Consider the following 112924-nt stretch of genomic DNA (forward strand, 5'->3'; position numbering starts at 1 on the left):
CGGCTACTCCTTCTCCAACCAGCAGCCGGTCTGGGGCACCATCGTCGACCGCTACCCCACCACGCTCTCGCTCGCGCTCGGCGGCGCGTTCGTCTTCCTGATCGTCGGCGTCGGCTTCGGCATGATCGCCGCGGCCCGCCGCGGCACGCTCGTCGACAAGCTCTTCAGCTCGCTGTCGCTGATCGGCAACTCGCTGCAGATCTACTTCGTGGGCGTCATCGCGCTCGGCCTCTTCGTCAGCGGCGGGCTGCGCATCCTGGACGAGCCGGGCTACCACCCGTTCACCGAGAATCCCGGCAAGTGGTTCATGGGGATGCTGCTGCCCTGGCTGGTGCTGTCGATCATCTTCGTCGCCAACTACACCCGAATGACGCGCTCCCAGATGATCGAGCAGCTGAGCGAGGAGCATGTACGGACGGCACGGGCCAAGGGGCTGTCCCGCCGCGCCGTCTTCTTCCGCTACGCGTGGCGCGGGGCGCTGGCACCCATCGTCACCATCTTCGGCATCGACCTCGGCTCGCTCTTCGGCGGCGCCATGATCACCGAGTTCACCTTCAACCTGCACGGGCTCGGGCGGCTGGCGGTCTCCTCGGTGACCGAGACGGACCTGCCGACCCTGATGGCCGTGATGCTCGTCGGCTGCACCGCGATCGTCGTCGCCAACATCATCGTGGACGCCGCCTACGCCTTCATCGACCCGCGCGTACGCCTCGCCTAGCGCACGGGTCCAGCCCAGCCGCCCAGCCGCCCCCAGGAGCCTGGAGAACCACCGACGTGACCACTGTGACCCAGCCCGGCGCCGCCGGCCCCGCCCCGGACGCGGGCCCGGAACCGGACGACGCGTTCCTGTCCGTACGCGACCTGTACGTGCGCTTCGGCACCGAGGACGGCGTCGTCAAGGCCGTCGACGGCCTCTCCTTCGACCTCGCCCGGGGCCGCACACTGGGCATCGTCGGCGAGTCCGGCTCCGGCAAATCCGTCACCAACCTGACCGTCCTCGGCCTGCACGACCCGCGCAACACCGAGGTCAAGGGCGAGATCCGGCTGGACGGGCAGGAGCTGACCGGCGCGGGCGAACGGGCCCTGGAGCGGCTGCGCGGCAACAAGATGGCGATGATCTTCCAGGACTCGCTGACCGCGCTCTCGCCGTACTACACGGTGGGCCGCCAGATCTCCGAGCCGTTCCGCAAGCACACCGGAGCCTCCCGGCGGGACGCGCGGCTGCGCGCGATCGAGATGCTGGAGAAGGTCGGCATCCCCAACGCGGCGCTGCGCGTGGACGATTACCCGCACCAGTTCTCCGGCGGCATGCGGCAGCGCGCGATGATCGCCATGGCGCTGGTCTGCGACCCCGAGCTGCTGATCGCGGACGAGCCGACCACCGCCCTCGACGTCACCGTGCAGGCGCAGATCCTCGACCTGCTCAAGGACCTTCAGCAGCAGACGGGTTCGGCGATCATCCTGATCACCCACGACCTGGGCGTGGTCGCCAACACCGCCGACGACCTGCTGGTGATGTACGCGGGCCGGGTCATCGAGCGCGGTACGGTCCGCGAGGTGCTACGGGCGCCCCAGCACCCGTACACGTGGGGGCTGCTGGGCTCGATGCCGCGGCTCGCCTCGAACGTGGCGGAACCCCTCACCCCGATCCCGGGCGCGCCCCCGAGCCTGCTGGCCCCGCCGTCGGGCTGCCCCTTCCATCCGCGCTGCGGCTTCGCCGCGGACGTCCCCGGCGACCGGTGCCGTACGGAACGCCCGGAACCGCCGGCCGGCCGCGGCGCGGCCTGCCACCTGACCGCGGAGCAGAAGCGGACCACCTTCACCGAGCAGATCAAGCCCCGGCTGGGCTGAGGAGCGAACGCAGATGACTGACATCCTCGTCGCCGAGGGGCTGACCAAGCACTTCCCCATCATGGGCGGCTTCCCGATCAAGCGGCGGGTGGGGGCCGTACAGGCCGTGGACGGCATCGACCTGACCGTACGGGCCGGAGAGAGCTTCGGCCTGGTCGGCGAGTCCGGCTGCGGCAAGTCCACCACCGGCCGCCTCCTGACCCGGCTGCTGGAACCGACGGCGGGCCGGATCACCTACCAGGGGCAGGACATCACCCACGCCGGCCGCAAGGCGCTGGCCCCGGTCCGCTCCGAAATTCAGATGATCTTCCAGGACCCGTACTCGTCCCTGAACCCGCGCCAGACGGTCGGCACGATCATCTCCGGACCCATGGAGATCAACGGAATCGACCCGCCGGGCGGCCGCGAGGCCCGCGTCCGCGAACTCCTGGAAATCGTCGGCCTCAGCCCCGAGCACTACAACCGCTTCCCGCACGAGTTCTCCGGCGGCCAGCGCCAACGCATCGGCGTGGCCCGGGCCCTGGCCCTCGGCCCCAAACTCATCGTCGCCGACGAACCCGTCTCCGCCCTGGACGTCTCCATCCAGGCCCAAGTGATCAACCTGCTCCAGGAACTCCAGCGCGAACTGGGCATCGCCTTCCTCTTCATCGCCCACGACCTGGCCGTGGTCCGCCACTTCTCCCAGCGCGTCGCCGTCATGTACCTGGGCAAGATCGTCGAGGTGGGCGCCAGGGACGACATCTACCAACGCCCCCGCCACCCCTACACCCACGCCCTCCTCTCCGCCGTCCCGGAGGCGGCCCTGTCCGACGAGGACGACGCCGCCCCCCGCCAACGCATCCGCCTCGCAGGCGACGTCCCCTCCCCCGTCGAACCCCCCTCCGGCTGCCGCTTCCGCACCCGCTGCTGGAAAGCCCAGGACATCTGCGCCCGAACGCCCCCACCACTGGCCCGCATCGAGGGAAACCGGGAGGGCCACCTGTCGGCCTGCCACTTCCCGGAGGCGCCGACGATGGAGATAGACGAGGCCGTGGTCCTGGACCCGGCGCTAAGGGCGAAGGAGGGGGGCGAGTGATGGGCGGGGGCGCCCTGTCTCCGATGAGTCGATCGCCTACATCAAAGGCATGTTCAAGGAGCGGACTTATGCGTAACGGAATCAACGTGACGCCCACCGAGTGGGTCCGGTCGTCGCACAGCGGGCCCGAGGGCGGGCAGTGCGTCGAGTGGGCCCCCAGTGCCGTGGTTCACGGCGTCGTGCCCGTCCGTGACAGCAAGGACCCCTGCGGCCCGGTCCTCGCCGTCTCCCCCGCCGCGTGGGCCGCGTTCATCGCGTTCGCGGTCTGTAGCGACGCGTAGGACGGCGACGGCCGCCCGCGCGCACGCGGAAGGCCCCCGCTCGTCCACCGTGGGGGTGGGGACGGTACGGGGGCCCGTGGTGGCGCTTGTGATCAGCGGCCGTTCAACGGCCGCTCAGTGAGCGCTCAGCGTCCGCTCAGTGGGCGAAGCCCCAGTCGAGCATCTTGGTGGCGTCGTCGAAGCGACCCTCGTCGTCGCGGAGGATCGCGCCGACCAGCGTGCGGTTGTCGCGCTTGGCGGCGAAGACGAGGCAGTAGCCGTCCTCCGGGCCGCTGCCGGTCTTGATGCCCAGGATGCCGTCGTAGCTGCCCAGCAGCTCGTTGGTGTTGTTCCAGGTGTAGTACCGGGTGTGGCCGTTGGCCGCCGGGGCCTCGGTCTTGTACTGCTTGTTCTTCACGACGTCGGCGAACGTCGGCTGCAGCATCGCGCGCTGGCCGAGCTTGGCCAGGTCGCGGGCGGTGCTGTGGTTGTTGCCGTGCGAGATGCCGTCGTACGTGTCGAAGTGCGTGCCCTTCATGCCCAGCTGCTGCGCCTCGGCGTTCATCTGGCGCACGAAGTCGGCGATCCGCGCGTCCTCGGTGTCCCCGGAGCCGAAGTTGTCGGCCAGGGCCCGCGCGGCGTCCGAGCCGGACGGGAGCAGCATGGCGTGCAGCATCTGCTTGACGGTCAGCTTGTCGCCCGTCTGGAGATCGGCGGTGCTGGCGCCGACCTTCTGCACGTAGTCCCGGTACTCCTGCTTCACCTCGATCTGCCGGTTGAGCCACTCCGGGTGCTTGAGCACGATCAGAGCGGTCATGATCTTGGTGGTGCTGGCCATCGGCACGCTCTCGTCGGCCTTGGCCCCGCCCCACATCGGCCGCTCCTGGCTGCCGTCGCGGGCGTCCAGCAGGAAGGCGTGGTCGGCCTTGATCTGCGGGGCGGCCTGGTCCTTCGGGTCCTGCGCGGCAGGGGCCTTGCCGGGCTGAGCGGTCTTGCCGGCCGTCTCGCCGGCCTTGCCGTCCGACTTGTCCTTGACAGCGTGCTGCGTGGACTGGGCAGGGTGGAGCTGCCGCTGCACGTCCTGCTGGTGCGCGTCCTGCCGCTGCACGTCCTGCTGGTGACCGGCCGGGGCGGTGGTCTCGCCGCTCTGCTGCCCCTTCTCGTCGACGGAGTGCGCGGTGCCGGGCGTGGCCGCCTCGGCGAGGCCGGCGGCGCTGATCGGCAGGGCGGCGCCGACGAGCGCGACCATCGCGACCCGGACACCGGTGCGGTGTATTCGGTTGGGGCGGGCGTGGGAACCCATGGGCATCCCTTCTTCCGGCGCAGGGACGCCGGGATGTAGCTGAAAGTAAGTTCACACCGAACTTACTTGCGCGATGACAGCGACTGTCAAGCGAGCTTTGTCATAGCCCCGTAACGGGGTTCGACCCCCGTGAAGATGTTGTGACGGTGGCCTGTGGGCCTTGTGGGGCCGCTCGCGGGCGGTGCCCAGGCGACTCCCCTGGGGCACATCTGCCCCACCCGTACCCCTCTATTCGGCCTCCGCCGCCAACTCCTGGGCATTAAGCACGTTTTGTCGGCCCAGGGCCCAACTATGCCCGGCTGCGCAGGCGGTTCTGCCCCATCGGCCGCCCTCAGCGGGAACGCGCGACCCTGTCCGGGCGAGCGGGAGGGACCCGCCGGCTGCACCCGCCCGCACGCCGAGCCATTCGGTAACGGAGGGTCACCGAGCGCGCTCACCGGAAGAACCCGGCGAAGCGGAAGAACCGGGAGGAGCGGAAGAGTCGGGAGAACCCGAGGAAGGCGAAGGCGCGCGGCCGAAGTCGGTGGTCAGCCAGTGCTCAATGGACTCGTCAGGGAATGCGTGGGGCCGGTAGACGCCCTCCACCGCCGAGATGTCGGAGATGCGATCGAGGCGGAACGTACGCCAGTCGTCCCGGTCGACATCGAAGCCCACCAGATACCACTGCCCGGCCCGCAGAAAGTGGCGGTACGGCTCGACCAAGCGGGTCGACGGCCGGCCGTGCTGGTCGACGTAGCGGAACCGCACCCTCCCGTCCCCGGCCACCGCGTCGGCGATCACACCGACCGTCGCCGCCTCGACCGCCGCGCCGGGCTGCTGCAACACCTCGGTCGCGAGGTCGGTCGCGGCCGCGCGGCGGCGCAGCGGCCGCGGCAGCACCTGGTCGAGCTTGAGCAGGGCGCTCGACGCCACCGCTTCCTCGGGCAGCCAGGCGCGGATCAGATGCAGTCCGGCCACCAGCGCGGTGATCTCGTCGGCGGTGAACAGCAGCGGCGGGACTTTGACGCCGGGGCTCAGCCGGTAGGCGCTGCCCGGCCCCGGCCGGGCCTCCACGGTGTACCCGAGCCGGCGGAGCCGCTGGGCATCGCGCCGTACGGTACGGACGCTCGTACCCAGCCGTTCGGCCAGTTCGGCGGCGGTCCATTCACCCCCTGACTGCAACAGGGTCAGCAAGGTCAACGTCCTGGTCGTCGGGTCGAGCTCCATGTGCTCAGCCTTCCCGTTCCCGGAGAGGCGGACAGGTTCCGGCCGCCTCTGCTCCTAGCCTGAAGTGCCCGGCATACCTGAACCCGAGGCACCGCATGTACCGCATGTACCGAATATGCCGAATATGCCGAATATGCCGAATATGAGGATGCGAGGAAATCATGCGAATCGCTGTCACCACCCCGACCGGCAACGTCGGCCGCCACGTCGTCGCCGCCCTCGTACGCGCAGGGGTCCGGCCGCGCGTCCTGCTGCGCGATCCCGACCGGCTCTCCCCCGAGATCCGGGACGAGGTGGACGCCGTACAGGTCGACCAGTACGACGCCGACGCGGTGGCCGCCGCCACCGAAGGCGTCGACGCGCTGTTCTGGGTGGACCCGCCCTCCGACGGCGAGGACCCCCTCGCCGACTACGGCCGCGCCACCGGCAGCGTGGTCCGCGCCGTCACCGGCAACGGCATCGGCCGCGTCGTCTTCCAGAGCAGCGTCGGCGCCGAGAAGCGCGAAGGCGCCGGTGAGATCGACGGCCTGGCGCACACCGAGACCGCGCTGGACGGCCTGGGCATCGACGTCACCCACCTCCGCTGCGGCTACTTCTTCACCAATCTCGAACTCCAACTGGACGCCCTGCGAGCCGGCGCGCCCCTCCAGGTGATCCTGCCGCTCGACCTGCCCATGGCCTGGGTCGCGCCCCGCGACATCGCCGAGGTCGCGGCGGCCCGGCTGCTCTCCCGCGACTGGTCCGGGCGGTGCGTGCAGGCCGTCCACGGGGCCGCCGACCTCACCTGGCACCAGGTCGCCGACATCCTCACCGCCGCCACCGGCCGGCGGATCGGCGTGGAGCGGATCTCCGACGACGCCATGCGGTCCCAGCTCCATCAGGTCGGAATGTCCGACGGACTGGTGGAGGCCGTACTCGGGATGTCCACCGGCCTCCGCGAGGACTTCGTGCCCGAACAGCTCCGCACCGTCCGCACCACGACCCCGACCACGCTCGCCGCCTGGGCGTACGACCACCTCCGGCCGCTGCTCGCCGACGCACCCCGCAGCGAGGCATGAGACGCGAGCACGGCACGTTCGTACGCCCGGCAAGCGCCTACGGCAAGATCACGACAGGCGCGAAACTCGGCGCAGGCCACAACGAGTTGGGAACATCACACCCTCACAAGCAGCCAGCCGGGGAACACCTACCCACCAGCCGGCGGCTCCGCAGACGCCCCCGAACGCCCCGGCCCGGCAGACCCATCAGACCCCCCACGCCCACCACCCCCACCCCTCCCCGTATCGACGATCCGCCGCTCCTCCGCGAAGTGGCACGCGGACTCGTGCGCCGCCGGTCCGCCGCCCTCCCGGAACACCTCCGGCACCGCCAGCAGCGGCACCTCCTCCGCGCACAGCGCCTCCGCCTTCCAGCACCGGGTGCGGAACCGGCAGCCGGACGGCGGATTGGCCGGGGACGGCACGTCGCCGGAGAGCAGAATCCGCTCGCGCCGGTCCCGCGCCTCCGGATTCGGCACCGGTACGGCGGAGAGCAGCGCCTGGGTGTACGGGTGGGTCGGGTGCTCGTAGATCTGGTCCTCGGTCCCGGTCTCCGCCAGCCGCCCGAGATACATCACCGCCACCCGGTCGGAGATGTGCCGCACCACGGACAGGTCGTGCGCGATGAAGACATACGACAGGTCGAACTCGTCCTGGAGTTGCTCCAGGAGGTTGACGACCTGTGCCTGTACGGACACATCCAGGGCGGAGACGGGCTCGTCGGCGACGATCACTTCGGGGCGCAGCGCCAGGCCGCGGGCGATACCGATGCGCTGCCGTTGGCCGCCGGAGAACTGGTGCGGATAGCGGTTGATGTACTCGGGGTTGAGCCCGACCACGTCCAACAGGTCCTGCACCTTCTTGCGACGGCTTCCCTTCGGGGCCACCTCCGGATGAATCTCATACGGCTCGCCGATGATGTCGCCGACCGTCATCCGCGGGTTGAGCGAGGTGTACGGGTCCTGGAAGACCATCTGGATGTTGCGCCGTACGGCCTTGAGCGCGCGCCCGGAGAGGCGGGTGATGTCCTCGCCCTTGTAGAGGATCTGCCCGCTCGTCGGCCGCTCCAGGTTGACCAGCAGCTTCGCGACCGTCGACTTGCCGCAGCCCGATTCCCCGACGATGCCGAGCGTCTCGCCGCGGGCCAGCCCGAAGGAGACCGTGTCGACCGCTCGTACCGCTCCGACCTGCTTCCTCATCACGATGCCGCGCGTCAGCGGGTAGAGCTTGGCGAGGTCGCGTACTTCGAGGATCGGCTCGGTACGCGCCGGGGCCGCCTCGCTCTCCATGGTCAGCTCAGGCATCGGCGAGCTCCTTGGCCTCCGTCATCAGCTCAGGCATGTGCGAGCTCCTCCTTGGCCCCCGTCATCAGCTCAGGCATCGGCGAGCTCCTCCTTCCAGAAGTGGCAGGCGCTGGCGCGGCCGGGCAGCGGCGTGCCGTCGTCGTCGGCGACCTCGTACAGCGGCGGCCGGTCCGTACGGCAGATGTCCTGTACGCGCGGGCAGCGCGGGTTGAAGGGGCAGCCGGGTGGGATCGCGACGAGGTTGGGCGGCAGCCCCTTGATCGCGTAGAGCTGCTGCCCCTTCTGGTCGAGCCGGGGAATCGAGTCGAGCAGGCCGCGGGTGTACGGGTGGGCCGGCCGTTTGTACAACTCGTGCACGGGCGCGGTCTCCACGATCCGGCCCGCGTACATCACCGCGATCTTGTCGGCGACGTCCGCGACCACGCCCAGGTCGTGGGTGATCAGGATCAGCCCCATGTTGTACTCGCGCTGGAGCTCCGCGAGCAGGTCCATCACCTGGGCCTGCACCGTCACGTCCAGCGCGGTGGTCGGCTCGTCGGCGATGATCAGGTCCGGCTGGAGCGCCAGCGCCATCGCGATCATGATGCGCTGGCGCATGCCGCCGGAGAACTGGTGCGGATAGTCCCCGACCCGCTCGCGCGCCGCCGGGATGCGCACCCGGTCCATCAGCTCGACGGCCTTCGCCCGCGCCGCCTTGCGGGACATGCCCTGGTGCACTTCGTACATCTCACCGAGCTGCGCGCCCACGGAGACCACCGGGTTCAGCGCGGAGAGCGCGTCCTGGAAGATCATCGCCATCTTGGCGCCGCGCACCTTGCGGCGCGCCTCGCGCCCCATCTTCAGCAGGTCCTCGCCCTGAAAGAGCACCTCCCCGCCCGTCACGAACCCCGGCGGGGAGTCGAGGATGCCCATCACGGCCTGCGCGGTCACCGACTTCCCCGACCCCGACTCGCCCAGCACCGCGAGGGTCTCGCCCGCGTCGACGCTGTAGGAGACCCCGTTGACGGCCTTGGCCACGCCGTCCCTCGTACGGAACTCGACCTGGAGGTCGCGTACGTCCAGCAGTGTCGTCGTCCGGTCGTCCGGCGATGTCGTCATCCGGCGTCTCCTCAGCGCAGCTTGGGGTCGAGGGCGTCGCGGACCGCGTCGCCGAGCATGATGAAGGCGAGCACCGTGATGGACAGCGCGCCGGCCGGCCACAGCAGCATGTGCGGGGCGTTGCGGATGCGGGTCGCGGCGTCCGAGATGTCGATGCCCCAGGAGACGGTCGGCGGCTTCAGTCCGACGCCGAGGAACGACAGGGTCGCCTCCAGCGCGATGTACGTGCCGAGCGCGATGGTCGCCACGACGATGACCGGGGCGACGGCGTTCGGCGCGATGTGCCGCAGCAGCAGCCGCCCGTTGCCCGCGCCCAGCGCCCGCGCCGCCTGTACGAAGTCGTTCTGCTTGATCGTCACCACCGAGCCGCGCGCGATGCGGGAGATCTGCGGCCAGCCCAGCAGCACGATGAAGCCGACCACCGGCCAGACCGAGCCGCTGGTGACCACCGACAGGAAGACCAGGCCGCCCAGGATGATCGGGATGCCGAAGAACACGTCCGCGATCCGCGACAGCAGCGCGTCCCACCAGCCGCCGAAGAACCCGGCCAGGCCGCCGAGCACGCTGCCGAGCAGCGCCGCTCCCGCCGTCGCGCAGATGCCGACGGTGATCGACGCCCGTGCCCCGTACACGACGCGGGTGTAGACGTCGCGGCCCTGGGTGTCGTAGCCGAAGGGGTGGCCGGGCGAGGCGCCGCGCTGCGCCTTGGTGAGGTCCGCCTTGTACGGGCTGCCGCTCGCGATCAGCGACGGCCAGATCGCGATGACGATCAGGAAGAGGATGACCAGCGCGGAGATGATGAAGATCGGGTTCCGGCGCAGGTCGTGCCAGGCGTCCGACCAGAGGCTGCGGGCCTTGACGGAGGGGTCTACGGGCGCGCCGCCGGGGCCGCCCGGCGTGCCTTCGAGCGACTCGGCCTCGCCGATGGCGAGGTTGGCGGTGGCGCCGTCGCCGTGCGCGACGGCTTCCTTGGGAACGTACGGGTCAGGCATAGCGAATCCTCGGGTCGAGCACGGCGTAGAGGAGGTCCACGAGCAGGTTCGCCAGCAGGAAGACGATGACGAGGATGGTCACGAAGCCGACCACCGTCGGCGAGTTCTGCCGCAGGATGCCCTGGTAGAGCTGGTAGCCGACGCCGTGGATGTTGAAGATCCGCTCGGTGACGATGGCGCCGCCCATCAGCGCCCCGATGTCGGTGCCGATGAAGGTGACGACCGGGATCAGCGAGTTCCGCAGCAGGTGGCGGGTGATCACCCGGCGTCTCGGCAGCCCCTTGGCGACGGCGGTGCGTACGTAGTCGGCACGGGCGTTCTCGGCGATCGACGTACGGGTCAGCCGGGTCACGTAGGCGAGCGAGACCAGCGCCAGTACGAGTCCGGGCAGCAGCAGTTCGCCCAGTGGCGCCTCGGGCGACACAGAGGCCGCTGCCGTCTCCCATTTCACGCCGAACAGGTACTGGAGGAGGTAGCCGCTGACGAACGTCGGGACCGAGACGACGATCAGGGTCAGCAGCAGTACGGTCGTGTCCACCGCGCGCCCGCGCCGCAGCCCGCTGAAGACGCCGAGCACGATGCCGATGACCATCTCCAGGACGATCGCGACGATGGTGAGCCGCAGCGTCACCGGGAAGGCGGTGGACATCAGCTCGGTGACCTTCTGGCCGTTGAAGGCGATGCCGAAGTTCCCTTGCAGCACCTGCCCCATGTAGTGCAGGTACTGCTTCCACAGCGGTTCGTCGAGGTAGAGGTCCTTGCGGATCTGCGCGGCGGTCGCGGGGTCGGGCGCCTTGTCGCCGAAGAGGGCGGCGACGGGGTCGCCCAGCGCGTACACCATGAAGAAGATCAGGAACGTGCTGCCGATGAACACCGGGATCATCTGAAGCAGCCGCCGGATCACATAGCGTCCCATGGGGGCTCCGGGGGTGGTGGGAGGGGGTGGCCCGGCGGGCGGTGCGGCCCGCCGAACCCCTGGCTGCCTGCGGTCAGTTGACCTTGATCTCGTTGTAGACCGGGACGCTGAACTGGTTCAGCGCGACGTTGCTGATGCTCTCCGAGTAGCCGGCGCTGCCGTTCTGGTACCAGAGCGGGATCACCGGCATCTGCTCCGCGAGCACCTTCTCCGCGTCCTGGAAGTCGGACACCGCCTTCGCCTTGTCGCTTTCGCCGTTCGCCTTGTCCACCAGCCGGTCGAAGTCGGGGCTGCTGAACTTCCCGTCGTTGGAGGAGGCGTCGGTGTAGTAGAGGGGCTGGAGGAAGTCCTGGATCAGCGGGTAGTCCATCTGCCAACCGGTGCGGAACGGGCCGGTCATCTGGTGTCCGCCGAGCTTGTTGCGGAAGTCCGCGAACGTGCCGATCGGGTTGACCGTGCACGCCTTCTCGCTGTCGAGGACGTTGTTGATGCTGTTGCAGACCGCGTCCATCCACACCCGGTGCGACCCGGTGTCGACATTGGAGGTGACGGTCACCTTGCCGCCCGGCAGCCCGCCGCCCTCGGTGATCAGCCGCTTTGCCTCGTCGGCGTTGTACGAGCAGACGGTCCCGCACAGCCCCGCCTTGTAGCCGCCCTCCGCCTTGAGCACCGGCGAGGTCCAGTCCGTGGCCGGGACCCGGGTCTTCTGGTAGATCTCATCGGTGATCTGCCTGCGGTTGATCGCCATGGACAGGCCCTTGCGGACCTTCGCCATGCCGCTCTTGGACCACGCCTTGTCGTACATCGGGAAGGACAGTGTCTGGAGGATGCCGGCAGGCTGGTTGATATAGCGGTCGCCCAGGTCGGCCTTGACGTTCCTGAGCTGCTGGGCCGGGATGTCGTCGGCGAGGTCGAGGTTGCCGGCCTGGAGATCGGTGTAGGCAGTGTTGCTGTCGGTGTAGACCCGCAGCTCGACGCCGTTGTTCCGCGCCTTGTCGTCCCCCGGGTACTCCTCCCACTTCGCGAGCCGCATCACCGTGCCCTTGTCGTACGAGCGCACGCTGTACGGGCCGTTGCCGATGGGCTTCTTGATCCAGCCGTCGTGATCGTCGAAGAACGCCTTCGGCAGCGGCGAGAACGCGGCATAGCCGAGCGTGTCGGGCCAGGTGGAGAACTTCTGGTTGAGCTTGACCGTGAACGTCTTGTCGTCCTTGACCGCCAGCCCCGAGAGCGTCTTGGCGCTCGGACTCCCCGAGTCCGGGTGGGCCTTGTCGTAGCCGTCGATGTACTGGAAGAAGGAGGCGTTCTTCTGCTTGTTGCCGAGTGCCGCCCCGTAGTTCCAGGCGTCGACGAAGGAGTGCGCCGTGACCTTCTCGCCGTTGCTGAAGGTCCAGCCGTCCTTGATGGTGACGGTGAAGTTCTGCTGGTCCGAGGTCTTGATCCGGTCGGCGATGACGTTGACGGCCTTGCCGCTCCTGGGGTCGTACTTCTTCAGCCCCCGGAAGATCATGTCCAGCACCTTGCCGCCCTGGACCTCATTGGTGTTCGCGGGCTCCAGCGGATTCTGCGGATCACCCCACGAGGCCCGTACGGCCCCGCCCTTCCCCACGCTCCTGCCGCCCCCGCAGCCCGCCGCGGCCAGGGCGACGACCATCACCCATACGGCCCACTTGGCGCGCGTGGCTCCGCGCATGAAGTGCCTCCTCCGGGTCCCAGGACTCGCTTAAGCCCAAATAACACCCCATGCGGTTACGCAGTGCATCTTCATGGGTGCCGTACGTGTGCCATCGCCTGCGGAAACCCCCCGTACGCGTGAGGCGGGAGCGCGGGGCCGGCCTCGGGCCGCGCCAGGCTCGGGCCGCGCCGGGCATCGCCGGCTCCGGGCCGCACTGGGCCGCGCTGGGCCGCGCCAGTGTCGGGCCGCGCCGGGCCGCGGTGCGCGGCACCGAGTGGCGCCACGCGACGCCACGTGACGCCACCGAGCGCGCCAGGCATGCCGATGCACCACCCGGCGCCGCATTGGCGCTCTTCGATTTCGACGCGTTCACGCAGGTCAACGCCCCGTTCTTGAGCGTCATCCACAATCCACCCCGCAGGGGCTTGCCGATGACGCCAAAGTGATGCCACTATGGCGTCACGAACCTCGCACCGCGTCCTTGCGGAGAGGAAGCCGCGAAGGCCCGGAAGCCGTAGAAACCGCAGAAGCCCCAGAAGAGCTAGAAGAGCCAAGAGGACGGGACAGCCATGCCTTCTTTCGACACCCCCGCCATGATTTCCGCCACCGCCCACGTGGACGCCGGTTCCATCCGGTTCCTCGCCGGGGACCGGTCCGACACCGTCGTCGAGGTGCGGCCCCGCGACCCCGAGAAGGACCAGGACGTACGGGCGGCCAAGCAGACCGAGGTCACGTACGCGAGCGGCCTGCTGACCATCAGGACGCCCAGGCAGCGCTATCTCATCGGACGCACCGGCACCGTGGACGTGACGGTCGAACTGCCCACGGGCTCACAGATGGAGACGGTGGGCGCCTGGACCCAGGTGCACGGCGAGGGCCGGCTCGGCGAGGTCCGGGTGGAGACCTCGTCGGGCGACGTCCGCCTCGACACCACCGGGCCGCTGTACCTGACCGCGGCCCACGGCAACATCACCGTGGAGCGCGTCGAGGGCTCCGCCGAGATCACCACCAGCTCCGGCAGCCTGCGCGTCGGCGCCATCGACGGCACCGCCACCCTGAAGAACTCACACGGCACCACGACCGTCGGCAACGCCCGGGGCGACCTGCGGGTGAGCGGGGCCAACGGCGACATCTCCATCGACCGCGCCGAGGGCTCGGTCGCCGCCACCACCGCCCACGGCACCCTGCGCGTCGCCGATGTCGCCCGCGGCACCGTCCAGTTGGAGACCTCCTACGGTGCCATCGAGGTCGGCATCCGCGAGTCCACGGCGGCCTGGCTCGACGTCGACTCGCGCTCCGGCCAGGTGCACAGCGCGCTCGCCGCGACCGGGAAGCCGGCGAAGACCGAGGAGACGGTCGAGGTCAGGGCCCACACCCACTACGGCAACATCGACATCCACCGGGCCCGAGCCGCCTGACCGCCCGGCCCCGCTGCCGCCCGGACCACGCATCCGCAAACCCGCGCGTCGGCGCATCCGCCGACCCGCCGATCTGCCGACCCGCCGACCCGCCGACCCGTCGATCCGCAAACCACGCCTTCGAATGGGAGGACCCCATGCCTTCTTCTGTCATGCCCATGTCTAACTCTGCGCAATACGACGGCCAACAGCCCCCCGCCGCGATCTCCACCGCCGATCTGCGCAAGTCGTACGGCGACAAGACCGTCCTCGACGGGATCGATCTGCGCATCCCGGCCGGCTCCGTGTTCGCGCTGCTGGGGCCGAACGGCGCCGGCAAGACCACCACCGTGCAGATCCTGTCCACGCTCATCTCCGCCGACGGCGGACAGGCCCAGGTCGCGGGTCATGACGTGGCCGCGGCGCCGGACGGCGTACGCGCCGCGATCGGCGTCACCGGGCAGTTCGCCGCCCTCGACGACCTGCTCACCGCCGAGGAGAACCTGCTCCTCATGGCCGATCTGCTGCGCCTGGGCAAACGCGAAGGACGCGTCCGGGCCAAGGAGTTGCTGAAGAGGTTCGAGATCGCGGACGTCGCGAACAAGCGCGCCGCGTTCTTCTCCGGCGGCATGCGGCGCCGGCTCGACCTCGCCATGACGCTGGTCGGCGACCCGCGGGTGATCTTCCTCGACGAGCCGACGACCGGGCTGGACCCGCGCAGCCGCCGCACCATGTGGGAAACCGTGCGGTCCCTGGTCTCCGGCGGCGTCACCGTCTTCCTCACCACGCAATACCTGGAGGAGGCCGACCAGTTGGCGGACCGGATAGCGGTCCTGGACGGCGGGCGGATCGTCGCCGAGGGCACCGCCGACGAACTCAAGGCGCAGATCCCCGGCAGCCATGTACGCCTACGGTTCACCGGCCCCGAGGAGTACGAGCGTGCGGCCGCCGCCTTCCCCGGGGCCGCCCGCGACGATGAGGAGTTCGCCCTGCGCGTGGCGGGCGACGGCGGGCTCGACGCGCTGCGCGCCCTGCTCGACCGGCTCGACGCCGCCGGTATCCGCGCCGCCGACTTCTCCGTGCACACCCCCGACCTCGACGACGTGTTCCTCGCCCTGACCGGCGACGGCGGCGCCGGCGCCCCGCTCCAGCCGAAGGAGACCCTGCGATGAGCACCCTCACCTACGCCGTGCACGACTCGATGACGATGCTGCGGCGAAACCTGAAACACGCGATCCGCTATCCGTCCGTGGGGCTCGGCAGCGCCATGACGCCGATCCTGATGCTGCTGCTGTTCGTCTACGCCTTCGGGGACTCGATCGGCACCGGCATGGGCGGCGGCCGGGACGCGTATCTGAACTATCTGGCACCCGGCATCATCATCATGGGGGTGGCCGCCGGGTCGATGTCGACCTCGATCGCGGTCTGCTCCGACATGACCGAGGGCATCATCAACCGCTTCCGCACCATGAACATCACGCGCTCGTCCTTCATGACGGGTCATGTCCTCGGCAGCGTCGTCCAGACGATGGTGAGCACCGTGCCGGTCGTCGGCGTCGCGTTCGCCCTCGGCTTCCGGTCCGGGGCGACCCCGCTGGAGTGGCTGGCCGCGGCCGGGTTCCTGGCGGCCATCGCCTTCTCGGTGACCTGGCTGTCCGTGGCGCTCGGCCTGATCTCCAAGACCGTCGAGTCGGCGAGCAACAAGCCGCTGCTGATCCAGTTCCTGCCGTTCCTCGGCTCGGCGTTCGTACCTGCCGACTCGATGTCGCCGGGGCTGCGCTGGTTCGCCGAGTACCAGCCGTTCACGCCGATGATCGAGACGCTGCGCGGACTGCTCTCCGGCACGGAGATCGGCAACAGCGCCTGGATAGCGCTCGCTTGGTGCGCCGGTATCGCCCTGGTCGGCTACGTCTGGTCGCGGTCGCTCTTCAACAGCAGCACCACGCGCTGAGCGCAGCCCGGAGCACAGAGCCCGGAGCCGGGGACATCCGGGGCGCGACGGTCAGCAAGTGCGGGTCGCGAGCCAGGGCACCTGCCCCTGCCCCGCCGGTTCCACTGGCCCCGCTGATCTCGTCGGCCCTGCTGATCTCGCTGGCCCCGCCGGCCCGTTGGCCCCATCGCCCAGTTGGCCCACCGGTCTGTTGGCCCACCGTTCCAGCCAGCCCCCCACACCCCGTCTACACCTCGCCCCCCGTCTACTCCCTGCCCCGTCTACGTCTCGCCGCGTGGCAGAAGTGCGGCGATATCGGCCGCCGGGCGGCCGGAGTGCAGGCTGATCAGGTCCGCGATCAGTTCGTCCAGGGGCGGCCAGGGGAGGTTTCCATGGTCGTTGTAGAGGCTGATCAGGCCGTGCATCGCGGTCCAGAGCATGAGCCCGGCCTGCCACTGCCGCTCCACCGTGGAACCCGTCCGCTCCGGACCGGCGACGGCGGCCAGGGAAGCGACGACGGACTCCAGCAGTTCGGCTCCGTCTCCGTGGTCCGAGCCGGAAACGAGGTCGGCGGTCATCCGACCGCCGAACAGGGTCCGGTAGTGGCCGGGTTGCTCGACCCCCCAGTGCACATAGGCCGCGCACCGCGCCACGAGGTCGGCCAGTGGGGTGGGGACGGACTGGGCGGCCTCGTTCATCAGACGGGCCAGTTCGGCGTAGCGCAGTCGCAGCACGTGCTGGATCAGCGCGCTCAGGTCCGGGAAGTGGCTGTAGATGCTGGCCGGCGCCACGCCGACCTCGCGCGCGACCTGCCGGAGGGTCAGGGTCTCCGGCCGGTCGAGGGTGGCCAGCAGTTTCGCCGCGGCGTCCACGAGCTGGGCCTTGAGCACCTGCCCCTGCCCTCGCGGGTTGCGGCGGCGGGCAACGGCCCGCTCCTGAGGCGGCATCCCGACACCCTTCCGACCTCGTACGCATTCAGCAACGGCTGTTCACTTTACCGCCCCGCCCGCCTTGACACCGGATGACCAACACTCGTTTACTCATCTCACCAACACTTGTTCAGTCAGCGAATGGATCATCATGCGCATCGCAGTTCTAGGCGCGTCCGGAAGGGTCGGCGGCCTCCTCGTCGAGCAGGCTCTTGAGCGGGGGCACCAGGTCGTGGCACTCGTCCGCACCCCGGACAAGATCACCGCGTCCGTGTCGCGCCGGGTCGACGTCCGGCAGGCGGATGTCTTCTCGCCGCAGACCTTCCCCGACCTGGGCGATGTCGACGCGGCCGTCTCGGCCATCGGCGTCGGCAAAGGCGACGGCCTGGGCGCGCTGACCGCCGGGGCCGAATTGCTCGCCGCGGCCCAGGTCCGCACGGTGTGGCTCGGCGCGCTGGGATCGGGTGTGTCGACCGGCGCGGGCGGCCGGATCTACCAGGTGGTGATGCGGATGGCCGTCGGCAAGGAGCTGACCGCCAAGGCGGCTGCCGACAGAATCGCCTTGGCCGCCGGCGCCGCCGTCTTCCACGCCCCGGACCTGACCGGCGGTCCCCTCAGCCCGGACCGTCGCATCGTGCCCCTGGCCGACCTGCGACGCCCTCTGCTGCCGCCGAGGATGTCCCGGGCTTCCGTGGCCGCGCTCATGCTGGACGAAGCGGAAGCGGGCCGTCACGGCGGCGAAATCGTCGTACCGCTCGGCTGACCGCCGAACAGCGGGGCCGTCAGCCGACGACGAGGGCCTCATTCGGCGCGGACCGGCCCGCGTCAGCCCCGGATCGCCGAAGGGCGCAACCGCTTCCACCAGGCGTTCTTTCCCTGCTCGCAGCCGTATTAGCCGGACGTTAGCGGAGCGGCATCCTCGCGGTAGCGGGCTCGGTCAGAGTTATGGACGTACCGAGGAAACAACGCCACCGACTGCCCCGGGGGAACCGAAATGCACTCCAGGACCACTGCCCGCACCGCCCGCCTCCGCACCCTGCGGATCGCCGCCGTGGCCCTTACGGCGGCCGCCGGCCTCAGCCTGACCGCCTGCTCCGGCTCGGACGACGGCGGTACGAAGGCTGCGAGCCAGACGGAGATGAACAAGGCCGCCGAGTCCGGCAACGCGGGTTCCACCGGGGCGAAGGACGCCGACGCCAAGTCCGGTCCCAAGTCGGGCTCGGGTTCCGAAACCGGTCCCAAGCCGGGCTCCGCGGACGAGCGGCCGGACAGTGCGCCCGCCCCTGACGGCAACGGCAACGGCAACGGGACGGGGACGGGGGCCACGGTCAGCAAGCAGCCCCTGGCGGACGGCAGCGTGGCCCACGTCTACAAGACCGGTGACCAGAACTACCGCGCCAAGCTCATCGGCCACGGTGACGTCCTGGCCACCATCGAGACGAACGACGCCGACGCCGGACTCGACGCCAACGACATGTTCGTCGAGCTCGGTATGGACGGCAAGGTCCACTCCTGGCTCGGCGGCGGACACCAGGGGCCGGGCACCTTCAAGCTCGCGGGCGGCTGGACCGCCAAGGTCTCCAAGGTCGGCGAGCTCCACTTCCGCGCGCAGATCATCGGCCGCGGCGGCGAGGTGGTCGACACGCTGGAGACCTCGGACCGGCATGACGTCGGTATGAACGCCAACGGCGTCTACATCGTGCTCAGCAACGGCGGCATCATCAGCGCCCACCAGTGAGCCCCACCCCGCCGCGGCGGCGTAGGCGTTCAGCCCTCCCCGAAGCTGTCACCAGCACCGTTGTGCAGAGCGCGCGGTCTGCGCGGATCGGCTCGTGGAGTTCGGGCGGTTCAGGCGGTTCAGGAGGCTCAAGGGGCTCAAGGGGTGATGGCGTGTTCGGTGAACTGGCCGCAGGAGCGGAAGCCCAGGCGGCGGTAGACGGGCTCGCCGTCGGGGGACGCTTGCAGGACCGCGGTGCGGTGGTCCCGGTCGCGGGCCGTGTGGAGTGCGGCGAGCGTGATGGCACCGCCGTAGCCGCGCCGTCGGTGGGCGGCCAGGGTGCAGATGTTGTAGATCCCGGCCACCCCCGCGTGGAAGAACACTTCGGCCGAACAGACCGGGCGGCCCTCCGCGTAGCCGACCAGGTAGCGGGCCGGGCAGTCCGCGGCCAGGGCCTGCGGGGCGGCTCGGGCGAAGAAGCGGCGGACGGTGTCGGCGGGCGGGTCCCAGTTCGCGGCGAGCACCGCGGAGTAGTCGGCGAGCTGTCCGGGCGTGGTCACCCTCTGGATGTCCAGTCCCTGAGCCGCGGGTAGCGGCAGGGTGTCGTCCAGTTCGGCCCACATGGCCGTCTCGCGTTCGGACTGCGGCAGACCGGCCGCCGCCAGCCGGGCGGTGAGGTCCGCCGGCTCTGAGGCCGGCCCGACCCACCAGGAGAAACGGCGGCCGGTACGGGCCAGCGTCCGGACGGTCTCGGTGATCCGCGCCGGGGCGGCAGCGGCGGTGAAGCGGGCGGCGGCAACGATGTTGAAGGTGTCGTCGTCCAGGCCGCTGTCGGCGACCAGGAGGTCATCAGTCTCCGTGACGGACGCGCCCGTCATGCTCCGATGCAGATGGCAGGCGTGTTCCGCCAGATTCCGTTCCATTTGGTCCGGCAGGTCGTCGTCACCGAGCAAGGGGGCGTTCATAGCCAACGATCCCAGCATGCCGACGCGCGGGCCGCACGCGATTTAGGGCCCGCCCGCCCGACGGTGTCACGCCGACGGCTCAGGCCGGCCCCCTGTCACGCCCTTGGAGGACGAACCGCGCTGGTGAAGGGTCTATCCATCAGTACGGGTCGACGGCGGTCGCCTTCGCCGTCAACGGGCGGCGCCCTCTGCGTGAGTGTTCGAGGTCATCTGCGCTGGGGCAGCGGCGATCAGCAGCGCGGCGAACGCGAGGGGGGCGGCTGTCTGGTAGCCCATCCAGACTTCGCCCCCGGCGCTGTTGCCCTGCCACACCAACAGGAGGCCGGCCAGGCTCGCCAACGCCCAGCCGCTGTCGTAGGCAATCATGAGTCGCGTGCACGTGCGCATCGACCGGCTGCGCAAGTATCTGATCTCGATGCCACCGCCGATCAGCAGGGCCACGCCCGAGACGGCCATCAGCCAGGCCGGCGTGCCGAGCAGCCGGCCGAGCGGGGCGGCGCCGGCGATGTAGACGGCTGCGAGCAACACCTTGAAGACGCCATCGGCGATTGCTCCCACCATCTGACGGGTCACCCGCGATGTCACAACCTGGGCCATGAGCGTCCTCCTCGAAGCGCGTTCAGACTGGTTCCATAACGAGATTACGGCAATAATGAAGTTATGAGAATGACGAGGGCAGAGACCAAGGAACGCAACCGCCGGGCGCTGCTGGACGCCGCGTTTCAGGTCGTTTCCCGGGACGGGTACCGGGCCAGGCTTGAGGAGATCGCCGAACGCGCCGACTTGACCACCGGTGCCGTCTACTCCCTGTTCGGGAGCAAGAACGGCCTGGTGGTCGCCCTGGTCGCCGACTATCTGCGGCCGTACTACGAGGAGATCGAGCAGGTGGTCCCCGCTGGGCTCGATCTGCTGGAAGCGGTCGACGCCTTTGCCCGGCACTACCGGCGCAGCAGCGACGCCCCGGACGCGCTGTCCCGCCTGTCGCTCCAGATCACCTTGCTGGACATGGCCCTGCACGACCCTGAGCTGGGGTCCCAGCTCGCCGCGTCCGTCCGGGCGCAGGAGAACCATCTGATCGCGCTGTTCACCGGAAGGCGGCACAACGGAGGGGTCGTGTCGTCGCATCAGGCACAACGCCTGACCACCGCGCTCAGGGCACTGTTCGTCGGCCTCAGCCAGGGCGTCCCCTTCGGCCTCGCCCCTGGCGCCGACGAGCAGTACTTCGCCGACACCGCCCGCGCCCTGGCATCCAATGTGTCCCTCATCGACCACGATCCGAATGCTTCGTGACGGTCCAGCCCGGCTGAAACGCTCAGCTGCGCGACTCTGCCTTCGGCATCCGGACCACCGCCCGCCCCGGCGACCGGCCGGCGTCAGCGCGTACGGTCCCCGTCGTTCACGTTGGCCTCTCGGGCCGCCGCGACGATGCTCTGTAACGCCGTGACGTGCTGGGACAGGGCGAGTTGGCCCGTGGAGGTCAGGGAGAGCCACGTTCGGGGGCGTTTGCCGACGTAGCCCTTGCGGATCTCCGCGTACCCAGCGCCTTCCAGGGCCGCCGCAGCCTTGCTCAGCACCGAGTCGGACACCCGGCAGTGGTCGCGGACCATCCCGAACTCGGCCTCCGCGCAGGCGGACAGGAACGCCGCGATGGCCAGTCGAGTGGTGTTGTGGAACGCCTCGTCGAGGCCGGGGCCCGGCGGCTGGGGCGGGTCAGCGGTCATGCCGGTTCTCGCTGTTCCCGCCACCTGATGACAGCGTCGCGTCGGGCGAAGCCGGGCCGGGCGCCGGGCCCTGTCGGGCCGTACGGTCGAGCGCTCCCCGTTCGTGAACGGGCCCCACAGCCGCCGGACCGCTCCGGCGGCCTGGGCCGTTACCGCAGCTGCGGTGTCCCACCACGCGCTCCCCGTTCTCCCAACGGCGTTCCGGACAGCCGAACTCGGCCACCGCGCCACGCGCTTTCCGCAACGGAAAGTCAACCATGGTGGCGGCCGAATCGGGCAATGCTCGTGAACAGCGCGGACAGAGAACTACCCGGCGGGCTCGGCGATCAGAGCCGTGCCCACTCGGCGGAAGCCCAGCCGCGAGTAGATCCGGGCGACGTCGTCGTCACCCGCCGACAGGAACACCGTCTCCACCCCACGCGCCCCGGCATCCGCCACCAGCGCCTCCGTGACCTTCATCCCAAGGCCGCGGCGGCGCGCCGACGGCAACGTGCCCACGCCGACGATCTCGCTGACCTCCCCCACCGGTTGATGCTGCCCGGCGCACAACGCCGTTCCGTCGGCCACCGCCGCGGCCACGCAGGTCAGCCCGGCCCGGATACGGCCCGCTATACGTTCCACGGAACCGTCATCGGCCTGGCTCACCACCAACTCGTCCAACTCGGCCGGGCCGGCCGCGCCCACAGCCGTACCGGGGTCGGCGAATGCCAAGTAGGGGACGGCGAGGGCGCTCGACAAGGCCGGATCGTCCGGCCCCACTATCCGTACCGATATGCCCTCGGCGTTCCCGTCGGATGCGACGGGAGGCGACGCCGCGTCCAGATCCAGCGCCATCAGGGGATGCTCATGCACCACCAGCCCCGCCCGCTCGACCGCCGCCCTCAGCCCTGGCGTGGTTTCGGCAACCCACTCAAAGCTCTCCGACACCCCGAGCTCACGCTGCCGCGCCCGCACATCGCCGATGTCTGCGACGCTCACCGGCCCGCGATGCCCCAGGGTCGGGCGCGCGTAGTAGGGCCAGCCCTGCCCCTGCCCTTCCCGTACGAACAGCGTCAGCGGCCCGAAGTCCTCAGCACGGGCGCCGGACCGGGGAACGGCGTCGTAGTACCGCTCAAGGCGGTCCAGCGTTCCGCGAAGGCCATCGCTGTTCACAGCCACAGCCTTCACCACTCCCGCCACGCGCACTGAGCCAACCAGTCGCCCTCCGGGCCCCGTTCCCCGCCCGCCAACCCCCGTGCCTCCTCAGCAATCACTTCGCGCCACTGCTGGGAGGGTCTTGTCATCGCCATACGAGCGAACATACTCGCGACCACTGACAACGGGCCTGGGTGTCGGCCCATCCAATGCCGGGTACCGCGGGTACCCGGCAGCCCCTCAGTCAGCGCCTCGCCCCACAGCGCCCGTTTTGACCGCCCGCAGCAGCGCCCGAAGCGCAGCGGGGGCAGTGGCGAGCACGCGCTCAGGCGCATCGCTCTCTCGCAAGTAGGTCAGGCCAGAGCTGACAGCTACCTCTACACAATTCTCCGCGTCACCAGTGCTGAATGTGGACTTGCGCCAACCAAGCCTCGACATCTGGATCACCCATCCTCGGAGACGGAGTCAGCCGCCTATCAACGCATCCGTCCGCACAGCGCGTACGAACGCGCGAAACGCTGCGGGAGTAGTGGCGATGACGCGCGCCGGATCGTCGCTCTCGCGGAGATGGGAAGTCCCGGCCTCATCGACGGCAACCTCGACACACGCCTCGGTATGGCCTTCACTAAAGCTCGACTTCCGCCAATGGAGCTGTGCCATGGAAACCTTCCTAGAGCAGGGGGTACAGGAGTCGCTGGATCAGGCCAAGTGAATCTTTACGGACATGCGCCTCCGGTGCCATCCCAGCATCAACTGCGGGTAGAGCCAGTCTTGCCAGCCTAGCGAACGTCTCGTTGTACTGGGCAAGGGAATCTGCATCACCCAGGTACAACGAGCCATCGACCTGGGGCACCATGACTGTCCCAAGCTCCGGCAGAGTCGGCTCGGCCAGGGTGAACGCGGTGCCGTACGGCACCGGGCCGTCGAACGGCAGCACCTGCACCGTCACATTGGGACAGCGTGAGACCTCGATCAGCTTCAGCAACTGGTCGCGCATGACCTCGCGGTTGCCCAACGATGTGCGGAGAGCCGCCTCATGAGTGATCACATGCAGTTGCGGAGCCCCCTCCTCAGTGAGCACTTTCTGTCGCCGCATGCGGAAGTCAATGGCGATGTCTTGCCACGCAGGGGAGCCTTGCCCGTACCCGTCGCGGTGGATGACGGCCGCGTACTCCCGCGTCTGCAAGAGACCGGGGATGAACAACGGTTCGTAGGCGTCAAGACGATTCGCGCTCGCCTCAAGCTCTGCAAAGTCCAGATGGGGAGTCGGCAGATCGTGGCGGTACGTACTCCACCACCCCTTACCGGTGGCCTGCGCCATTTCCACCAGCGCCTCAACGTATTCCTCACGCACACCACTTGCCGCCCCGGCGAGCGCGCGCAGCCGCTCCGGCGACAGGTTGGTACGCCCCGTCTCGACGTTGCTGATATGTGACTGGTGCATGCCCATCACCTCGGCGCTCTCGCCGACATTCAGACCCGCACGTTCGCGCAGCTTTCGAACTTCCGCACCAAAGCGGCGCTGGCGATAAGTGGGGTTGGCCCTCAGACCCACGGACACCTCCCTCGATCCACGGAGCAGTATTGCGCAACTCCCACTTTCAGCGATCGAGTTGTGAATTTACAACTGATCCCGCTACCTTGAGTGTGGCTTCAGTCACAGACTGCACTCACCTGGAGGCTGCCATGCGCACGCCCAATGAGCCCCTCAAGCCCCCCGAGCTTCCCAACCCCCACGAACCCTGGTCCTACGGTCTGTTCATCCCGCACGACCCCCGGGCGGTCGGGATCGTCAGGGCGACGGTTCGGGCCATTCTCAAAGCCGCGCGGCTCCACTGCGTCGTCGACACCGCCGAGTTGCTGGTCTCCGAGCTGGCGACCAACGCGTACCGCTACAGCAAGACCGACGCGTACGTCAGCGTCGACTGGGTTCCGCATGATCTGCACGTGGCCGTGTGGGACACCGGTACGGGCCTGCCGCAGCGGCATGCGCCCACCCGTGAGGACGAACACGGGCGAGGGCTGGGGCTCGTGCAGACGTGTGCGGATGCCTGGGGCGTGCAGAGCCACGAGAGCGACCCCGCGTCGCCCGGCAAAGCGGTGTGGTTCATTCTCCGGACGTAGGCGACGTGAACGGCCTGGCGAAAGGAACTGACGCCGCCCTCGCCACGATCTCGATCTCGTCGCCCAGTGCCCACTCCGCCACCCGCGAAGCCGTCGCCGCGGGGACGGCATCACTGCCGGGGCCAGCCGGGATGTCGTACGTGGCGTGCGCGTCGTGGGGAAGCACCACCCGGTAGTCGCGTTCCAGGGCCGCGCGTGCTGTCGCCAGGACGCACATCTCGGACATCACGCCGCAGACGGCCAGCGACCGCACCCCCTCCCTCGCCAGCAGATCCCCGAGGTTCGTCCCCTCGAAGCCGTCGTCCTCCTCCTTGCGGATCACGGTCTCCCGCGCGCCGGCCTCCACCGGAAGATGCAGTTCCCAGCCCGGCGTGCCCGGTTCGTCCGCCGTGCCCGGAGCCCCGTCGTTCTGGAGGTGGACGACCAGCGCACCGGCCTCGCGGGCCCTCGTGACGAGGCTCTTGAGCTGTACGAGCAGTTCCGCTGCCGCCGGCACCGCCTCCTCGCCCGACATGAACGCCACCTGGGCGTCCACCACTATCAGCGCCTCCACCGGGCTCATCGCGTCTGCACCAGCAGCGTTCTCCGTCATACCCTCACCCTATTCACCGTTCGCCCCGTACGGCCGCGACCCCTCGCACACCGCCCACCGACGCGCAAGAGGTCGCCGTCCTCCCCCGACTCACCAATTCACCTCGCCCGTCGGCCTGTTCACGATCTCTACCACCGACAACAGCACCAGGCGGCGCACAGGACCCGCCCTACTCCGCTGACGTGCGCGCCGTGCTGTCGGCGCGCACGCGCTGGCTGAGGAAGAGAGCCGCGCGGTCCAGTGCCTCGTCCGCCTCGTCCAGTACGCCGGCGAACGCCTGGAACACGTGCGGCACATCGGCGGTGACGTCCAGGATGACGTCCACTCCGGCCGCCCTGGCGCGCGCGGCCAGGCGCGTGGAGTCGTCCAGCAGGATCTCGTTGGTGCCCGCCTGGAGCAGCAGCGGGGGGAAACCGGTCAGGTCGGCGAGGACGGCCGGGCTGAGCAGGGGCTGCCGCGGGTCGGCTCCGGCGAGGTACATGGCCCCGGTGCGTTCGACGGCCTGGCGGGTGAAGATCGGGTCGACGTCTTCCTTGGTGTCCATGCTCTCGCCCGTCCGGGTGGCGTCGAGGCCCGGGGAGAAGGCCACTATGGCAGCGGGCAGCGGAAGGCCCGCGTCGCGGGCGGCGAGGCAGGTGGTGACGGCGAGGCCGCCGCCGGCGGAGTCGCCGGCGAACGCGATGGCCGAGGGGCCTTCGCCGCCATCGAGGAGGGCGCGGTAAGCGCTCAGGGTGTCGTCGATCGCGGCGGGGAAAGGGTGCTCAGGGGCGAGCCGGTAGTCCACCGAGTACGCGGCGAAGCCGGTCTTGGCCGCCAAGTTCCCCGTCAGCGACAGGGCGGTTTCAGGAGAGCCGAACACCCAACCGCCGCCGTGGAAGTACAGGATCGTCCCGGCGCGGCGCCCGTTATCCGGTTCGACGTGCAGTGCGCGCCGGTCGCCGAGCGTCGTCCGCGTGACGCGGATGTCGTCCGGCACGATCATCTGGGCCATCAGCGCCTTGAATCCGGCTCGGAGCTCGTCCACCGACCGGGGGCCCTCGGGCCGCGGCTGTCGCAGAATCGCGTCGACCTTGGCGCGCTGTTCCTTGCTCATGGGTGCACTCCTGCCGTAAGTAGCTTCCGTTACACTATATGCCATGGAATATAAGACGACCGGCGGCGCAGCCGACCTCCCGGCCTTCTTCGCCGATCTCGTCCGCTGCGAGACGCGTCTGTACAACGCCCTCAACGACCGGCTCCGTGACCGGCACGGGATCGTCACCTCGCAGTTCGAGTTCCTGCGCCACCTGCGCGACCACCCCGGGTCCCGCGTGGCGGACCTCGCCGCCGAATTCGCCATCGGCATCGGCGCGACCAGCAAGGGCGTCGACCGTCTGGAAAAGCGGGGATGGGCCGTCCGGCAGCCGAATCCGGCCGATCGCCGGTCCTCACTGCTGGCCCTGACCGACGACGGCTCGCGGCTCGCCGACGCGGCGGAGGCGACCGTCGCCGAAGCGCTGGCCGAGCTGATCGGAGGCACGCTCGACGGTCCCTCAGGGGCGGCTGTCCTACTGGCCATCTCGCAGTTGCGCTCCGCGCTCGAACGCGACCAGATCGGCATGCCCACAGGCTGAGGGGGATATCGCCTCGGACCCGGCGGGCGGCGGCGCCCGGCCCGCACGGGTGGGGGGAGCGGCCCGCCGGAGGGCGGAAGAAGCGGCGCTACGAGCCGCCCGCCTCCCCATAAACCGACAGCCCGGTGCGCAAACGTGTGTGGGGCTCCCCGGATCGTAAATCCGGGAAACCCCACACACGTTGAGCGGCCTATGAGACGACCAATGCGATCCGACGCGCTACGCCGCGCCCACCACGTCCTTCTCCTCCGCGAAGTGGCACGCGGATTCGTGCGACGCCAGCGAGTCCGTGGTCGCGAACCGCTTCGGGATCGCGAGCAGCGGCTCCTCTTCCGCGCACCGGCCCTCCGCCTTCCAGCAGCGGGTGCGGAAGCGGCAGCCGGACGGCGGGTTGGCCGGGGACGGGACGTCGCCGGTGAGGATGATGCGCTCGCGGCCCTCGCGGGCATCCGGGTCCGGCACGGGCACGGCGGAGAGCAGCGCCTGCGTGTAGGGGTGCGTCGGGTGCTCGTAGATCTCCTGGTCGGTGCCGATCTCGGCCATCTTGCCGAGGTACATCACGCCGACGCGGTCGGAGATGTGCCGGACGATGGACAGGTCGTGCGCGATGAAGAGGTAGGAGAGGTTGAACTCGTCCTGGAGCTTCTCCATCAGGTTGATGACCTGCGCCTGTACGGACACGTCCAGCGCCGAGACGGGCTCGTCGCAGATGATGATCTCCGGGTTGAGCGCCAGACCGCGGGCGATGCCGATGCGCTGCCGCTGACCGCCGGAGAACTGGTGCGGGTACCGGTTGATGTACTCGGGGTTGAGCCCGACCACGTCCAGCAGGTCCTGCACCTTCTGACGGCGGCTGCCCTTCGGGGCGACCTCCGGGTGGATCTCGTACGGCTCCCCGATGATGTCGCCGACCGTCATCCGGGGGTTGAGCGAGGTGTACGGGTCCTGGAAGACCATCTGGATGTTGCGCCGCACCGCGTGCAGCGCGCGTCCGGACAGCTTGGTGATGTCCTGGCCCTTGTAGAAGACCTCGCCGGCGGTGGCCGTCTCCAGGGTCATCAGCAGCTTGGCGACCGTGGACTTGCCGCAGCCGGACTCGCCGACGATGCCCAGCGTCTCGCCCTGGTAGAGGTCGAAGGAGATCCCGTCGACCGCCTTGACCGCGCCGACCTGCCGCCGGAAGAGGATGCCCTGGGTCAGCGGGAAGTGCTTGACCAGATTCCGCACCTGGAGGATCGGCTCGCCGCGCTCGACCGGCGCGTCGAGAACGGCCTCCACCTCGGTGGTGGTGCTCGCGTCGCTCGCGACCACGTCGGAGACGCTCGGCGTCGAGTCGGCCACGGCCCCGTCGTTCTTCTTCATCTCAGCCATGGATCGTCTCCTTCCAGAAGTGGCACGCGCTGCCGCGGCCGGCCAGTTCCGCGCCGTCCCGCTCCGTCACCTGGTGCAGTACGGGCACGTCGGTACGGCAGACGTCCTGCGCCATGGTGCAGCGCGGGTTGAAGGCGCAGCCGGCCGGGATGTGCTGCAGGTTGGGCGGCAGCCCCTTGATCGCGAAGAGCTCCTGGCCCTTCTGGTCCAGACGCGGGATCGAGTCGAGCAGGCCGCGGGTGTACGGGTGCGCGGGCCGCTTGTACAGCTCGTGCACCGGCGCGGTCTCCACGATCCGGCCCGCGTACATCACCGCGATCTTGTCGGCGACGTCCGCGACCACGCCCAGGTCGTGGGTGATCAGGATCAGCCCCATGTTGAACTCGCGCTGAAGCTCCGCGAGCAGGTCCATGATCTGCGCCTGGACGGTCACGTCGAGGGCCGTGGTCGGCTCGTCCGCGATGATCAGGTCCGGTTCGAGCGCCAGCGCCATCGCGATCATGATGCGCTGGCGCATACCGCCGGAGAACTGGTGCGGATAGTCGTTCACGCGCGCCTTGGCGGCGGGGATGCGCACCCGGTCCATCAGCTCGATGGACTTGGCCTTGGCGTCCTTGCGGGACATGCCCTGGTGGACGCGGAACATCTCGCCGAGCTGGTAGCCGACGCTGAGCACCGGGTTGAGCGCGGAGAGCGCGTCCTGGAAGATCATCGCCATTTTGCGGCCGCGGATCTTACGCCGCTCCTCGTCCGACATGCGGAGCATGTCGTCGCCGCGGAAGAAGATCTCGCCCTGCGGGATCTTGCCGGGCGGCATGTCGAGGATGCCCATGATCGCCTGCGCGGTCACCGACTTGCCGGAGCCCGACTCGCCGAGGACGGCGAGCGTCTCACCGGCGGAGACGGAGTAGTTGACGCCGTTGATCGCCTTGACGACGCCGTCCCGCGTGTGGAACTCCACATGCAGATCGCGGACTTCGAGCAGCGGGGTGCCGTCGCCGGCGGTGGGCTCGGGGACGTTCGCGGGTGTTTCGATAGTGGTCACGTACGCCTCCCTCAGCGCAGCTTGGGGTCGAGGGCGTCGCGGACCGCGTCGCCGAGCATGATGAACGCCAGCACGGTCACGGTCAGGAAGCCCGCCGGGAAGAGGAGTACGTGCAGCGAGTTGCGGATCTGCGACGAGCCCATGGAGATGTCCGCGCCCCAGGAGATGCCGTTCTGGATGCCGATGCCCATGTACGACAGCGTCGCCTCGGCCGAGATGTACATGCCGAGCGCGATGGTCGCGACGACGATGACGGGCGCGATGGCGTTCGGCAGCACGTGCCTGAAGATGATGCGGCCGCTGCCGGCGCCGAGCGCCCGCGCCGCCTGCACGTAGTCCGCCTGCTTGACCGTGATCACCGAGCCGCGCATCACGCGCGCGACCTGCGTCCAGCCCAGCGCGCCGAGCGCCAGCGCCACGGTCCACGCCGTACGGCCGGCGAACGCCTGGAGCAGGACCAGCGAGCCGAGCAGGATCGGGATGCCGAAGAAAATGTCGGTCAGCCGCGAGAGCAGGGCGTCGACCCAGCCGCCGAAGTAGCCGGCGATGATGCCGATCAGACCGCCGAAGATCGTCACGAAGAGCGTGGCGAACACACCGACGGTCATCGAGGCGCGGGCGCCGTAGATCACGCGGGCGTAGATGCTGCGGCCCTGGCCGTCGTAGCCGAACCAGTCGGCCTCGAAGAAGTGGCCGAGCTTCGGCTTCTGCATGAAGTGGGCGAGGTCGCCCGGCTTCGGGTTCGCGCTGGTGAACAGGGACGGCGCGAGCGCGATGACGATCAGCAGCACGATGATGACGCCGGAGACGATGAAGACGGGCCGCCGCCGCAGGTCCTGCCAGGCGTTCGCCCACAGGCTCTTGGCCTGGTCCTTCTTGGGCTCCGGCGGCTGCGGGCCGCCGCTCTTCAGGCGCGCTGCCTCGTCCGCCTTGGCGTAGTTCCCGGACGAGTTCCCGAGGCTCGGGCTCGTGATGCCACTGGTGTCAGACATAGCGAATCCTCGGGTCCAGAACGGCGTAGAGCAGGTCGACCAGCAAGCTGGCGACGAGGTAGACGACGACCAGGAACGTGACGAGGCCGACCACAAGAGGGCCGTCGGCTTGGAGGACTGCCCTGTAGAGCGTATTGCCGATTCCCTGGACGTTGAAGATGCCTTCCGTCACGATGGCGCCGCCCATGAGCGCGCCCAAGTCGGTGCCGAGGAAGGTGACCACGGGGATGAGCGAGTTGCGCATGAGGTGGATGCCGACCACGCGGCGCTTGGGCATGCCCTTGGCGATGGCGGTGCGGATGTAGTCCGCGCGGATGTTCTCCGCGATGCTCGTCCGGGTCAGTCTCGATACGTACGCGAGGGAGACCGACGCGAGCACGATGCCGGGCAGCAGCAGCTGACTCAGGTCGTTCGAGTCGTTGACCGTCGGATCGACCAGGTGCAGTTCGTTGCCGAGCACCGACTGGGCGACATAGCCGAGCACGAAGACCGGAATGGCGATCACCACGAGGGTGACGACGAGGACCAGCTGGTCGATGAGCTTGCCGCGCTTGAGGCCGGCGAGCATGCCGAGACCGATGCCGACCACGATCTCGATGGCGAACGCCACGAGCGCGAGCCGGATGGTCACGGGGATGGCATCCGTCAGGATGTCCGTCACGTCACGCTGGCTGAAGCTCATGCCGAGGTCGCCCTGGACCAGGTTGGTCAGGTACGTCCAGTACTGCTCCAGCAGTGACTTGTCCAAGCCGAACTGGTGCTTGAGCTGGACGACGGTGGCGGGGTCCGCGGCCTTGTCGCCGAACAGCGCCTTCACGGGGTCGCCGGGCAGCGCGTACACCATCAAGAAGATGATCAATGTGGTGCCGATGAACACCGGGATCATCTGGAGCAGGCGTCGAAGGATATAACGCCCCATCGTTCCTCCAATGCGATCGGCGCGGCTGCCGCCGACCCCCCTGTCTGTCCTTGAGGAGAGTCGACGGCAGCCGCGCGATCTGTCTGACCGCTAACGGCGGCGTTCGCGCATCGCCGCGCGGTTGGCCGGTCGGACTTACTTCTTGAGAACCTCGACCTGCGTCCAGACCGGCTGGCCGATCCAGTCGTAGGTCACGTTCTTGACATGCGTCGAGTAGCCGGCATTGGACTTGTAGTACCAGAGCGGGATCTGCGGCATGTCCTTCTCAAGGATCTTCTCCGCGTCGCCGTACAGCTTCGCCGACTCCTCGGGCGTCGCGGCCTTGTCGGCCTTCTCCACCGCCGCGTCGAACTCCTTGCTGCTGTAGCCGGAGTCGTTGGAGGCCGCTCCAGTGCGGAAGACGTCCGAGAGGAAGCTCGCGATGTGCGGGTAGTCCGCCTGCCAGCCGGTGCGGTACATGTCGCCGGCCTTGAGCTTCTTGTCCGTGATCAGGTCACGGGCGGTCTTGAAGTCCGGCTTCGGGTTGCCCTCGCAGGCGATGCCCGTGGCCTGGGTGATGGAGTTGCACACCGCGTCGACCCAGCTCTGGTGCCCGCCGTCGCTGTTGTACAGCAGGCTGATCTTGTTGCCGGGGACGCCGCCGCCGTCCTTGATGTACTGCTTGGCCTTGGCGGGGTTGAACTTGAAGAGGTCGCTGTCGTTCTTCTCGTAGCCGACGGTGCCGGGCGCGACGAAGCCGGTCGAGGGCTCGCGGGAGCCCTGGAGGACCTTCTCGCCGATGCTCTTGCGGTCGATGGCCATCGACAGACCCTGGCGGACCTTGGCCTTGTCGACGCCCTTCCAGGCGTCGTCGTACATCGCGAAGCCGATGTTGACGGTGCCGGCCATCGGCTGGTCGATCGCGCGGTCGCCGAGGTCCTGCTTGTACTTGCTGAGGTCGGTCGGGTCGACCTGGTCCAGCGTGTCGAGGTTGTTGGACAGGATGTCCTGGTAGGCGGCCTCGGGCTTCGGGTAGATCTTGAAGACGACGCCGCCGTTCTTGGCCTTGTCGTCACCCTTGTAGTTCTCGTACCGCTTCATCGTGACCTTGACGTTGTGGTCCCAGCTCACGAACTGGTACGGGCCGTTGCCGACCGGCTTCTGACCAAAGCCCTTCGGGTCCTTGAAGAACGCCTTGGGGAGCGGGGAGAGCGCCGCGTAGCCCAGCTTGTACTGGAAGTACGAGACCGGCCGCGTCAGCTCGATGGTGAAGGTCTTGTCGTCCTTCACCTGCAGACCCGACATCTTGTCGCTCTTCGGGTCGCCGCTGGTCGGGTGGACCTCGTCGTAGCCCTTGATGTCCGCGAACCAGGAGCTGTTGATCTGGGCGTTCTTGGTGTTCGCGCCCCAGTTCCAGGCGTCGACGAACGAGCTCGCGGTCACCGGCTCGCCGTTGTGGAACGTCCAGCCGGGCTTCAGCGTGACGGTGAAGTGCTGGGAGTCCTTGGTCTCGATCTTGTCGGCGACCGCCATCTTCAGCTTGCCGGTCTTCGGGTCGAACTCGGTGAGACCCCGGAAGAGGTTGTCCAGCATGCGGCCGCCGCCGACCTCATTGGCGTTGGCGGGCTGCAACGGGCGCTGCGGCTCGTTGCTCTGGTAGCTGAAGACGCCGTTCGGGTCCACCGCGCCGCCGGCGCTGCTGTCCTTGCTGCTGCCGCCGCAAGCCGTCGCGGTAAGCGCCACGGCTATCGCACCTGCGACCCAGGCTGCGCTCTTTGCACCGCGCATGGGTTTGCCTCCTCAGGAGTCCACTGTCGATATGAAACGGGCTCCCTAAGCAATGGCTGACACCCCTGACAGCCGCGCTACGAGAGCCCCGAGTGTGCTCGTGAGTCGGCGCTCCCCACAGCGCGTGACCCATTGACCCGAGCTCAATGGAGCCAACTATTAAGTACGGGCGGCCCGTAAACCACACTTAAAGGGTCTCGCTTTGGTCACATCAGTTACGCGCGAAGACCCGATATCCGGACAAACACATCACAGACAGACAACCGCGAAACGGACTGTTAGCACTCCATTCGGACAGTGATCGCCGATATCCGAACACACGTACTTCATAATTCCCTTGCGCGACGAACTCATGATCGGGTGTCACGCCGACGGCCCGGCACCCCGCTCGATGCGGAATGCCGGGCCGTCGGCACGTACCGGCGTGAACCGGCTGCGAAGCGTCAGCGGTCGGCGCGAGAAGCGTCGACGCTTGGCGCTTGGCGCTTGGCGCTTGGCGCTTGGCGCGGAAAACGTCAGCGCTTGGCGCGCGAGGCGGCGCGGCCGCGCTCCTTCTGGTCGAGGACGACCTTGCGGATACGGACGGTCTCCGGGGTCACCTCGATGCACTCGTCCTCGCGGCAGAACTCCAGGGACTGCTCCAGCGAGAGCTTGCGCGGCGGCACCACGTTCTCGGTGGTGTCCGCGGACGCGGCGCGCATGTTGGTGAGCTTCTTCTCCTTGGTGATGTTCACGTCCATGTCGTCGGAGCGCGAGTTCTCACCGATGATCATGCCCTCGTAGACCTCGGTGGTCGGCTCGACGAAGATCACGCCGCGCTCCTGGAGGTTGATCATCGCGAACGGCGTCACGACGCCCGCCCGGTCCGCCACCAGCGAGCCGTTGTTACGGGTCCGCAGGTCGCCGAACCACGGCTCGTGGCCCTCGAAGATGGAGTGCGCGATGCCGGTGCCGCGGGTGTCCGTGAGGAACTCCGTGCGGAAGCCGATCAGACCGCGGGCGGGGACCACGAACTCCATGCGGACCCAGCCGGAGCCGTGGTTCGTCATGGTCTCCATGCGGCCCTTGCGGGTGGCCATCAGCTGCGTGATCGCGCCGAGGTATTCCTCGGGGCAGTCGATGGTCATGCGCTCGGTCGGCTCGTGGATCTTGCCGTTGATCTCCTTGGTGACCACCTGCGGCTTGCCGACGGTCAGCTCGAAGCCCTCCCGGCGCATCGTCTCGACCAGGATGGCCAGCGCCAGCTCACCGCGGCCCTGCACCTCCCAGGCGTCGGGGCGCTCGGTGTCCAGGACGTTCAGCGACACATTGCCGATGAGCTCCTTGTCGAGGCGGTCCTTGACCATGCGGGCGGTGACCTTGTGGCCCTTGCCGCCCTTGCCGACCAGCGGCGAGGTGTTGGTGCCGATGGTCATGGAGATCGCGGGCTCGTCGACCGTGATGAGCGGCAGCGCGATGGGGTTCTCGGGGTCGGCCAGCGTCTCGCCGATCATGATGTCCGGGATGCCCGCGACCGCGCAGATGTCGCCCGGGCCCGCCACCTCGGCCGGCTTGCGGGTGAGCGCCTCGGTCATCAGCAGCTCGGTGATCTTGACGCCCTGGATCGAGCCGTCGCGCTTCATCCACGCGACCTGCTGGCCCTTGCGCAGCTCGCCCTGCTCGACGCGGCAGAGCGCGATGCGGCCGAGGAAGTTGTCGGCGTCCAGGTTGGTGACGTGGGCCTGGAGCGGCGCGCCCTCGTCGTACTCCGGGGCCGGGACGGTGCCCAGGATGGTGGAGAAGAACGGCTCCAGGGAGTCGCTGTCCGCCGGGACCGTGCCGTTCTCGGGCTTGGTCAGCGAGGCGATGCCGTCGCGTGCGCAGGCGTAGACGATCGGGAACTCGATCTGGTCCTCGTCCGCGTCCAGGTCCAGGAAGAGGTCGTACGTCTCGTTGACGACCTCGTCGATCCGGGAGTCCGGGCGGTCCGTCTTGTTGATGCAGAGGATGACCGGCAGCTTGGCGTCCAGCGCCTTGCGCAGCACGAAGCGGGTCTGCGGCAGCGGGCCCTCGGAGGCGTCCACCAGCAGGACGACCGCGTCCACCATGGACAGGCCGCGCTCGACCTCGCCGCCGAAGTCGGCGTGGCCGGGGGTGTCGATGATGTTGATGGTGATCACGTCGCCGCCACCCTTGGGGTGGTACTTCACGGCGGTGTTCTTCGCGAGAATGGTGATGCCCTTCTCGCGCTCAAGGTCGTTCGAGTCCATCATGCGTTCGTCGAGGTGCTGATGGGCCGCGAATGCGCCGGCCTGCTTCAGCATGGCGTCGACGAGGGTCGTCTTGCCGTGGTCGACGTGGGCGACGATGGCTACGTTACGAATGTCGTGGCGCGTGGGCATACTTGCGGCGCTTCTCCCGGAATCGTGGGTGGCTCCGCGTACGGTCCGGTACGCGTGCCTGCCGGGCAGATCACGCCACGGCCTCACCCCATGGTACGTGGCTGTGGCGACTTAGGCCGCCCCAGCCCGTACGCACCGGCTCTGGCCTGCGGTTATGCCGATCGCCGTGACCTTTCGCACACCTCGTGTCTCATTTGCGGAAGCCGATGTCCTGATATCGGGGAGTGGCGAGGCCGAAGGCCCCGGCGTTGGCGATCTCCGACTTGGCGGCGATCAGCTCGGGGCGCTGGTAGAGCGGGATCGAGCCGGCCGCCGCCCAGATACGGGCGTCCGCGCGCTCGACGAGGTCCCGCGAGGCACCGGCGTCCAGCTCGGCCGCGGCCTGGTCGAAGAGCTGGTCGATCTGGTCGGTGCCGACCCTGGTGTAGTTCTGCTCGACGAGCAGCGAGCCGTCCGGGGCGGGCTGCGGCTTGGCGAAGATGGGGCGGGCGTCGGTCGCCGGGTAGGCGGTGGCGGGCCAGGAGTACAGCGCCAGGTCGTAGCCGCCCGAGGCGATGTGGTCCTTGAAGTAGCTGTCGTCGGCGACCTTGGTGATCTCCGTGCGCACCCCGATCGCGTCCAGGTCGCGGGCGATGCGGTCGCCGACGGCGCGCAGCGGCTCGGCGGCGGCGCCGCGCGGCAGGACGAAGCGGAGGGCCAGCTTCTGGCCGTTCTTCATGCGGACCGGAGCGGCGACGGCCTTGCTGCGCCCGGCGCCGGCGTCCTCGGCGGCCTCGGCGGCCTCGGGGTCCTTGGGGTCCTTGGGGCCGTGGGCGCCGTCGGGCCCCTTGGAGCCTTCGGGCCCCGAGCCGCCATCCACCTGGTCCTTGCCGCTGTCGGCCTTGGTGTCGGTGCCGATGTCGGCGTCCCCGCCGGCCTTCTTCGGCGCGATCGGGCCGCCGTGCGACTGCCAGCCCGCGTCGGCGAGCAGGGCCTGCGCCGCCTGCGCGTCCACGCCGCCGACCGCGCCGCTGTGGTCCTCGTACCCCTGCTGGCCCGCCATCAGCAGATGGCTGCCGAGCGGCTTCGCGGGCAGCCCCAGCGGGCCGAGCACGCCGGCGGCGAGCTCCTTGCGGTCGATGGCGCGGGCGACGGCCCGCCGCACCCGCTCGTCGGCGAGCGGCCCGGACGCGCCGTTGAGCGCCAGCTGGGTGTAGGCGGGCTCCAGGGACTTGCGGACGGTGTACGAGCGCAGCGCCGTCGCGCGGGCCGCGGTCCGGGCGGTCGCCGCGCGCTCGGCCTGCGCGGCGGCCGCGGCCTTCTCGCGCGCCTCCGGCGTGCCGTGCGCCTCGGCCCAGGCCCGCATCGCGGCCGCCGCCGCGCGCCCGCCCGTACCGTCGCCGGGCGATCCGGCGGCGCCCTTGCGGCCGCGCTCGGCGGGCTTGTGGGCGGCGTTGATGTTCGCGGCGGTGGCCGGGTCGACGGCCGCGAGGTCGATCGTGTCCGCGGTCAGGGCGGCGGGCCGCCGCTCGCGCGGCACGGCCCGCAGCACGAGCTTGTCGAGCTTGGCGCGGTCGCCCCACCACTTCGGGTTGCGGGCGAGGGTCAGGGTGCCCGCGCCGGTGTCGCGGCCCGCGACCTCGAAGGGGCCGGCCGTGGCCTTGAGGTCCTTGCGGGCGCTGTCGTTGAAGGCGTCCGGGGAGCCCATCACGCTCTGCGGGTAGAGCGGTGTGAAGAGCCCGGCCCAGTCGGCGTACGGCCGGGCAAAGGTGACCTTGACCTCGTGCGGTTTCGCGCCCGGCTCGACCTTCTCGATCCGGTCGTAGCCGGCGTTGCGGGCCGTCCAGTACCCGTGGTCCTTGCCGCTCAGCGCCTTCCACTGGGCCGCGAAGTCGGCGGCGCCGAGGGCGCGGCCGTCGCTCCAGACGGCTTTCGGGTTGAGCTTGTAGACGACGATCTGCTTGGGCTCGCGCTCGACGGTCTCCGCGCTCCGCAGGTAGTCGGGGTTGCGCCGGGGCCGGCCGCGCTGGTCGAGGGTGAAGAGGGCGGGCAGTACGGCCCCGGCGACGCGCTCGGTGCCGGCGTCGGCGTCGGCCTGGAAGGCGTTGAGGGTGCCGGGGAGCTCGTCCACGGCCCAGCGCAGGGCGCCCCGGTCGGCTACGGCGGCGCGGGCGGTGCGCGCCACGTCCATCGGGGCCGGGGGCGCGGCGGCGGCGCCCCCGCCCGAGCCGCAGCCGGCCAGTGCGGGCAGCGGGAGCAGCGCGCCGGCCGTCAGCAGCGCGGCGCGGCGGCGCCGGCGGGCCCGGCGGAGGGGTCCGGTGCGGGGTGCGGTGCCTCTCGGGACGCCGTCGTGGGACATGGCTGGTACCTCCGGGGCTCGCCCGCCCGGCCTCCTGCGACGCGGCCGGGTTGGTTCGTTCACTGGCTGGCTGGTGCGGCGCCGGGTCCCCGGCCCCGGCTGGGGCCCGGGGGCCCGGACGTATGCGGCACATTCGGCTTAATGTGCCGCTGATCACATGTACTGCCAGCCACTGAAGGCGACGGTCCGGGCGAAGGCGCGCCGACACGGCGGGGCGGGGCGGCAAGCCACCCGGCTGGACGAACAGTGCGGGTCCGCACAGAAGTGCGAGGAACGGACGGCCGGGGACGCGGAGGGCCACGGCCTGGGGGCGCGCGGTGGGGCGCGCGAGGCGCTGACGGTTCGCGACGACACGCCGCGCCCCCGCCCCGCGCCCGTAGAACCGGCGCCACCTGGGCTCGGACCGGCCAGGAAGATCGGCGCGCGGCGTCCCGAACGCGCCGGTGCGAAGCCGGGATCGGGACCGCTCTCTTCCCCTTGAGGGGTGTGACGCGCAACACTCGCAGTCGCATGAGCGTCGCCACCCGCCAGCGCGGAGGTGTGAGCAAGTCATGTCCCTGAACGATGAGTTGACCGCTGTACAGCGCTGCCTCGACGATCTCGTACGGTCCGTGGTCCGGCTGGAGCAGCGGGTCGGCAGCGGCGATCTGGAGATCAGGCGCGTCCGCACCGACGCCGACCATCTGCGCGAGAGCGTCGCCCTGCTGCGCGAGAGCACCCCGCCGGAGCGGCCGAAACCCGCGATGGTGCCGATCCCCGACGCCCCGTACGACAGCTCGCTGTGGGCGGACGCCGAGGACGAGGGGCTCGGATCGCGCGACCGCAGGGCCCCCTAAAGGGGCGGCGAGCCCGTACGCCGACCTCCACCCCACTCCTTCCGGAGTTCCCTTTGACCACTGGTACCGACCCCGAAGTCACGCCCGGCGATATGACCGCGCGCGGCGTCCACCACGCGTCGCGCGCCGCCATCCCGGCCCGCCATCTGCGCACGGACCGCTGGTGGCTGGCGCCCGCCGTCACCGCGGCCGGGCTGCTCGTCTTCGTCGTCTACTCGACCTGGCGGGCCTTCGCCGGTGACGACTACTACGCGGCGCCCTATGTGTCCCCGTTCTACTCGCCCTGCGTCGCGGAGAACTGCGTGCCCATGAAGGGCGGCGCGGACTGGGAGATCTTCGGCGCGTGGTGGGGCCTGTCCCCCGCCCTGCTGATCCTGATCTTCCCGCTGGGCTTCCGGCTGACCTGCTACTACTACCGCAAGGCGTACTACCGCAGCTTCTGGGCGTCACCGCCCGCCTGCGCGGTGGCCGAGCCGCACAAGAAGTACGGCGGCGAGACCCGGTTCCCGCTGATCCTCCAGAACGTCCACCGCTACTTCTTCTACTTCGCGGTGATCGTCGCGCTGATCCTGACCTACGACACCGCACTCGGCTTCCGCGACGAGCGCGGCGAGTGGGGCCATATGGGTCTGGGCACCCTCGTGCTGCTCGCCAATATCACGCTGATCTGGGCGTACACGCTCTCCTGCCACTCCTGCCGGCACATCGTCGGCGGCCGGCTCAAGCACTTCTCCAAGCATCCGGTGCGCTACCGGCTGTGGAGCTGGACAGGGAAGCTGAACAGCCGTCACATGCTGCTGGCCTGGGCGTCGTTGGTGAGCGTGATGGCGGCCGACCTCTATGTGTACCTGGTGGCGAGCGGCGTATTCGACGATCCGAGGTTCTTCTGATGGGGCGCAGCTGATGACGCACGAGGAACGGCAGAGCTGGGACGTGGTCGTGGTCGGCGCGGGCGGCGCCGGGCTGCGGGCCGCGATCGAGGCGCGCGAACAGGGCATGCGGTGTGCGGTGATCTGCAAGTCCCTGTTCGGCAAGGCCCATACGGTGATGGCCGAGGGCGGCATCGCCGCCAGCATGGGCAACGTCAACGAGGGCGACAACTGGCAGGTGCACTTCCGCGACACGATGCGCGGCGGGAAGTTCCTCAACCAGTGGCGGATGGCGGAGCTGCACGCGCGCGAGGCGCCCGACCGGGTGTGGGAGCTGGAGACCTGGGGCGCGCTCTTCGACCGGACGGCCGACGGGCGAATATCCCAGCGCAACTTCGGCGGGCACGAGTACCCGCGCCTCGCGCACGTGGGAGACCGTACGGGCCTGGAGCTGATCCGCACCCTCCAGCAGAAGATCGTCAGCCTTCAGCAGGAGGACTTCCGCGAGTTCGGCGACTACGAGGCGCGGCTGAAGGTCTTCCAGGAGTGCACGGTCACCCGCGTCCTCAAGGAGGGCGAGCGGGTCGCCGGCGTCTTCGGGTACGAGCGCGAGTCGGGCCGCTTCTTCGTCATCGAGTCGCCGGCGGTGGTGCTGGCCACCGGCGGCATCGGCAAGTCCTTCAAGGTGACGTCCAACTCCTGGGAGTACACGGGCGACGGGCACGCGCTGGCGCTGCTCGCGGGGGCCCCGCTCATCAACATGGAGTTCGTGCAGTTCCACCCGACCGGCATGATCTGGCCGCCGTCCGTGAAGGGCATACTCGTCACCGAGTCGGTGCGCGGCGACGGCGGAGTGCTGCGCAACAGCGAGGGCGAGCGGTTCATGTTCGGGTACGTCCCGGACGTGTTCAAGGAGAAGTACGCGCAGTCGGAGGACGAGGGCGACCGCTGGTACGAGGACCCCGACCACAATCGCCGCCCGCCCGAGCTGCTCCCTCGCGACGAGGTGGCCCGCGCCATCAACTCCGAGGTCAAGGCCGGCCGCGGCACCGCGCACGGCGGTGTCTTCCTCGACGTCTCCACGCGCATGCCGGCCGAGGTCATCAAGCGCCGGCTGCCGTCCATGCACCACCAGTTCAAGGAGCTGGCGGACGTCGACATCACCGCCGAGGCGATGGAGGTCGGCCCCACCTGCCACTACGTGATGGGCGGCGTGGACGTCGACCCCGACACCGCCGCGGCGGCCGGCGTGCCCGGCCTCTTCGCGGCGGGCGAGGTCGCCGGCGGCATGCACGGCTCCAACCGGCTCGGCGGCAACTCCCTCTCCGACCTGCTGGTCTTCGGCCGCCGCGCCGGGCTGTACGCGGCCCAGTACACGGCCTCGCTGGCCGCCGGGGAGCGGCCCGTGCCGACCAACGCGGACGTCGACGCGGCGGCTGCCGAGGCGCTGCGCCCGTTCAGCGCCGAGGGCGGCCCCGGCCCCCGCGCGGGAGGCCCGGCCGAGAACCCGTACACCCTGCACCAGGAGCTCCAGCAGGCCATGAACGACCTGGTGGGCATCATCCGCAAGGCCCCGGAGATGCGGGAGGCGCTGCACCGGCTCGCCAATCTGCGGGGGCGGGCGCGGCGTACGGGCGTCGAGGGGCACCGGCAGTTCAATCCGGGCTGGCACCTGTCGATCGACCTGCGGAACATGCTGCTGGTCAGCGAGTGCGTGGCGCGCGCGGCCCTGGAGCGCACGGAGAGCCGGGGCGGGCACACCCGCGACGACCATCCGGAGATGGACCGGCGGTGGCGGCGGGCCAATCTGGTCTGCCGGCTCGCCGTCGGCCAGGAGGGCGCCGAAGGGGCCGAGTCGGCGGCCGCGGACCCGGCGCTCGGCCAGATCGCCCTGGAGCGCCGCGAGTCGCCGCCCATCCGGCCCGATCTGCTCGCCCTCTTCGAGCGGGACGAACTGGCGAAGTACCTGACGGACGAGGAGCTGACGCCGTGAGCTACCAGGCCCACTTCAAGGTGTGGAGGGGTGATGCGGTCGGCGGGGGCCTCAAGGACTTCGAGATCGCCGTCAACGAGGGCGAGGTGGTCCTCGACATCATCCACCGCCTCCAGGCCACCCAGGCGCCCGACCTGGCCGTCCGGTGGAACTGCAAGGCGGGCAAGTGCGGCTCGTGCAGCGCCGAGATCAACGGCCGGCCGCGGCTGCTGTGCATGACGCGGATGTCGGTGTTCACCCCGGACGAGACGGTGACCGTGACGCCGCTGCGCGCCTTCCCGGTCGTACGGGACCTGGTGACGGACGTGTCCTTCAACTACGCGAAGGCGCGCGAGGTCCCGGCGTTCGTGCCGCCCGCGGACCTGAAGGCGGGCGAGTACCGGATGCGCCAGGAGGACGTGGGGCGCTCGCAGGAGTTCCGCAAGTGCATCGAGTGCTTCCTGTGCCAGGACACCTGCCACGTGGTGCGCGACCACGAGGAGAACAAGACCTCCTTCGCGGGCCCCCGCTTCCTGATGCGCGTCGCCGAGCTGGACATGCACCCGCTGGACGCGGCGGACGAGACGGGCATCGACCGCAAGCGGAGCGCCCAGGAGGAGCACGGCCTGGGGTACTGCAACATCACGAAGTGCTGCACGGAGGTCTGCCCCGAGCACATCAAGATCACCGACAACGCGCTGATACCGCTGAAGGAGCGGGCGGCGGACCGCAAGTACGACCCGCTGGTCTGGCTGGGGAACAAGATCCGCCGCCGGGGGGAGTGAGGGGGGCAGGCTTGGTGGGGAGCCGGGGCCCGCTGAGGCAGGCACTCGCCGGTGGGCGGGGGCTCGCTGCTGGGCGGCGTTGCCTGCCGGGCCGGGCTCACTGGCGGGCCGGGCTCACTGCTGGACAGCGCTCGCTGCCGCGCCGAGCTCGCCGGCCGTCGGCGCGGCCCGGCGGAACCGGATGCCTCATGACGCGGTACGGGCTTCCGCGCGGACCCGGCGAACGCTCCCGGGCACCGCTACCGGCCAGCCCTCCGCGACCGGTCGCGGAGCAGCCGGAACGGTCATACGCTCCCAAATGTGACGCGGCTTCTGAGGCGGTACGGATCGGGGGCACCCGGCTGGGCCGCGGTGTGCGCCCTCCTGACGCTGTGCGTCCTGCTCCTCCCGGCCCCCGCGCGCGCCGACGGCCCCCTGGACCTGGCGCGCACCGGCCGGATCACCGACACCGTCGGCGCGCTCGGCGACCGGCGCGAGGAGGTGGCCACGGCCCTCGAACGGCTGCGCCGCGAGGCGCGGGTGCAGCTCTTCGTCACCTACGTGCGGGACTTCTCCGGCCGCGCGGGCCACGACTGGGCCGACGCCACCGCCGACCGCAACGGCCTCGGCCCCCGCGACCTGGTCCTGGCCATCGCCACCCATGACCGCCGCTACGCCGTCTCGGCCGCCGACGACTCCGGCTTCCGCCACAGCCAGCTCACCCGCGTCGCCACCGCCGCCATCGAACCCGCGCTCCGGGCGCACGCCTGGGCCGACGCGGCGATCGGCGCCGCCGCCGGGTACCAGGCGGTGCTCAAGGGGCAGCCCGTACGCACCCCCGCCCTCGCCCCCGGCGCGGACGACCCGGGCGGGGACGCGCTCGTACCGGGCGGGCGCGGCGTGTGGCTGCCCGCCGTCGTCGTGATGGGCTCCTGCGCGCTCGGCGGCTACCTCCTGGCCCGGCGCGGCCGCCGCACCCGGGACCGCCGCGCCGCCGCCCCGGCCCCCGCCCTCGCCGGATTCGCCCGTCTGGCGCAGCCGCTCACCCCGCTGACCGCGCTGGACGCCGAAGCGGCGCGGATACTCGTGGAGACGGACGACGCCATCCGTACGAGCGAGGAGGAACTGGACTTCGCCGTCGACCAGTTCGGCCGGCGGGCGGCGCTGCCGTTCGCGGAGGCCGTGGCGTACGCCCGGGGGGAGGTCGCGCGCGCCTTCCGGCTGCGGCAGCGGCTCGACGACGCGCCGAACCAGGACGCCGACACCCGCCGGTACACGCTCGACGAGATCCTCTCCCGCTGCACCAGCGCCAACCGGCGGCTCGACGCGGAGTCCGACGCGTTCGACCGGCTCCGCGCGCTCAAGGAGAACGCGCCCCACCTGCTCGCCCGGGCCGAGGCCGCCGCCGAGGCGCTGGAGCCGCGCATCGGCACCGCCGAGGACGCCCTGACCGAACTGGCCCGGGGGTGCACCGCGCCCGCGCTGGCGCCCGTGGCCCAGCACCCGGCCGAGGCCCGCGACCGCCTCGCCTTCGCGGCGGCGGGGCTGGCGCAGGCCCGCCGGTCCCTCGCCGAGAACGACCCCGCGGGCGCCGCCCCCGCCATCCGCGCCGCCGAGGGCGCCCTCGCCCAGGCCCGTACGCTCACCACCGCCGTGCTGCGCCACGCGCACAACGTGATCCGCGCCGGAAAGCGGCTGCGCGCGCTCCTGCCCGAGACGGAGGCCGCCCTGGCGCGGGCCCGTGCCCTGCTGGCCGACCGGAGCGGCCTGCGCGCCGGGTCCATCGGCGCCGAGCGGGCGAGCGAGCTGTGCGCCCGTATCGCCCGTACGGAGCACGCGCTGGCCCAGGCCGCACGGGACATGGCGGGCGGCCGGTACGACCCGCTCACCGCGCTCCAGCGGGTCGAGGACGCGGGGGCCGGGCTGGACGAGCTGCTCGACGAGGAGGGGGCGCGCGAGCGGCGCGTCTGGGCGCTGGGCGCGCGCGCCCTGCTCGCGGCGCGCGGCGACGTGGCCGCCGCGCGGGACTTCGTGTGCACGCACCGGGGCGCGATCGGCAGCCGGGCCCGTACCCGCCTGGCGGAGGCCGAGCGCCATCTGACGCGAGCCGAGGAGGCGGCCGACGCCACGGACGACGCGGCCGACGCCCGGCTGCTGGCGGCGGCCCGGTTGGCGGACGCGCTGGCCCGGCAGGCGCGCGAGCTGGCCGAACGGGACGTCAGGAGCTACGCCGACCAGAGCGCGCACGCCGGTCCGTACGCGCCGCAGTCCCCGCACCCCGCCGGGGCGATCGGCGGGGCGCTGCTGGGCGGCATCATCCTGGGCGGCCTGCTCCCCGCCACGTTCGGCGGCGGGGGCACACGGGGCCGGCTGGCGGAGTGATCTGCTCCGGTATGCCCGTCAGTACAGGTATGCCCGTCAGTACAGGCTGAGCAGCGCCTCCACCGCGTCCACGCCCGCGGAGTCGCCGTCCGGGAGGGCGAGTTCGAACCAGACCGTCTTGCCGTGCGGAGTGCGGCGGCTGCCCCAGGCGGCGCTGAGCAGGCCGACGAGCTGGAGGCCGCGGCCGCCCTCGTCGGTGTCGCGGGCCCGGCGCCGCCGGGGCTGCACGAGTCCGCCGTCCCAGACCTCGCAGACCAGGGTGCGGTCGAGCAGCAGCCGGAGCCGTATCTCGCCCTCCCCGTACCGCAGGGCGTTCGTCACCAACTCGCTGACCAGCAACTCCGCCGTGTCCACGAGGTTCTCCAGGCCCCAGCCCGTCAGCTGCTCGCGCGCCAGCTCGCGGGCGCGGGCGACCGAGCGCGGCTCCGGCGGCAGGTGCCAGTCCCCCACCGACTCGGCGGGCAGCCCCTGCACCCGCGCCATGAGCAGCGCGATGTCGTCCTCGCCGTGGTGGGTGTCGAGCGCGCCGAGCACGTGGTCGCAGACGTCCTCCAGCACGGACGAGGGGTCCGTGAGCGCCTCCCGGAAGGCGCGCAGCCCGTCGTCGAGCGACTGGTCGCGGGACTCGACCAGACCGTCGGTGTAGAGCGCCAGCAGCGCGCCGTCCGGCAGGTCGACCTCGGTCTCCTCGAACGGCTCGCCGCCGACGCCGAGCGGCATGCCCGGCGGCACGTCCAGCAGCAGGGCGGGCTCGCCCGGTTCGACGAGCACGGGCGGCAGATGCCCGGCGTTGGCGAACGTCGCCCGCCGCGTCACCGGGTCGTACACGGCGTACACGCAGGTCGCCAGGTACACCTCGGAGAGGTCGGCGTCCTTGCCGCTGCCGCGCGCCGAACGCGACGAGGACTGCTTGCCGCCGGGCGTGCCGAGGCCGTGCGCGACCTCGTCGAGCGCGGAGAGCACCTCGGCGGGCTCCAGATCGAGCAGGGCCAGCGTCCGTACGGCCGTCCGGAGTTCGCCCATGGCGACGGCGGCGCGCAGGCCGCGGCCCATGACGTCGCCGACGACGATGGCCGTCCGGTGGCCGGGCAGCTCTATGACGTCGAACCAGTCGCCGCCGACCTCGGTGGCGGTGTTGCCCGGCAGATAGCGGCAGGCGATCTCGATGCCGGCGGCCTCCGGGTCGCCGGGCGGCAGCAGGCTGCGCTGGAGGATCAGCGCGCGCTCGTGCTCGCGGCGGTAGAGGCGGGCGTTGTCCATGCAGACGGCGGCGCGCGCCGCGAGCTCCACGGCGAGCGCCGTGTCCCGCTCGCCGAACGGCTCGCTGCCCTTCGTACGGGCGAACTGCGCGAGCCCGACGACGGTGTCGCGCGCCACCATCGGCACCACCAGCGTCGACTGGACCACCGCCCCCAGCTCGGGACTCTCGTCGGCCTCCCGGCCGGGCACCACCTTGGGATGCGCGGTGCGCAGCGCCACCGCGCAGGGTGAATGGAAGGGGAAACGATGCACCTCGCCCACCTGGATGGGTTTCGTCTCCCCGTCGTCGGACCCGATCGGCGCGCCGGAGACGGCGCTGGCGAAGGCGACACGGCGCAGCTCGGCGCTGCCGTCGGCAAGCCCCGGCGGCGCCTCGTCGCCGACGAGCAGCCCCTGGTAGAGGTCGACGGTGGCCAGGTCGCAGAACTGCGGCACGGCGACGTCGAGGAGCTCGCGGGCGGTGGTCTCCAGGTCGAGCGAGTTGCCTATCCGCGCGCCGGCCTCGTTGAGGAGCGCGAGGTTGCGCCGTACGCCCGCGGCCTCGCGCTCGGCGCGGCGGCGGCCGGTCACGTCGCTGGCGAGCGCCGCCACCCCGATCGGCCGCCCGCTGCCGCTGTGCAGCCGGTACAGCGATACGGACCAGCGGCGCCGCTCCGTACGGCCGGGCGCCGGCCCGACGAGCTGGAGATCGGACACCGGCTTCCCGGAGTCGAGGACTTGGCGCAGCGCGGCGGTGAGCCGGTCGGCCTCGGCGCGGGGCAGGAAGTCGTGCGGGGTGCGGCCGCGGTGCCAGTCGGCGGGGCGGCCGAAAGCCTGCGCGAAGGATTCGTTGACGCGCACCAGGGTGAGATCGGTGCCGAAGAAGAAGAAGCCGAGGGGAGATTGTCCGAAAACGGCCTGCGAAGCGGCGAGGTCGGTCTCGATGCCGCGCAGGGCCCGTACGTCGACGACGATACAGAGCGCGGCGCGTTCGCCGCGCTCGTTCTCGGTGGGCATCAGGAAGATCTCGGCGAGGCCGGTCTGCCCGTCGGCGGCGCGGTAGGGGACGAGGGCGACCCGCTCGTGCCCGTCGAGGCCGCGCTCTCCGAGGAAGTCGGGGAGGGGGGAGGACGGCTGGTCGCGGGGGCCCGGATCCGGGGCCCCGGCGGCCTCTCCAGCACTCTCCGCCTCTCCCGTATCTCCCGCTTCCGCGGAACGCGGCGGCTCGCGCAGCAGGAAGACGTCTCCCGGGTCCTTGCCCACGGCGTCCCGCGCCGGCACGCCGAACAGCTCGGCCGCCCGTTCGCTCCACTGCTCGATCCGGCCGTCCGCTCCTAGCGAGAACGAGGCGACCCGGATGTAGTCGTAGAGCGAGCCCGGAAGGCTGCTCTGCCACAACACCGCGGCATCTGTTCCCTGCGGCGTACCCGTGGTTCCCGCTGGCATTTCGCTCACGTGCCCGTCCCCTCCGGCCTCTCGTGCTCGCACCGGCATCAGAAGGCCGAGTATCCAGCACCGCGGCCATCCGGAACACGGCCTTCACGATCACAGCACGATCTCAACCCGCGCCGTAGGACTCCTAACCAGGCAAGGTCAGCTCGAACCACACGGTTTTTCCGGTCTTGCCTCGCCGGGTTCCCCAGCGACGCGAAGCGCATGCCACCAATTGGAGACCGCGTCCGCCCTCGTCCTCCGGCCGGGCGACGCGCTCACGCGGCGGATCGGACAGCGGATCGGAGACCTCGACGAGGAGGATGGCCTCGTCGGGCTGGGGGCGGCGGGAGTACATCCGGACGCCGATGGGCCCGCTGGCGTGCCGCAGGGAGTTGGTGACCAGCTCGCTGACCAGCAGGACCGTGACATCTCCGACCGACTCCAGCCCCCACTCGGCGAGGGTGTCGCGCACCAGGGTGCGCGCGGTGCGCACGGCACCGGCCTCGGCGGGGAAGCTCCACTCCGCGAACCCGGGCGTCCACGCCAGGGGCACTGCGCTCTCGCTCACGCCGACCACGTCCCAGACCTCTCGCAGGCCCCGCCGGTTTGCCCGACTTCGGGGAAGTTAATCAGCACATACCCGGTATAGGGCAATTGCTACCTTCTGCCCCGGAACTCGGTGGCACGATTGGCGTATCGGCGCAGTTCGGCGCCGCACGACGCGGCCCGGCAAAGCGCGTCATGACCCGTCACCACGCACCATCGCCCGTCAACACACGCCATCACCCGTCAACACGCGACGTGCGCGACATACACGGCATGCACGACATACACGCCATCGCACGACATCACATCATCGTGCGAGGGGGCAGCAGAGCGGCATCTGACGGCGCATCGTCCACGCCCGCGGCACGCGCCGCTGCGACCGCTGCCGCCGCGTCACCCCGTGAGCCGGCGGACCGCCTCCGCGACGGCGGGGCGGTCCTGGTCGAGCCAGGGGACGTCATGGACCTCGGCGGGGCCGAGCCAGCGGAGTTCGTCGTGGTCCTGGAGCGGACGCGGTTCACCCGCGAGGAGCTTCGCCGTCCAGACGTGGAGCACGTACGGCGGGCGCAGCGGCCATTCGCCGGGAATGCGTTCCAGCGGCTCGACGTCCACGCCCAGTTCCTCGCGCAGTTCGCGTACGAGCGCCTGCTCGGGCGTCTCGCCGGGCTCGACCTTCCCGCCGGGCAGCTCCCAGCGCCCCGCCAGCTCCGGCGGGGCGCTGCGCCGGGCGGCGAGCAGCCGCCCCTGGTCGAGCACCGCTCCGCCAACCACTACACGCGCCGTCGTCATGGACGGAGCCTACAAAGCCGAGGCCGTGGGAGGCCCGCCGCCTCCCCATGCGCGCTAGGAGACCGCGCGGCCGACCCGTTCGACTATGTAGAGCCGCTCCTGCCCGTACACCCCGAGCCGGTCGATGACCTGCTCGGCCTCCGACCTGGTGGCGTAGCGGCCGACGCGGTAGCGGTTGCCGTTGTCGTCCTGACGGACGACCAGCCAGGGCAGAGTCGTATCGCCGTCGCTCATAGCCCCGCCCTCCCGTCGCGGCGTACTCCGGCGTACGCCCCTCGACACCTCATGACGAAACCGCAATCCGCATATGCCCGAGCCTACGCCCGACCTTTACTCAGCGGATACAGCAATTCACGAAGAGGCATTCATCCGGCCACCGGAAGCGGCGTCTTCGACGCCCTCCCGCTCGGCTTCGGCGGCCTCGGCGGCCTCCGCCTCGGCCATCTCCTGCTCGACCGCGACGAGGGATGGGTTGCGCCACGCGCTGCGCACGCCCCACACGTAGAAGACGAGACCGATCAGGACGACGGTGACGATGTCCCAGCCCTCGGCCAGATACCCCTGGCCGCCGAAGTCGGTGCCGCCGGCCCAGGAGACGCAGGCCATGACGACGAGGTAGGCCACCATCCAGGCGCCCGCCTTGAGATGCGGCTTCAGCTCGGCCCACGGCTTGCGCAGCTCGTACCAGGCCCAGACCGGCAGGCCGACGGCCATGATCAGGATGACCTTGCCGGTGAGCGGCCAGCGGCCCCAGTAGAGCACCAGCGAGCCGAAGACCATCGCGATGGGCGCGAGGACCGGCATGATGCGCAGCTTGACCGGACGCTTGAGCCCCGGCGCGAGACGGCGCAGCGACATCACGGCGACGGGGCCGGTGATGTAGGAGATGACGGTCGCGACCGACACGATCTCGGCCAGCGAGCCCCAGCCGCGGAAGACGGCCAGGAAGAGGAAGGCGACGACGAGGTTGAGCACGAGGGCCGGGCGCGGGACGCCGGTCTTCGGGTCGACCTTGCCGAAGATGCCCGGCAGGTGGCCGTTCTCCTGCACGCCGTGGATCATGCGCGAGGTGGTGGCCGCGTAGATCATGCCCGTACCGGACGGGGAGATGAAGGCGTCCGCGTAGAGCAGCATCGCCAGCCAGTTCAGGCCCCAGGCCAGGGACAGGTCGGCGAGCGGGGAGTTGTACGAGAGGTGCGCCCAGCTGCCCGCGTCGCTCAGGTCGGCGGCGGGGACGGCCATCAGGAAGGCGATCTGGAGCGCGACGTAGATCACGAGCGCGATGACGATCGAGCCGATGACGGCCTTGGGCAGCGACTTGCCGGGGTTGCGGGCCTCGCCCGCCATGTTCAGCGGGGACTGGAAGCCGTTGTACGCCCAGACGATGCCGGAGACGGCGACGGCGGTGAAGACCGCGCTCCAGCCGTTCGGCGTGAATCCGCCGTTGTCCTTGACGTTGCTGGTGTCGAAGTGCGCCAGCATCAGCGCGCTCGCGGTCAGGATCGGGACGACGACCTTGAAGACGGTGATCGCGTTGTTCGTCTTGGCGAACAGTGTGATCGCGAACCAGTTGAGGAAGAAGTAGAAGACCAGCAGGACGCTGGCGAGCGCGACGCCGCTGCCGGTCAGCTCCTTGCCGTTGTAGAGACCCGCGGCCCAGGAGAAGTCCCAGGAGCTCATGTACTGGACGGAGGCGGTCGCCTCCCCGGGTATGACGGAGACGATGGCGATCCAGTTGGCCCAGGCCGCGAGGTACCCGGCGAGCGAGCCGTGCGAGTACTGCCCGTACCGGACCATGCCGCCGGCCTTCGGGAACATCGAGCCGAGCTCGGTATAGGTCAGCGCGATGGTCAGCGCGACCGCGGCGCCGATGACCCAGGCCAGGATCGCGGCGGGCCCGGCGATGGCGGCGGCCCGCTCGGCGCCGAAGAGCCAGCCGGAGCCGATGATCGACCCGAGACCGACGGCCGTCAGGGCCACCGGTCCGAGCGTACGGCGGTAATTCGAGTGGGAACCCTGCTCGGTACTCAAGCCCCGGATCTCCTTTTCTTCGTTCTCCCCCACGGCAGGACGCAAACCGCGCCATCCTATGAGCGATCACGCCGAGAAAAATCCACAGCAGGGCCCTGACCTGGGCGTATGTGAGGTTTGCAACACCGTGGACGCCGTCGCCGTACCGGCCCAAAACGGGTGGTAGCGGCACGCTTCAGCGGCTTGGTGCAGACCTGTTACGGAGCGGGCTGAAGGACCCACGAGAAGCCACTTGACCTGCGAGGACGACAAGAAGAGGGGAAGACGGACAAGCCGGGCGAAGCCAGAGCGGCGATGTCCGATAACCGCCTGCGGAAACCCGGCGAAACGCGATGGAACCGCCCCGTCGAGGGGCTACTTGACCGGCAGGTGGTAGGAGACGCGGTACCGCTCGGCCAGGACCACCACGTCGGCGGTCTCGACGGGGCAGCCGCCGGCGAAGTACGTGCGGGAGACGACGAGTACGGAGTGCCCGGGGACGCCGCCGAGGGCGAGCGCCTCCTCGGCGAGTCCGGGCCGCGCGCCGACCTCTTCCACGACGTTGTCGACGACGAGATCGATGGCGGCCATCCGCTCGACCACACCGCGCCCGGCCAGCGGCCCCTCCTCCGGCAGCATCACGGGCGTACGCCCGGTGAGGGCGAGCGGCTCCCAGGAGGTGGAGAGCATGGCGGGCTCGCCGACGGCGCGGAAGAGGTAGTCGGTGCGCATGACGCGCTCGCCCGGCGCGATGCGCAGCCGACCGGCGACGGCGGCGTCGGCGGCCTCCTGCCCGCTGCGCGATTCCCAGGTGCCTTTGACGCGCTCGTCGGCCTGCTCCTGACGGAAGGGCGTGGAGTCGCCGAGCGCGCGGTAACCGCCACGGGAGAGCCGGCGCGGCACGGGCTGCTCGCGTACGTACGTACCGGAGCCGGAGCGGCCTTCGACGAGCCCCTCGGCCATCAGCACCTTGCGGGCTTCGAGGGCGACGGTGTCGGAGACTCCGTACTCCTCACGGATGCGGGCCTGCGAGGGGAGCCGGGTGTGCGGCGGCAACTCCCCGGCCACGATCTTCTGCCGAAGATCCCCGGCGACGCGGAGGTATGCGGGCTGGTCACCGAAGGCCACGTCCACTCCCAACAGCTTGACAGTCCGCAACAGCTTGGCAACCGTCGGTTGTGAGTCGCAACTTAAGGCCAAGGATTCACTAGATGTAGTGAATTGCAGCTCAGGGAGGCGTAATCCGGGGTTGGGGCGATCACTGGCGGGCGGGTGGGGCGGGCCACCCCACCGACCGTCCCGCCCCACCACACACCCAGAGGCAAAAATAGAAACGGCACCCGCAAAAGCCAGCGCAATAACGCGGGCAAGCCCAGCAACAGCAAACACGTTGTGGCTCATGGCGTGAATTCGAAACTGATTGTCGGCCATGACCGACCGGAACCCACCGGAACCTACCGGCGCCAACCGGAGACGTTTCAACCTTCAGGGTCGAATAATTCGACCGACGCCCTTCGGCTGAAAGTACCTGTTTCGCGAAACCTGCTTTCCTCCTACGGTGAGCGGGGTCGGAAAGACCAACATCCCGTCTCTGGCTGGAGGCTCAGTGGCACCGATCATTGAACCCGGAACGTACGCCATCAAGAATGCCGCGTATGACGACCGGGTCATCGATGTGAGTGGGAGCGACAAGCGGCCCAACACGCCTATTATTGGTTACCCCTACCACAAGGGGGAGAACCAGCAGTGGGAGCTTGAGTCGGTCAACCAGGCCAACGAGTACATCATCAAGAGCAAGCTGGGCGACATCTACCTGAACCTGGGCGTCACCCGGCAGTACCCGCCCTCGATCGCCGTTCAGTTCACCTACGTGCTGTGGTCGATCGAGCCTGCGGGCGCCGGCCTGTACCGGATCCACTTCCCGTATCAGGACGGGGTCGTCGACCTCGCCACCGGTCAGCAGAGCACCCAGCTGACCCTCCCCGCCTGGGCCGGGGAACAGCACCAGAAGTGGATCTTCGAGAAGGTCTGACAGGCGATGTAAGAGTGGGTGCGCCGATTTCCCGATCGGCGCACCCGCGCCACCCGATGAACAACAGAGACCCAAAAGGAAAACCCCCGCCCAAACAGAGGGACGGGGGTAATTTTCCGCGCGCGAGCCGCATATCAATGGCAGCTCCTTACAACTCAGCCACCGCTCTTCCGACGGAAAGAACGCTGCGTGCTCGCGGGTCCATGAGCCCCATGAATCTTCGAAGAACTGACCCCCGAACCCCCCGAAGCCCCCTCCCCATGTGCCCCCCGCTTACGCTCCAGCGCCTCCCGGAACTTCCGCTTCATCTCATCTTCAGGCTCGTCCTGAGCAGGTCCGTCTGCGGCCATGGGCTCCTCCTGAACTCGATGCTCCCCCAGAGCCTCGCACGTTTTTCCCACCCCAGCCTCTGATTTTTCCGCCGCAACCGGGCTCACCGGAGCGCTCCGCCCGGGTTGTACACACATGCGAAGGGCACTGGCTCAGCGCGACACCAGCCCGCCAGAGAGCCGCCGCGGCTCACCGCGACCCGCCGGCGCTCCATCGTCAGTACTGGTAGCGAGCGGCAAGGATGACGACCTCTTCACCGAAGACCAGATAGACGAGCCGATGCTCGTCATCGATCCGCCAACCATCGGAGATGCCTCGGACAGCAGCCGATCGTGCCTCTCCGACTCGGCTTCGTACCGCTCGACGCACACGATCACGCCGCCACGAGCCGGACGCGATCGCCGCAGAGCTTGACCATGTCGTCGATGTCGGAGGTCAACATGACCACAGGGCGGTGCTGCCGCAACGCGGCCTCGGCGACCGCCGCGTCGATCGCGTACTTGTGCCCGTGCAAGCCGACGCCCGCCAGCAGTTCGGAGGCTGCCCTCGCCTCCTCGTCGCCCACCGGGACCACGCGCAGTCCGGAGAGCACCCATTTCAGGCGAGACTTGTTCGTACGGGCGTGGGCGGCCTCGATGATGGTGAGCGCACTGATCACGACCTCCATGCCGCGCGAGCGCGCCTCAGCGACCAGAGCCACCACCTGCTCATCGTCGGCGAGCAGCTTCGAAAGCCCCTCGCTGTCGAGGATCAGCGTCCCTTCATGGTTCAGCTTGCGGCGGGCCACTCGGCCTCCTCGGCGAACACCTCGTCGAAGACCTGCCGTGCCCGCTGACGAGCCTGCTCGGAGACCGGCCCCTTGCGGCCTTCGTAGTCCGCCAGGTACTCGTCAAGGACCTGTCCACGCAGCTCGCGCTCGACCGCCTCGGCGATAAACGCGGAGAACTCCCGCTTACCCACCCGCGCCCGGATCGCCTCCGCCGTTCCTTCCGGCAACGACAGGCTCACCCGCGTCGCCGGCCCTTCCCCGATGCCGTACGTCGTCTCGCCCATGCACCGAGTGTGTCAAACGAGTAGGAAAACTGCCACGGCCACCCCGGCACGGGAAAAGCAAAGGGCCCGACTCCGAAGAGTCGGACCCACCTGACCTGCACATTTGCCAGTTCAGCGACGTGGTGTTTGGTCACCCACTACACATTGAAGCGGAATCCGTAGCACAGGGCTCCCACCTGCGGAAACGCGGTACTGAAAGTGGCCATCCAGCACGACACAACGCCATCCATCCCAGGCCTTATGTACACATGGCACACTCGGTACACTTGAGCGCATGACGCTGCCGCTACCCATAGAGTCCATCCGCGACGTACGTGCGCACCTGGCCGAGGTCGTGGAGCGTGCCGACCGGGACGACGTACCTACCGTCATCACCCGGCGCGGCAAGCAGGTCGCCGCCGTGGTGTCCATCGAGGTGCTGCACAAGTACCAGGAATGGGAAGAGCGCGAGATCAACCGGATCATCGACGAGCGTCTGGCCGACTCGGCCCCCGGCATCCCGATCGAGGACATCATGCGGGAGACGCTGGCGCGCAGTGAGTAAGTACCGCACCCTCTTCCACCCCGAGGCTCAGGCCGAGCTTCGCAAAGTGCCACGAGAGATGGCTCTCCGCATCCTGGCCAAGCTGGCCGAGCTGGAGAGCGACCCGACGGGGTTCAACACCACATCCCTCGTCTCCCAGCCCGACCGCCGCCGCCTACGAGTAGGCGACTACCGAGTGATCTACACAATCGAAAACGGCGAGTTGGTGGTGTGGGCCGTACACGTCGGGCGCCGCTCCACCGTCTACGGCACATGAAGCGATGAAGGGGCCGGGCTCGCGAGAGCCTGACCCCTTCTGACCCGCATGTTCGCCGCATCGACGGCGTGAAGTTGCGTCACCCGCTCACACGTTGAAGCGGAACTCCACCACATCCCCGTCCTGCATCACATACTCCTTGCCCTCCATGCGCGCCTTGCCCTTCGAGCGGGCCTCCGCGACCGAGCCCGTTTCGACCAGGTCGTCGAAGGAGATGACCTCGGCCTTGATGAAGCCCTTCTGGAAGTCGGTGTGGATGACTCCGGCGGCTTCGGGGGCCGTGGCGCCCTGGGGGATGGTCCAGGCTCGGGATTCCTTGGGGCCTGCGGTGAGGTAGGTCTGGAGGCCGAGGGTGCGGAAGCCTACGTGGGCGAGGGTGGCGAGGCCGGGTTCTTCCTGGCCTACGGACTGGAGGAGCTCCAGGGCCTCCTCGTCGTCGAGCTCGGCGAGGTCCGCCTCCAGCTTGGCGTTGAGGAAGATGGCCTCGGCGGGGGCGACCAGGGCGCGCTGCTGGGCCTTGAAGGCGTCGTCCGTCAGCTCGTCCTCGTCGACATTGAAGACGTAGAGGAAGGGCTTGGTGGTCAGGAGGTGCAGGTCGTGGAGGAGCTCCGTGCGCTCCGAGCCCTGGACGATGCCCTGGGAGAAGAGGGTGTCGCCCTTCTCCAGGATCTCCTTGGCCTCCTCGACCGCCTTGACCTTCGGCGCGATGTCCTTCTTGATCCGCGACTCCTTCTGGAGGCGGGGAAGGACCTTCTCGATCGTCTGGAGGTCCGCGAGGATCAGCTCGGTGTTGATGGTCTCGATGTCGTCCTTCGGGGAGACCTTGCCGTCCACGTGGACGACGTTCTCGTCCTTGAAGGCGCGGATGACCTGGCAGATCGCGTCGGACTCGCGGATGTTCGCGAGGAACTTGTTGCCCAGGCCCTCGCCCTCCGAGGCGCCGCGCACGATGCCGGCGATGTCGACGAAGTCGACCGTCGCGGGGAGGACCTTCTGGGAGCTGAAGACCTCGGCGAGCTTGGTGAGGCGCGGGTCGGGGACGCCGACGACGCCGACGTTGGGCTCGATGGTGGCGAACGGGTAGTTGGCCGCCAGCACGTCGTTCTTGGTCAGGGCGTTGAAAAGGGTCGACTTGCCGACATTCGGCAGGCCGACGATTCCGATCGTGAGCGACACTTGGCGACTTCCCGTAGCGAGAATGTGTAAAGGGACCGGCCCCCGCGGGGCCGGTCAACCAGTCTACGGGCCCGCGCCGCGACCCCGCCCCGGGCGGGTTATCGGTCGAACGGATAGCCAAGGTGGCCCAAACAGCGTGTCCAACGCCTGATTCTTCCCACTTTTCGCCCTACGTTGGTGAAGTGGAGCAACCCAGCACGCGTACCCCCAGCCGCAGCGACCGCCGCGCGTCCGCCGTGCCGCGCCCCGCCGCACCCGCGGCACCGGGGCCGGCAGGGCCGACGGGCGCCGACGAATCCGGTGGTGAGAACTCGACCGTCTACCGCGCGCAGTCCCGGCGGCCACCGCCGCCGGTCGCCGCGGTCGCCGCCGCGCTGTCCCGGCTGCCCGGCCCGCGCCTGACGGCGCTCGGCAGCGGGCTGCTCGCCGCGCTCGCGATGCTGCTGGTCGGCTTCCTCGACTCCCTGCTGCTGGACGGCGCGCCCGCCGTGTACGGGGTGTTCTTCATGCTGGCCGCCGCCGCCTGCGCGCTGTGGGTACGCCCCGCCGACCTGGTGATCGCGCCGGTCGGCGTCCCGATCGCGTTCGCCGTGGGCATCGTCGCGATCGGCGACGACACGGGCGGCACCGGCGGCCGGATCATGAGCGTGGTCACCGCGCTCGCCGTGCACGCCGGGTGGCTCTACGCGGGCACGGTACTGGCCGTGCTGATCGTGTTCGTACGCAGGGCGGCGCTGGTCAGCCGGCGGCAGCGGGATCGGCAGCAGGGCCGTCGGAACCCGCGTCAGCCGCGGCAACAGCGGCGGCAGCCATCGCAGCCCCCACAATCCCCGCGCTGTTCTGCAGCTGAGCAGGCACGATCTCGGCCTTGACGCCCTTGATCAGCGGCAGGAACTTCTCCGCCTTGCGGCTGACCCCGCCGCCGAGCACGAACAGCTCCGGCGAGAAGAGCATCTCCACGTGCTCCAGGTACTTCTGCAGCCGGTGGGCCCAGTGGTGCCAGCTCAGGTCCTCCTCGTCCTTGGCCCGGGTCGAGGCGTGCGTCTCCGCGTCGCGGCCGTTCAGCTCCAGGTGGCCCAGCTCGGTGTTGGCGACCAGCTTGCCGTCGGTGAAGACCGCGCTGCCGATGCCCGTGCCGAGAGTGAGCACGATGACCGTGCCGTAGTGGTCGCGGCCCGCGCCGAAGTGCACCTCCGCGAGGCCCGCCGCGTCCGCGTCGTTCAGGAGCGTCACCGGGGCGCCGAGCCGCTCGCGCAGCGCCCCCTCCGCGTCGAGGCCGATCCAGCTCTTGTCGACATTGGCCGCCGACCGCGTCGTGCCGTCGACCACCACACCCGGGAACGTCGCGCCGACCGGGCCCGACCAGCCGAAGTGGTCCACGACCTCCTTGACGCCGTCGATGACCGCCTCAGGGGTGGCCGGGTGCGGGGTGAGCACCTTGTAGCGGTCGTCCGCCAGCTCTCCGCGCACCAGATCCACCGGGGCTCCCTTGATGCCCGACCCGCCGATGTCCACACCGAATACCTTCATGGACACGAGGCTAGGGCCGGACGGGCGTGATCACCCCTTGGACCCGTCGGAAAGGGACGCGGCCTCCGCGCGCAGATCGCGGCGGAGCTCCTTGGGCAGCGAGAACGTGATGCTCTCCTCCGCGGCCGTGACGATCTCCACGTCGCCGAAACCGCGCTCCGCGAGCCACTCCAGCACGCCCTCCACCAGGATCTCCGGCACGGACGCGCCCGAGGTCACACCGACCGTCGAGACGCCCTCCAGCCATGCCTCGTCGATCTCGGCGGCGAAGTCGACCAGGTGGGCGTCGCGGGCGCCGGCGCCCAGCGCCACCTCGACGAGGCGCACGGAGTTCGAGGAGTTCTTGGAGCCCACGACGATCACCAGGTCGGCGTCGGCGCCCATCTGCTTGACCGCCGTCTGGCGGTTCTGCGTGGCGTAGCAGATGTCGTCGCTGGGCGGCGAGATCAGCTTCGGGAAGCGGTCCTTGAGCGCGTCGACCGTCTCCATGGTCTCGTCGACGGACAGCGTGGTCTGGGAGAGCCAGACCACCCGGGACTCGTCGCGGACATGGACGTTCTTCACGTCCTCCGGCCCGTCGACCAGCGTGATGTGCTCGGGCGCCTCACCGCTCGTGCCGACGACCTCCTCGTGGCCCTCGTGGCCGATGAGCAGGATGTCGTAATCGTCGTCGGCGAACCGGACGGCTTCCTTGTGGACCTTGGTGACCAGCGGGCACGTGGCGTCGATGGTCGCCAGGTTGCGCCGCGCGGCCTCCTCGTGGACGACCGGGGCCACGCCGTGCGCGGAGAAGATCACGATGGCGTTCTCGGGCACCTCCTCCGTCTCGTCGACGAAGATCGCGCCCTTCTTCTCCAGGGTCTGCACGACGTATTTGTTGTGGACGATCTCCTTGCGCACATACACCGGCGCGCCGTACTGCTCCAGCGCCTTCTCGACGGCGATGACGGCACGGTCCACGCCCGCGCAGTATCCCCGGGGGGCGGCGAGCAGGACCTTGCGAGCTGTCGTAGCAGTCATGCCATCCATCGTACGGGCCTTGGCAGATGGCGCGGATCATCCTGTGGACAACCCCGGAGGCGCGCCTTCCGGCACGCCCCCACACACCCCGGCGCGTCTCGGGTACGGGCGTCCCGGCGCGCCCCGGATGCCCGGCGCGCCGCCTTGGCCGAAGCTGGGGCACGATCATCACCGACAAGGGACGATCAACGCCGATCACCACGAAACACCGGACCGACTAGGGGGCGCACCCCATGACCACCACGCCGACAGGCTCGACCGCACCGGCGGCCGAGGACGGTTCGCTCCGCCGGACGCTGTCCTTCCGGGACCTCGTCGTCTACGGACTGCTCTTCATCGCCCCCATGGCCCCGGTCGGCATCTTCGGGACGCTGGAGGCGAAGTCGCACGGCGCGATCGCCACCGTCTACATCGTCGCGACGGTCGCGATGGCCTTCACCGCGTACTCCTACGCGCAGATGGTGCGCGTCGCACCGCAGGCCGGCTCGGTCTTCACGTACGCGCGCGTGGGGCTCGGCGAGGGCGCCGGTTTCATCGCCGGATGGATGGCGATGCTCGACTACCTGCTGATCCCCGCCGTGGCCTACCTCTTCTCGGGGATCGCCATGCACGCCCTGGTGCCGTCCGTGCACCAGTGGGTGTGGACGGCCGTCGCGGTGGTCGTGACGACGCTGCTGAACCTGTGGGGCGTACGGGCCGCGGCCGTCGTCGGCGCGGCGGTCCTGGCGCTGGAGATCGTGGTGCTGGTGGTCTTCGTCGTCGCGGCGCTGTGGGAGCTGATCGCGCACGGCTCCCAGCGCGGCTGGGCGGTGCCGCTCACCGGTGAGGGCTCCTTCTCGATGACCGCGGTCCTCGCGGCCGTCTCCGTCGCGGTCCTCTCGTACCTGGGTTTCGACGCGATCGCCTCGTTCGCGGAGGAGGCCGCGGGCGGCTCCGCGCGGGTCGCGAAGGCCGTGATCACCTGCCTGGTCGTCGCGGGCGTCCTCTTCGCCGTGCAGACGTACCTGGCGGGGCTGCTGGCCCCGATGACGGCGGCCGAACTGGCGGCGAAGCCGGCCGAGCAGGGGGACGCGTTCTACGCCACGGTCGACTCGGCGGTCGGCGGCTGGCTGCACGACCTGGTCGCGGCCAGCAAGGCGATCGGCGCGGCCTTCGCGGCGCTCGCCGGGCAGGCGGCGGCCGGACGGCTGCTGTTCGCCATGGCCCGCGACCGGCGGTTGCCGGGCGCGATGTCGAAGGTGGACGCGGGCAGCGGCGTGCCGCGGCGCGCGCTGCTCGGCGCGGCCGTCGTGACGCTGATCGCGGCGGTGTGGGCGGCCCGCCGCGACGACGGCCTCGACCACCTGTCGTCGATCGTGAACGTCGGGGCGCTGACCGCCTTCGGCCTGCTGCACGCCTCGGTGATCGGCTGGTTCTGGATCCGCAAGCGGGCGCAGAGCCCGAGCCTGGTCGGCCATGTGCTCGTACCGCTGCTGGGCCTCGCGGTGGTGGTCGCGGTGATCGTCGAGGCGTCGGGCACGGCGCAGGTCGTGGGGGCCGTCTGGCTGGCGGTGGGCCTGGCGATTCTGGCGCTCCAATATCGGGGGCGTCGACGGGTTTGACGGCCTGATGCCCACTGATAGCGGCTGACTGCGGCATGGGTGCGTAGGGGGGCGGCTGCCGTGGCTTCGCCGGTGTCCGGCGGCAGCCGTCCGTTGTCAGTGGGCGCCGATAGCCTTGGGCGCATGGCTGTCAACACGTCCGCGGACGCGCCGATCCCCGTCGGCGAGGTGTCCCGGCTGATCGGCGGATGGATCGACCGGCTCGGGGCCGTATGGGTCGAGGGGCAGATCACGCAGTTGTCGCGGCGGCCGGGGGCCGGGGTGGTGTTCCTGACGCTGCGCGACCCGTCGTACGACATCTCCCTGACCGTCACGTGCTACCGCGCCGTCTTCGACAAGGTGGCCGACGTCATCTCGGAGGGCGCGCGCGTCGTCGTGCACGCCAAGCCCGAGTGGTACGCGCCGCGCGGTCAGCTCTCCCTGCGGGCCGCCGAGATCAAGCCGGTCGGGGTGGGCGAGCTGCTCGCGCGGCTGGAGCAGCTGAAGAAGTCGCTGGCCGCCGAGGGACTGTTCGCGGCCGACCGGAAGCGGCCGCTGCCGTTCCTGCCCCAGCTCATAGGGCTGGTCTGCGGGCGCGCCTCCGCCGCCGAGCGCGACGTGCTCGAAAACGCCCGGCTGCGCTGGCCCGCCGTCCGCTTCGAGGTCCGCAACGTCCCCGTACAGGGCGTGCACGCCGTCCCGCAGGTCATGGCCGCGGTCAAGGAGCTGGACGCGCTGCCGGAGGTGGACGTGATCGTCGTGGCGCGCGGCGGCGGCAGTGTGGAGGACCTGCTGCCGTTCTCCGACGAGCAGCTGGTACGGGCGGTGGCCGCGTGCCGTACGCCCGTGGTGTCCGCCATCGGGCACGAGCCCGACTCCCCGCTGCTCGACCTGGTCGCCGACCTGCGCGCCTCCACGCCCACCGACGCGGCGAAGAAGGTCGTACCGGACGTGGGCGAGGAGCAGGCCCGTATCCAGCAGCTGCGCGAGCGCGCGCTGCGCAGCGTCGGCGGGCTGCTGGACCGCGAGGAGCGGGGGCTGGCCTCGGCGCTGGCGCGGCCCGCGATCGAGCGTCCGCACCGCATGGTCGACGAGCGCGAGGAGCAGGTGGCGGCGGTGCTGGAGCGCGGGCGCCGCACGCTGGCGCACCTCCTGGACCGTGCCGACTCCGAGCTGACGCACACCCTGGCGCGGGTCGTGGCCCTCTCCCCCGCGGCGACGCTCCGGCGCGGTTACGCGGTGCTCCAGCACGAGGACGGTTCGGTGGTGCACTCCCCGGAGGACGTGGCGCCGGAGGAGGAGCTGCGGGCGCGGGTCGCGGACGGCGAGTTCGCGGTACGGGCCCTTGTCACACCCCCCGCTTAGGCTGGTTCCCATGGCGACGACGAGCGAGAAGACCGACGGCTCCACTCTCGGATACGAGCAGGCGCGGGACGAGTTGATCGACGTGGTGCGGCGCCTGGAGGCGGGCGGCACGACGCTGGAGGAGTCGCTGGCCCTGTGGGAGCGCGGCGAGGAGCTGGCGAAGGTCTGCCGCCGCTGGCTCGACGGGGCGCGGGCCCGGCTGGACGCCGCGCTGGCGCGGGAGTCCGGGGACGGCGAGGAGGACGGGGCCCAGGCCGCGAGTGACGAGGAAGCGGCCGCCTCCGAGGACTGAGCGGGCCGCCACGGCCGCATCCGTGCCGCATTCGTACGGACGTCACGGACCTCGCGGGCGTCACGGATCTCACGGACCTCGCGGATCTCGCGGGCGTCTCGGGCGACACGCCCGCACCTCAGCACGCCCTGATCCATGTGAGTCGGGGCACACCCACCCCCTTTTAGTTGAACATTAATCTACTGCGGGTACAGTGGTCTGTGCCAGCTCGAACCGTTGACGCAATAGAAGGTGTTCACCGCATGACTCTCGCCCTCGATGCCGCCGCCCAGGATCTGCTCTTCCGTGAGGCCCGCACCGCCAACACCTTCACCGATGAGCCGGTGACCGACGAGCAGATGCAGGCCGTCTACGACCTGGTGAAGTACGCGCCGACCGCGTTCAACCAGTCGCCGCTGCGCGTCGTGCTGGTCCGCTCCGAAGAGGCCCGCGAGCGTCTCGTGGCGCACATGGCCGAGGGCAACCAGCCCAAGACCCGCAAGGCTCCGCTGGTCGCGATCCTGGCCGCCGACAACGAGTTCCACGAGGAGCTTCCGGCGCTGTTCCCGCACTTCCCGCAGGCCAAGGACGTCTTCTTCGCCGAGCGCTCCTCCCGCGAGTCCGCCGCCGCGCTGAACGCCTCGCTGCAGGCCGCCTACTTCATCCTCGGCGTCCGCGCCGCCGGTCTCGCGGCCGGCCCGATGACGGGCTTCGACTTCGCGGGCGTCCAGAAGGAGTTCCTGGACGACGACCACACCCCGCTGATGGTCGTCAACATCGGCAAGCCCGGCGAGAACGCCTGGTTCCCGCGGTCGCCGCGCCTGGAGTACGACCAGGTCGTCAAGACCGTCTGAGACAGACGGAACGCCACCTGAAGAAACCGCCGAAGACGTCTGAGGTCGCCCGGCGGCAGTCGCCCCCGACATGCCCGGCCGACCGGCCGGGCCCGGGGGCCGCTCCGTCGGGCGGCACCCCCCTCAGACCTGCCGCTCCCCCCAGCGGCAGTCCGATGGCCGTCGCGTTCAGGTCGAGTCGCGCGCGTCCGGATTCGTGTCCGGCTTCGTCTTCTCGGCCTTGAGCGCGGCGGCCATCCGCGTGAGCTGCTCGTGCGGCGCGGTGCCCGTGACCACCGTGGTCACGCCGTTCTCCTCGCGCACCAGCGCGTCGTACTTCTCACCCTCGTAGCGGTCCCACGTCGCGCCGTCGACGCGCTCGGTCTTCCCGGTCTTCGCGGCCCGCTGGGTGACGTCGTCGATGAACGCCGCCGCCGGGCCGTTGCTCTGCTCGACCGCCACGTACTGCTTCTTCGGGTCGAGGAAGCCCAGGTGCCACGCCGCGCCTTCCTTGCCGCCCCCGTCGTACGAGACCGAGGTGGCCCGCCAGCCCTCCGGGAGGCCGACCGGGGCCGCCACCGCGTACGGGGCCGCGCGCCGCGCCGTGTCCAGTTCCACGCGGTAGCTGACCGCCTTGACGGGGTCGTTGCTCTCGTCGTGCGGGATGAACACGTAGCTGACCACCGCGACGGGAACGATCACCGCCAGCGACAGAATCATGTTCCGCACCGTCTGCTTCTTAGCGCTTCTGCCTGCCACCCGCCCATCGTCCCCCATACCCCTTCCGGTCGGGACACCGGCCCGGCCAACCAGCGCGGGCGACCGCCCCGGAGAAGGGCGCGGTTCCGGCCCGTATGCGAGCCATCGCGACAGGCGCGTACGCCGCTCGCCGTGGCGCTCATACGTAGGGCGCTCTGCTCACTATGGCAATCAACCGATAAAGTCATCGTCACCCTCACTTAACGGCCGTCGCCGTACAGAAAGGTGCGCTCCGTTGACCGAACATCATTTGCCGTCTCCCCTTGAGGTCAGCCCCGAGGCCCCGGACCGCAACCTCGCGCTTGAGCTCGTCCGGGTCACCGAGGCGGGCGCCATGGCCTCGGGCCGCTGGGTCGGCCGCGGCGACAAGAACGGCGCCGACGGCGCCGCCGTCAAGGCCATGCGCGCGCTCATCGGCACCGTCTCCATGAACGGCGTCGTCGTCATCGGAGAGGGCGAGAAGGACAACGCGCCCATGCTCTACAACGGCGAGCGCGTCGGCGACCTCACCGGTGCCGAGTGCGACGTGGCCGTGGACCCCGTGGACGGCACGACGCTGACCGCCAAGGGCATGGCCAACGCCGTGTCCGTGCTGGCCGTGGCCGAGCGCGGCACCATGTTCGACCCCTCCGCGGTCTTCTACATGGACAAACTCGTCACCGGCCCCGACGCCGCCGACTTCGTCGACATCAACGCGCCCGTCGGCGTCAACATCCGCCGGATCGCGAAGGCCAAGCGGTCCTCGCCCGAGGACGTCACGGTCGTGGTGCTCGACCGGCCGCGCCACGAGGGCATCGTCAAGGAGATCCGCGAGGCCGGCGCCCGGATCAAGTTCATCGCGGACGGCGACGTGGCCGGCGCGATCATGGCCGTCCGCGAGGGCACCGGCGTGGACCTGCTGCTCGGCGTCGGCGGCACGCCCGAGGGCATCATCACCGCCTGTGCCATCAAGTGCCTCGGCGGCACGATCCAGGCCAAGCTGTGGCCGAAGGACGACGCGGAGCGGCAGCGCGCCATCGACGCGGGGCACGACCTGGACCGGGTGCTCCAGACGGAGGACCTGGTCAGCGGCGAGAACGTGTTCTTCGTCGCCACCGGGATCACGGACGGCGATCTGCTGCGCGGGGTGCGGTACCGCGCGGAGACGGCGACCACCCAGTCGCTGGTGATGCGGTCCAAGTCGGGCACGATCCGGCAGATCGACTCCACGCACCGGCTCTCGAAACTGCGCGCGTACAGCCAGGTCGACTTCGAGCGCCCCAGCTGACCGGTCGACTGACCGGTCGACCGCCGTCGGCTCGCTTCACCCCCTGTACGGCCGCCCTGGCCCGTACGAGCACTCCCGGGTCACGCGGTCACGCCCGTACGGCGTCAGGCCCGTACGAGACGGCTCACGCCCGCACCGGTCGGCTCACGCCGGTACGCGAGACGGCTCACGTCCGTACAGCCCCGTGAGCACACGCCATTACGGGCCGGGCCCCGCCGGAAGCACCGGCGGGGCCCGGCCCGTAACGCGGCCGCCCGTTCAGCCGGCGGCGGCGACCCTGGTGGCACGCTGGAGCTCCGCCTCGCGGCGGCGCCTGCGGGCCAGCACGACGCGACGCTCGGCCGCGGTCAGCCCGCCCCACACCCCGTAGGGCTCGGGCTGCAGCAGTGCGTGTTCCCGGCACTCGACCATGACCGGGCAGCGCGCGCAGACCCGCTTGGCGGCCTCTTCGCGCGAGAGCCGGGCTGCCGTGGGCTCCTTGGACGGAGCGAAGAACAGCCCGGCCTCATCCCGGCGGCATACCGCCTCCGAGTGCCAGGGGCCGGCCTGATCCCGGGGATGAATCCGCTGGGATGGTACGGCGGCGTCCTGCAGGGGCTGATGCGGTTGCAGCACGGTCTACTCCTGACGACGGCTTGACCGATTGAGTCACCCTTGCCCGCCTCCCTGCGTACGACAACGCGCATCCCCAGTCCGTACGCGAGACGATGTGCACCAAGCCTTACCCGCTGTGCGTGCGCTTATGCACACCGTTGCCTTCGCGACCGCCGGCGAGTGCGCGGCGTGCGTTCCGGTTGTGCTCGATATGCGTTCGACGCGCCGTTGACGTGCGTTCAACGCTGGTGGGCAAGCCGTCCCGGCGAGTTCGGATCAATGGACCGGTGCTCGCCGGTCCGGTCATTTCCGCAGGTTCTTCAGGCGCTTGCCGCGCTTGGTCTTGGCCTCGGCGCCGCCGAAGACCGCGAATCCGGTGATCACGACGACCGGCGCGTCGGGGTCGGTCGCCTCCTGGCTGACGACGTCGAAGCCGCCGAAGACGCCTGTACCCGCGCAACGCACCGAGACGTTCTCGGGGACCTTGATCTCCACGCCGCCGAAGATCGCCGTGACGTTGATGACGATCTCCTGCTGATCGAAGACCGCCTCGGTCAGGTCGATCTCGACGCCGCCGAACACGGCGAAGGCGTTGGTGCGCCGCCCGACCCGCCAGCGGCCCTTGCGGGTCGCGCCGCCGAAGACGGCTATGAGGTTCTCGGCCGCGGCGTTGGTGCGGGAGTGCGGCGGCGGGTCGTAGGCGGCGCCCGCGGCCGGCTCCGGGCGGTCGGCGCGCCGGCCGGCGGCCGGCAGGTCGCGGACGATCGGCTCCAGTTCGCCGAGCGTCCTGGCGCCGTAGACCGAGCCGATCCGCTCGGCGTGCTCGTCGGCGGTGAGCCGCCCCTCCGCCAGGGCCTCGCGGAGGATGTCCGCGACCCTGTCGCGATCGGCGTCGGAGGCGCGGTACGCCGTAGCGCCCGCTGGTTCGGCCGTGGCCGCGGCCGGTGCCGCCGGCCGTCCCTCGGCCTCCTTCTGGAACCGGACCGCGGGCCCGTCCTGGGAGTGGGGCGCGGTCGGCCGCTCCGGCTGCTGGGGTCGCTTTTCGAGCGAAGACTCATCCACGGGCAACAGAGTAGCGAAACGCGATAGATCGCGACAGGCGAACATCGGAGCCCTACTGAGCCTTACCTCACAACCGTCCCCGTCCGGCCGGGTTCTACTCTGGTGGGCGCTGCCGAGGACGTCAGCAGTCGCAGTCTGCCGAGTGAGGAATGGCCGCAATGCCCCCTGTCCCTGAGTTCTCCTACACGGACCTGCTCCCCCTGGGTGAGGACGACACTCCGTACCGTCTCGTCACCTCGGAGGGCGTCTCCACCTTCGAGGCGGACGGCCGTACGTTCCTCAAGGTCGAGCCGGAGGCGCTGCGGAAGCTCGCCGCCGAGGCCATGCACGACATCTCGCACTATCTGCGCCCCGCCCACCTCGCGCAGCTGCGGCGCATCCTGGACGACCAGGAGGCCAGCGCCAACGACCGGTTCGTCGCGCTGGACCTGCTCAAGAACGCCAACATCGCGGCCGCCGGCGTGCTGCCGATGTGCCAGGACACCGGCACCGCGATCGTGATGGGCAAGCGCGGGCAGCACGTGCTGACCGAGGGCGGCGACGAGGAGGCCCTGAGCCGCGGCATCTTCGACGCGTACACGGAGCTGAATCTGCGCTACTCGCAGATGGCCCCGCTGACCATGTGGGACGAGAAGAACACCGGCACCAACCTGCCGGCCCAGATAGAGCTGTACGCGACCGACGGCGGCGCGTACAAGTTCCTCTTCATGGCCAAGGGCGGCGGCTCCGCCAACAAGTCCTTCCTCTACCAGGAGACGAAGGCCGTCCTCAACGAGGCGAGCATGATGAAGTTCCTGGAGGAGAAGATCCGTTCGCTGGGCACCGCCGCGTGCCCGCCGTACCACCTGGCGATCGTCGTCGGCGGCACCAGCGCCGAGTTCGCGCTCAAGACCGCGAAGTACGCCTCGGCGCACTACCTCGACGAGATCCCCGCCGAGGGCTCCCCGGCCGGGCACGGCTTCCGTGACCAGGAGCTGGAGCGGAAGGTCTTCGAGCTGACGCAGAAGATCGGCATCGGCGCGCAGTTCGGCGGCAAGTACTTCTGCCACGACGTGCGGGTCGTACGGCTGCCCCGGCACGGCGCGTCCTGCCCGGTGGCCATCGCCGTCTCCTGCTCCGCCGACCGCCAGGCCGTCGCGAAGATCACCGCCGAGGGCGTCTTCCTGGAGCAGCTGGAGCGGGACCCGGCGCGGTTCCTGCCGGAGACGACCGACGAGCAGCTGACCGAGGGCGCCGGGCCGGACCTGGAGGCCGTACGCATCGACCTCGACCGGCCGATGGACGACATCCTCGGCGAGCTGACCAAGCACCCGGTCAAGACCCGGCTGTCGCTGACCGGCACGCTGGTCGTCGCCCGCGACATCGCGCACGCGAAGATCAAGGAGCGGCTGGACGCGGGCGAGGAGATGCCGAAGTACCTCAAGGACCACCCGGTGTACTACGCCGGTCCGGCCAAGACCCCCGAGGGGTACGCGTCCGGGTCGTTCGGGCCGACGACGGCGGGCCGGATGGACGCGTACGTGGAGCAGTTCCAGGCGGCGGGCGGCTCCAAGGTGATGCTCGCCAAGGGCAACCGCTCCGGGCAGGTCACCGCCGCGTGCGACGCGCACGGCGGCTTCTACCTGGGCTCGATCGGCGGGCCCGCGGCCCGGCTGGCGCAGGACTGCATCAAGAAGGTCGAGGTCCTGGAGTACGAGGAGCTCGGCATGGAGGCGGTCTGGCGGATCGAGGTCGAGGACTTCCCGGCGTTCATCGTGGTGGACGACAAGGGCAACGACTTCTTCGCCGACCCGGCGCCCGAGCAGCCGTTCGTGACGAGCATCCCGGTCCGCCAGGGGTCGTGACACAAGGGCGTCCCCGGCTCCCGCGCGTTCGACGCGGTGAGCGAACACGGTGATCCGGGTCGCGGTGGACGCCCCCGGCTCCCGCGCGTTCGACGCGGTGAGCCGGGGGTGCCCGATACGGACCGCTACACGAACCTCTGGTTCGCCGATCCGTCGCACTTCTGGAGCCGCAGCGGGTCCTTGGCCGCCGCGAGGGTCAGGCACAGTCCGGGCGCCGCGGCCGGCCGGATGGCGCCCGCGGACTCGGTGAACTTCTGGTTCCCCTCGCCGTGGCAGTTCCACAGCACCAGCGCGGCCCCGGCGTCGTACTTCCCGCCGGGCACGTCCAGGCAGCGGTCCTGCGTCAGCGCGGTGTGGACCGAGCCGCGCTCGGCGTCGTACCACCAGCTCTGGTTGCGCTGCCCGGCGCAGTCCCAGCCGCCGACCGCGGTGTTGTCGCGGCTGCTCGCGCCGTACGCGTCGACGCAGGTGCCGGTGGCCGCGTTCTTCAGCGGCCGGTACGCGTCGTCCCAGGCGCCCTTGTAGAGCTTCGGCTTGCCCGTGGAGGCCGGGTCCGTGCAGCCCGCTTCCCGCCAGCCGGAGTCGTAGAGCTGGGTGAGGCAGGACGCGAAGGCGCCGTGCCCGCGCGCGTTGGGGTGGAAGGACTGCCGGACCGAGTTGGAGTCCGGCGGGAAGGGGTTGGCGAGGTCGACGTAGAGCCCGCGCGCCCAGGTGTCCTCCATGCAGACCTCGTGGCCGTGGAAGAGCCGCGAGTTGTCCAGGTAGACGGCGCCGGTGTCCTGGGCGGCCTTGCGCATGCCGCGCCCGAAGGCGGGGACGGCGGTGTCGCGGCCCCAGGCGGCGTCGGAGGTGTAGCCGGTGCAGCCGCCCGGGAGCTTGCCCGGGTAGCGCGGGTTGTCCTCGACGTCCGGGCCGATGGGGCTGGGGTAGCCCATGACGACGAGTTTGTAGTCGCCGTCGGCGTAACCCGCGTTCGTCATGGTGGTGCGCAGGTCCCGTACGGTCTTCTCGACCTTGGGCACCAGGCCGTCGACGCGGGCCTGCCAGCCCGGCTGGTACTTGGGCTCGCAGGCGCCCTGGAGGGTGAACCAGCGGACGACGCAGTCGGTCATGACGGGGCCGAACTGGAGGTCGTCGTTGGCGCCGGCGACCAGCAGCACCATCTTGATCTTCGTGTTGCGGGCCTTGATCGCGAGGCTGTCGCTCTGCACCAGTTCGTCGGGGTACTGCTTGGCCCCGCCGATGACGATGTTCCCGGTGTACGCGCCCGAGCAGGAGACGTTGTACGTGACGTCGGCCGGGATGCCGGTGCGGTGGATGGCCGAGTCGGGTGAGCGGTGGCACCAGTTGTCGGGCCCGTTGGTGCCGGGTTCGTACGTGCCGACGCCCTCGCCGGAGATCTCGCTGTCGCCGAGCGAGATGAGCGAGGACTTGCGCTGGTCCAGGGGGCGCTCGGCGGGATCGCCGTACAGCTTGGCGGCCTCGGCCGCGCGGATCTTCTCCAGGTCCGGCGGCAGGGGGGCGGCGGCCGGGGTGCGGGCGGGCGCGGCCTGGGCGGTGGGGGCGGTCGCCGCCATCCCGCCCAGCGCCGCCGCGAGCGCGGCGACGGCCGCGACGGCACACCTCGTCCTGGGTCTGCTGCGGTGTTGCATGGAGCCTCCCCGGTTTCAGTTGTTGCCTCCGGTATTTACTGGCAAGTAGTGGTGTTTGGGAACACCGCGAACCAGACAAACGCTCTTCTTCACAGGAGGTGGCTGACGATGGCCGACCAAGGCAGTGGCACTCCCCGCGACGAGCACGGGAGCACCTACCGGATCGAGCACGACTCCATGGGCGAGGTGCGGGTGCCCGCGCACGCCAAGTGGCGGGCGCAGACCCAGCGCGCCGTGGAGAACTTCCCCATCAGCGGAGCGCACCTGGAGCGGGCCCATATCGAGGCGCTGGCCCGTATCAAGGCCGCCGCCGCCCAGGTCAACGCCGAGTTGGGGGTGGTGGACCGAGAGGTGGCGGACGCCGTCGCGGCCGCCGCGGACGAGGTCGCGGAGGGCCGCTGGGACGACCACTTCCCGGTGGACGTCTTCCAGACGGGCTCCGGCACCTCGTCCAACATGAACGCCAACGAGGTCATCGCGACGCTGGCCGCCGAGCGGCTCGGCCGCGACGTGCACCCCAACGACCATGTCAACGCCAGCCAGTCCTCCAACGACGTCTTCCCCTCCTCCATCCACATCGCCGCGACCGCCGCGGTCACCCGCGATCTGATCCCCGCGCTGGACCATCTCGCCGAGTCGCTGGAGCGCAAGGCAGAGGAGTTCGCGGAGGTCGTCAAGTCGGGCCGTACGCACCTGATGGACGCGACCCCGGTCACGCTCGGCCAGGAGTTCGGCGGCTACGCGGCCCAGGTCCGCTACGGCGTGGAGCGGCTGCGCGCCGCCCTGCCCCGGCTGGCGGAACTGCCGCTCGGCGGCACCGCGGTGGGCACCGGCATCAACACCCCGCCCGGCTTCTCCGCCGCCGTGATCGCGGAGGTCGCCCGGGCCAGCGGGCTGCCGCTGACGGAGGCCCGCAACCACTTCGAGGCGCAGGGCGCGCGCGACGGGCTGGTCGAGGCCAGCGGCCAGTTGCGGACCGTCGCGGTGGGCCTCACCAAGATCTCCAACGATCTGCGCTGGATGGCCTCGGGCCCGCGCACGGGGTTGGCCGAGATCGCACTGCCCGACCTCCAGCCCGGCTCGTCGATCATGCCGGGGAAGGTCAATCCGGTCATCCCGGAGGCGGTGCTGATGGTGGCCGCACAGGTGGCCGGCAACGATCTGACCGTCGCCACGGCGGGCGCCGCCGGGAACTTCGAGCTCAATGTGATGCTCCCGGTGATCGCCAAGAACTTCCTGGAGTCCGTGCGGCTGCTCGCCAACGCCTCGCGGCTACTGGCCGACCGCACCGTCGACGGGATCACCGCGAACGCGGAGCGGGCCCGCGAGTACGCCGAGTCGTCGCCGTCCGTGGTGACCCCGCTCAACCGGTACATCGGGTACGAGGAGGCGGCGAAGGTCGCCAAGAAGTCCCTCGCCGAGCGGAAGACGATCCGCGAAGTGGTGCTCGAAGGCGGCTATGTGGACCGCGGGCTGCTGACCCTCGAACAGCTCGACGAGGCCCTTGACGTGCTGCGCATGACCCGGCCGTAGCCGCCGCGCGGGGGCCGGGACGCGCGTGCCGCACAGATCACGGCCGCTCGACGGGGGCGGCACCTAAGATCTGTGCATGACAGCGGACACGATGGAGACGACGGGAACGGCAGAGACCGCGCACTGGGCGCCGGGGGATCACATCCTGTGGCGCTACCGCGACAACGCCTGCGATCGCATCCACATCTGCCGCCCCGTCACCGTCGTGCGGGACACCGACGAGCTGCTGGCGGTGTGGATGGCGCCCGGCACGGACTGCGTCAAGCCCCTGCTCGCCGACGGTACGCCGGTCCATCGCGAGCCGCTGGCCACGCGCTACACCAAGCCGCGGACGACGACGCGCTCGCGCTGGTTCGGCACCGGGGTGCTCAAGCTCGCCCGGCCGGGCGAGCCGTGGTCGGTCTGGCTGTTCTGGGAGCGCGGCTGGCGCTTCAAGGACTGGTACGTGAACCTTGAGGAGCCGCTCGCCCGCTGGGCCGGGGGTGTCGACTCCGAGGACCATTTCCTCGACATCTCGGTCTACCCGGACCGCAGTTGGGAATGGAAGGACGAGGACGAGTTCGAACAGGCGCAGCGGGTCGGCCTGATGTCACCGGCCAAGGCGGACCGGGTACGGGCCGCGGGGCGCTCGGCGATCAAGGTGATCCACGACTGGGGCCCTCCGTTCTCGGCGGGCTGGGAGGGCTGGCGGCCGGACCCGGCGTGGGCCGTGCCGGAGCTCCCGGCAGACTGGGACCGCACCCCGGCGCGCGTCCGGGCGTGAGCCTCTTGCTGCGTCCCCGCACGGCAACCGTAGGATCGTCCTCCGGAACCCCGTACGGGAGTGAAGAACACGTGCGAGCACGGGCAACTCTCGAACGGTGCACGGTATTTGACGAGCGGTCGAAAAGGGCCATAAGCGGTCACAGAAGGGGCGGAGCCGTGAGCGGTGACGACAACCAGGGGTATGACGGATATGCCCGCGCGGGGCTGGACCGCACCGGCCAGGCCGAGGCGTTCGACGCGATCGGCGACCGCTACGACGACGCCTTCCCGCACAAGGACGGGCAGCTCACGGCGGGCGACTGGCTGGCGTCGGCGCTGCCGCCCGGCTCCCGCGTCCTCGACCTCGGCTGCGGTACGGGCCTGCCCACGGCCCGCCGGCTGAGCGAGGCCGGGCACGAGGTGGTCGGCGTCGACATCTCCCCCGGCATCCTCAAGCTGGCGCGCGACAACGTGCCGGGCGCCGAATTCCACCTGGCCGACATCGCCGAGCTGCGGGACGGGCGGCTCGGCTCCTTCGACGGCATCGCGGCGTTCTTCACGCTGCTGATGCTGCCCCGCCCCGAGATCCCGCACGCACTGCGGATGCTGCACGGGATGCTGCGCCCCGAGGGGCTGCTGGCGCTCGGCATGGTGGAAGCCGACGTGAACGATTTTTCCATTCCGTTCCTCGGCAACACCATCCGGGTATCCGGTTACCTGCGGGACGAATTGCGCCGAGTCGTGCGGGATGCGGGTTTCGATGTCGTCGGGGAGGACTCGCACGCCTACGCCCCGGCCAGCACGGATGTACCCCCCGAGATCCAGCTCTTCCTCAATCTGCGACGCGCCTGACACTCGGTGCGCCCGCGGCGAATGGGCGTACGGCCCCGGACGGATGGAACCTCACGCGTGACGGAGCACCCGACCTCCCACGAAGCACGGCAGCCCGCCGCCTCCGGCGCGAGCGCGGGCCCGGACGACGCGCACAGCGCGGTCCCGGACCCCCGCGCCGCGCTGCCGCCGTCCGCCGCCCCGGCGCCGGAGACCGGCCGGCCGCGGCGCGCCGACGGCTGCCCGGACGGCACGGCCCAGGCGGCGCACGGCGCCGACGGCCACGCCGCGAGCGGCGCGTCCAGGGGCGCCCGCCCCGACGAGGACCAAGGCCCCGGGACCGGCGCCCCGGTCCCCGTGCCGGGCGACCGTACGTCCCCGCCGCAGCGCCGTCCGGACGAGCCGGGCCGCGGCGCGGCCGGGCACGCGGAGCATCCGGCCGGGCACGAGGCGGCCCGCTCGGGCGGCGCGCACGCCGACGCGGCCGGGCCGCCGCCCGCGCCGCCGGCCGGCGGCCGCCCGCTCGCCGAGGTGGGCGGGCCCCGCGGCCCGCGCGAGGGCCGGCCCACCGCCAGCGGCACCGGCGGCGAGCGGCTGCGGTTCGTGGGGGCCGCGACGCGCCGCATCGCGCGCGGCATCGACCTCGACGAGATCGTGCTCGGGCTCTGCCGGGCGACGGTGCCGACCTTCGCGGACGCGATCCTCGTCTATCTGCGCGACCCGCTGCCGGTGGGCGACGAGCGCCCCGTGGACCCGGTCGTGCTGCGGCTGCGGCGCACCGACCGGATACCCGAGGAGGCCGACACCGACGGCGTACGGCTGCCGCTGCTGCCCCCGCAGCCGGACCTGAGCCCTGTGCTCGCGGGCGGCGCCACCGAGCGCTGCGAGGTGGTCATGGGCGGCCCGCTGGCCGAGGTGCTGCGCGGCGTACGGCCCGTGTTCGGCGACTCCACGGCGGCGCGGGCCGCGCTGCCGGAGCTGCTGGGCGACGCCCGCCGGGTGCCGGACGGGCATCGTACGATCCTCGCGCCGCTGCGCGGCCGCCGCCGGGTGATCGGCGCGGCCGTGTTCGTACGGCGCCCGGAGCGGCCCGCCTTCGAGAGCGACGACCTGCTGGTCGCGGCGCAGCTGGCCACGCACACCGCGCTGGGCGTGGACAAGGCCGTGCTGTACGGGCGCGAGGTCTACATCGCGGACGAGTTGCAGCGCACCATGCTGCCGGACTCCCTGCCGCAGCCGACGGGCGTCCGGCTCGCCAGCCGCTATCTGCCGGCCGCCGAGACGGCGCGGGTCGGCGGCGACTGGTACGACGCGATCCCGCTGCCCGGAAACCGGGTGGCCCTGGTCGTCGGCGATGTCATGGGCCACTCCATGACCTCCGCGGCGATCATGGGCCAGCTGCGCACCACCGCGCAGACCCTGGCCGGGCTGGATCTGCCGCCGCAGGAGGTGCTGCACCACCTCGACGAGCAGGCGCAGCGGCTGGGCACCGACCGCATGGCCACCTGCCTGTACGCGGTCTACGACCCGGTCGCGCACCGCATCGTGATCGCCAACGCCGGTCATCCGCCGCCGCTGCTGCTGCACCGCGGCGGGCGCGCGGAGGTGCTGCGGGTACCGCCGGGCGCACCGATCGGCGTAGGCGGCGTGGACTTCGAGGCGGTCGAGTTGGACGCCCCGGCGGGCGCGACGCTGCTGCTGTACACGGACGGGCTCGTCGAGTCGCGCATCCGGGACGTGTGGACGGGCATCGAGCAGCTGCGGGAGCGGCTGACCGAGACGGCCCGGCTGACCGGCCCGAATCCGCCGCCGCTGGAGCCGCTCTGCGACGAGGTGCTGGGGATGCTCGGCCCGGGCGACCGGGACGACGACATCGCGCTGCTGGCGGCCCGGTTCGACGGGATCGCGCCGAGCGATGTGGCGTACTGGTTCCTGGACCCGCGCGCCCAGACGGCGGGCCAGGCACGCCGCCTCGCCCGCCGGGCGCTGGCGCGCTGGGGCCTGGAGGAGCTGACGGACTCGGTGGAGCTGCTGGTCAGCGAGGTGGTCACGAACGCCGTGCGGTACGCGGAGCGGCCGATCACGCTGCGGCTGCTGCGTACGGACGTCCTGCGCTGCGAGGTGGGCGACGATGTGCCGCAGCTGCCGAGGCTGCGGCAGGCGCGGCCTTCGGACGAGGGCGGCCGGGGGCTGTATCTGGTCAACAGGATGGCGCGGCGGTGGGGTGCGACGCGGCTGAGCGCGGGGAAAGTGGTCTGGTTCGAGCTCCCCATACCGGCGGGTGTCTAGAATTCTCCCGTGTACGGACTTGGACGCAGTCCAAGCTGTTGCCGACATGCCGTCGGCGGAGTTGACTGCTTGGGTGGACTCAGCACCACGCCACCACGTTCCCCGCGCACCCTATGGAGGCGCTCCGAATGACCGACTCCGCGCCCAAGGCCCCGTACACGACGAACAACGTCGGCATCCCGGTGGAGAGCGACGAGCACTCGCTGACCATCGCCGGCGAAACCGGTCCGATTCTGCTCCAGGACCACTACCTGATCGAGAAGATGGCCCAGTTCAACCGCGAACGGGTCCCCGAGCGGGTGGTGCACGCCAAGGGCAGCGGGGCGTACGGGACCTTCGAGGTCACCAATGACGTCAGCCAGTTCACCAAGGCGGACCTCTTCCAGCCGGGCAGGCGCACCGAGATGCTGGCCCGCTTCTCCACCGTCGCGGGCGAGCAGGGCAGCCCGGACACCTGGCGCGACCCCCGCGGCTTCGCGCTGAAGTTCTACACCGAGCACGGCAACTACGACCTGGTGGGCAACAACACGCCGGTGTTCTTCGTCAAGGACCCGATGAAATTCCAGGATTTCATCCGGTCCCAGAAGCGCCGCCTCGACAGCGGGCTGCGCGACCACGACATGCAGTGGGACTTCTGGACGCTCTCCCCCGAGTCGGCGCACATGGTCACCTGGCTGATGGGCGACCGCGGCATCCCGAAGAGCTACCGCCACATGAACGGCTACAGCTCCCACACGTACATGTGGGTCAACGGCGGCGGCGAGCGGTTCTGGATCAAGTACCACATCAAGACCGACCAGGGCATCGAGTTCTACACCCAGGAGGAGGCCGACCACCTCGCGGGCGCGGACGCCGATGTGCACCGGCGGGACCTGTTCGACGCGATCGCGGGCGGCAACGCGCCCTCATGGACGATGTACGTCCAGGTCATGCCGTTCGAGGACGCGGCGGACTACCGCTTCAACCCCTTCGACCTGACCAAGGTGTGGCCGCACAGCGACTACCCGCTGATCGAGGTCGGCCGGATGACGCTGGACCGCAACCCGGAGGATTTCTTCATCCACATCGAGCAGGCCGCGTTCGAGCCCTCGAACCTGGTGCCGGGCATCGGCCCGTCCCCGGACAAGATGCTGCTGGGCCGCCTCTTCTCGTACCCGGACACCCACCGGTACCGGATCGGCCCCAACTACACGCAGCTGCCGCCCAACCGGCCGCACGCGCCCGTCAACTCCTACTCCAAGGACGGCCCGATGCGCTACGTGCCGTCCAACGTGTCGGCCCCGTACGCGCCGAACTCCAAGGGCGGCCCCGACGCGGACACCGGGACCTACGGCGATCCGGCGGGCTGGGCGGCGGCGGGCGAGATGGTCCGCGAGGCGTACCGGCAGCACCGCGAGGACGACGACTGGACCCAGCCGGGCACCATGGTCCGCGAGGTCCTCGACGACGCGCAGCGCGAGCGGCTCGCCGACAACATCGCCGGGCACATCAAGGACGGCGTCAGCAAGCCGGTGGCCGAGCGCGCCTTCCAGTACTGGCACAACGTCGACAAGGCGCTCGGCGACCGCGTCGCGAGCAAGGTCAACGGCGGCTGAGGAACGGCTGTACGCCCCGTGCGGGCGCGGGCCGCCGGACAGCGAACCGGGCCCCGCCGATCCACTTGGATCGGCGGGGCCCGGCGCGTTCTCAGAGACCCCAGCCGTCGTCGTCGTCACCCGGCCTGCCACCACCGGTCGGCGACGTCGGCGGCGGTACGGACGGCGTCCACGGCGGCGGCGTGTGGTGGGTCGGCGGCGGCGACGTCTGGCTGTGGGTCGGCGGCGGCGACTGACTGTGCGTCGGCGGCGGCGTCGTCGCCGTGTGGCTCGGCGGCGCGGGCGTGGTCTGCGTCGAGGGGGGCGGCGCCGTCGGGGACGTGGGCGGCGGGGAATCCAGCGCCGAGCCCTCCGCCAGGTCGAACTTGGACGGCGACTCGCCGCTCAGCGCCTGCTTGGTGTACGCGGCCCAGATGTTGGCCGGGAGGTCGCCGCCGTTGATGCGCTTCTTGCCCAAGGTGCCCCCAAGGGTCACCTGCTTGCCGCCCTCGCCCTCGCCGAACATGCCGACCGAGGTGACGAGGTCGGGCGTGTAGCCGGTGAACCAGGCCGACTTGTTGTCGTCGGAGGTACCGGTCTTGCCCGCCACCTGCTGGTCCGCGTTCTGCACGGCGGAGCCCGTACCGTCGTCGACCACACCGGTCAGGACATGGGTGACGGAGTCGGCGGTATCGCGCGGAATGACCTGTTCCCCGATCGAGTCCTTGATCTCGGCCTTGCCGCCTATCTGGTTCGTCGCGGACTTGACGATCGTCGGCGTGACCTTCTTGCCGTGGTGGTCGAGCGTCGCGTAGATGCCGGCCATCTCCACCGGGCTCGCGCCCATCACGCCGAGCGACATGGCGGGCCGTACGTCGAAGCCGCCCGCCTTGGGGCTCATGCCCATGTCGATGGCGGTCTGCTTGACCTTTTCGAGGCCGACGTCCACCGCCATCTGCGCGAAGACGGAGTTGACGGAGTTGTTCATCGCCTTCTGGACGTTGATCTGGCCGTAGTCCGTCTTGTCCTCGTTGGGCGGTGCGAACGCCGTCGTACTGCCCTTGACCGGCCGGCCGCTGGTCCCGTCATAGATGGTGTTGGCGTTGATCGGCAGGCCGTCCTGCGTCTTGGCGCCGTCCTTGAGCGCCGCGGCGAGGATGAGCGGCTTGAAGGTGGAGGCCGGCTGGTAGTCCTCGCGGGTGGCGTTGCTCGTGTAGTGCTTGAAGTAGTCCGACCCGCCGTAGATCGCGAGGAGCCTGCCGGTCTTCGGATCGACGGAGGCCGCGCCGACCTGCGCGTCCCGGTCGGCCTTGCGCTTCTTGAGGTCGAGCTTGTCGAGGACCTCGCCCTCGACGGCCGCCTTCAGCGCCTTCTGCTTCTTCGGGTCGATGTTGAGCGTGATGGTCCAGCCGCCCGCGGCCAGCTCCTGGTCCGAGATGCCGGACCTGCGCAGCTCGTCGTCGGCCGCCTTCACCAGATAGCCGGTCTGGCCCGAGAGCCCGGGCTCGGGCTTGGGCTTGATCGGCTGCGGGAACTTCATCTTGTCCCGCTTGGCCTTGTCGAGCCAGCCCTTCTCGACCATCTTGTTCAGGGAGTCGTTCCAGCGCCCCAGCGCGAGCTTCTTGCCCACCGGGCCGGCGACCGCCATGTCGTACTGGCTCGGCGCCTGGAGCAGCGCGGCCAGATAGGCGCCTTCCTCGATGGAGAGCTTGCCGACGTCCTTGCCGTAGTACGCGCGGGCGGCGGCCTGGATGCCGTAGGCATTGCGCCCGTAGAAGCTGGTGTTCAGATACCCGGCGAGGATCTCGTTCTTGTCCTTCTCGCGGTCGACCTTGAGGGAGATGATCAGTTCCTTCACCTTGCGGGTGACGGTCTGCTCCTGGCCCAGGTAGTAGTTCTTGACGTACTGCTGGGTGATGGTCGAACCACCCTGCTTGCCTCGCCCCAGCAGGGTGTTGAGGACGCCTCGGGTGGTGCCCTTGATGTCGACGCCGTCGTCGTCGTAGAAGTTCTTGTTCTCGACGGCCACGAAGGCGCGCTGGACGTCCCGCGGGATCTTCGAGAGCGGTACGGACTCACGGTTGGTGGCACCCTTTCGGGCCAGCACCGCACCGTTGCTCAGCTTGTAGACGTTGCTCTGCTCCTTGGCCGCGGGATTGCCCCCCGCCGGCACGTCCACGTACCAGTAGAGCCCGATGGCGCCGCCCACGATGAGCGCGCACACAGCCACGAAGTAGGCGAGCAGCTTCTTCCAGGTGAAAAAGCGGCGTATTCCGCCTTTTTTACCGTTCCTGCCCGCCTTGCCCTTTGCTCTGCGGGCGCCCTTCTTTTGCGCCTTCCGCGCTTCCGCTCGGCCCATCGCTCCCGTAGCTCCAGTCTGTCCGCCCCCAAACCCGGCTCAAGAAACTAACACCGCATCTGTCACCAAAAGCTCATGGAGGGAGCCTCTACCACACGTGACATACAGCACGCGTCCCGCTGGAACCGTAGTCGTCCCAGATTCATACACCTGTACCAGGGTGTAAAGTGATATCAGTTTGCTAGATACGGACGGACCGTCCGCACCGCTGTAACACCACGTCAGAAACGGGGGACCACCATGTCCACAGCCGACACCGCACCCGCCGAGGGGCCCGCAGACGCCGAGGGTCCGGCGATGCCCGCACCCCGGGTCCGCGAGACCCCGGCGCACGACATCAACGGCGGACTCGGTCTGCTGCTCAGCGTCGTCGGCGTACTCGTCGGCATCGCGCTCGCCATCAGCGGCGGCGCCATGGCGTCCGGCGGCCACCAGGCGCTCGGCGTGCCGCTGGTCGTCGTCGGCATCGCGCTCCTGGTCGGCTCGCTGTTCGCCATGCGGGGCGTGAACATGGTGGCGCCCGGCGAGGCCCGCGTCGTCCAGCTCTTCGGCCGCTACCGCGGCACCATCCGCACCGACGGCCTCCGCTGGGTCAACCCGTTCACCAGCCGGGAGAAGATCTCGACCCGCGTGCGCAACCACGAGACCGCGGTGCTCAAGGTGAACGACGCCTACGGCAACCCGATCGAGCTCGCCGCGGTCGTCGTCTGGCGGGTGGAGGACACCGCGCAGGCGATGTTCGAGGTCGACGACTTCCTCGAATTCGTCGCCACCCAGACCGAGGCCGCCGTCCGCCACATCGCCATCGAGTACCCCTATGACGCCCACGACGAGGACGGCCTCTCGCTCCGCGGCAACGCCGAGGAGATCACCGAGAAGCTCGCCGTCGAGCTGAGCGCCCGCGTCGAGGCGGCCGGCGTGCACATCATCGAGTCGCGCTTCACCCACCTCGCGTACGCGCCGGAAATCGCCTCCGCGATGCTCCAGCGCCAGCAGGCGGGCGCGGTCGTGGCCGCCCGCCGGCAGATCGTGGAGGGCGCGGTCGGCATGGTCGAGGAGGCTCTGGGCCGCATCAGCGACCAGGGGATCGTCGAGCTCGACGAGGAGCGAAAAGCGGCCATGGTCAGCAACCTCATGGTGGTGCTGTGCGGCGACCGCGCCGCACAGCCCGTCCTGAACACGGGCTCGCTCTACCAGTGACCGGCCAGACCCCCGAGCGGCGGCCGCGGCAGCGCAAGCAGGTGCTGCTGCGGCTCGACCCGCTGGTGCACGACGCGCTGGCACGCTGGGCGGGCGACGAACTGCGCAGCACCAACGCGCAGATCGAGTTCCTGCTGCGCAAGGCGCTCGCGGACGCGGGACGGCTGCCCGGCGGCACGGGCGCGCTGCCGCGCCGCGGCCGGCCGCCGAAGCAGGACCGGGGGGCGGGCGGCGAGGAGGAGGCTCCCCCGCCGCCCGCCCCCGGTTCGTAGCCCCGCCCGCCCCGCCCCCTAAAAACACTCCTGACCTGCGAGAACGCCCCCCCATTCCCAACTATGCACTCAAGGTATACACGTGGTGTAGAGTGCTCCGCATGTCAATCGGCCTCACCCTGCTCGGGCTCCTGGAGTCCGGCCCACGCCACGGTTACGACCTCAAGCGCGCCTTCGACGAGCGCTTCGGCCAGAGCCGCCCGCTCCACTACGGCCAGGTCTACTCGACGATGTCGCGCCTCCTGAAGAACGGCCTCGTCGAGGTCGACGGCATAGAGCACGGCAGCGGCCCCGACCGGAAGCGCTACGCCATCACCGAGGCGGGCGTGACCGACGTCGCCCAGTGGCTCTCCCAGCCCGAGGCCCCCGAGCCGTACCTCCAGTCGACCCTCTACACCAAGGTCGTCCTGGCGCTGCTGACCGGCCGCGACGCCAACGACCTGCTGGACGTGCAGCGCTCCGAACACCTGCGCCTGATGCGCGAACTGACCCAGCAGAAGCGCACCGGCGAGCTGGTCGACCAGCTCATCTGCGACCACGCCCTCTTCCACCTCGAAGCCGATCTGAGGTGGCTGGAACTGACCGCTGCCCGGCTCGGCCAGCTCGCCAAGGAGGTACGGCCGTGACCCCCGCCGGCGCCCTGCTCTCCGCCCACGACCTGCGCAAGGCGTACGGGCCCACGCCCGCCCTCGACGGCGCGGACTTCTCCATCCACCCGGGCGAGGTCGTCGCCGTCATGGGCCCCTCGGGCTCCGGCAAGTCGACGCTGCTGCACTGCCTCGCCGGCATCGTCCGGCCCGACTCGGGCTCCGTCCGCTTCGACGGCCGCGAGCTGTCGGCCATGGGGGACGCCGAGCGCAGCGCGCTGCGCCGCGGCGAGTTCGGCTTCGTCTTCCAGTTCGGCCAGCTCGTGCCCGAGCTGACCTGCGTCGAGAACGTCGCCCTGCCGCTGCGGCTGACCGGCGTGAAGCGCAAGACCGCCGAGGCCCGCGCGCTGGAGTGGATGGAGCGGTTGGAGGTCGCCGAGGTCGGCGCGAAGCGGCCCGGTCAGGTCTCCGGCGGCCAGGGGCAGCGCGTCGCCGTCGCCCGCTCGCTGGTCACCTCGCCGCGCGTGCTCTTCGCCGACGAACCGACCGGCGCGCTGGACTCGCTCAACGGCGAGCGCGTGATGGAGCTGTTCACGCAGGCCGCCCGCGAGTCCCGGGCCGCCGTCGTGCTGGTCACCCATGAGGCGCGGGTCGCCGCGTACTCGGACCGCGAGGTCGTCGTGCGCGACGGCAAGGCCCGCGACATGGCGGGTGCCCGGTGACCCTCCTCGACGACGTGGCGGCCGACCGGGACGGCGCCCGCCGGCCCCCGGGCAAACCGCCCGGCGGGCTCGCCGCCTGGGCCCGCGACCTCATGATGGGCGTCCGCTTCGCCGCGGGCGGCGGACGCCAGGGCTGGATACGTACGACCCTGACCGCCGTCGGCGTCGGGCTGGGCGTGGCCCTGCTGCTGGGCGCCTCCTCCATACCCAGCCTCCTCGACGCCCGCAACCAGCGCGGGGAGAACCGCTACATCTCCTTCCCGGACGGGGAGCTGCACCCCTCCGACCACTCCTTCGTCTACGTGACCAACAGGAGCGCCTTCCGCGACGACGAGATCAACGGCGTCCTGCTCCAGCCCGACGGAGCCCGCCCGCCCGCGCCGCCCGGCGTCGCGAAGATGCCCGGCTCCGGCGAGATGGTCGTCTCCCCCGCCCTGCGCGACCTGCTGCACGAGCCCGGGAGCGGGCTGCTGCGGGAGCGGCTGAAGAACTACAAGGTCGTCGGCACCATCGGCGACCAGGGCGTGGTGGGGCCCAGCGAACTCGTCTACTACGCCGGCAGCGACAACCTCGGCTCCAACGAAAGGGGCATACGCACCGACCACTTCGGCGGCGAGAAGGGGTACGGCGACACCAGGCCGATGGACGCGAAGCTCGTACTCGTGATCATCGTGGCCTGCGTGGTGCTGCTGATGCCGGTGGCCGTCTTCATCGCCACGGCGGTGCGGTTCGGCGGCGAACAGCGCGACCGGCGGCTCGCCGCGCTGCGGCTGGTCGGCGCCGACCGGCGGATGACACGGCGGATCGCCGCCGGGGAAGCGCTCTTCGGCTCGCTCCTAGGCCTGATCCTGGGCGCCGCGTTCTTCCTGCTCGGGCGGGAACTCATCGGCTCGGTCACGATCTGGGACATCAACGTCTTCCCGGCCGACGTGACCCCCGTGCCCTGGCTCGCCGCGGTCGTCGTGCTGGCCATTCCGGCGTCCGCCGTCGCCGTCACGCTCTTCGCGCTGCGCGGCATCAGCATCGAGCCGCTCGGCGTGGTGCGCGGCACCGGCGAGCGACGGCGGCGGCTGCTGTGGCGGCTGGCCGTCCTGGTCCTGGGCCTCGCGCTGCTCCTGCCGTTGGCCGGCAGCCTCGACGGGAGCGGCGGGCAGGTCAAGACGGCCCAGGTCGCCACGGGCGCGGCGCTGATGCTGCTCGCTCTCACCCTGCTCCTGCCCTGGCTGGTGGAGGCCGTGGTGGGACGGCTGCGGGGCGGCCCGGTCGCCTGGCAGCTCGCCACTCGGCGGCTCCAGCTCAGCAGCGGCACGGCGGCGCGCGCGGTCAGCGGCATCACCGTGGCGGTGGCGGGCACCATCGCGCTCCAGATGCTCTTCTCCGGCGTGCAGGGCGACTTCCGCAAGGCGACGGGCATGGACAGCGAGCGCGCTCAGCTCTACGCCGACACGAACACGGACGACCCCGCCACGGCGCGCAAGGTGCTCGACGAGTTCCGGACCACCAAGGGCGTGGCCGACGTCATCGGCACCATCGAGGCGAACGTGGAGCGGGCGGGGCCGCTGCGCAAGGGGGAGGAGTTCAAGCCCAGCGAGACGCTGATGGTCGGCGACTGCCCGACGCTGCGGCAGATCGCGCGGTCGACCGGGGGCTGCGAGGACGGCGACGTCTTCCTGGTGCGGGGGGACCGGAGCCCGGACCCGGGCGGCGAGCTGGCGAAGCCCGGCGCGAAGCTCGACCTGCGGCCGACCGAGGAGGGGAAGAAGCCGTCGTCGGTCAAGACGTGGACCGTGCCGAAGTCGGCGCGGACCCTCCAGGCGCGCACCGACCCCCGGGGGGACCGGCAGTCGGGGATCTACGCGACCCCTTCGGCCCTGCGCGTCTCCGACCTGCTGGCCCCCGCCCTGCGGATGACCATCCGGGTCGACCCGCGGCAGCCGGACGCGACCGACTACGTCCGTAACACGGCGGCGCGGATCGACCCGACGATGTTCGTGCGGTCCATCGAGAACTACCGCAACGACAAGCGGTTCAACACCGTCAGCACCGGGCTGTACCTGGCCGCGGGGGCGACGATGCTGCTGATCGCGGCCAGCATGCTGGTCTCCATGCTGGAGCAGCTGCGCGAACGCAGGCGCCTGCTGTCCGTGCTCGTGGCCTTCGGCACCCGGCGCACCACGATGGCCTGGTCCGTGCTGTGGCAGACGGCGGTCCCGGTGGTGCTGGGCCTGGCCCTGGCCATCGTGGGCGGCCTGGGCCTGGGGGTGGTGCTGATGCGGATGCTCAACCGCTCGGCGGCCGACTGGCTGGTGTTCCTGCCCCTGACCGGCGTCGGCGCCGCCGTGATCCTGGTGGTGACGCTGATCAGCCTGCCACCGCTGTGGCGGATGATGCGCCCGGACGGGCTCCGTACGGAGTGACGACGGTACGTACGGAGTGACTGAGGCATCCGCCTGACGGCCCCCGCCCGGCCTCCGCCCCCGCCCTCGACGGCCGGCTCACGAACGAGCCGCGGCGTCGTGGCCGGCGGCGGGGCCGGGCGGTACGGCCGCCGCCCCTGAGAGCCCTACGGTCCGTCAGGCCGCTATCCGCACCGGCAGTTCGCGCAGGGCCTCGCGCAGCGCCGCCGCCAGTTCCTCGAACTCCCCCTGCCGCGCGGCCCCCGAGCGCATGACCAGCGCGATCCGCCGGGACGGCGCCGGGTCCGCGAAGCAGCCCGTGGTGAGCTGGTCGTTGCGATCGGTCTCCACGCGCAGCGCCGTGCGCGGCAGCAGCGTCACGCCGAGCCCGCCTCCGACGAGCTGGACCAGCGTGGCGAGGCCCGCGGCGCTGGTGGTGACGGCCGCGCCTGCCGTGCGGCCCGCCTCCCGGCAGACGTCGAGGGCCTGGTCGCGCAGGCAGTGGCCCTCGTCGAGGAGGAGCAGGTCGAGTTCCTTGAGCGCCTCGCGGGGGATGTCGCCGCGCCCGGCGAGCCAGTGTTCGTGCGGCATGACGAGCACGAAGTCCTCGTCGAAGAGCGGGAGCTCGGTGGTGCCCGGCGCGCCGAGCGGCACCGCGAGGAGCAGCAGATCGAGCCGGCCGTGGCCGAGCCCGTCGAGGAGGGAGGCGGTCTGCTCCTCGTGGACCTGGAGGTCGAGCGCGGGATAGGCGTCGTGGATCAGGCGGAGTACGGTCGGCAGCAGGTACGGCGCGACGGTGGGGATCACGCCGAGCCGCAGCGGCCCGGTGAAGGGCGCGCGCGCCGCGTCCGCCTCTTCGAGCAGCGCGCCGACGGCGTCGAGCACGGTACGGGCCCGGGCCGCGAGCCGCTCGCCCGCCGGACTGAGCAGCACCTTGCGGGTCGTACGCTCAAGGAGCTGCACCCCGAGCGTCTCCTCCAGCGCGGCGACCGCGCCGGAGAGGGCGGGCTGGCTCATGCCGATGTCGGCCGCGGCGTCGCGGAAGTGCAGGTGCTCGGCGACGGCGGCGAAGGCCCGGAGCTGGGCGAGGCTGGGCTGCCGGGGTCTGGTTCCCGGCGTCGTGGACGCTGTCACTGATAACTACCTCCGATCAACAACACACAGTCTAGCTATTTCACTGATCAATACCTCGTGTGGCACTGTGGCTCTCGTCCAACCCTCAGGAAACTCCCGCAATGGGTTTCCTCAGCAAGTCTGAAGGAGAGCGCGTGCTCACTGTCGGTGACAAGTTCCCCGAGTTCGACCTGACCGCCTGCGTGGACCTCGATGCGGACAAGGCGTTCGCGCAGATCGACCAGAAGACCTACGAGGGCAAGTGGAAGGTCGTCTTCTTCTGGCCGAAGGACTTCACCTTCGTGTGCCCCACCGAGATCGCCGCGTTCGGCAAGCTGAACGACGAGTTCGCCGACCGCGACGCGCAGATCCTCGGCGTCTCCGGCGACTCCGAGTTCGTGCACCACGCCTGGCGCAAGGACCACGCCGACCTGCGTGACCTGCCCTTCCCGATGCTCGCCGACTCCAAGCACGACCTCATGCGCGACTGTGGCGTCGAGGGCGAGGACGGCTTCGCGCAGCGCGCCGTCTTCATCGTGGACCCGAACAACGAGATCCAGTTCACCATGGTGACCGCCGGTTCCGTGGGCCGTAACCCCAAGGAGGTCCTGCGGGTCCTCGACGCGCTCCAGACGGACGAGCTCTGCCCGTGCAACTGGAGCAAGGGCGAGGACACCCTCGACCCGGTCGCGCTGCTCGCGGGCGAGTGACCAGGAATGGCACTCGATGAACTGAAGTCCGCCGTACCGGACTTCGCCAAGGACCTGAAGCTGAACCTCGGTTCGGTGATCGGCAACTCCGAGCTGCCCAAGCAGCAGCTGTGGGGCACGGTGCTCGCCTGCGCCATCGCCTCGCGCTCGCCGCGCGTGCTCAAGGAGCTGGAGCCGGAGGCCAAGGCCAACCTCTCCCCCGAGGCGTACACCGCGGCCAAGTCGGCCGCCGCCATCATGGCGATGAACAACGTCTACTACCGGACCCGGCACCTGCTGTCGGACCCGGAGTACGGCAACCTGCGCGCGGGCCTGCGGATGAACGTCATCGGCAATCCGGGCGTGGAGAAGGCCGACTTCGAGCTCTGGTCGCTCGCGGTCTCCGCGATCAACGGCTGCGGCATGTGCCTCGACTCGCACGAGCAGGTGCTCCGCAAGGCCGGCGTCGACCGCGAGACGATCCAGGAGGCGTTCAAGATCGCCGCCGTCCTGCAGGCCGTCGGCGCCACGCTCGACTCCGAGGCCGTGCTCGGCGGCTGACGGGCCGCGTACAGCACCACGTCGAAGAGCGAGGGGCGGTCCCACCAGCACGATGCTGGTGGGACCGCCCCTTTTCGCGCGGTACGTGCGTACGCCGGGCGCGTACGTACGGCCGCCTGCGTACGTACGACGGTCGGCCCCGTACGTGCGTACGGCCGCGTACGTACAGGCGGCCCCGCCCGGAGTCCGGGAGGGGCCGCCCGCCCCTACTCTCTCGCCCCCGCGGCCCCGACCCGGTCCGCCGTCGAGGAGGCCCCGCCCCCCGCCGCCGGCGCGGGCGACGCCGGAGCCGTGCGCAGCGCCTGCTCCTTGGAGTACGCGCGCAGATAGCCGACCACCGTGTTCGTCACCGCCACCAGCGGCACCGCGACCACCGCGCCGCCGATGCCCGCGATCAGCGAGCCCGTCGCGACGGAGAGGACCACGGCCAGCGGGTGGACGCGCACCGCGCGGCCCAGGATGAACGGCTGCAGCACATGGCCCTCGATCTGCTGCACGGCGAGGACCACCACGAGCACCATCGCCGCCGTGAACACCCCGTGCGTCACCAGCCCCACGATCACCGCGAGCGCGCCGGAGACGACCGCGCCCACCATCGGGATGAACGCGAACAGGAAGATGAACACGGCCAGCGGCACCGCCATCGGCACTTCCAGGAAGTAGATCCCGACGCCGATGGCTATCGCGTCGATCAGCGCCACTATCACCGTGCCGCGCACATAGGCGGTGAGCGTCGTCCACGCCCGCGGCCCCGCGCCCGCCACGCCCTCGCGGGCGGCGCCCGGCAGCAGCTTGAGCAGCCAGCCCCAGATCTTCGGCCCGTCGTAGAGCAGGAAGAGGGTGGAGAACATCGTCAGCAGGATGCCGGTGAACATCTCGATGACGACCTGGACCCCCTCAAGCCCCGCCGAGGTGATGTCCTTGGTATTGCTGCCGATGGCCTTGCTCAGGTTGTCGGCGATGTTGTTGATCTGATCCTCGGTCACATGGAACGGGCTGTTGAGCAGCGAGTGCTTCAGATCCGTGATGCCGTGCTGCACCTTGGACGTCAGGTCGTCGATGTTCTCCGTCACCTGCCACACCACGAACCAGGTGACCAGTCCCATGATGACGAAGCCGCCGATGAAGACGATGGCGGTGGCGAGCCCGCGCGGCACGCCGCGCCGCTTGAGCCGCGCGACGGTCGGCTGGAGCATCGCCGTGATGAGCAGCCCGGCGACGAACGAGAGCACCACGAGCTGCACATCGCTGATGACCTTCATCAGCACCCACACCGCTCCCGACAGCACCAGCATCCGCCAGCCGACCTCGGCGGCCACCCGCACGCCCCAGGGGACGGCGGCGACCGGGTCGGGCCGGGGCGCTATGGCCGGGGCGTACGCGGGCGGCGGGGGAACGTGTTCCGGTTCGTGCGGCTCGGCGTCGTCGCGCGGCGCGTCGGCCGGGTCCGACCGGTCCCGGCTCTTCTCCCACCCGAGGCCCCGTTTCGGCCGGGCCTCGTCGTCGACGCCGGGGGGCGGCTCGGCGGTCGCGCCCGTACGGTCCGGCGCCGCGCCTTCCTCGGCCGGCGCGGAGCCGCCGTGTTCACTTTCGTACGCGCGCTCGGCCCCGTACCCGGAGCCCTCCCGGTCGGACGCACCCGGCTCGGCGTCCTCGGACGCCTCCCTGCGCTGCTGGTCCAACCGCTCGGCGAGCCGCGACAGACCGGCCCCCAAGCCGCCGACCCACTCTGGCAATCTGGACATTCTCTTCCTCTACCCCATCCCCGCGGCCATACGGGTCGACGTTACCCGTGACCTGGCCTCGGGCACGGCATGTGTCGCCCCTGAAGACACACGCGGCCCCCGACCGGTTGAGGTCGGGGGCCGGGTAATGGGGAGCTGCGCGGCCTAGTAGTAGTTGTTGGCCTGCCAGAACGCCCACGCGCCGCACGGGCTGTGGTAGCGGTCGTTCATGTAGCTGAGGCCCCACTTGATCTGCGTGGCCGGGTTGGTCTGCCAGTCGGCGCCCGCGGAGGACATCTTGGTGCCGGGCAGCGCCTGCACGAGTCCGTACGCACCGGAGGAGGGGTTCGACGCCTTGTAGTTCCAGGTGCTCTCGTTGTTCACGATGTTGCTGAAGCACTGGAACTGGTCGGCCGGGACGATCTGCTGTGCCATCGCCTTGACCTCGGCGACGGAGTAGGAGCCCTTGGTGGAGAGGCTGGAGAGGTCGTCGTGACCGCCGGAACGGCTGGTCTCCTTCTCCTTCTCCTCGTGCTCCTTCTTCGCCTTCTCCTCGGCTTCCTTTTCCTTCTTCGCCTTCTCGTCCGCGGCGTCCTTCTTGGCCTGCGCGTCCTTGGCCGCCTGCTTGCGGGCGTCCGCCTCGGCGGCCTTCTTGGCGTCGGATGCCGCGGCCGCGGACTGGGTGTCCGCCTGCTGCGTCAGGGAAGCGGTCTGGGCCTGGACGTTCTGACCAGTGGGGATGTCCGCGAGGATCGTCGAATCGGCGGCGGTGGCCTCGACCGAGTCGGTCGTGCCCTGCTCGCTGCCCGAGGCGACACCGACGACGGCGCCGACTGTGGTGACCGCGGTGGCGGACGCCACGGCGAATCCCCGGACCGAAATCCGGCTCACACGGTTTCCTTCCAGCATCGCCCGCATAGGTGACCGTGCGGACGCAATCGTGCCCCTGACGCTGGCCTCCGATTGGTCCCGGGTCCCCCGCTGAGCGGTGGGGGCCGGCTGGTCACAGGAGGCACGGGCCCGGTGGGCCCTCCGGGGAAGGAGGTCCGCGTGGTGCTCGGGCGGCATACGGCGACGCTGTTCAGTTCTTGTGGTGTCGCACCGCTGGGGGTGCTCGTGTGCCGTATGCGGGGCCTGACAGGACTGAGACTCTGCCGGAACTCAACGCTCCTAGGCAATTCCCGGTTGCGTGGGAAAGGTCACACCCTGTTTGCCGAGTAGGTTTAGCGGAAAAGGCAGCGCAGCAAGACGCCGCGCGGCTAAGCTCCTGCGCTTCGCCGCGCGGCGTCCTGGGGTGCGAACTCCGTCAGATCCGCCCGTCCTCCAGCATCTCGGTCACGAGCGCCGCGATCGGCGAGCGCTCCGAACGGTTCAGCGTGATGTGCGCGAAGAGCGGGTGGCCCTTGAGCTTCTCGACGACCGCCACCACGCCGTCGTACCGGCCGACCCGCAGATTGTCGCGCTGCGCGACGTCATGGGTCAGCACGACGCGCGAGTTGGCGCCGATCCGCGACAGAACGGTCAGCAGGACGTTCCGCTCCAGGGACTGCGCCTCGTCGACGATCACGAACGCGTCGTGCAGCGAGCGGCCCCGGATATGGGTGAGCGGCAGCACCTCCAACATGCCGCGCCCCACCACCTCTTCGATGACCTCGGCGCTGGTGACCGCCGACAGCGTGTCGAAGACGGCTTGGGCCCAGGGGCTCATCTTCTCCGACTCGCTGCCGGGCAGATAGCCCAGCTCCTGGCCGCCGACCGCGTACAGGGGGCGGAAGACCATCACCTTGCGGTGCTGCTGCCGCTCCAGTACGGCCTCCAGGCCGGCGCAGAGCGCCAGCGCCGACTTGCCCGTGCCCGCGCGGCCGCCCATGGAGACGATGCCGACGTCCGGGTCGAGCAGCAGGTCGAGCGCGACGCGCTGCTCGGCGCTGCGGCCGTGGATGCCGAACGCCTCCCGGTCGCCCCGCACCAGCCGGACCGAGCCGTCCGCCGCGACCCGGCCGAGCGCCTTGCCGCGCTCGGACTGGAGCACCAGCCCGGTGTGCACGGGCAGTTCGGCCGCCTCCGGCACGGAGGCGCTCTCGGCGGCGAAGAGCTCGTCGACCTGCTCGGCGGTGACGGCCAGCTCGGTCATCCCCGTCCAGCCGGAGTCGGTGATCGCCAGCTCGGCGCGGTACTCCTCCGCGAGCAGCCCCACGGACGACGCCTTGATGCGCAAGGGCAGGTCCTTGGAGACGACGGTGACGTCGTGCCCCTCGGCCTGGAGGTTGCGCGCCACCGCCAGGATGCGCGAGTCGTTGTCGCCGAGCCGGAAGCCCGCCGGAAGAACGCCCGGGTCGGAGTGGTTGAGCTCGACCCTGAGCGTCCCGCCCAACTCGCCGATCGGGATCGGCGCGTCGAGCCGCCCGAACTGCACCCGGTAGCCGTCCAGCAGGCGCAGGGCCTGCCGGGCGAAGTAGCCGAGCTCGGGGTGGTGCCGCTTGGCCTCCAGCTCGGTGACCACTACGACCGGCAGCACGACCTCGTGCTCGTCGAAGCGGGACATCGAGCCTGGGTCGGCCAGCAGGACGCTGGTGTCGAGGACATAGGTGCGCCGGTCGAGCTCACGGCGCTTCTTGCTGGTCACCACGGGTGGACGAACCCCCTCGGGAGAGGTCGGGGTGCGACGTCGTCGCGCGGGAATGGACCGGGTCCTGGCCTTACGAGGGCCGGACGCCGGCCCTCCGCGTCGTCCGTACGATCCGCACGGTCGTCCGTTTGCAAAGGGCCTCCCGGGCGGGCGGCCCCATGCCGCCCGCTGGCAGTTCGACGATCTTGGACAGACCGTCGACCTGACAGGGATATTCCCTCTAACGTGCGCGCCCATGCAACGGCATATGCGACGAGCAGGTGAACGATTCGATCAGTGCGCTGGCCGCTTCGCGTGGAGCCCGTACGCCGTAGTCCGTACCGCGAGGGTCCGTACCGCCGGACGGGTCGCCCGGCGTGTCGGCCGGCGCGCCCCGGAGCCGCGCCGCGCCGGCGGCGGGTGTCAGCCGCCGTAGCGGCGGTGGCGCGCCGCGTAGTCGCGCAGCGCGCGCAGGAAGTCGACCTTCCTGAAGGCGGGCCAGAAGACCTCGCAGAAGTAGTACTCGGAGTGGGCGCTCTGCCAGAGCATGAAGCCGGACAGCCGCTGCTCGCCGCTGGTCCGGATCACCAGGTCGGGGTCGGGCTGGCCGCGCGTGTAGAGGTGCTTGGAGATGTGCTCGACGTCGACGATCTCGGCGAGCTCCTCGAACGAGCTGCCGCGCTCCGCCGCCTCCAGGATCAGCGAGCGCACCGCGTCCGCGATCTCCTGCCGCCCGCCGTAGCCGACGGCGACGTTGACGAGTATGCCGTCCTTGTCGTGGGTCGCCTGCTCGGCTTCCTTGAGCACGGTCTGGGTGCGGTCGGGCAGCAGGTCGAGGGTGCCCACGTGGTGGACGCGCCAGCGTCCGTCGGCGGCCAGGCCGCGCACGGTGTTCTCGATGATGCCCAGCAGCGGGCGCAGTTCGTCCTCGGTCCGGTCGAGGTTGTCCGTGGACAGCAGCCAGAGCGTGACGACCTCGACGTCGGTCTCGGCGCACCAGCCCAGCAGTTCCTTGATCTTCTCGGCGCCCGCCTGGTGACCCTGCTCGGTCGTACGGCCGTCGGCCCGCGCCCAGCGGCGGTTGCCGTCGAGGATCACGCCGATGTGCTTGGGCACCTGAGCGTGGTCCAAGCGGTTTTCCACCCGGCGGGCGTAGAGCCCGTACACCAGGTCACGCAAGTTCACGTCTTTTAGCCCCTCCGTGCATGGCAATCGCCCCGAGGGCGTAACCCTACTGCCCGCACACGGCCCTCACCCAACCCGCCCTGTCACAACTCCGTGATAGGCAGAACAACATGAACGACCCCTCGTACTACCGCGCCGCCGACGAACGCTACGACTCCATGGAGTACCGGCGTACGGGGCGCAGCGGGCTCAAACTCCCCGCGATCTCCCTCGGCCTGTGGCACAACTTCGGCGACGACCGCGCCCTGGAGTCGCAGCGCGCGATCCTGCGCCGCGCCTTCGACCTGGGCGTGACCCACTTCGACCTGGCCAACAACTACGGGCCGCCCGCGGGCTCGGCCGAACTGAACTTCGGCAAGCTGTTCGCCCAGGACTTCCGCGCCTACCGCGACGAGCTCGTCCTGTCCACCAAGGCCGGCTACGGGATGCACCCCGGTCCGTACGGCGAGTGGGGCTCCCGCAAGTACTTGCTGTCCTCGCTCGACGCTTCGCTGAAGCGAATGGGCGTCGAGTACGTGGACATCTTCTACTCGCACCGCTTCGACCCCGACACGCCGCTGGAGGAGACGATGGGCGCGCTCGCGTCCGCCGTCCAGCGGGGCAAGGCGCTCTACGCGGGCGTCTCCTCGTACAACTCCGAGCAGACCCGCGAGGCGGCCCGGCTGCTGCGGGACATGGGGGTGCCGGCCCTGATCCACCAGCCCTCCTACTCCATGATCAACCGGTGGACCGAGGACGAGGCGCTCCTCGACACGCTGGAGGCGGAGGGCATGGGCTGCATCTCCTTCGCGCCGCTGGCGCAGGGGATGCTGACCGACAAGTACCTGGACGGCATCCCCGCCGACTCGCGCGCCGCGCAGGGCAAGTCGCTGGATCCGGAGCTGTTCACCGACGAGGTCGTACGGCGGCTGCGCGGGCTGAACGAGATCGCGCGGCGGCGCGGCCAGTCGCTGGCGCAGCTCGCCCTGAACTGGGTGCTGCGCGACGAGCGGATGACGTCGGCGCTGATCGGCGCGTCGAGCGTGCGGCAGCTGGAGGCGAACGTGGCGGCGCTGGACGCGCCGGAGCTGACCGCGGAGGAGCTGGCGGAGATCGACTCCTTCGCGGTGAGCACCGAGGGAGTCAACATCTGGGCACGGAGGTCGTAGGAAGCGTCGCAGAAACGTCGTAGAAAGCTGAGGCCGCGAAAAGGGCCCCGAAGGGGCCTGGGAGTGGCCCTGGCAGGGGCCCATAAAAAGCGGGCCGGTCCGTGGGGGGGGGGTTACGGACCGGCCCGAGGGGGGGTTTCCACCATAACCGCTCGGAGGGCGTGCTCTGTGCATCGGCGCGGGTGACGGCGCGTGTCGCGCTGACGGACCGGGCCGCGGCGGGTCTTCGCCGGGTGCTCCGCCGGGGCGGCCTCACCCCCCGCCGGCCCCGACGCCGGAGGGCGTACGCCGTAGAACGGGCTCGCGCGGCGCTCCCCTTCAGCCGTCCCACCCGAGAGCGTCCCCCATCGTCATCATCGACTTGACGTCACACGTGCGACAGCTGGTGGCTCGTCTCCCTGACGCGGGCCCGCCTCTCCCAGGGCAGGAGATTCCAGGCAGGACCGCGCGATGCACTTCCAGCAGTCGCGTGTGAGCAGTGCGTAAGCGACTGTAGGGCACATACGCCCGTATGAACTACCTTATGCGGCAATTCGTTTACTCCGTGCCGAATTCAGTCTTAACCAGGACATCCGAGGCTTTCACGCGTTCGCTCCGCGCGCCGCGTACGCCCCTTCGCCACCCGTGAGCTCCTCGCGTACGCCGCCACGCCCTGAAAACACCAGGTCACGCCATCGCCCCGCCCAGCAGCAGCCCCAGCCACGCTCCGGCGATCATGTAGGGGCCCAGTGCCATCGTCGTACCGCGCCGTCCGCGCCCCGACAGCATCAGCCACACCCCGTACACCGACCCCAGCAACAACCCGAGAAACGCGCCCGCGAAGAGCACGCTCCAGCCGTACCAGCCCAGCGCGCACCCCAGCCCGACGGCCAACTTCACGTCCCCGAAGCCCATGCCGCTCGGACTGATCAGGAACAGCACGAAATACCCGCCGGCCAGCGCCACACCGCCGAGCAGCGCCCCTGTCCACGACCCGGCGGCGCCGGGGATCAGCGCGGCCGGCCCGAGCAGCGCCGCCACCCCGGCGGCCAGCGGGAGCGTGAGGACGTCCGGCAGCCGCCGCACCGCCCGGTCGACACCGGCCAGCACCACGCCGACCGGGGCGGCGAGCAGCCACACCGCCAGCTCGGGCCGGGCTCCGACCGCGGCCGCCAGCACCGCGCACACGACGGCGGTCACCACGGCCCACCACCACGGGCGCGGCCCCGACCCCGGCCCGTACGCCCGTAACCCCACCGGACAACGCCGGCACACCGCGCGTCCCGCCCACCCCGCTATCGGATGCCCGCGCGGGCAGGCCGAACGCCAGGGCCGGTCGGGCTCCACGGCCAGCCGGTAGAGCGGGCGCGGCACCAGCGCCCCCGCGGCGGCGCCGTAGAGCAGGGCGAGGATCAGCAGCAGCGCGTGCACGACCCGAGCCTACGGACCCCGCGCGCGGCGTGACCGTCTGATAGAACGAACGCCATGGCCCGCTGGCAGGACGGCAGATCCCAACTCCATCTTCCCGATGTGGCGGTGCCATTGGAGATCGCCGCCTCGTACCGCGCCCGTACCCGCGGGCTGCTCGGCCGCGACGGCATCGGGGGCGCACTGCTCCTCACGCCCGCCACGAGCGTGCACACCTTCCGGATGCGGTTCCCCGTCGACGTCGCCTACCTCGACCGGGACTTGACGGTCCTGGCCGTACGCACCATGCGCCCCGGGCGTCTCGGCGTCCCCCGCCCGCGCTCGCGTCACATCCTGGAGGCGGAGGCGGGGGCGATGGAGCGCTGGGGGCTGCACGCGGGGGTGCGCGTGGCGATTCGCGCGTGAACGGTCAGAGGCGGCAGGGCCCTTCGGCCTGAGCCCCTGGAACTCGCCTTCGGCTGACGGGGGCTGCTGACAGGGGTTACTGCCGGGCCCGACGGCGTGCCACGGCCTTCCAGCCGCCGAGCCAGAGCAGCAGCGCCGATCCGGTGCCGACGCCCGCGTACCCGAGGACCCGCTTCTGCCCGTCCCCGCGACCGCTCGCGCCGGCCGACTGCTGTCCGGCGTCCGCCCCGGCGGCGGCGCTCGCACTGGGCGTCGGCCTCGGTTTGCCGTCCTTGGTGACGTCGATCCGGAGCGTTACGGGGACGGCGCCCGAACCCCCTTCCGCGACCTTCGGGTTGACGCTGACCTGGAGGTAGTACGAACCGGCGAACCGCATCGCCTTGGCGGACTCGGCGAGCGCGGTGCCGGTCGCGTTGCCGGGCTCCGCGGGGACGGTGTCGAGGGAGAGGGTCGCGGGTTTGCCCTGGTAGCCGGCGGTCTTGTTGGCCACGTAGCCGCGCGCGGTGTTGCTCAGCCCCATCCGTAGACCGTTGATCACGTACGGTTTCCCCGCCGTCCCCGCCGTCCCCGCCGTCCCCGCCGTCCCCGCCGTCCCCGCCGTCCCCGCCGTCCCCGCCGTCCCCGCCGTCCCCGCCGTCCCCGCCGTCCCCGCCGATGTCGCTGACGTGGTCGATGTAGCCGATGTGTCCGCCCCGAACTCCGCGTCGACATAGAGCTGCTGGCCCCAGTCGACGGGCACGCGGTAGAAGCGCGTCTCGCCAGGCCGAATGGCGTCCGTCCACACTCCGGTAGGCGCGGCCGGGGCGTCGTTGAACCCGGTGCCCCCGGAGATGCCGCGGGGAGCGCCGGAAGCCGCACTTCCGGACGGAGCGCTCCCGGACGGAGCGATGGGCTCGGGGCCGGGCGGCTTCGTGGTCTGCTTCTGCTTCCGCAGGGGCGTGGAGACGTACTTGAGCTCGACGGGCACCGCCGCCGCGTCCCCGCCCACCGCCTCCCCGCGCTCGACGACGAAGCGGTACGTGCCGGCCGCCTGGCAGGCGCCGCCCGACTTGATCACGCGGTCCGCGTAGTCGCTGACGGGGTAGGCCCCGCCCGTCGTGAGGAAGGAGCGGTGGTGGCTGATGCCGCACCGCATGCCGTCGGCGGTCTGGAGCGAGACGTCGATGCCGTCCCGCATCCCCATCGTGGCGCCGGGCCGGGGCACGGCGACGGCCGATATGTACGCGTTGGAGACGGCGTCCAAGTCGACGCCGTAGTACTTCCTCTCGCCCGGTTTGACGCTGTCCTTGTATGTGTGCGCGCCGGGCCGCAGTCGCGGGCCGCCGTCACCGGCGGCCGAGCCCCGGACGGGGGCGGCGTTGGGGGCCATCCGGTACGAGGCAGGCGCCCCGCCCCCGGCATCGACGACGCCGACGGCCCCGGCGGGCCCGGCGGCGAGCCCGAGGCCCGTCACCACTGTCCCCGCCATCACCAACGCCCTCTTGCGGCCCTTCATTTCCCGCCTCCCTCACCCATACCCCCCGGTAGCCCCATCCTGCCCGCCGACCGCAGTGCCGGACACCCCGATGCGGCGGCGGACTGCCGGCCGGCCCGGAAGCCGGCGGCCGGGCGGGGGTTCTGACGTGCCGCGGCGCTGTCCACAGGGCGCCGCCGGAGTTGTCCACAGGGGTCGCGAAGGCGGCGAAGGTGCGCTGTGCTTGGGCAATGACGGCGGACAACGACACCTTGCACGATCTGGCGATGGCTCAGGGCGGCATCCTTTTCTCCTCACAGGCCGCCGCCTTCGGCCTCAACTCCTCACTCACCGCGCGCATGCTGCGCCGGGCGGGTTGGACCGCGATGTACCGGGGCGCGTGGGCCGCGCCCGGAAAGGACGTCGATCTACGGCTGCGGCTCCGGGCCATTCAGCTTCAGCGCCCGCGACTCACCGTCAGCCACCGCACGGCGGCCGCGGCCCACCGCATCGAGGTGGGCCGCGGACCCCACCCCATAGAGCTGACGGACGCCGCGGGCGCGGCGTCGGTCACGGTGTACGGCATGAGGGTGCACGGCCTCCCCCTGACCGAGGAGGAGATCACGGACGTCGACGGCATCCGGGTCACCACCGTCGTACGGACCACCTGCGACCTGCTCCGCTCGCTCCCCTGCCATGCGGCGGTCATCGCCGCCGACTCGGTGTTCGCCAGAGGGATGGCCGACCTCCGGCAGGTGGCCGAGGCCCTCACCACGGGCCCGCGCCGCGCCCGCACCGGCACGGCCCGACAGGCACTGGCCCTGGCCGACCCGTTATCGGGCTCGCCGGCCGAGTCCACGGCGAGACTGGAGATGCACGAGGCAGGCCTGCACCCCGATTCCCAGGCCGAGGTGGTCACGGCGCAGGGCCGCATGCGCCGGGTGGATTTCCTCTTCCGTGAACAGGGTTTGGCCGTGGAGATCGAGGGCTTCGCATGGCACGGCTCCAGAGCGGCCCACCAGGAAGGCACCACCCGCTTCAACGCACTCACGTCCTCCCCGCAGATCCGCCAACTCCTGCGCTTCACCCGCGACGACGTCCTATACCGCCCACGCCTCTTCATCCGAACCGTCCAGGGCTCTCTCTCACACCTGGACAGAAACTGCCGGGCTGACGGCCCCCGGCCGTGGGCGGCGATATCAGAGGGGAATAGCCGAGTCCATGAGCATCCGTACTCATGCGAGTAGGGAGGCCGTCCGTGCTGTCCGTCGACACGAGCTGACAGAGTTGACAGCCCGTCACACGGGCGAACGCTTAAGAGCAGTGCGCGAGTTGGCCGGTGTCATGCCGCCGTCGCGCCGATGGCCTGTGCGGCACCGACAGAGACATTAAGGGGGCGCTATGAGCGACAAGCTGGGAATCCCTCCGCATGACCTGCGGGCGAGCGCTGGAGCCGCCGGCCGCATAGCCAGGGACCTGGAGCCGCCCGTGAAGAAGGCGGTGAACAAGAGCAAGGACGCGGCGAGCGCGCTGAAAGGCTGGTCCTTCGGGACCGCCGTCGAGACGAGCGCCGAGGAATGGGATACGGCCCTGAGCGCCATGCGCAAACGCATCGCCAGGAGCCAAGACCTGCTCCGGGACATCGCCGACATGCACACATGGAACGACCACGACATTTACCGGACGTTCTCGGGGGACCTGAAGCGATGAGCACCGCCTATCAGCTTCTGCTCAAGCTCGACGTCTCCGACCTGGAGGCGGCCGCCTCGGCCTGGGGGTCCCTGGCGAGAAAGCTCGAAACCGCGCACAAGGACCACCGCAGACATGTCACCGGCCCCCTGTCCGCATGGGAGGGGGACAGCGCCAAAGCCGGAAAGCCGGTCTTGGAACAGCTCCAGGGGCAGCTGGAGGCGGCGCACGTGGACGCGATCCTGATCATCACGGTCCTGGACACCACGCGCGTGGCGATGAAGCAGGCACAGACGGACCTGAGGAACGCCATCAAGAGCGCGGAGCGGGACGACTACATCATCGACGACACCACGGGCCAGGTCTCGCTGCCCAAGTGGCTGATCGACGCCCGCCACGACCCCGACCAGGCCACGGTGCTGCCCGAGTACACCAAGGCCATGACGGGCCACCAGGACAAGATCAACCAGGCGGTCAAGGACGCGAAGAAGGCCAGCGACGACGGGGAGAAGGCGATCGGAGAGGTCCGCGCCCAACTGCTGGACGAGGAGGACGCCCTGGGGCAGACCGCGGTGGAGGCCCGCGATGTGACCAAGGACCTGGGGATCGGCCCGTACGGCATTCCGGACGGCAAGGACGTCAAAGAGAACGCCGAGTGGTGGAAACACCTCGGCCACGACGAGCAGCAGATGTACATCGCGATGTACCCGAAGCAGATCGGCGGCTTGGACGGTTTGCCGACGGTGGCCCGCGACGATGCCAATCGGCTTCTGCTGGATCAGTACCTCAATCCGGCGCCGCCGGAACACTCCATCAACCCTGACGTCTTCAACAAACAACAGGACGGGCTCAAGGCCCTGAAAAAGAAGCTCGACGCCGCCGACGGGGCACCCAAGGGGAGAGAACTCTATCTGCTGAAACTCCGGCCCGAGGGCGACGGCCGGGCTATCGTCGCCATGGGCAACCCTGATACCGCGAAGAACACCGCGGTGCTGGTGCCCGGGGTCAACTCGGACCTTGAGGGGACGGGAGGCGAGATAGACCGGATCGATGCACTGCAGGGCGCAGCCATGAGGAGTGCGCCCGGCGATTCAACTGCTGTGATCTCCTGGCTCGACTATGACCCGCCCAACGAGAAGATACCCGATCTCGACTTGGACATCGGGGTCATATCCCAGGACCGCGCCAAAGAAGGCGGGGAAACACTACGGCATTTCACGGAAGGTACGCGGGCCGCGCAAGGGGGCCACCACAGCAATCTCACCGTTATAGGACATAGTTATGGGTCCACGACTGTGGGAGCGGGGGCGGCAGGAGGTCACGGGCTGGGTGCTGACAACATCGTTGCGGTCGGTAGTCCCGGCATGACGGTGGAACACGCCAAGGACTTGAACATCGACCCCAAGCATGTCTTCATCGGCTCGGCCAAGGATGACCCCATCATTAACAACTTCGCCGGTACTGCGCTGGGCGCCGACACGCGGAACCAAACATTCGGAGCACAGAACTTCAAAGTGGACACCAGCGGGCACAGCGGCTACTGGGGCTACATAGACAACAATCCCAGTGAAAGCTTGACCAACCAGGGACGAATCATCACCGGCTACCCTCCTTCGACGGTACCGCCCAGGAACCCGGACCATTACTCCGGTGGTATCGCCAATCCCTTCCCGAACGTTCCGCAGGGAATCAAATAATGCACGGCACTCGCCCTTCCGCCCGCTACCGGCTAAAGGTCCTGTCCGCAATATTCGCGGCAACCATCGCGATGACTACGCTTGGGGGATGCATGTCCGACGACAAGGAAGAGACGGCCAAAAATGCCCCGCTCCCGAGAATGAGCCGTGAGAGCGCACAGACCTGGGCCCGGAAATTCACCGAACGCCTGGCCAAAAGCATAGGCGAGCCCGTCGGCCCGCGCACCCCCGATGCCCGGTTCTTGAAGTGCGGGGGAAAGAACGGCGAGACGGCCACGGACGACAGGTTCATACTGATGTACAGCGCCTGGGTCAAGGTCCCCGCCGAGCGCCATAACGAGGCCGCCCACAAACTGCGCGAAATACTCGTGGACGAGGGCTACACCATCACAACCGAGCGCTCGTACAAAGCCCCCAAGCAGAGCATGATCCTTGAGGCTCGGCCGAAGAAGGGTGGCTTCTTCATCGCGATTCAGTCTGCGGCAGTGGACGGTGGATTCCCGGAGATCACCCTCGGCATCGATTCCCCCTGCATGATCCCGCCGGGGGCGACGCAGAGTCATCAGTGACCCGAAGATTACCCGTCAGGTCTCGGTCAGCGTTTTGAGCGGGGGAAGCTGACCTCCACGCGGCGGTTCTTCTTTCGGCCGTCTTCGGTGGAGTTGTCGGCGATGGGGTACGCCTCGCCGTAGCCGCGGATCTGGTAGGAGAGGGAGGACGAGCCCAGGTCCTGGGCGAGTTGGCGCTGGACCGCGTCGGCGCGCTGTTTGGACAGGACGAGGCCGTGGGCGGCGGAGCCGAGGTTGTCCGTGAAGCCGAAGACGCGGAGGCTGGTGGCGTTCTGCTTCTTGATCTCGTCGGCGATGGTCCGGATGCGGTCGTTGGCCGCGCCGCTGAGTTTGGCGCTGTCCTTGGCGAAGAGGACTTCGGCCTGGAGGGCGAAGGTGACGTCGACGTTGGTGTCCTCGCGGCGCTCGTCGCCGTTGTCGGTCTCGACGACGGACTTGATGTCGAGGACCCGGCCGGGTGCGAGCTTGGCTCCGGCGCGCATCTTGAGGTCCGGATCGCCGGAGTCGATCTTCACCGGGGGCTTGGAATCAGCCGGGACTCCGGGCCCGCTGTCGGCCCGTGCGGCGGGAGGCGGCGCGTTCACGGTCAGCAGCGCGGCGGCGAGGGCCGCGGCGAGGAGTGTGCCGTGGCGGGTGGCCCGGAGCGTGGTCATGGGGACGCTCATCCGGAGATCTTGATGTTGACGGTGGGCATGGAGGGGAGTTGGAAGTCGACCTGCGTGACGCTCTGCGGCGGGGCCGGGAACTGGGCGAAGATGGGGCGGCTTTCGTTGGGCTTGATGCCGTAGAGCCCCGTCGAGCAGAGGCATTCGCCGTCGGTGTCGCGCAGGATGAGGTAGCGCTTCTTCCCCGCGGCGTCCACGAGCGAGGCGCCCGAGATCGATGACTGCGACCTCATCTCCGTCTCTTTGGAGCGCCACGCGAAGGCGTTGAACACCTTGCTCCCCCGGTTCGTCACCGTGCCGTTCACCGTGACGAAGCCGCCGTCGTCCCGGACGGCCGAGTTGAGGGTCACGACGATGCCGTCCGCCCCCTTCATCTCGCCGATCGCCGTGGTCGACTGGGCTACTGGTTTGTTGTCGCCGTCGCCCCGTGGGCCGGCGGATTCCTTGGACGAGTCCTTGTCGGACTTCTGTCCGCCGCTGTCACCGCCGCAGCCGGTCACCGCGATGGCCATGGTGGCCGTGAGCGCCACCGCGGCCGCGCTCCTTAGGGCCTTCGTCGTGTGCCGATTGCTCATGAGGGGCGTTCCTTCGCTCGTCGGTCGACCGTCAGTCGGCGAGGCGGACGGTGAACAGGTCCTTGGCTCGGGGAAGGGGGTCGGGCTTCTCTGGGTCGATGGACAGCGGGCGCCCGTCGCAGATGAGCTCGATGAGCGGCTTGCCGCCCTTGTCGTCGGCCCCGCTGTCGTCGCCCTTGCCATCGGTGCCGCCGTCGTCGCCTTTGCCATCGGTGTCGCTGTCGTCGCCCTTGTCATCGCCCCCCGCCTCGTCGCCCGGAGCGTCGGGAGCCACGACGCAGCGGGGCTCGACGACGGCCTTCGCCCCGGCGTGTGCCTTGCGGTTCTCCGTGCCGGGCACGACCGAGCGGCCCACGGACCCGAGGGACGTGACCTTGACCGTGAAGGCCGTGGACGTGAAGTCCGGGAGCGGGTCGCACACATCGACCTCGGCGTCGTTCTTCGCGGCGAAGGCCCCCGCCGCGTCGCAGGCCTGAAGTCTGTCGGCTCCCCTGCCGCTCAGCCAGTCGACACGGGCCCTTTCGTCGCCGATGTCTTTGAGGAAACCGTCGAGGAGCTGATCCCGGTAGTCCTGGGCGGCGGCGAGAGCGGACGCGTCCGCCGCCGTCTGCGCGCCGTTCTTCTTGGCTCCGGCCTGGCCCACGGCGAAGAAGGCCAGGGCGATGAAGAGGATGCCGGCCACAGCCGTGATGTAGATGGGGAAGGACTGCCCGGCGTCGCCCCTGCCGCAGCGCGCTGGGGGCGTCTGCGTCCAGCGTGTCCGGGACGGCTCCGTCAGATGCCGGTGACTTGGGAGATCTTGTTCGAGATCGCTCCGGCGATCATGCCGCCGAAGTCCGTGGTCGTCAGGACCAGGATGATCGCCACCACTACCGCGATGATCCCCAGATACTCGATCGACGTCTGGCCCCGGTCGCTGCGCCAGGCCGGTCCCCGTCGCACCCGGTGCGCCCATGCTCCCCGGACCGCCCGGACTCCCCAGAAGCGCTTGCCCATCGTGTTCCCCTCCATGGCCGGGCCGCCTCGGCTGGTCCGGCGAGTCAGTCCGCGTGGTGTGCGTCCCCGTCATGCCGCTCGTGACACGAGAAAAGTACGCCGAAACACCAGGCGCGGAACAGTGCACCCGGCACCATTGCCTTCCCCGTTCAGGGAGTTGAAACACCACAGTTCCCATGCGTTTCTTACGCATCTCGCGGCTCATCGGTCTCACCCCCGCTCAGCCACGCCCGTGGAGGGGTTCTCGGGCCATGACTGTCCCACACGGGGTTGCAGACGCGAAGGCGCTTGACGCAAGTCGGCCGAGTTCGCGCGGTGCCGGGGCGGGGCGAGGGCCGGGCGCGTGCCGGCCGTGGGCGGGCGAGGGCGAGGTCGGGGCCGTAACGGCATGGGGCGTCCTCTCGGTGGGCGGTGGCGGTCAATCCCCCGTGATGGTGCCGAAATCCATGCCCGAGCCCAGGAAGAAACCCGCCACGAGCAGGATCATCGTGCCCGGGACCATGAAGGTCGTGATGACCATCGTGGCCCTGGGCACGGCCCGCGCCGCGCGCCTGCGGGCCAGTTGGGCGTCGGTGCGGCGCATGTCGTTGGAGATGCTGATGAGCGTCTCGACGATCGGCGAGCCCAGGTCCTCGCCCTGCTGCAAGGCGGTGACGAATTGGGCCACTTGCTCGGAGTCATTGCGTTTGCGTAGCTCTTCGAATGCCTGGCGGCGGCTTACGCCGAGATCCATCTGGCGCAGGGTGATGCGCAATTCATCGGCCCACGGGCCCTCGTATTTCTCGGACACCCGGTCGAGAGCTTGGCGGAAACTCAGCCCCGCGCTCACCACCACCGCCAGTACGTCCAGAAAGTCGGGCAGCGTCCGTTCGATAGCGTCCCGCCGTTCGCGCACCGCCGCCCAGATTCCGACCTCGATCCAGAAGAGGCCGAAGGCGATCAGCAGCAGGGCGAGCAGCAGGCGGCCCTGTACGAGCATGACCAGCGCGCCGCCGAAGCCCAGCCCGCCGTAGACGGCGCGCCGGGCCGCGTACCGGTCGACGGTCAGGCCGCCCGGGTTGCCCGCCCGGTCGATGCGCCGTCTGACCCGGTCGACCCGCTTCTCGCCCATGAGCCGCAGCACGAGCGGCGCGTACCGCATGCCGAGGCGGTCCACGGCGGAGCCGACCGCCGTCGTGCGGGTCGCGCCGACCTCCAGGGCGAGGACGAGGTCGGCGGGGAGCTTCGCCTCGCTGCGGTAGAGGGCGATGCCGTAGCAGATGCCCGCCACGGCGAGGCCGATGACCAGGGCCAGCAGGAGTTCCATGGGGTCGCCGCCTCCTCGGGGTCAGACGTCGATCTTCGACATGCGGCGGATGAGGAAGAAGCCGAGCCCGTACAGGCCGAAGGCGGCCACGACCGCCGCCTTGCCCAGGAACGACGCCGTCATCCGGTCGATCGAGCCGGGCGCGATCCGGTCCATCAGCAGCAGCGTGCAGATGCCCATCAGCGGTACGACGTATGCCGTCACGGTCACCTGTGAGAGCTGCGTACGGACCTCCCGCCGCGTCTCCTTGCGTTCCTCCAGCGTCTGCGTGAGGTTGCGCAGCGAGCTGACGACCGCGCCGCCCGCCCGGTTGGCCAGCACGAGCGTCGTGACCAGGACGACCAGTTCGCGGGAGGGCAGGCGCTCCGCGAGTTCGCCCAGCGCGTCGTCGATGGAGTGCCCGACCGCCAGCTTGTCGGAGACCTTGGCCAGTTCCTCGGCGGCCGGGGCCTCCATCTCGTCGGCGGCCATGCCGAGCGCCGTGCGCAGCGCCAGCCCGGCCTGGGTGGCGTTGGCGAGGATGCGGGAGAGTTCGGGGAGCTGGCCGATGAACTTCTCGATGCGCTTGCGCCGCTGCCAGCCGAGGAACGCGAAGGCCGACCAGACGGCGACGGCCGCCGCCAGCGGCCCGAAGAACGGCGCGAGCGCCCCGGCGGCCACCAGCCACAGCCCGATCGCCGCCCCCGCCGTGTACACCGTGAACTCGGCGGGCGTCACGTCCATTCCGGTCGAGGCGAGGCGCCAGGCCAGCCGCCGGCCCGCGCGGGTGGCGCGCAGCCGGCGGTCGAAGGCCGCGAAGTGGCGTGCCCGGCCGGCCGGGGGCGGGGCCGGGGTCTCGGTGAGGCGGTCGATGAGCGCGCGGCGCTGGGCCTTGCCGGCCGCGTACGCCTGCACGCCCGCGACGGCCAGCGCGCAGCACACCAGGGTGGCGCCGACCGTCAGCTGTGCGAGATTGCCGAGATCGTTCATGGCTGGCTACCTCTGCCCTGCCTCTCCGGTGTGGAACCGCCCCGCCTCGCCGGTGCGGGACTGCCGGGCCGCCCTGGTGTGCAGCTCCGCGGGGAACGCGGCGACGCCGAAGCCGGGCGGCACGGGTTCGTCCGCCAGCCGCAGCCGTTCCGCGACCCGCTCCGGGATCGGGAAGCAGCCGAACCGGCCGCGTACGACCCGGTCCGCGCGCAGCGGCTCGGCGTCGAAGCGGCAGACGGTGGCGATGCGGTAGTCCTCGTGCCCGTGCGAGTCGAGGATGGCGATCTCGCTGACCCGCCGCGATCCGTCGGCGGCGCGGGTGAGCTGGACGATGCAGTCGACGGCGCTGTTGATCTGGTCCTGGAGCGCCTCGTACGGGATCTTCACCTCGGACATGGAGGCCAGCGTCTGGAGCCGCATCAGCGCGTCCTCGGCGCTGTTGGCGTGCACGGTGGCGAGCGAGCCGTCGTGGCCGGTGGACATGGCCTGGAGCATGTCGAGGGTCTCACCGCCGCGCACCTCGCCGACGATGATGCGGTCGGGGCGCATGCGCAGGGAGTTCCGTACGAGGTCGCGAATGGTGATGCGGCCGTTGCCCTCGACGTTGGGCGGGCGCGATTCGAGGCGGATGACGTGCGCCTGCTGGAGCTGGAGTTCGGCGGCGTCCTCGACGGTGATGATGCGCTCGCCCTCGGGGATGAGGCCGGAGAGCGCGTTCAGCAGGGTCGTCTTGCCGGAGCCCGTCGGGCCGGAGACGACCAGGTTGAACTTGGCCCGTACGAGCGCGGCGAGCAGCGCCAGCATCGTCGCGTCCAGCGTGCCCATACCGATCAGCTCGTGCAGCGTGTACGCGCGCGGGAAGCGCCGGATGGTGAGGGTGGCGCCGTTGAGGGCGAGCGGCGGGATGATGACGTTGACGCGCTCGCCGGACGGCAGCCGGGCGTCGACCATCGGATTCGACTCGTCCACGCGGCGGTTGACGGTGGAGACGATCCGCTCGATGGTCTGCATCAGCTGTTCGTGCGAGGCGAACCGCACGGGCACCGGCTCGACCCGCCCCGACCGCTCGACGTAGATCTGGTCGGGCCCGTTGACCATGATCTCGGTGATGGAGGGGTCTTCGAGGAGCGGTTCGAGCACGCCGAGGCCGAGCGCCTCGTCGACGACGCGCCGGATCAGCCGGTCGCGTTCGGCGGTGGACAGGACCGGGCCCTCGCGGCTGATGATGTGGCCGAGTACCCGCTCCAGGCGGCTGCGCCGCTCGGCCGCCGCCAGCGACGACATCTCGGCGAGGTCGATCTCTTCGAGCAGCTTCGCCCGGTAGACGGGGACGAGGTGGCTCGACTCCCGGCCGTCCGCGGGGCTTTCGGGGGCGACGATCCGCGCCCGTAGGCTCATGGGGTGCTCCTGGGGTCCGCGGGGCAGGGCATGGTGGCGGTGCGGGTGGCCGTACCGAAGTCGAAGGGGAGGACGGCGGGGATCTCGACGGTGGCGCTGCCGGTGGTCTGCCCGCCGCCGTCGCACAGGGCCGCGCCGACGTCGGTGCGGCCCGCCAGCCAGCCGCTCACGGCGGCCTTGCCCGCGCCCTCCGGCGACATCCCGGAGTCGTCGAGCGTGGCCGTACGGGCGGCGGCCCGCGCCGCGCTCCCGGCCTGCTGCGCGGCGAACGCGGCCAGGCCCAGCTGGATGGCGGCCAGCCCGATGACGAGCAGGAGGGGCAGGAACCCGAGGAACTCGATCGCGGCGGAGCCCCGGTCGCGGTCGCGGCGAGCCCGCCCCGGACGGCCCCTTCGACCGTACGAGCCATACGAGCCGCCCGCGCCAGGGGTATCTCCCGCCCGCTCACCCCTCGCCATACCGCGGCTCCTCCCTGGGCGCCGCCGCCGAGCCCCGTACCGCCCATGGCCAGTCGAGTACGCCCGGGAAGAGCACCGGGACCTTCAGGTCCACCGAGGCCCGCGCCATGTCCCCGGAGGGGCCGCAGTCGATCGTCCCCGCGGACCAGGCGCCGGGCAGGTCCTTGTGGGCCGCGCCGGAACAGGCCGCCGCGCCTCCCGTGGCGCCCGCCCGCGCGCCCTTGTCCGCAGCGTTTCCGGCCAGCGAGTACGTATACCCGACCAGGACGCACTGCCAGACGACGACCAGCACCACCAGGATCAGCGGGAGCACGCCCACGAACTCCACGGCGACCTGTCCCCGGTCGCCGCCCAGGCGCTTGCGGAATCTGCCGGTGTTGGTGGGCACGGGGGAGAGCTGGTCCGCGCCCGTCCTCTCACTGCCGCCGCCGCTGCCGCTGCCGCTCCCTATGGCGCGCCGTCGCCGCAGCCCGGCCGTGACGGAGGCGCGCTCGGCGGAGCGGTCGGCGTGGCTGCCGCCGCGCGCGGCGCGCCCGCCGCCGTCCGGCGCCTCGATCAGGCCCAGTTCGGCCGCCAGCGCCCACAGCGCCTGCTTGACGGCCGACTTGGCGTCCAGGTCCTGCATCCGGCCGGAGTCGACGGCCGGTTGCAGTTCCTTGTAGCCCGCGGGGATGGGGGTGCGGGCGGTGCGGGTGCCGGTGGTGCGGGCGACCAGCGGCGGCTGGATCTCGGAGCCGCGGGTGTGCCGGTTGACGACCGTCGTGGTGTCCTCGGCCTTGCGGATCTGGAGCCGGTCCCAGAGCCGCACCATGCGTTTGGCGGCCCGTACGGACACCACGTCCGGCGTCGTGACGAGGAGCGCGAGGTCGGCGGATTCGACGGCGGCGGCGCCCGCGGCGGTGATCTGGGTGCCGCAGTCGATGACGACCAGTTCGTAGCGGGCCCGCAGGGCGCCGATGATCTGCCGGGAGGCGAGGTCGCCGACCTCCTCGCCGCGCTCCCCCTCCCCCGGCGCGAGCAGCAGGGCGAGCCCCGTGGGGTGCGGGAAGACGGCGTCCTGGAGGACGCGCGGCGAGATGTCGCTGATGCCGGCCAGGTCGGCGATGGAGCGGCGGAACTGGACGTCCAGGTAGGAGGCGATGTCGCCGGACTGGAGGTCCATGTCGACGAGCGCCACGCTGCGGCCCGCCGAGTGCGCGGCGAGCGCGAGCTGTACGGCCGTGACGGTGGCGCCCACGCCGCCCTTCGCGCCGATCACCGCGACGAGCCGCCCGCCGGGCCCGGCCGGTGCGCCTTCGGGGCCGCTGCCCAGGTGGCGTCGGACGCCCGTGGCCCAGTGCGCGGCGGCCTGGACTCGGGTGCCGACCTCGTCGTACGAGAGGGGGAGCGCGACGATGCCGCGCGCGCCGGAGTCCATGGCGGCGGAGTAGAGGGCGGGTCCGGCGTCGGCGGTGACGAGGACGACGCCGACGGCCGGGAAGCGCAGGGCGACGTCGCGGATGACCTCCAGGGCGGGGACGGGGCCGAGCCGTTCGTGGACCAGGACGACTTCGGGCAGTTCCTCGACGGCGACGGCGGCGAGCGCCGCCAGGGTGTCGAGGAGGCGGGTGGAGTCGCCGGCCGGCTCCATGGGTTCGACGCCGGGGAGCTGGCCGAGCGTCCCGCTGACGGCGCGGGCGACGTCCGGGTCGCCGACGGCCGCGAGGATTCTGATCGTCACCGTGTCCCCTGCCTCTACTTGTCGCCGTCGAGGGTGTAGGTGCGGTCGCCCGGGCTGATCGTGTCGTCGCCGCCGGGGGCGACGAGGGCGAGGCGGACGTGGGAGGCGAAGGACTCCGCGTACGCGACGCGCTGGGCGTCCTTGGTGTCGAGGGCGAAGGTGATGGGGACCGCCTCCCCGGCGCGCCGGGTGGTGGGGTTGGAGCCGTGGTCGGCGTTGTTGGGATCGAGGGCCGTGAGCTTGCCGACGGCGAGGACCTGCGCGCCGCCGACGATGATCTTGGATACGGGCTTGGTGCCCTGCTCCTTGCCGTCGAAGGTCGCGTAGATGTTGACCTTGTCGGCGGGGTTGATCTTCCCGGCCACGCCGGTCGCCGCGTCGATCATGATGGCGATCTCCTGCTGGCCGGGCCGGAGCGCGGGCCGCGAGACGATCATGTCGTCCTGGAGCAGCGAGCCCTTGCGCAGCGGGGTGACGGCGATCTTGCCGCGCAGGTCGCCGAGGTCGGTGACGGCGGTGGCCGGAAGCCAGCGCTTGGGCATCTTTATCCGCTCGAACTGGGCGGCGTCCAGCTCCTTGTAGGCGGACACATCCGATTTCAGCCGGTACGCCGTGGTCTCCGGGCCGACCTTCGACTCCACGTCGTGGAGGACGGAGAAGACCCCGACGAACGCGCCGACGGCACACAGGACCGACAGGAGCAGCAGGATGACTCCGCGGCGCTGGCGTGAATTCATGGGACGGGCAACCTCGTTCGGGGACGTCGGCCGGCGGTGCGTCGCCGGCGGGCGGGCGGCGGCCTACCGGCTGGTCAGGGCGGCTCGTACGGACGGTGCGAGGGCGGCGGCGCGCGGGCCCGGCGGCTCGGCGCGCTCCACGGCGGCGGAGCAGAACGCGCAGCGGTCACCGATCAGTTCGAGGCCGCACCAGCGGCACTCCTCTCTGCGCACGGACGCCACCAGTTGGTACAGCACGGTCGCGTCCGGGATGGCGGCGGCGAACTCGACGGCCTTGCGGGTGCCCCACCAGCGCGCCGACTCGGCGGGCAGCGCGGTCTCCTGGACGGCCTGTACGCGCCAGGCGGGCGCGAGGACGTCCGTGACCCAGTCCTCGTGGCCCGCCCTGCGCGGCCGGCCGCGCGCGACGGTGAGGGCGGTGGCGAAGCCGGGCCCGTCCGGCGGCTCCGCGCCGCCGACCGGGATGAGCCGCGGGTCGGGCCCGGCGAGCACGGCGAACCGGGTGCCGGGCAGCCAGGACTTGACGTGCGGGCCGAGGCCGACCTCGACCCGGTCGAGCCCGGCGACGCTGTCCAGCTGCGCGCCCGCGTGGATGTAGTGGGCGAGGAGGCGGGCGGCGCAGGCGAGGACGCCGGGGCTCAGGTCGGACACCGACAGCTGGCGTAACTGGCGGGCGAGCACGGCGACGGCGAGCGGAGGCAGCGCGATCGGCAGGAGCGCCATCCGGTCGCTTTCGAGCACGGAGCGGGTGGTGTGCAGGCGTCGTGCGTACGGTCCGGGGAGCGCGTCCGGGTAGAGCGCGACGACGTAGCCGCAGCGGTCGAGGAGGGCGGCGGTCTGCGCGACGGCGTCGTCCAGGGGCTGCGCGTCCGGGGGCCGGAGGACCGCGGCGGCCGGGGCCTGGCCGTCGGGCGGCACGAGCACCAGGTCGGGGCTGGTGACTGCAATCGCGGTGGGCACGTCGGCTTCCCCGTTCACTCCGGCCGCCGATGCCCCGGTGACCGCAGATGGACACTCCTCGCTACTGCCCTTGGCTGGTGCATCAGCACTTTATCCACGAATGCGGCGGGAGAGAACAGCCCGCCGGAGTTCTCGCAAACCCTTGACTGACCCAATGGTCTGGACCATCTTTACGCCCAAGCGGTGGCCACCGTCCCTTTCGCTCCTCCTTCAACACCCTTCCCACCGGAGGCAGTCGTGGACCGTACACGCCGCACCCAAGCCCCCCGATTCAGACACAGAACGGGACGTAGACCTCTGCGCGCCCTCACCGCGCTCGCCGCCGCCGCGCTCGCCGCGACCGGCCTCACCGTCATCGGCGACGGCGGGACCGAGGCGGCCGCCGCCGACAGCGCGACCGCCGCTCACCACTCGGCCGCCCCTCGCAGCGCCGCCGCCCCGCACAGCGGCACAGCCGCGGCCAACCTCGCCAAGAACCCCGGCTTCGAGTCCGGCCTCGACAACTGGACCTGCTCGGGCGGGAGCGGCACGGCCGTCAGCTCCCCCGTGCACGGCGGCGCCGGAGCCCTCAAGGCCACGCCCGCCGGGTCCGACAACGCCAAGTGCTCCCAGACGGTGAGCGTGCAGCCGAACTCCTCGTACACGCTGAGCGCCTGGGTGCAGGGTTCGTACATCTACCTCGGCGCGAGCGGCACCGGCACCACGGACGTCTCGACGTGGACTTCCTCGGCCTCCTCCTGGCAGCAGCTGAACACCAGCTTCAAGACCGGCGCGTCGACGAAGACGGTGACCGTCTACACCCACGGCTGGTACGGGCAGCCCGCCTACTTCGCCGACGACTTCACCCTGGACGGACCGGGCGGCGGCGACCCGGGCGAGCCGGTTCCCGCGACCCCCGGCGGCCTCGCGACAGGCGCGGTCACCTCGTCCTCCGTGGCCCTCTCCTGGAACCCGGTGACCGGCGCGAGCGGCTACAACGTCTACCAGGACGGCGCGCGGGTCCAGTCGGTGAGCGGCGCCTCGGCCGTGGTGACGGGGCTGACCCCGGCCACCTCGTACCAGTTCCAGGTGACCGCGGCCAACAGCGCGGGCGAGTCGCCGAAGTCGGCGGCCGTCTCGGCCACCACCAAGGAAGGCGGGCCCGGGCCCTCCGTGCCGAAGCACGCCGTGACGGGCTACTGGCAGAACTTCAACAACGGCGCCACCGTCCAGAAGATCAGCGATGTGCAGAGCCAGTACGACATCATCGCGGTCGCCTTCGCCGACGCCACCACCACGCCGGGCGCGGTCGAGTTCCACCTCGACCCCGCGCTGAACTACAGCGAGGCCCAGTTCAAGGCCGACATCGCCGCCAAGCAGGCGGCCGGCAAGTCCGTGATCCTCTCCGTCGGCGGCGAGAAGGGCACGGTCTCGGTCAACGACGCCAACTCCGCGAACAACTTCGCGAACAGCCTGTACGCGGCCATGCAGAAGTACGGCTTCAACGGCGTCGACATCGACCTGGAGAACGGCCTCAACCCCACGTACATGACGCAGGCGCTGCGCTCCCTGTCGGCGAAGGCCGGGGCGAAGCTGGTCATCACCATGGCCCCGCAGACCATCGACATGCAGTCAACAGGGGGCGGCTATTTCAAGACAGCCCTGAACATCAAGGACATCCTCACCGTCGTCAACATGCAGTACTACAACAGCGGCGCGATGAACGGCTGCGACGGCAAGGTGTACGGGCAGGGGACCGTGGACTTCCTCACCGCCCTGGCCTGCATCCAGCTCGAAGGCGGCCTCGCCCCCTCCCAGGTGGGCCTGGGCCTGCCGGCCTCCACCCGGGGCGCGGGCAGCGGCTATGTCTCGCCGTCCGTCGTCAACAACGCCCTCGACTGCCTGGCCAAGGGCACGGGCTGCGGCTCCTTCAAGCCCGCGAAGACGTACCCGGGCATCCGGGGCGCGATGACCTGGTCGACCAACTGGGACGCGAGCAACGGCAACGCCTGGTCGAACGCGGTCGGGCCGCACGTGCACGGGCTGCCGTAACCGCAGCCGTACGCACAGCCGCGACCGTCCCCCCAGTCGCGGCCGCACCTCCAGCCCCACCAGCCTCTTTGTTGTCCAGGTCTTGACAACCGTATTGGTCTGGACCACCTTGTACGGCAAGCCCAGGGGCCCCTGAGCGCGCACCATCACCACACCCCCCAACTCTCCCCCCACACGGAGGCAGTCGTGGTTCGCGCACGATCGACCATGTTCAAAAACAGAATCCTCACGGGTCTGGCGGCGGCAGTGGTGGCCGCCGCCGGATTCGCCGGCGCGGGGGCCGCCCACGCGGCGCAGCCCCCGGCCGGCCCGGCGTCCGGACCCTCGGCCGCCCCCGCGTCCGTCCCCAAGCACGCGGTCACCGGCTACTGGCAGAACTTCGACAACGGCGCGAAGGTCCAGAAGCTCAGCGACGTCCACGACAACTACGACATCATCGCCGTCGCCTTCGCCGACGCCACGGCCAAGCCGGGCGCGGTCGACTTCCACCTCGATCCCGCGCTGAACTACTCCGAGGACCAGTTCAAGGCCGACATCAAGGCCAAGCAGGCCGCGGGCAAGTCCGTGATCATCTCCATCGGTGGCGAGAAGGGCACGATCTCCGTCAGCGACGCGGCCTCAGCGGAGAACTTCGCTGACAGCGTGCACGCGCTGATGGAGAAGTACGGCTTCGACGGCGTCGACATCGACTTG

General features: G+C 70.4%; 106 protein-coding genes and 2 pseudogenes (2 of these 108 cut by a window edge). 48 read left to right on the forward strand and 60 right to left on the reverse strand.

From position 1 onward, the window contains the following. The 4 genes from AB0I22_RS03515 to AB0I22_RS03530 all read left to right on the forward strand — a co-directional run. Positions 1-718 carry the 3' portion of an ABC transporter permease gene (locus tag AB0I22_RS03515; RefSeq protein ID WP_363128924.1) on the forward strand. 263 nt of this gene lie to the left of the window's left edge, so 718 of the gene's 981 nt are visible here — the last part of the coding sequence; the start codon falls outside the window, past its left edge; the stop codon is at positions 716-718. 65 nt (positions 719-783) lie between these two features. Next, a complete protein-coding gene (locus AB0I22_RS03520) occupies positions 784-1851 on the forward strand; it encodes an ABC transporter ATP-binding protein (RefSeq protein ID WP_363129098.1) in 1068 nt (355 codons plus the stop codon). 13 nt (positions 1852-1864) lie between these two features. Further along, entirely contained in the window at positions 1865-2926 is a 1062-nt protein-coding gene (locus AB0I22_RS03525) for an oligopeptide/dipeptide ABC transporter ATP-binding protein (protein ID WP_363128925.1), read from the forward strand. A gap of 68 nt (positions 2927-2994) precedes the next feature. Continuing rightward, a complete protein-coding gene (locus AB0I22_RS03530) occupies positions 2995-3207 on the forward strand; it encodes a DUF397 domain-containing protein (protein WP_363128926.1) in 213 nt (70 codons plus the stop codon). 136 nt (positions 3208-3343) lie between these two features. On the opposite strand, the gene AB0I22_RS03535 is transcribed toward AB0I22_RS03530, so the two are convergent. Together AB0I22_RS03535 and AB0I22_RS03540 are read right to left on the reverse strand one after the other, a co-directional pair. Beyond that, positions 3344-4489 carry a serine hydrolase gene (locus AB0I22_RS03535; protein ID WP_363128927.1) on the reverse strand — a complete coding sequence of 382 codons (1146 nt, stop codon included), beginning with the start codon at positions 4487-4489 and terminating at the stop codon, positions 3344-3346. 420 nt (positions 4490-4909) lie between these two features. Next, positions 4910-5695, reverse strand: coding sequence for a WYL domain-containing protein (locus AB0I22_RS03540; RefSeq protein ID WP_363128928.1), 786 nt, complete (start codon positions 5693-5695; stop codon positions 4910-4912). 161 nt (positions 5696-5856) lie between these two features. Between AB0I22_RS03540 and AB0I22_RS03545 the strand changes: the two genes are divergently transcribed. Then, positions 5857-6753, forward strand: a complete 897-nt coding sequence (locus tag AB0I22_RS03545; protein WP_363128929.1) for an NAD(P)H-binding protein — start codon at positions 5857-5859, stop codon at positions 6751-6753. 128 nt (positions 6754-6881) lie between these two features. Here AB0I22_RS03545 and AB0I22_RS03550 read toward each other — a convergent pair whose 3' ends face one another. The 5 genes from AB0I22_RS03550 to AB0I22_RS03570 all read right to left on the reverse strand — a co-directional run bounded on the left by AB0I22_RS03550 (position 6882) and on the right by AB0I22_RS03570 (position 12735). Beyond that, positions 6882-8036 carry a dipeptide ABC transporter ATP-binding protein gene (locus tag AB0I22_RS03550; protein WP_363128930.1) on the reverse strand — a complete coding sequence of 385 codons (1155 nt, stop codon included), beginning with the start codon at positions 8034-8036 and terminating at the stop codon, positions 6882-6884. A 69-nt stretch (positions 8037-8105) separates the two neighbouring features. After that, a complete protein-coding gene (locus tag AB0I22_RS03555; protein ID WP_363128931.1) occupies positions 8106-9134 on the reverse strand; it encodes an ABC transporter ATP-binding protein in 1029 nt (342 codons plus the stop codon). Between the two features lie 11 nt (positions 9135-9145). Beyond that, the gene (locus tag AB0I22_RS03560) at positions 9146-10126 is read right to left on the reverse strand and encodes an ABC transporter permease (RefSeq protein ID WP_363128932.1); all 981 of its coding nucleotides are present in this window, start codon (positions 10124-10126) and stop codon (positions 9146-9148) included. Further along, complete coding sequence (locus AB0I22_RS03565; protein ID WP_363128933.1) at positions 10119-11042, reverse strand: ABC transporter permease; 924 nt, start codon at positions 11040-11042, stop codon at positions 10119-10121. Before AB0I22_RS03565 ends, AB0I22_RS03560 begins: the two co-directional genes overlap by 8 nt. Positions 11043-11115: 73 nt before the next feature. Beyond that, positions 11116-12735 carry an ABC transporter substrate-binding protein gene (locus AB0I22_RS03570; RefSeq protein ID WP_363128934.1) on the reverse strand — a complete coding sequence of 540 codons (1620 nt, stop codon included), beginning with the start codon at positions 12733-12735 and terminating at the stop codon, positions 11116-11118. A 551-nt stretch (positions 12736-13286) separates the two neighbouring features. On the opposite strand from AB0I22_RS03570, the gene AB0I22_RS03575 reads away from it, so the two are divergent. The 3 genes from AB0I22_RS03575 (at position 13287) to AB0I22_RS03585 (ending at position 16065) form a co-directional block, all read left to right on the forward strand. Next, positions 13287-14135, forward strand: a complete 849-nt coding sequence (locus tag AB0I22_RS03575) for a DUF4097 family beta strand repeat-containing protein (protein ID WP_363128935.1) — start codon at positions 13287-13289, stop codon at positions 14133-14135. 158 nt (positions 14136-14293) lie between these two features. Then, positions 14294-15286, forward strand: a complete 993-nt coding sequence (locus AB0I22_RS03580; RefSeq protein ID WP_363128936.1) for an ATP-binding cassette domain-containing protein — start codon at positions 14294-14296, stop codon at positions 15284-15286. Further along, complete coding sequence (locus AB0I22_RS03585; protein WP_363128937.1) at positions 15283-16065, forward strand: ABC transporter permease; 783 nt, start codon at positions 15283-15285, stop codon at positions 16063-16065. Before AB0I22_RS03580 ends, AB0I22_RS03585 begins: the two co-directional genes overlap by 4 nt. A 260-nt stretch (positions 16066-16325) precedes the next feature. On the opposite strand, the gene AB0I22_RS03590 is transcribed toward AB0I22_RS03585, so the two are convergent. After that, positions 16326-16991 carry a TetR/AcrR family transcriptional regulator gene (locus AB0I22_RS03590; protein ID WP_363128938.1) on the reverse strand — a complete coding sequence of 222 codons (666 nt, stop codon included), beginning with the start codon at positions 16989-16991 and terminating at the stop codon, positions 16326-16328. A 133-nt stretch (positions 16992-17124) separates the two neighbouring features. On the opposite strand from AB0I22_RS03590, the gene AB0I22_RS03595 reads away from it, so the two are divergent. Continuing rightward, positions 17125-17736, forward strand: coding sequence for an NAD(P)H-binding protein (locus AB0I22_RS03595; RefSeq protein WP_363128939.1), 612 nt, complete (start codon positions 17125-17127; stop codon positions 17734-17736). A gap of 231 nt (positions 17737-17967) precedes the next feature. Then, positions 17968-18711 (forward strand): hypothetical protein, encoded by a 744-nt coding sequence (locus AB0I22_RS03600; RefSeq protein ID WP_363128940.1) that lies wholly within the window; start codon positions 17968-17970, stop codon positions 18709-18711. 137 nt (positions 18712-18848) lie between these two features. Here AB0I22_RS03600 and AB0I22_RS03605 read toward each other — a convergent pair whose 3' ends face one another. Together AB0I22_RS03605 and AB0I22_RS03610 are read right to left on the reverse strand one after the other, a co-directional pair. After that, on the reverse strand, positions 18849-19613 hold the full coding sequence (locus AB0I22_RS03605) for a GNAT family N-acetyltransferase (protein ID WP_363129099.1): 765 nt from the start codon (positions 19611-19613) through the stop codon (positions 18849-18851). A 213-nt stretch (positions 19614-19826) separates the two neighbouring features. After that, on the reverse strand, positions 19827-20252 hold the full coding sequence (locus AB0I22_RS03610) for a hypothetical protein (protein WP_363128941.1): 426 nt from the start codon (positions 20250-20252) through the stop codon (positions 19827-19829). A 69-nt stretch (positions 20253-20321) separates the two neighbouring features. On the opposite strand from AB0I22_RS03610, the gene AB0I22_RS03615 reads away from it, so the two are divergent. Next, positions 20322-20945, forward strand: a complete 624-nt coding sequence (locus tag AB0I22_RS03615; protein ID WP_363128942.1) for a TetR/AcrR family transcriptional regulator — start codon at positions 20322-20324, stop codon at positions 20943-20945. 83 nt (positions 20946-21028) lie between these two features. Here AB0I22_RS03615 and AB0I22_RS03620 read toward each other — a convergent pair whose 3' ends face one another. From AB0I22_RS03620 to AB0I22_RS03640, 5 genes are all read right to left on the reverse strand, one after another. Then, positions 21029-21376 carry a transcriptional regulator gene (locus AB0I22_RS03620; protein WP_363128944.1) on the reverse strand — a complete coding sequence of 116 codons (348 nt, stop codon included), beginning with the start codon at positions 21374-21376 and terminating at the stop codon, positions 21029-21031. Between the two features lie 306 nt (positions 21377-21682). After that, on the reverse strand, positions 21683-22528 hold the full coding sequence (locus AB0I22_RS03625) for a GNAT family N-acetyltransferase (protein WP_363128945.1): 846 nt from the start codon (positions 22526-22528) through the stop codon (positions 21683-21685). A 222-nt stretch (positions 22529-22750) separates the two neighbouring features. Next, on the reverse strand, positions 22751-22948 hold the full coding sequence (locus tag AB0I22_RS03630; RefSeq protein WP_363129100.1) for a DUF397 domain-containing protein: 198 nt from the start codon (positions 22946-22948) through the stop codon (positions 22751-22753). A gap of 27 nt (positions 22949-22975) precedes the next feature. Next, complete coding sequence (locus AB0I22_RS03635; RefSeq protein ID WP_363128946.1) at positions 22976-23170, reverse strand: DUF397 domain-containing protein; 195 nt, start codon at positions 23168-23170, stop codon at positions 22976-22978. 10 nt (positions 23171-23180) lie between these two features. Beyond that, complete coding sequence (locus tag AB0I22_RS03640; RefSeq protein WP_363128947.1) at positions 23181-24065, reverse strand: helix-turn-helix transcriptional regulator; 885 nt, start codon at positions 24063-24065, stop codon at positions 23181-23183. A 131-nt stretch (positions 24066-24196) separates the two neighbouring features. Between AB0I22_RS03640 and AB0I22_RS03645 the strand changes: the two genes are divergently transcribed. Further along, a complete protein-coding gene (locus tag AB0I22_RS03645; protein ID WP_363128948.1) occupies positions 24197-24634 on the forward strand; it encodes an ATP-binding protein in 438 nt (145 codons plus the stop codon). Here the strand turns inward: AB0I22_RS03645 and AB0I22_RS03650 are convergent. Continuing rightward, on the reverse strand, positions 24618-25226 hold the full coding sequence (locus AB0I22_RS03650) for an isochorismatase family protein (protein ID WP_363128949.1): 609 nt from the start codon (positions 25224-25226) through the stop codon (positions 24618-24620). The genes AB0I22_RS03645 and AB0I22_RS03650 overlap by 17 nt on opposite strands. Before the next feature lie 169 nt (positions 25227-25395). Beyond that, entirely contained in the window at positions 25396-26319 is a 924-nt protein-coding gene (locus AB0I22_RS03655; protein ID WP_363128950.1) for an alpha/beta hydrolase, read from the reverse strand. A 43-nt stretch (positions 26320-26362) separates the two neighbouring features. Here AB0I22_RS03655 and AB0I22_RS03660 point away from each other — a divergent pair, with 43 nt between their 5' ends. After that, positions 26363-26839 carry a MarR family transcriptional regulator gene (locus AB0I22_RS03660; protein ID WP_363128951.1) on the forward strand — a complete coding sequence of 159 codons (477 nt, stop codon included), beginning with the start codon at positions 26363-26365 and terminating at the stop codon, positions 26837-26839. A gap of 219 nt (positions 26840-27058) precedes the next feature. On the opposite strand, the gene AB0I22_RS03665 is transcribed toward AB0I22_RS03660, so the two are convergent. The 7 genes from AB0I22_RS03665 to AB0I22_RS03695 form a co-directional block, all read right to left on the reverse strand. Then, positions 27059-28210, reverse strand: a complete 1152-nt coding sequence (locus AB0I22_RS03665) for a dipeptide ABC transporter ATP-binding protein (protein ID WP_363128952.1) — start codon at positions 28208-28210, stop codon at positions 27059-27061. Next, positions 28203-29255, reverse strand: coding sequence for an ABC transporter ATP-binding protein (locus tag AB0I22_RS03670; RefSeq protein ID WP_363128953.1), 1053 nt, complete (start codon positions 29253-29255; stop codon positions 28203-28205). Before AB0I22_RS03670 ends, AB0I22_RS03665 begins: the two co-directional genes overlap by 8 nt. A gap of 11 nt (positions 29256-29266) precedes the next feature. Further along, positions 29267-30247 carry an ABC transporter permease gene (locus tag AB0I22_RS03675; RefSeq protein WP_363128954.1) on the reverse strand — a complete coding sequence of 327 codons (981 nt, stop codon included), beginning with the start codon at positions 30245-30247 and terminating at the stop codon, positions 29267-29269. Further along, the gene (locus AB0I22_RS03680; protein ID WP_363128955.1) at positions 30240-31166 is read right to left on the reverse strand and encodes an ABC transporter permease; all 927 of its coding nucleotides are present in this window, start codon (positions 31164-31166) and stop codon (positions 30240-30242) included. Before AB0I22_RS03680 ends, AB0I22_RS03675 begins: the two co-directional genes overlap by 8 nt. A gap of 135 nt (positions 31167-31301) precedes the next feature. Then, positions 31302-32933 (reverse strand): ABC transporter substrate-binding protein, encoded by a 1632-nt coding sequence (locus tag AB0I22_RS03685; RefSeq protein ID WP_363128956.1) that lies wholly within the window; start codon positions 32931-32933, stop codon positions 31302-31304. Between the two features lie 515 nt (positions 32934-33448). Beyond that, positions 33449-35314 (reverse strand): translational GTPase TypA, encoded by a 1866-nt coding sequence (typA, locus tag AB0I22_RS03690; RefSeq protein WP_363128957.1) that lies wholly within the window; start codon positions 35312-35314, stop codon positions 33449-33451. A 190-nt stretch (positions 35315-35504) separates the two neighbouring features. Continuing rightward, the gene (locus AB0I22_RS03695; protein ID WP_363128958.1) at positions 35505-37652 is read right to left on the reverse strand and encodes an ABC transporter family substrate-binding protein; all 2148 of its coding nucleotides are present in this window, start codon (positions 37650-37652) and stop codon (positions 35505-35507) included. A 551-nt stretch (positions 37653-38203) separates the two neighbouring features. On the opposite strand from AB0I22_RS03695, the gene AB0I22_RS03700 reads away from it, so the two are divergent. From AB0I22_RS03700 to AB0I22_RS03720, 5 genes are all read left to right on the forward strand, one after another. Beyond that, positions 38204-38488: a hypothetical protein gene (locus AB0I22_RS03700; RefSeq protein ID WP_363128959.1), complete on the forward strand. Its 285-nt coding sequence runs from the start codon at positions 38204-38206 to the stop codon at positions 38486-38488. A gap of 92 nt (positions 38489-38580) precedes the next feature. Further along, the gene (locus AB0I22_RS03705; protein WP_363129101.1) at positions 38581-39378 is read left to right on the forward strand and encodes a hypothetical protein; all 798 of its coding nucleotides are present in this window, start codon (positions 38581-38583) and stop codon (positions 39376-39378) included. A 13-nt stretch (positions 39379-39391) separates the two neighbouring features. Further along, the gene (locus AB0I22_RS03710; protein ID WP_363128960.1) at positions 39392-41350 is read left to right on the forward strand and encodes a fumarate reductase/succinate dehydrogenase flavoprotein subunit; all 1959 of its coding nucleotides are present in this window, start codon (positions 39392-39394) and stop codon (positions 41348-41350) included. After that, positions 41347-42114 (forward strand): succinate dehydrogenase/fumarate reductase iron-sulfur subunit, encoded by a 768-nt coding sequence (locus tag AB0I22_RS03715; protein ID WP_363128961.1) that lies wholly within the window; start codon positions 41347-41349, stop codon positions 42112-42114. Before AB0I22_RS03710 ends, AB0I22_RS03715 begins: the two co-directional genes overlap by 4 nt. A 300-nt stretch (positions 42115-42414) precedes the next feature. Next, a complete protein-coding gene (locus AB0I22_RS03720; protein ID WP_363128962.1) occupies positions 42415-44475 on the forward strand; it encodes a TPM domain-containing protein in 2061 nt (686 codons plus the stop codon). Between the two features lie 36 nt (positions 44476-44511). On the opposite strand, the gene AB0I22_RS03725 is transcribed toward AB0I22_RS03720, so the two are convergent. The 6 genes from AB0I22_RS03725 to AB0I22_RS03750 all read right to left on the reverse strand — a co-directional run bounded on the left by AB0I22_RS03725 (position 44512) and on the right by AB0I22_RS03750 (position 51621). Then, positions 44512-47160 (reverse strand): SpoIIE family protein phosphatase, encoded by a 2649-nt coding sequence (locus tag AB0I22_RS03725; protein WP_363129102.1) that lies wholly within the window; start codon positions 47158-47160, stop codon positions 44512-44514. A 133-nt stretch (positions 47161-47293) separates the two neighbouring features. Next, positions 47294-47725 carry an ATP-binding protein gene (locus AB0I22_RS03730; RefSeq protein ID WP_363128963.1) on the reverse strand — a complete coding sequence of 144 codons (432 nt, stop codon included), beginning with the start codon at positions 47723-47725 and terminating at the stop codon, positions 47294-47296. Positions 47726-48087: 362 nt separating this feature from the next. Next, positions 48088-48483, reverse strand: a complete 396-nt coding sequence (locus AB0I22_RS03735; RefSeq protein WP_363128964.1) for a (deoxy)nucleoside triphosphate pyrophosphohydrolase — start codon at positions 48481-48483, stop codon at positions 48088-48090. A 54-nt stretch (positions 48484-48537) separates the two neighbouring features. Continuing rightward, positions 48538-48717 carry an SPOR domain-containing protein gene (locus AB0I22_RS03740; protein ID WP_363128965.1) on the reverse strand — a complete coding sequence of 60 codons (180 nt, stop codon included), beginning with the start codon at positions 48715-48717 and terminating at the stop codon, positions 48538-48540. A gap of 117 nt (positions 48718-48834) precedes the next feature. Beyond that, complete coding sequence (locus AB0I22_RS03745) at positions 48835-50514, reverse strand: APC family permease (RefSeq protein WP_363128966.1); 1680 nt, start codon at positions 50512-50514, stop codon at positions 48835-48837. 354 nt (positions 50515-50868) lie between these two features. Continuing rightward, positions 50869-51621 (reverse strand): GntR family transcriptional regulator, encoded by a 753-nt coding sequence (locus AB0I22_RS03750; RefSeq protein ID WP_363128967.1) that lies wholly within the window; start codon positions 51619-51621, stop codon positions 50869-50871. Positions 51622-52099: 478 nt separating this feature from the next. On the opposite strand from AB0I22_RS03750, the gene AB0I22_RS03755 reads away from it, so the two are divergent. After that, entirely contained in the window at positions 52100-52525 is a 426-nt protein-coding gene (locus tag AB0I22_RS03755) for an RICIN domain-containing protein (RefSeq protein WP_363128968.1), read from the forward strand. A gap of 155 nt (positions 52526-52680) precedes the next feature. Here AB0I22_RS03755 and AB0I22_RS03760 read toward each other — a convergent pair whose 3' ends face one another. From AB0I22_RS03760 to AB0I22_RS03775, 4 genes and pseudogenes are all read right to left on the reverse strand, one after another. Next, on the reverse strand, positions 52681-52875 hold the full coding sequence (locus AB0I22_RS03760) for a DUF5302 domain-containing protein (protein ID WP_363128969.1): 195 nt from the start codon (positions 52873-52875) through the stop codon (positions 52681-52683). 196 nt (positions 52876-53071) lie between these two features. Next, a pseudogene (locus tag AB0I22_RS03765) lies at positions 53072-53152 on the reverse strand (type II toxin-antitoxin system YoeB family toxin); the annotation flags it as partial. A 76-nt stretch (positions 53153-53228) separates the two neighbouring features. Continuing rightward, positions 53229-53642, reverse strand: a complete 414-nt coding sequence (locus AB0I22_RS03770) for a PIN domain-containing protein (protein ID WP_363128970.1) — start codon at positions 53640-53642, stop codon at positions 53229-53231. Continuing rightward, entirely contained in the window at positions 53624-53908 is a 285-nt protein-coding gene (locus AB0I22_RS03775; protein WP_363128971.1) for a hypothetical protein, read from the reverse strand. The genes AB0I22_RS03770 and AB0I22_RS03775 overlap by 19 nt, the downstream gene beginning before the upstream one ends. A gap of 274 nt (positions 53909-54182) precedes the next feature. Here AB0I22_RS03775 and AB0I22_RS03780 point away from each other — a divergent pair, with 274 nt between their 5' ends. Together AB0I22_RS03780 and AB0I22_RS03785 are read left to right on the forward strand one after the other, a co-directional pair. After that, entirely contained in the window at positions 54183-54452 is a 270-nt protein-coding gene (locus tag AB0I22_RS03780; protein WP_363128972.1) for a type II toxin-antitoxin system Phd/YefM family antitoxin, read from the forward strand. Next, complete coding sequence (locus AB0I22_RS03785; protein ID WP_363128973.1) at positions 54445-54708, forward strand: type II toxin-antitoxin system RelE/ParE family toxin; 264 nt, start codon at positions 54445-54447, stop codon at positions 54706-54708. The genes AB0I22_RS03780 and AB0I22_RS03785 overlap by 8 nt, the downstream gene beginning before the upstream one ends. Before the next feature lie 87 nt (positions 54709-54795). Here AB0I22_RS03785 and ychF read toward each other — a convergent pair whose 3' ends face one another. Continuing rightward, a complete protein-coding gene (gene ychF, locus AB0I22_RS03790; RefSeq protein WP_363128974.1) occupies positions 54796-55884 on the reverse strand; it encodes a redox-regulated ATPase YchF in 1089 nt (362 codons plus the stop codon). Positions 55885-56066: 182 nt separating this feature from the next. Here ychF and AB0I22_RS03795 point away from each other — a divergent pair. Then, positions 56067-56639, forward strand: a pseudogene (locus tag AB0I22_RS03795) (DUF6542 domain-containing protein); the annotation flags it as partial. On the opposite strand, the gene ppgK reads toward AB0I22_RS03795, so the two are convergent. Beyond that, positions 56623-57414, reverse strand: coding sequence for a polyphosphate--glucose phosphotransferase (gene ppgK, locus AB0I22_RS03800; protein WP_363128975.1), 792 nt, complete (start codon positions 57412-57414; stop codon positions 56623-56625). The pseudogene AB0I22_RS03795 and the gene ppgK overlap by 17 nt on opposite strands. Before the next feature lie 30 nt (positions 57415-57444). Then, positions 57445-58434, reverse strand: a complete 990-nt coding sequence (locus tag AB0I22_RS03805) for a 4-hydroxy-3-methylbut-2-enyl diphosphate reductase (RefSeq protein ID WP_363128976.1) — start codon at positions 58432-58434, stop codon at positions 57445-57447. 233 nt (positions 58435-58667) lie between these two features. Between AB0I22_RS03805 and AB0I22_RS03810 the strand changes: the two genes are divergently transcribed. From AB0I22_RS03810 to AB0I22_RS03825, 4 genes are all read left to right on the forward strand, one after another. Beyond that, on the forward strand, positions 58668-60035 hold the full coding sequence (locus AB0I22_RS03810; protein ID WP_363128977.1) for an APC family permease: 1368 nt from the start codon (positions 58668-58670) through the stop codon (positions 60033-60035). Between the two features lie 123 nt (positions 60036-60158). After that, a complete protein-coding gene (xseA, locus tag AB0I22_RS03815; protein ID WP_363128978.1) occupies positions 60159-61379 on the forward strand; it encodes an exodeoxyribonuclease VII large subunit in 1221 nt (406 codons plus the stop codon). Positions 61380-61389: 10 nt separating this feature from the next. After that, a complete protein-coding gene (locus tag AB0I22_RS03820; protein WP_363128979.1) occupies positions 61390-61671 on the forward strand; it encodes an exodeoxyribonuclease VII small subunit in 282 nt (93 codons plus the stop codon). Positions 61672-61913: 242 nt separating this feature from the next. Next, positions 61914-62504, forward strand: coding sequence for a malonic semialdehyde reductase (locus AB0I22_RS03825; RefSeq protein WP_363128980.1), 591 nt, complete (start codon positions 61914-61916; stop codon positions 62502-62504). 168 nt (positions 62505-62672) lie between these two features. Here the strand turns inward: AB0I22_RS03825 and AB0I22_RS03830 are convergent, their stop codons facing one another. Next, positions 62673-63260 carry a DUF4245 domain-containing protein gene (locus AB0I22_RS03830; protein ID WP_363128981.1) on the reverse strand — a complete coding sequence of 196 codons (588 nt, stop codon included), beginning with the start codon at positions 63258-63260 and terminating at the stop codon, positions 62673-62675. 217 nt (positions 63261-63477) lie between these two features. Between AB0I22_RS03830 and glpX the strand changes: the two genes are divergently transcribed. After that, positions 63478-64509: a class II fructose-bisphosphatase gene (gene glpX / locus AB0I22_RS03835; protein WP_363128982.1), complete on the forward strand. Its 1032-nt coding sequence runs from the start codon at positions 63478-63480 to the stop codon at positions 64507-64509. 258 nt (positions 64510-64767) lie between these two features. Here the strand turns inward: glpX and AB0I22_RS03840 are convergent, their stop codons facing one another. Together AB0I22_RS03840 and AB0I22_RS03845 are read right to left on the reverse strand one after the other, a co-directional pair. Next, positions 64768-65124 carry a WhiB family transcriptional regulator gene (locus AB0I22_RS03840; protein WP_030878007.1) on the reverse strand — a complete coding sequence of 119 codons (357 nt, stop codon included), beginning with the start codon at positions 65122-65124 and terminating at the stop codon, positions 64768-64770. Positions 65125-65406: 282 nt separating this feature from the next. Beyond that, complete coding sequence (locus tag AB0I22_RS03845; RefSeq protein ID WP_363128983.1) at positions 65407-66165, reverse strand: DUF1707 domain-containing protein; 759 nt, start codon at positions 66163-66165, stop codon at positions 65407-65409. A 158-nt stretch (positions 66166-66323) separates the two neighbouring features. Here AB0I22_RS03845 and AB0I22_RS03850 point away from each other — a divergent pair, with 158 nt between their 5' ends. After that, the gene (locus tag AB0I22_RS03850) at positions 66324-68009 is read left to right on the forward strand and encodes a fumarate hydratase (protein WP_363128984.1); all 1686 of its coding nucleotides are present in this window, start codon (positions 66324-66326) and stop codon (positions 68007-68009) included. Positions 68010-68134: 125 nt separating this feature from the next. On the opposite strand, the gene AB0I22_RS03855 is transcribed toward AB0I22_RS03850, so the two are convergent. Continuing rightward, entirely contained in the window at positions 68135-69661 is a 1527-nt protein-coding gene (locus AB0I22_RS03855) for a ricin-type beta-trefoil lectin domain protein (RefSeq protein ID WP_363128985.1), read from the reverse strand. A 108-nt stretch (positions 69662-69769) separates the two neighbouring features. On the opposite strand from AB0I22_RS03855, the gene AB0I22_RS03860 reads away from it, so the two are divergent. The 5 genes from AB0I22_RS03860 (at position 69770) to AB0I22_RS03880 (ending at position 76653) form a co-directional block, all read left to right on the forward strand. Further along, positions 69770-71194 (forward strand): class II fumarate hydratase, encoded by a 1425-nt coding sequence (locus AB0I22_RS03860; RefSeq protein ID WP_363128986.1) that lies wholly within the window; start codon positions 69770-69772, stop codon positions 71192-71194. A gap of 76 nt (positions 71195-71270) precedes the next feature. Beyond that, complete coding sequence (locus tag AB0I22_RS03865; RefSeq protein ID WP_363128987.1) at positions 71271-71957, forward strand: DUF402 domain-containing protein; 687 nt, start codon at positions 71271-71273, stop codon at positions 71955-71957. Between the two features lie 158 nt (positions 71958-72115). Continuing rightward, on the forward strand, positions 72116-72790 hold the full coding sequence (locus tag AB0I22_RS03870; protein ID WP_363128988.1) for a class I SAM-dependent methyltransferase: 675 nt from the start codon (positions 72116-72118) through the stop codon (positions 72788-72790). A 57-nt stretch (positions 72791-72847) separates the two neighbouring features. Continuing rightward, positions 72848-75058, forward strand: coding sequence for a SpoIIE family protein phosphatase (locus AB0I22_RS03875; RefSeq protein ID WP_363128989.1), 2211 nt, complete (start codon positions 72848-72850; stop codon positions 75056-75058). Between the two features lie 128 nt (positions 75059-75186). Next, positions 75187-76653 (forward strand): catalase, encoded by a 1467-nt coding sequence (locus AB0I22_RS03880; RefSeq protein WP_363128990.1) that lies wholly within the window; start codon positions 75187-75189, stop codon positions 76651-76653. A 91-nt stretch (positions 76654-76744) separates the two neighbouring features. On the opposite strand, the gene AB0I22_RS03885 is transcribed toward AB0I22_RS03880, so the two are convergent. After that, positions 76745-78991 (reverse strand): transglycosylase domain-containing protein, encoded by a 2247-nt coding sequence (locus AB0I22_RS03885; protein WP_363128991.1) that lies wholly within the window; start codon positions 78989-78991, stop codon positions 76745-76747. A gap of 240 nt (positions 78992-79231) precedes the next feature. Between AB0I22_RS03885 and AB0I22_RS03890 the strand changes: the two genes are divergently transcribed. The 5 genes from AB0I22_RS03890 to AB0I22_RS03910 all read left to right on the forward strand — a co-directional run bounded on the left by AB0I22_RS03890 (position 79232) and on the right by AB0I22_RS03910 (position 84189). Then, entirely contained in the window at positions 79232-80191 is a 960-nt protein-coding gene (locus AB0I22_RS03890) for an SPFH domain-containing protein (protein ID WP_363128992.1), read from the forward strand. Further along, the gene (locus AB0I22_RS03895; protein WP_363128993.1) at positions 80188-80463 is read left to right on the forward strand and encodes a hypothetical protein; all 276 of its coding nucleotides are present in this window, start codon (positions 80188-80190) and stop codon (positions 80461-80463) included. The genes AB0I22_RS03890 and AB0I22_RS03895 overlap by 4 nt, the downstream gene beginning before the upstream one ends. Before the next feature lie 101 nt (positions 80464-80564). After that, entirely contained in the window at positions 80565-81089 is a 525-nt protein-coding gene (locus tag AB0I22_RS03900) for a PadR family transcriptional regulator (protein ID WP_363128994.1), read from the forward strand. After that, the gene (locus AB0I22_RS03905; RefSeq protein ID WP_363128995.1) at positions 81086-81772 is read left to right on the forward strand and encodes an ABC transporter ATP-binding protein; all 687 of its coding nucleotides are present in this window, start codon (positions 81086-81088) and stop codon (positions 81770-81772) included. Before AB0I22_RS03900 ends, AB0I22_RS03905 begins: the two co-directional genes overlap by 4 nt. Positions 81773-81867: 95 nt before the next feature. Beyond that, positions 81868-84189, forward strand: a complete 2322-nt coding sequence (locus AB0I22_RS03910) for an FtsX-like permease family protein (protein WP_363129103.1) — start codon at positions 81868-81870, stop codon at positions 84187-84189. Between the two features lie 156 nt (positions 84190-84345). Here AB0I22_RS03910 and AB0I22_RS03915 read toward each other — a convergent pair whose 3' ends face one another. Further along, positions 84346-85302 carry a LysR substrate-binding domain-containing protein gene (locus tag AB0I22_RS03915; protein ID WP_363128996.1) on the reverse strand — a complete coding sequence of 319 codons (957 nt, stop codon included), beginning with the start codon at positions 85300-85302 and terminating at the stop codon, positions 84346-84348. Between the two features lie 134 nt (positions 85303-85436). Here AB0I22_RS03915 and AB0I22_RS03920 point away from each other — a divergent pair, with 134 nt between their 5' ends. Together AB0I22_RS03920 and AB0I22_RS03925 are read left to right on the forward strand one after the other, a co-directional pair. Then, positions 85437-85991, forward strand: a complete 555-nt coding sequence (locus tag AB0I22_RS03920) for a peroxiredoxin (RefSeq protein WP_363128997.1) — start codon at positions 85437-85439, stop codon at positions 85989-85991. 6 nt (positions 85992-85997) lie between these two features. Next, positions 85998-86531, forward strand: a complete 534-nt coding sequence (locus AB0I22_RS03925; protein ID WP_363128998.1) for an alkyl hydroperoxide reductase — start codon at positions 85998-86000, stop codon at positions 86529-86531. A gap of 206 nt (positions 86532-86737) precedes the next feature. Here AB0I22_RS03925 and AB0I22_RS03930 read toward each other — a convergent pair whose 3' ends face one another. The 4 genes from AB0I22_RS03930 to AB0I22_RS03945 form a co-directional block, all read right to left on the reverse strand. After that, complete coding sequence (locus tag AB0I22_RS03930; RefSeq protein WP_363128999.1) at positions 86738-88276, reverse strand: AI-2E family transporter; 1539 nt, start codon at positions 88274-88276, stop codon at positions 86738-86740. A 144-nt stretch (positions 88277-88420) separates the two neighbouring features. Next, positions 88421-89164: a transglycosylase SLT domain-containing protein gene (locus AB0I22_RS03935; protein ID WP_363129000.1), complete on the reverse strand. Its 744-nt coding sequence runs from the start codon at positions 89162-89164 to the stop codon at positions 88421-88423. A gap of 397 nt (positions 89165-89561) precedes the next feature. Continuing rightward, positions 89562-90884: a PhoH family protein gene (locus AB0I22_RS03940; RefSeq protein ID WP_363129001.1), complete on the reverse strand. Its 1323-nt coding sequence runs from the start codon at positions 90882-90884 to the stop codon at positions 89562-89564. Between the two features lie 402 nt (positions 90885-91286). Next, the gene (locus tag AB0I22_RS03945) at positions 91287-92048 is read right to left on the reverse strand and encodes an isoprenyl transferase (RefSeq protein WP_363129002.1); all 762 of its coding nucleotides are present in this window, start codon (positions 92046-92048) and stop codon (positions 91287-91289) included. Between the two features lie 110 nt (positions 92049-92158). Between AB0I22_RS03945 and mgrA the strand changes: the two genes are divergently transcribed. Beyond that, entirely contained in the window at positions 92159-93196 is a 1038-nt protein-coding gene (gene mgrA, locus AB0I22_RS03950) for an L-glyceraldehyde 3-phosphate reductase (protein ID WP_363129003.1), read from the forward strand. Positions 93197-93862: 666 nt separating this feature from the next. Here the strand turns inward: mgrA and AB0I22_RS03955 are convergent. After that, positions 93863-94606 carry an A24 family peptidase gene (locus tag AB0I22_RS03955; protein WP_363129004.1) on the reverse strand — a complete coding sequence of 248 codons (744 nt, stop codon included), beginning with the start codon at positions 94604-94606 and terminating at the stop codon, positions 93863-93865. Between the two features lie 54 nt (positions 94607-94660). Here AB0I22_RS03955 and AB0I22_RS03960 point away from each other — a divergent pair, with 54 nt between their 5' ends. Then, positions 94661-95008, forward strand: coding sequence for a DUF192 domain-containing protein (locus tag AB0I22_RS03960; RefSeq protein ID WP_363129005.1), 348 nt, complete (start codon positions 94661-94663; stop codon positions 95006-95008). A gap of 76 nt (positions 95009-95084) precedes the next feature. On the opposite strand, the gene AB0I22_RS03965 is transcribed toward AB0I22_RS03960, so the two are convergent. Further along, positions 95085-96503 (reverse strand): hypothetical protein, encoded by a 1419-nt coding sequence (locus AB0I22_RS03965; protein WP_363129006.1) that lies wholly within the window; start codon positions 96501-96503, stop codon positions 95085-95087. 209 nt (positions 96504-96712) lie between these two features. Between AB0I22_RS03965 and AB0I22_RS03970 the strand changes: the two genes are divergently transcribed. From AB0I22_RS03970 to AB0I22_RS03985, 4 genes are all read left to right on the forward strand, one after another. Then, positions 96713-97708 carry a hypothetical protein gene (locus tag AB0I22_RS03970; RefSeq protein WP_363129007.1) on the forward strand — a complete coding sequence of 332 codons (996 nt, stop codon included), beginning with the start codon at positions 96713-96715 and terminating at the stop codon, positions 97706-97708. 154 nt (positions 97709-97862) lie between these two features. After that, positions 97863-98171, forward strand: a complete 309-nt coding sequence (locus AB0I22_RS03975; RefSeq protein ID WP_363129008.1) for a hypothetical protein — start codon at positions 97863-97865, stop codon at positions 98169-98171. Continuing rightward, positions 98168-99847, forward strand: a complete 1680-nt coding sequence (locus tag AB0I22_RS03980) for an alpha/beta hydrolase (protein ID WP_363129009.1) — start codon at positions 98168-98170, stop codon at positions 99845-99847. Before AB0I22_RS03975 ends, AB0I22_RS03980 begins: the two co-directional genes overlap by 4 nt. 92 nt (positions 99848-99939) lie before the next feature. Then, the gene (locus tag AB0I22_RS03985) at positions 99940-100416 is read left to right on the forward strand and encodes a hypothetical protein (protein ID WP_363129010.1); all 477 of its coding nucleotides are present in this window, start codon (positions 99940-99942) and stop codon (positions 100414-100416) included. A gap of 26 nt (positions 100417-100442) precedes the next feature. On the opposite strand, the gene AB0I22_RS03990 is transcribed toward AB0I22_RS03985, so the two are convergent. The 11 genes from AB0I22_RS03990 to AB0I22_RS04040 form a co-directional block, all read right to left on the reverse strand. After that, positions 100443-101081 carry an OmpA family protein gene (locus AB0I22_RS03990; protein ID WP_363129011.1) on the reverse strand — a complete coding sequence of 213 codons (639 nt, stop codon included), beginning with the start codon at positions 101079-101081 and terminating at the stop codon, positions 100443-100445. Further along, positions 101078-101656, reverse strand: coding sequence for a hypothetical protein (locus tag AB0I22_RS03995; protein WP_363129012.1), 579 nt, complete (start codon positions 101654-101656; stop codon positions 101078-101080). Before AB0I22_RS03995 ends, AB0I22_RS03990 begins: the two co-directional genes overlap by 4 nt. A gap of 31 nt (positions 101657-101687) precedes the next feature. Beyond that, positions 101688-102338, reverse strand: a complete 651-nt coding sequence (locus AB0I22_RS04000) for a pilus assembly protein TadG-related protein (RefSeq protein WP_363129013.1) — start codon at positions 102336-102338, stop codon at positions 101688-101690. Between the two features lie 92 nt (positions 102339-102430). Continuing rightward, the gene (locus AB0I22_RS04005) at positions 102431-102667 is read right to left on the reverse strand and encodes a hypothetical protein (RefSeq protein WP_363129108.1); all 237 of its coding nucleotides are present in this window, start codon (positions 102665-102667) and stop codon (positions 102431-102433) included. Between the two features lie 403 nt (positions 102668-103070). Further along, a complete protein-coding gene (locus AB0I22_RS04010; protein ID WP_363129014.1) occupies positions 103071-103958 on the reverse strand; it encodes a DUF5936 domain-containing protein in 888 nt (295 codons plus the stop codon). Between the two features lie 21 nt (positions 103959-103979). Next, positions 103980-104927: a type II secretion system F family protein gene (locus tag AB0I22_RS04015; RefSeq protein WP_363129015.1), complete on the reverse strand. Its 948-nt coding sequence runs from the start codon at positions 104925-104927 to the stop codon at positions 103980-103982. A 6-nt stretch (positions 104928-104933) separates the two neighbouring features. Beyond that, the gene (locus tag AB0I22_RS04020) at positions 104934-106325 is read right to left on the reverse strand and encodes a CpaF family protein (RefSeq protein WP_363129016.1); all 1392 of its coding nucleotides are present in this window, start codon (positions 106323-106325) and stop codon (positions 104934-104936) included. Then, the gene (locus AB0I22_RS04025) at positions 106322-106783 is read right to left on the reverse strand and encodes a TadE/TadG family type IV pilus assembly protein (RefSeq protein ID WP_363129017.1); all 462 of its coding nucleotides are present in this window, start codon (positions 106781-106783) and stop codon (positions 106322-106324) included. Before AB0I22_RS04025 ends, AB0I22_RS04020 begins: the two co-directional genes overlap by 4 nt. Further along, entirely contained in the window at positions 106770-108503 is a 1734-nt protein-coding gene (locus AB0I22_RS04030; protein WP_363129018.1) for an AAA family ATPase, read from the reverse strand. The genes AB0I22_RS04025 and AB0I22_RS04030 overlap by 14 nt, the downstream gene beginning before the upstream one ends. A gap of 14 nt (positions 108504-108517) precedes the next feature. Then, a complete protein-coding gene (cpaB, locus tag AB0I22_RS04035) occupies positions 108518-109240 on the reverse strand; it encodes a Flp pilus assembly protein CpaB (RefSeq protein WP_363129019.1) in 723 nt (240 codons plus the stop codon). Between the two features lie 63 nt (positions 109241-109303). Beyond that, complete coding sequence (locus tag AB0I22_RS04040; RefSeq protein WP_363129020.1) at positions 109304-110200, reverse strand: hypothetical protein; 897 nt, start codon at positions 110198-110200, stop codon at positions 109304-109306. A 297-nt stretch (positions 110201-110497) separates the two neighbouring features. Here AB0I22_RS04040 and AB0I22_RS04045 point away from each other — a divergent pair, with 297 nt between their 5' ends. Together AB0I22_RS04045 and AB0I22_RS04050 are read left to right on the forward strand one after the other, a co-directional pair. After that, a complete protein-coding gene (locus tag AB0I22_RS04045; protein ID WP_363129104.1) occupies positions 110498-112231 on the forward strand; it encodes a glycoside hydrolase family 18 protein in 1734 nt (577 codons plus the stop codon). 207 nt (positions 112232-112438) lie between these two features. Further along, positions 112439-112924, forward strand: the start of a protein-coding gene (locus AB0I22_RS04050; RefSeq protein ID WP_363129021.1) for a chitinase. Its footprint extends 528 nt past the window's final position; only the first 486 of its 1014 coding nucleotides appear in the window; it begins with the start codon at positions 112439-112441; its stop codon lies off the right edge, out of view.

This window comes from Streptomyces sp. NPDC050610, from assembly GCF_040654875.1.
Lineage (GTDB): Bacteria > Actinomycetota > Actinomycetes > Streptomycetales > Streptomycetaceae > Streptomyces.

What these genes read in the sequence shown, in the direction of transcription:
- AB0I22_RS03910 (WP_363129103.1), top strand. Translation starts at nt 81,868, where the DNA reads ATGGGCGTCCGCTTCGCCGCGGGCGGCGGACGCCAGGGCTGGATACGT.
- AB0I22_RS03725 (WP_363129102.1), bottom strand. Translation starts at nt 47,160, where the DNA reads ATGCCAGCGGGAACCACGGGTACGCCGCAGGGAACAGATGCCGCGGTG.
- AB0I22_RS03935 (WP_363129000.1), bottom strand. Translation starts at nt 89,164, where the DNA reads ATGCTGGAAGGAAACCGTGTGAGCCGGATTTCGGTCCGGGGATTCGCC.
- AB0I22_RS03995 (WP_363129012.1), bottom strand. Translation starts at nt 101,656, where the DNA reads ATGAGCAATCGGCACACGACGAAGGCCCTAAGGAGCGCGGCCGCGGTG.
- AB0I22_RS03825 (WP_363128980.1), top strand. Translation starts at nt 61,914, where the DNA reads ATGACTCTCGCCCTCGATGCCGCCGCCCAGGATCTGCTCTTCCGTGAG.
- AB0I22_RS03660 (WP_363128951.1), top strand. Translation starts at nt 26,363, where the DNA reads ATGGAATATAAGACGACCGGCGGCGCAGCCGACCTCCCGGCCTTCTTC.
- AB0I22_RS03960 (WP_363129005.1), top strand. Translation starts at nt 94,661, where the DNA reads ATGGCCCGCTGGCAGGACGGCAGATCCCAACTCCATCTTCCCGATGTG.
- AB0I22_RS03665 (WP_363128952.1), bottom strand. Translation starts at nt 28,210, where the DNA reads ATGGCTGAGATGAAGAAGAACGACGGGGCCGTGGCCGACTCGACGCCG.
- AB0I22_RS03650 (WP_363128949.1), bottom strand. Translation starts at nt 25,226, where the DNA reads ATGACGGAGAACGCTGCTGGTGCAGACGCGATGAGCCCGGTGGAGGCG.
- AB0I22_RS03760 (WP_363128969.1), bottom strand. Translation starts at nt 52,875, where the DNA reads ATGGCCGCAGACGGACCTGCTCAGGACGAGCCTGAAGATGAGATGAAG.
- AB0I22_RS03600 (WP_363128940.1), top strand. Translation starts at nt 17,968, where the DNA reads ATGCACTCCAGGACCACTGCCCGCACCGCCCGCCTCCGCACCCTGCGG.
- AB0I22_RS03865 (WP_363128987.1), top strand. Translation starts at nt 71,271, where the DNA reads ATGACAGCGGACACGATGGAGACGACGGGAACGGCAGAGACCGCGCAC.
- AB0I22_RS03675 (WP_363128954.1), bottom strand. Translation starts at nt 30,247, where the DNA reads ATGTCTGACACCAGTGGCATCACGAGCCCGAGCCTCGGGAACTCGTCC.
- AB0I22_RS03645 (WP_363128948.1), top strand. Translation starts at nt 24,197, where the DNA reads ATGCGCACGCCCAATGAGCCCCTCAAGCCCCCCGAGCTTCCCAACCCC.
- AB0I22_RS03810 (WP_363128977.1), top strand. Translation starts at nt 58,668, where the DNA reads ATGACCACCACGCCGACAGGCTCGACCGCACCGGCGGCCGAGGACGGT.
- AB0I22_RS03635 (WP_363128946.1), bottom strand. Translation starts at nt 23,170, where the DNA reads ATGGCACAGCTCCATTGGCGGAAGTCGAGCTTTAGTGAAGGCCATACC.
- AB0I22_RS03700 (WP_363128959.1), top strand. Translation starts at nt 38,204, where the DNA reads ATGTCCCTGAACGATGAGTTGACCGCTGTACAGCGCTGCCTCGACGAT.
- AB0I22_RS03680 (WP_363128955.1), bottom strand. Translation starts at nt 31,166, where the DNA reads ATGGGGCGTTATATCCTTCGACGCCTGCTCCAGATGATCCCGGTGTTC.
- cpaB (WP_363129019.1), bottom strand. Translation starts at nt 109,240, where the DNA reads ATGAATTCACGCCAGCGCCGCGGAGTCATCCTGCTGCTCCTGTCGGTC.
- AB0I22_RS03925 (WP_363128998.1), top strand. Translation starts at nt 85,998, where the DNA reads ATGGCACTCGATGAACTGAAGTCCGCCGTACCGGACTTCGCCAAGGAC.
- AB0I22_RS03805 (WP_363128976.1), bottom strand. Translation starts at nt 58,434, where the DNA reads ATGACTGCTACGACAGCTCGCAAGGTCCTGCTCGCCGCCCCCCGGGGA.
- AB0I22_RS04020 (WP_363129016.1), bottom strand. Translation starts at nt 106,325, where the DNA reads ATGAGCCTACGGGCGCGGATCGTCGCCCCCGAAAGCCCCGCGGACGGC.
- AB0I22_RS03705 (WP_363129101.1), top strand. Translation starts at nt 38,581, where the DNA reads ATGACCGCGCGCGGCGTCCACCACGCGTCGCGCGCCGCCATCCCGGCC.
- xseA (WP_363128978.1), top strand. Translation starts at nt 60,159, where the DNA reads ATGGCTGTCAACACGTCCGCGGACGCGCCGATCCCCGTCGGCGAGGTG.
- AB0I22_RS03655 (WP_363128950.1), bottom strand. Translation starts at nt 26,319, where the DNA reads ATGAGCAAGGAACAGCGCGCCAAGGTCGACGCGATTCTGCGACAGCCG.
- AB0I22_RS03550 (WP_363128930.1), bottom strand. Translation starts at nt 8,036, where the DNA reads ATGCCTGAGCTGACCATGGAGAGCGAGGCGGCCCCGGCGCGTACCGAG.
- AB0I22_RS03985 (WP_363129010.1), top strand. Translation starts at nt 99,940, where the DNA reads ATGTCCGACGACAAGGAAGAGACGGCCAAAAATGCCCCGCTCCCGAGA.
- AB0I22_RS03710 (WP_363128960.1), top strand. Translation starts at nt 39,392, where the DNA reads ATGACGCACGAGGAACGGCAGAGCTGGGACGTGGTCGTGGTCGGCGCG.
- AB0I22_RS03590 (WP_363128938.1), bottom strand. Translation starts at nt 16,991, where the DNA reads ATGCCGCCTCAGGAGCGGGCCGTTGCCCGCCGCCGCAACCCGCGAGGG.
- AB0I22_RS03535 (WP_363128927.1), bottom strand. Translation starts at nt 4,489, where the DNA reads ATGGGTTCCCACGCCCGCCCCAACCGAATACACCGCACCGGTGTCCGG.
- AB0I22_RS03885 (WP_363128991.1), bottom strand. Translation starts at nt 78,991, where the DNA reads ATGGGCCGAGCGGAAGCGCGGAAGGCGCAAAAGAAGGGCGCCCGCAGA.
- AB0I22_RS03850 (WP_363128984.1), top strand. Translation starts at nt 66,324, where the DNA reads ATGCCCCCTGTCCCTGAGTTCTCCTACACGGACCTGCTCCCCCTGGGT.
- AB0I22_RS03890 (WP_363128992.1), top strand. Translation starts at nt 79,232, where the DNA reads ATGTCCACAGCCGACACCGCACCCGCCGAGGGGCCCGCAGACGCCGAG.
- AB0I22_RS03530 (WP_363128926.1), top strand. Translation starts at nt 2,995, where the DNA reads ATGCGTAACGGAATCAACGTGACGCCCACCGAGTGGGTCCGGTCGTCG.
- AB0I22_RS03620 (WP_363128944.1), bottom strand. Translation starts at nt 21,376, where the DNA reads ATGACCGCTGACCCGCCCCAGCCGCCGGGCCCCGGCCTCGACGAGGCG.
- AB0I22_RS03585 (WP_363128937.1), top strand. Translation starts at nt 15,283, where the DNA reads ATGAGCACCCTCACCTACGCCGTGCACGACTCGATGACGATGCTGCGG.
- AB0I22_RS03570 (WP_363128934.1), bottom strand. Translation starts at nt 12,735, where the DNA reads ATGCGCGGAGCCACGCGCGCCAAGTGGGCCGTATGGGTGATGGTCGTC.
- AB0I22_RS03545 (WP_363128929.1), top strand. Translation starts at nt 5,857, where the DNA reads ATGCGAATCGCTGTCACCACCCCGACCGGCAACGTCGGCCGCCACGTC.
- AB0I22_RS04005 (WP_363129108.1), bottom strand. Translation starts at nt 102,667, where the DNA reads ATGGAGGGGAACACGATGGGCAAGCGCTTCTGGGGAGTCCGGGCGGTC.
- AB0I22_RS03980 (WP_363129009.1), top strand. Translation starts at nt 98,168, where the DNA reads ATGAGCACCGCCTATCAGCTTCTGCTCAAGCTCGACGTCTCCGACCTG.
- AB0I22_RS03740 (WP_363128965.1), bottom strand. Translation starts at nt 48,717, where the DNA reads ATGAGCGACGGCGATACGACTCTGCCCTGGCTGGTCGTCCGTCAGGAC.
- AB0I22_RS03780 (WP_363128972.1), top strand. Translation starts at nt 54,183, where the DNA reads ATGACGCTGCCGCTACCCATAGAGTCCATCCGCGACGTACGTGCGCAC.
- AB0I22_RS03695 (WP_363128958.1), bottom strand. Translation starts at nt 37,652, where the DNA reads ATGTCCCACGACGGCGTCCCGAGAGGCACCGCACCCCGCACCGGACCC.
- AB0I22_RS03970 (WP_363129007.1), top strand. Translation starts at nt 96,713, where the DNA reads ATGACGGCGGACAACGACACCTTGCACGATCTGGCGATGGCTCAGGGC.
- AB0I22_RS03610 (WP_363128941.1), bottom strand. Translation starts at nt 20,252, where the DNA reads ATGGCCCAGGTTGTGACATCGCGGGTGACCCGTCAGATGGTGGGAGCA.
- AB0I22_RS03685 (WP_363128956.1), bottom strand. Translation starts at nt 32,933, where the DNA reads ATGCGCGGTGCAAAGAGCGCAGCCTGGGTCGCAGGTGCGATAGCCGTG.
- AB0I22_RS03990 (WP_363129011.1), bottom strand. Translation starts at nt 101,081, where the DNA reads ATGAGCGTCCCCATGACCACGCTCCGGGCCACCCGCCACGGCACACTC.
- AB0I22_RS03540 (WP_363128928.1), bottom strand. Translation starts at nt 5,695, where the DNA reads ATGGAGCTCGACCCGACGACCAGGACGTTGACCTTGCTGACCCTGTTG.
- AB0I22_RS03630 (WP_363129100.1), bottom strand. Translation starts at nt 22,948, where the DNA reads ATGTCGAGGCTTGGTTGGCGCAAGTCCACATTCAGCACTGGTGACGCG.
- AB0I22_RS03560 (WP_363128932.1), bottom strand. Translation starts at nt 10,126, where the DNA reads ATGCCTGACCCGTACGTTCCCAAGGAAGCCGTCGCGCACGGCGACGGC.
- AB0I22_RS03525 (WP_363128925.1), top strand. Translation starts at nt 1,865, where the DNA reads ATGACTGACATCCTCGTCGCCGAGGGGCTGACCAAGCACTTCCCCATC.
- typA (WP_363128957.1), bottom strand. Translation starts at nt 35,314, where the DNA reads ATGCCCACGCGCCACGACATTCGTAACGTAGCCATCGTCGCCCACGTC.
- AB0I22_RS03575 (WP_363128935.1), top strand. Translation starts at nt 13,287, where the DNA reads ATGCCTTCTTTCGACACCCCCGCCATGATTTCCGCCACCGCCCACGTG.
- AB0I22_RS03820 (WP_363128979.1), top strand. Translation starts at nt 61,390, where the DNA reads ATGGCGACGACGAGCGAGAAGACCGACGGCTCCACTCTCGGATACGAG.
- AB0I22_RS03565 (WP_363128933.1), bottom strand. Translation starts at nt 11,042, where the DNA reads ATGGGACGCTATGTGATCCGGCGGCTGCTTCAGATGATCCCGGTGTTC.
- AB0I22_RS03880 (WP_363128990.1), top strand. Translation starts at nt 75,187, where the DNA reads ATGACCGACTCCGCGCCCAAGGCCCCGTACACGACGAACAACGTCGGC.
- ppgK (WP_363128975.1), bottom strand. Translation starts at nt 57,414, where the DNA reads ATGAAGGTATTCGGTGTGGACATCGGCGGGTCGGGCATCAAGGGAGCC.
- AB0I22_RS03900 (WP_363128994.1), top strand. Translation starts at nt 80,565, where the DNA reads ATGTCAATCGGCCTCACCCTGCTCGGGCTCCTGGAGTCCGGCCCACGC.
- AB0I22_RS03855 (WP_363128985.1), bottom strand. Translation starts at nt 69,661, where the DNA reads ATGCAACACCGCAGCAGACCCAGGACGAGGTGTGCCGTCGCGGCCGTC.
- AB0I22_RS04015 (WP_363129015.1), bottom strand. Translation starts at nt 104,927, where the DNA reads ATGAACGATCTCGGCAATCTCGCACAGCTGACGGTCGGCGCCACCCTG.
- AB0I22_RS03965 (WP_363129006.1), bottom strand. Translation starts at nt 96,503, where the DNA reads ATGAAGGGCCGCAAGAGGGCGTTGGTGATGGCGGGGACAGTGGTGACG.
- AB0I22_RS03580 (WP_363128936.1), top strand. Translation starts at nt 14,294, where the DNA reads ATGTCTAACTCTGCGCAATACGACGGCCAACAGCCCCCCGCCGCGATC.
- AB0I22_RS04010 (WP_363129014.1), bottom strand. Translation starts at nt 103,958, where the DNA reads ATGGAACTCCTGCTGGCCCTGGTCATCGGCCTCGCCGTGGCGGGCATC.
- AB0I22_RS03775 (WP_363128971.1), bottom strand. Translation starts at nt 53,908, where the DNA reads ATGGGCGAGACGACGTACGGCATCGGGGAAGGGCCGGCGACGCGGGTG.
- AB0I22_RS03830 (WP_363128981.1), bottom strand. Translation starts at nt 63,260, where the DNA reads ATGGGGGACGATGGGCGGGTGGCAGGCAGAAGCGCTAAGAAGCAGACG.
- AB0I22_RS03595 (WP_363128939.1), top strand. Translation starts at nt 17,125, where the DNA reads ATGCGCATCGCAGTTCTAGGCGCGTCCGGAAGGGTCGGCGGCCTCCTC.
- AB0I22_RS03860 (WP_363128986.1), top strand. Translation starts at nt 69,770, where the DNA reads ATGGCCGACCAAGGCAGTGGCACTCCCCGCGACGAGCACGGGAGCACC.
- mgrA (WP_363129003.1), top strand. Translation starts at nt 92,159, where the DNA reads ATGAACGACCCCTCGTACTACCGCGCCGCCGACGAACGCTACGACTCC.
- AB0I22_RS03930 (WP_363128999.1), bottom strand. Translation starts at nt 88,276, where the DNA reads ATGTCCAGATTGCCAGAGTGGGTCGGCGGCTTGGGGGCCGGTCTGTCG.
- AB0I22_RS04025 (WP_363129017.1), bottom strand. Translation starts at nt 106,783, where the DNA reads ATGGCGAGGGGTGAGCGGGCGGGAGATACCCCTGGCGCGGGCGGCTCG.
- AB0I22_RS03735 (WP_363128964.1), bottom strand. Translation starts at nt 48,483, where the DNA reads ATGACGACGGCGCGTGTAGTGGTTGGCGGAGCGGTGCTCGACCAGGGG.
- AB0I22_RS03555 (WP_363128931.1), bottom strand. Translation starts at nt 9,134, where the DNA reads ATGACGACATCGCCGGACGACCGGACGACGACACTGCTGGACGTACGC.
- AB0I22_RS03605 (WP_363129099.1), bottom strand. Translation starts at nt 19,613, where the DNA reads ATGGAACGGAATCTGGCGGAACACGCCTGCCATCTGCATCGGAGCATG.
- AB0I22_RS03615 (WP_363128942.1), top strand. Translation starts at nt 20,322, where the DNA reads ATGACGAGGGCAGAGACCAAGGAACGCAACCGCCGGGCGCTGCTGGAC.
- AB0I22_RS03975 (WP_363129008.1), top strand. Translation starts at nt 97,863, where the DNA reads ATGAGCGACAAGCTGGGAATCCCTCCGCATGACCTGCGGGCGAGCGCT.